The 114089-nt window shown below is 48.7% G+C and carries 122 protein-coding genes and 2 pseudogenes (2 of these 124 cut by a window edge); 79 read left to right on the top strand and 45 right to left on the bottom strand.

Features of this window, described 5'->3' with window-relative positions:
- The 7 genes from topA to acnA form a co-directional block, all read left to right on the top strand.
- Positions 1–1121: the final stretch of a type I DNA topoisomerase gene (gene topA, locus A1SC_RS16245; RefSeq protein WP_001516492.1), read on the top strand. The gene continues 1477 nt to the left of window position 1, outside the view; only the last 1121 of its 2598 coding nucleotides appear in the window; the start codon falls outside the window, past its left edge; it ends in the stop codon at positions 1119–1121.
- Positions 1122–1330: 209 nt separating this feature from the next.
- A complete protein-coding gene (gene cysB / locus A1SC_RS16250) occupies positions 1331–2305 on the top strand; it encodes an HTH-type transcriptional regulator CysB (protein ID WP_000776256.1) in 975 nt (324 codons plus the stop codon).
- A 315-nt stretch (positions 2306–2620) separates the two neighbouring features.
- Positions 2621–2761: a YmiA family putative membrane protein gene (locus tag A1SC_RS16255; protein ID WP_077627674.1), complete on the top strand. Its 141-nt coding sequence runs from the start codon at positions 2621–2623 to the stop codon at positions 2759–2761.
- Between the two features lie 2 nt (positions 2762–2763).
- On the top strand, positions 2764–2934 hold the full coding sequence (gene yciX / locus A1SC_RS16260) for a protein YciX (RefSeq protein WP_000261428.1): 171 nt from the start codon (positions 2764–2766) through the stop codon (positions 2932–2934).
- A gap of 116 nt (positions 2935–3050) precedes the next feature.
- The gene (gene ymiC, locus A1SC_RS24990) at positions 3051–3146 is read left to right on the top strand and encodes a small membrane protein YmiC (protein ID WP_122983110.1); all 96 of its coding nucleotides are present in this window, start codon (positions 3051–3053) and stop codon (positions 3144–3146) included.
- Positions 3147–3593: 447 nt separating this feature from the next.
- Positions 3594–4946, top strand: a complete 1353-nt coding sequence (ltrA, locus tag A1SC_RS16265; RefSeq protein ID WP_016262053.1) for a group II intron reverse transcriptase/maturase — start codon at positions 3594–3596, stop codon at positions 4944–4946.
- 227 nt (positions 4947–5173) lie between these two features.
- Positions 5174–7849: an aconitate hydratase AcnA gene (gene acnA, locus A1SC_RS16270; RefSeq protein ID WP_016262052.1), complete on the top strand. Its 2676-nt coding sequence runs from the start codon at positions 5174–5176 to the stop codon at positions 7847–7849.
- A gap of 63 nt (positions 7850–7912) precedes the next feature.
- Here the strand turns inward: acnA and ribA are convergent, their stop codons facing one another.
- Complete coding sequence (ribA, locus tag A1SC_RS16275) at positions 7913–8503, bottom strand: GTP cyclohydrolase II (protein WP_001176295.1); 591 nt, start codon at positions 8501–8503, stop codon at positions 7913–7915.
- Between the two features lie 169 nt (positions 8504–8672).
- Between ribA and pgpB the strand changes: the two genes are divergently transcribed.
- The 5 genes from pgpB to yciH all read left to right on the top strand — a co-directional run bounded on the left by pgpB (position 8673) and on the right by yciH (position 12326).
- Complete coding sequence (pgpB, locus tag A1SC_RS16280; protein WP_016262051.1) at positions 8673–9437, top strand: phosphatidylglycerophosphatase B; 765 nt, start codon at positions 8673–8675, stop codon at positions 9435–9437.
- Between the two features lie 148 nt (positions 9438–9585).
- Positions 9586–9894: a lipopolysaccharide assembly protein LapA gene (lapA, locus tag A1SC_RS16285; protein WP_000876278.1), complete on the top strand. Its 309-nt coding sequence runs from the start codon at positions 9586–9588 to the stop codon at positions 9892–9894.
- A gap of 6 nt (positions 9895–9900) precedes the next feature.
- A complete protein-coding gene (gene lapB / locus A1SC_RS16290; RefSeq protein ID WP_000891363.1) occupies positions 9901–11070 on the top strand; it encodes a lipopolysaccharide assembly protein LapB in 1170 nt (389 codons plus the stop codon).
- 192 nt (positions 11071–11262) lie between these two features.
- Entirely contained in the window at positions 11263–12000 is a 738-nt protein-coding gene (gene pyrF / locus A1SC_RS16295; protein ID WP_000176253.1) for an orotidine-5'-phosphate decarboxylase, read from the top strand.
- Positions 12000–12326 (top strand): stress response translation initiation inhibitor YciH, encoded by a 327-nt coding sequence (gene yciH / locus A1SC_RS16300; protein WP_016248752.1) that lies wholly within the window; start codon positions 12000–12002, stop codon positions 12324–12326. The genes pyrF and yciH overlap by 1 nt, the downstream gene beginning before the upstream one ends.
- Positions 12327–12453: 127 nt before the next feature.
- Here the strand turns inward: yciH and osmB are convergent, their stop codons facing one another.
- The 3 genes from osmB to yciZ form a co-directional block, all read right to left on the bottom strand.
- On the bottom strand, positions 12454–12672 hold the full coding sequence (gene osmB / locus A1SC_RS16305) for an osmotically-inducible lipoprotein OsmB (RefSeq protein ID WP_000498252.1): 219 nt from the start codon (positions 12670–12672) through the stop codon (positions 12454–12456).
- 268 nt (positions 12673–12940) lie between these two features.
- On the bottom strand, positions 12941–13690 hold the full coding sequence (locus tag A1SC_RS16310) for a DNA-binding transcriptional regulator YciT (RefSeq protein WP_016248751.1): 750 nt from the start codon (positions 13688–13690) through the stop codon (positions 12941–12943).
- 88 nt (positions 13691–13778) lie between these two features.
- On the bottom strand, positions 13779–13952 hold the full coding sequence (yciZ, locus tag A1SC_RS16315; protein WP_001288366.1) for a YciZ family protein: 174 nt from the start codon (positions 13950–13952) through the stop codon (positions 13779–13781).
- 38 nt (positions 13953–13990) lie between these two features.
- Between yciZ and A1SC_RS25620 the strand changes: the two genes are divergently transcribed.
- Positions 13991–14119: a hypothetical protein gene (locus tag A1SC_RS25620; protein WP_214678595.1), complete on the top strand. Its 129-nt coding sequence runs from the start codon at positions 13991–13993 to the stop codon at positions 14117–14119.
- On the opposite strand, the gene pdeR is transcribed toward A1SC_RS25620, so the two are convergent.
- The gene (pdeR, locus tag A1SC_RS16320) at positions 14101–16086 is read right to left on the bottom strand and encodes a cyclic di-GMP phosphodiesterase (protein ID WP_000849463.1); all 1986 of its coding nucleotides are present in this window, start codon (positions 16084–16086) and stop codon (positions 14101–14103) included. The two genes, A1SC_RS25620 and pdeR, sit on opposite strands and share 19 nt — an antisense overlap.
- A 53-nt stretch (positions 16087–16139) precedes the next feature.
- Here pdeR and A1SC_RS0121425 point away from each other — a divergent pair, with 53 nt between their 5' ends.
- A complete protein-coding gene (locus tag A1SC_RS0121425; RefSeq protein ID WP_000323866.1) occupies positions 16140–16262 on the top strand; it encodes a hypothetical protein in 123 nt (40 codons plus the stop codon).
- Between the two features lie 62 nt (positions 16263–16324).
- Here the strand turns inward: A1SC_RS0121425 and rnb are convergent, their stop codons facing one another.
- The 3 genes from rnb to fabI form a co-directional block, all read right to left on the bottom strand.
- Positions 16325–18259, bottom strand: a complete 1935-nt coding sequence (rnb, locus tag A1SC_RS16325; RefSeq protein WP_016262050.1) for an exoribonuclease II — start codon at positions 18257–18259, stop codon at positions 16325–16327.
- 67 nt (positions 18260–18326) lie between these two features.
- Positions 18327–19466, bottom strand: a complete 1140-nt coding sequence (locus A1SC_RS16330; protein WP_016262049.1) for a CMD domain-containing protein — start codon at positions 19464–19466, stop codon at positions 18327–18329.
- A 142-nt stretch (positions 19467–19608) separates the two neighbouring features.
- Positions 19609–20397 carry an enoyl-ACP reductase FabI gene (gene fabI, locus A1SC_RS16335; protein WP_000506507.1) on the bottom strand — a complete coding sequence of 263 codons (789 nt, stop codon included), beginning with the start codon at positions 20395–20397 and terminating at the stop codon, positions 19609–19611.
- Between the two features lie 423 nt (positions 20398–20820).
- Here fabI and A1SC_RS16340 point away from each other — a divergent pair, with 423 nt between their 5' ends.
- The 5 genes from A1SC_RS16340 (at position 20821) to A1SC_RS16360 (ending at position 28313) form a co-directional block, all read left to right on the top strand.
- The gene (locus A1SC_RS16340; RefSeq protein WP_000202112.1) at positions 20821–21387 is read left to right on the top strand and encodes a TetR/AcrR family transcriptional regulator; all 567 of its coding nucleotides are present in this window, start codon (positions 20821–20823) and stop codon (positions 21385–21387) included.
- 148 nt (positions 21388–21535) lie between these two features.
- Complete coding sequence (locus A1SC_RS16345) at positions 21536–22657, top strand: efflux RND transporter periplasmic adaptor subunit (protein WP_016262048.1); 1122 nt, start codon at positions 21536–21538, stop codon at positions 22655–22657.
- Positions 22657–25764, top strand: coding sequence for an efflux RND transporter permease subunit (locus tag A1SC_RS16350; protein ID WP_000492824.1), 3108 nt, complete (start codon positions 22657–22659; stop codon positions 25762–25764). The genes A1SC_RS16345 and A1SC_RS16350 overlap by 1 nt, the downstream gene beginning before the upstream one ends.
- Before the next feature lie 3 nt (positions 25765–25767).
- A complete protein-coding gene (locus tag A1SC_RS16355; RefSeq protein ID WP_000946209.1) occupies positions 25768–27141 on the top strand; it encodes an efflux transporter outer membrane subunit in 1374 nt (457 codons plus the stop codon).
- 8 nt (positions 27142–27149) lie between these two features.
- Positions 27150–28313: a multidrug effflux MFS transporter gene (locus A1SC_RS16360; RefSeq protein ID WP_016262047.1), complete on the top strand. Its 1164-nt coding sequence runs from the start codon at positions 27150–27152 to the stop codon at positions 28311–28313.
- Positions 28314–28374: 61 nt separating this feature from the next.
- Here the strand turns inward: A1SC_RS16360 and sapF are convergent, their stop codons facing one another.
- From sapF to pspF, 7 genes are all read right to left on the bottom strand, one after another.
- The gene (gene sapF, locus A1SC_RS16365) at positions 28375–29181 is read right to left on the bottom strand and encodes a peptide ABC transporter ATP-binding protein SapF (protein WP_000573415.1); all 807 of its coding nucleotides are present in this window, start codon (positions 29179–29181) and stop codon (positions 28375–28377) included.
- 1 nt (position 29182) lies between these two features.
- Positions 29183–30175, bottom strand: a complete 993-nt coding sequence (sapD, locus tag A1SC_RS16370) for a peptide ABC transporter ATP-binding protein SapD (protein WP_001128856.1) — start codon at positions 30173–30175, stop codon at positions 29183–29185.
- On the bottom strand, positions 30175–31065 hold the full coding sequence (sapC, locus tag A1SC_RS16375; protein WP_001146144.1) for a peptide ABC transporter permease SapC: 891 nt from the start codon (positions 31063–31065) through the stop codon (positions 30175–30177). The genes sapD and sapC overlap by 1 nt, the downstream gene beginning before the upstream one ends.
- Positions 31052–32017, bottom strand: coding sequence for a putrescine export ABC transporter permease SapB (sapB, locus tag A1SC_RS16380; protein WP_000583280.1), 966 nt, complete (start codon positions 32015–32017; stop codon positions 31052–31054). Before sapB ends, sapC begins: the two co-directional genes overlap by 14 nt.
- Positions 32014–33657 carry an ABC transporter substrate-binding protein SapA gene (gene sapA / locus A1SC_RS16385; RefSeq protein ID WP_001250188.1) on the bottom strand — a complete coding sequence of 548 codons (1644 nt, stop codon included), beginning with the start codon at positions 33655–33657 and terminating at the stop codon, positions 32014–32016. Before sapA ends, sapB begins: the two co-directional genes overlap by 4 nt.
- Positions 33658–33957: 300 nt before the next feature.
- Positions 33958–34203: a YmjA family protein gene (locus tag A1SC_RS16390; protein ID WP_016262046.1), complete on the bottom strand. Its 246-nt coding sequence runs from the start codon at positions 34201–34203 to the stop codon at positions 33958–33960.
- A gap of 226 nt (positions 34204–34429) precedes the next feature.
- The gene (gene pspF / locus A1SC_RS16395; protein WP_001516479.1) at positions 34430–35407 is read right to left on the bottom strand and encodes a phage shock protein operon transcriptional activator; all 978 of its coding nucleotides are present in this window, start codon (positions 35405–35407) and stop codon (positions 34430–34432) included.
- Positions 35408–35572: 165 nt separating this feature from the next.
- On the opposite strand from pspF, the gene pspA reads away from it, so the two are divergent.
- The 8 genes from pspA to tyrR all read left to right on the top strand — a co-directional run bounded on the left by pspA (position 35573) and on the right by tyrR (position 41762).
- Positions 35573–36241 carry a phage shock protein PspA gene (gene pspA / locus A1SC_RS16400; protein WP_000511027.1) on the top strand — a complete coding sequence of 223 codons (669 nt, stop codon included), beginning with the start codon at positions 35573–35575 and terminating at the stop codon, positions 36239–36241.
- Between the two features lie 54 nt (positions 36242–36295).
- Entirely contained in the window at positions 36296–36520 is a 225-nt protein-coding gene (pspB, locus tag A1SC_RS16405; RefSeq protein WP_001274965.1) for an envelope stress response membrane protein PspB, read from the top strand.
- Complete coding sequence (gene pspC / locus A1SC_RS16410; RefSeq protein WP_016248746.1) at positions 36520–36879, top strand: envelope stress response membrane protein PspC; 360 nt, start codon at positions 36520–36522, stop codon at positions 36877–36879. Before pspB ends, pspC begins: the two co-directional genes overlap by 1 nt.
- A gap of 8 nt (positions 36880–36887) precedes the next feature.
- The gene (gene pspD / locus A1SC_RS16415; protein WP_001469239.1) at positions 36888–37109 is read left to right on the top strand and encodes a phage shock protein PspD; all 222 of its coding nucleotides are present in this window, start codon (positions 36888–36890) and stop codon (positions 37107–37109) included.
- 74 nt (positions 37110–37183) lie between these two features.
- Positions 37184–37498 (top strand): thiosulfate sulfurtransferase PspE, encoded by a 315-nt coding sequence (gene pspE / locus A1SC_RS16420; protein WP_000473116.1) that lies wholly within the window; start codon positions 37184–37186, stop codon positions 37496–37498.
- Between the two features lie 119 nt (positions 37499–37617).
- On the top strand, positions 37618–39015 hold the full coding sequence (locus A1SC_RS16425; protein ID WP_016248745.1) for a YcjX family GTP-binding protein: 1398 nt from the start codon (positions 37618–37620) through the stop codon (positions 39013–39015).
- Positions 39012–40073: a YcjF family protein gene (locus A1SC_RS16430; protein WP_000138736.1), complete on the top strand. Its 1062-nt coding sequence runs from the start codon at positions 39012–39014 to the stop codon at positions 40071–40073. Before A1SC_RS16425 ends, A1SC_RS16430 begins: the two co-directional genes overlap by 4 nt.
- 147 nt (positions 40074–40220) lie before the next feature.
- Positions 40221–41762 carry a transcriptional regulator TyrR gene (gene tyrR, locus A1SC_RS16435; protein ID WP_001516475.1) on the top strand — a complete coding sequence of 514 codons (1542 nt, stop codon included), beginning with the start codon at positions 40221–40223 and terminating at the stop codon, positions 41760–41762.
- A 44-nt stretch (positions 41763–41806) separates the two neighbouring features.
- On the opposite strand, the gene tpx is transcribed toward tyrR, so the two are convergent.
- Positions 41807–42313, bottom strand: a complete 507-nt coding sequence (tpx, locus tag A1SC_RS16440; RefSeq protein WP_000078458.1) for a thiol peroxidase — start codon at positions 42311–42313, stop codon at positions 41807–41809.
- Between the two features lie 118 nt (positions 42314–42431).
- Here tpx and ycjG point away from each other — a divergent pair, with 118 nt between their 5' ends.
- Entirely contained in the window at positions 42432–43397 is a 966-nt protein-coding gene (gene ycjG, locus A1SC_RS16445; protein WP_001516473.1) for an L-Ala-D/L-Glu epimerase, read from the top strand.
- Here the strand turns inward: ycjG and mpaA are convergent.
- The gene (gene mpaA, locus A1SC_RS16450) at positions 43372–44100 is read right to left on the bottom strand and encodes a murein tripeptide amidase MpaA (protein WP_001516472.1); all 729 of its coding nucleotides are present in this window, start codon (positions 44098–44100) and stop codon (positions 43372–43374) included. The genes ycjG and mpaA overlap by 26 nt on opposite strands.
- Before the next feature lie 182 nt (positions 44101–44282).
- On the opposite strand from mpaA, the gene mppA reads away from it, so the two are divergent.
- The 4 genes from mppA (at position 44283) to A1SC_RS16460 (ending at position 49095) form a co-directional block, all read left to right on the top strand.
- Complete coding sequence (gene mppA / locus A1SC_RS16455) at positions 44283–45896, top strand: murein tripeptide ABC transporter substrate-binding protein MppA (protein WP_016262045.1); 1614 nt, start codon at positions 44283–44285, stop codon at positions 45894–45896.
- 284 nt (positions 45897–46180) lie between these two features.
- Positions 46181–46540, top strand: coding sequence for a hypothetical protein (locus A1SC_RS25780; RefSeq protein ID WP_016262044.1), 360 nt, complete (start codon positions 46181–46183; stop codon positions 46538–46540).
- Positions 46537–47166: a glycoside hydrolase family 25 protein gene (locus A1SC_RS25775; protein ID WP_016262043.1), complete on the top strand. Its 630-nt coding sequence runs from the start codon at positions 46537–46539 to the stop codon at positions 47164–47166. Before A1SC_RS25780 ends, A1SC_RS25775 begins: the two co-directional genes overlap by 4 nt.
- Positions 47167–47169: 3 nt before the next feature.
- Positions 47170–49095, top strand: a complete 1926-nt coding sequence (locus A1SC_RS16460; protein WP_001516471.1) for a GH25 family lysozyme — start codon at positions 47170–47172, stop codon at positions 49093–49095.
- Positions 49096–49153: 58 nt separating this feature from the next.
- Here the strand turns inward: A1SC_RS16460 and ynaI are convergent, their stop codons facing one another.
- Entirely contained in the window at positions 49154–50185 is a 1032-nt protein-coding gene (ynaI, locus tag A1SC_RS16465; protein WP_001516470.1) for a low conductance mechanosensitive channel YnaI, read from the bottom strand.
- A gap of 244 nt (positions 50186–50429) precedes the next feature.
- Between ynaI and A1SC_RS16470 the strand changes: the two genes are divergently transcribed.
- Positions 50430–50687 carry a DUF2534 family protein gene (locus A1SC_RS16470; RefSeq protein WP_000605648.1) on the top strand — a complete coding sequence of 86 codons (258 nt, stop codon included), beginning with the start codon at positions 50430–50432 and terminating at the stop codon, positions 50685–50687.
- Positions 50688–50738: 51 nt separating this feature from the next.
- Here the strand turns inward: A1SC_RS16470 and uspE are convergent, their stop codons facing one another.
- The 4 genes and pseudogenes from uspE to A1SC_RS26190 all read right to left on the bottom strand — a co-directional run.
- On the bottom strand, positions 50739–51698 hold the full coding sequence (uspE, locus tag A1SC_RS16475) for a universal stress protein UspE (RefSeq protein ID WP_001516469.1): 960 nt from the start codon (positions 51696–51698) through the stop codon (positions 50739–50741).
- 151 nt (positions 51699–51849) lie between these two features.
- On the bottom strand, positions 51850–52602 hold the full coding sequence (gene fnr / locus A1SC_RS16480) for a fumarate/nitrate reduction transcriptional regulator Fnr (protein ID WP_000611910.1): 753 nt from the start codon (positions 52600–52602) through the stop codon (positions 51850–51852).
- A 194-nt stretch (positions 52603–52796) separates the two neighbouring features.
- Positions 52797–53312, bottom strand: coding sequence for a methylated-DNA--[protein]-cysteine S-methyltransferase (gene ogt, locus A1SC_RS16485; protein ID WP_001516468.1), 516 nt, complete (start codon positions 53310–53312; stop codon positions 52797–52799).
- A gap of 10 nt (positions 53313–53322) precedes the next feature.
- Positions 53323–53477 (bottom strand): annotated as a pseudogene (locus A1SC_RS26190) (p-aminobenzoyl-glutamate transporter); the annotation flags it as partial.
- Positions 53478–53924: 447 nt separating this feature from the next.
- Here A1SC_RS26190 and smrA point away from each other — a divergent pair.
- Entirely contained in the window at positions 53925–54488 is a 564-nt protein-coding gene (gene smrA, locus A1SC_RS16490; RefSeq protein WP_001516467.1) for a DNA endonuclease SmrA, read from the top strand.
- Between the two features lie 30 nt (positions 54489–54518).
- On the opposite strand, the gene A1SC_RS16495 is transcribed toward smrA, so the two are convergent.
- Complete coding sequence (locus A1SC_RS16495) at positions 54519–55751, bottom strand: sensor domain-containing diguanylate cyclase (protein WP_000207190.1); 1233 nt, start codon at positions 55749–55751, stop codon at positions 54519–54521.
- A gap of 195 nt (positions 55752–55946) precedes the next feature.
- Here A1SC_RS16495 and A1SC_RS25615 point away from each other — a divergent pair, with 195 nt between their 5' ends.
- The 4 genes from A1SC_RS25615 to dbpA all read left to right on the top strand — a co-directional run bounded on the left by A1SC_RS25615 (position 55947) and on the right by dbpA (position 58842).
- Positions 55947–55994: a hypothetical protein gene (locus A1SC_RS25615; protein WP_214678597.1), complete on the top strand. Its 48-nt coding sequence runs from the start codon at positions 55947–55949 to the stop codon at positions 55992–55994.
- A gap of 13 nt (positions 55995–56007) precedes the next feature.
- Positions 56008–56991 carry a zinc transporter ZntB gene (zntB, locus tag A1SC_RS16500; RefSeq protein ID WP_000452014.1) on the top strand — a complete coding sequence of 328 codons (984 nt, stop codon included), beginning with the start codon at positions 56008–56010 and terminating at the stop codon, positions 56989–56991.
- A gap of 274 nt (positions 56992–57265) precedes the next feature.
- The gene (gene ynaL, locus A1SC_RS25415; RefSeq protein WP_001296046.1) at positions 57266–57439 is read left to right on the top strand and encodes a proline-rich small protein YnaL; all 174 of its coding nucleotides are present in this window, start codon (positions 57266–57268) and stop codon (positions 57437–57439) included.
- 29 nt (positions 57440–57468) lie between these two features.
- Positions 57469–58842 carry an ATP-dependent RNA helicase DbpA gene (gene dbpA, locus A1SC_RS16510; protein WP_000123768.1) on the top strand — a complete coding sequence of 458 codons (1374 nt, stop codon included), beginning with the start codon at positions 57469–57471 and terminating at the stop codon, positions 58840–58842.
- Between the two features lie 94 nt (positions 58843–58936).
- Here dbpA and ttcA read toward each other — a convergent pair whose 3' ends face one another.
- The 10 genes from ttcA to kilR all read right to left on the bottom strand — a co-directional run bounded on the left by ttcA (position 58937) and on the right by kilR (position 66153).
- Positions 58937–59872, bottom strand: a complete 936-nt coding sequence (gene ttcA, locus A1SC_RS16515) for a tRNA 2-thiocytidine(32) synthetase TtcA (protein ID WP_016242657.1) — start codon at positions 59870–59872, stop codon at positions 58937–58939.
- A gap of 51 nt (positions 59873–59923) precedes the next feature.
- The gene (locus tag A1SC_RS23240; protein ID WP_000040852.1) at positions 59924–61159 is read right to left on the bottom strand and encodes a tyrosine-type recombinase/integrase; all 1236 of its coding nucleotides are present in this window, start codon (positions 61157–61159) and stop codon (positions 59924–59926) included.
- Between the two features lies 1 nt (position 61160).
- Positions 61161–61376 (bottom strand): excisionase XisR, encoded by a 216-nt coding sequence (gene xisR, locus A1SC_RS16520; RefSeq protein ID WP_000079604.1) that lies wholly within the window; start codon positions 61374–61376, stop codon positions 61161–61163.
- Positions 61377–61454: 78 nt separating this feature from the next.
- Positions 61455–61664, bottom strand: a complete 210-nt coding sequence (gene rcbA, locus A1SC_RS16525; protein ID WP_000276809.1) for a double-strand break reduction protein RcbA — start codon at positions 61662–61664, stop codon at positions 61455–61457.
- On the bottom strand, positions 61657–61851 hold the full coding sequence (gene ralR, locus A1SC_RS0121395) for a type I toxin-antitoxin system endodeoxyribonuclease toxin RalR (RefSeq protein WP_050491434.1): 195 nt from the start codon (positions 61849–61851) through the stop codon (positions 61657–61659). Before ralR ends, rcbA begins: the two co-directional genes overlap by 8 nt.
- 56 nt (positions 61852–61907) lie before the next feature.
- Entirely contained in the window at positions 61908–62717 is an 810-nt protein-coding gene (gene recT, locus A1SC_RS16530) for a recombination protein RecT (RefSeq protein WP_000166319.1), read from the bottom strand.
- Positions 62710–65310: an exodeoxyribonuclease VIII gene (recE, locus tag A1SC_RS16535; RefSeq protein ID WP_000105139.1), complete on the bottom strand. Its 2601-nt coding sequence runs from the start codon at positions 65308–65310 to the stop codon at positions 62710–62712. Before recE ends, recT begins: the two co-directional genes overlap by 8 nt.
- 101 nt (positions 65311–65411) lie before the next feature.
- Positions 65412–65687 carry a protein RacC gene (locus A1SC_RS16540; RefSeq protein ID WP_000632297.1) on the bottom strand — a complete coding sequence of 92 codons (276 nt, stop codon included), beginning with the start codon at positions 65685–65687 and terminating at the stop codon, positions 65412–65414.
- 74 nt (positions 65688–65761) lie between these two features.
- Positions 65762–65932, bottom strand: a complete 171-nt coding sequence (locus A1SC_RS16545; protein WP_001352098.1) for a YdaE family protein — start codon at positions 65930–65932, stop codon at positions 65762–65764.
- Positions 65932–66153, bottom strand: a complete 222-nt coding sequence (gene kilR / locus A1SC_RS16550) for a killing protein KilR (protein ID WP_000560223.1) — start codon at positions 66151–66153, stop codon at positions 65932–65934. The genes A1SC_RS16545 and kilR overlap by 1 nt, the downstream gene beginning before the upstream one ends.
- A 441-nt stretch (positions 66154–66594) precedes the next feature.
- On the opposite strand from kilR, the gene A1SC_RS0121390 reads away from it, so the two are divergent.
- A complete protein-coding gene (locus tag A1SC_RS0121390; RefSeq protein WP_001312793.1) occupies positions 66595–67083 on the top strand; it encodes a superinfection exclusion B family protein in 489 nt (162 codons plus the stop codon).
- On the opposite strand, the gene A1SC_RS22720 is transcribed toward A1SC_RS0121390, so the two are convergent.
- The 3 genes from A1SC_RS22720 to A1SC_RS22715 all read right to left on the bottom strand — a co-directional run bounded on the left by A1SC_RS22720 (position 67080) and on the right by A1SC_RS22715 (position 68086).
- Positions 67080–67235, bottom strand: a complete 156-nt coding sequence (locus A1SC_RS22720) for a DUF1391 family protein (protein WP_016262042.1) — start codon at positions 67233–67235, stop codon at positions 67080–67082. The genes A1SC_RS0121390 and A1SC_RS22720 overlap by 4 nt on opposite strands.
- Before the next feature lie 10 nt (positions 67236–67245).
- Positions 67246–67380 carry a phage protein gene (locus A1SC_RS25770; protein ID WP_000233809.1) on the bottom strand — a complete coding sequence of 45 codons (135 nt, stop codon included), beginning with the start codon at positions 67378–67380 and terminating at the stop codon, positions 67246–67248.
- A gap of 286 nt (positions 67381–67666) precedes the next feature.
- A complete protein-coding gene (locus tag A1SC_RS22715; RefSeq protein WP_000233320.1) occupies positions 67667–68086 on the bottom strand; it encodes a helix-turn-helix domain-containing protein in 420 nt (139 codons plus the stop codon).
- Between the two features lie 79 nt (positions 68087–68165).
- Here A1SC_RS22715 and A1SC_RS16555 point away from each other — a divergent pair, with 79 nt between their 5' ends.
- The 4 genes from A1SC_RS16555 (at position 68166) to A1SC_RS16570 (ending at position 70447) form a co-directional block, all read left to right on the top strand.
- The gene (locus tag A1SC_RS16555) at positions 68166–68420 is read left to right on the top strand and encodes a helix-turn-helix transcriptional regulator (RefSeq protein ID WP_001072337.1); all 255 of its coding nucleotides are present in this window, start codon (positions 68166–68168) and stop codon (positions 68418–68420) included.
- Positions 68417–68842 carry a toxin YdaT family protein gene (locus tag A1SC_RS16560; protein ID WP_000693853.1) on the top strand — a complete coding sequence of 142 codons (426 nt, stop codon included), beginning with the start codon at positions 68417–68419 and terminating at the stop codon, positions 68840–68842. Before A1SC_RS16555 ends, A1SC_RS16560 begins: the two co-directional genes overlap by 4 nt.
- 71 nt (positions 68843–68913) lie before the next feature.
- Positions 68914–69984: a hypothetical protein gene (locus tag A1SC_RS16565; protein ID WP_001262357.1), complete on the top strand. Its 1071-nt coding sequence runs from the start codon at positions 68914–68916 to the stop codon at positions 69982–69984.
- Positions 69985–70024: 40 nt separating this feature from the next.
- Entirely contained in the window at positions 70025–70447 is a 423-nt protein-coding gene (locus A1SC_RS16570) for a DUF977 family protein (protein ID WP_016247241.1), read from the top strand.
- Positions 70448–70709: 262 nt separating this feature from the next.
- Here A1SC_RS16570 and A1SC_RS16575 read toward each other — a convergent pair whose 3' ends face one another.
- Both A1SC_RS16575 and A1SC_RS16580 read right to left on the bottom strand, forming a co-directional pair.
- Positions 70710–72101: a hypothetical protein gene (locus A1SC_RS16575; protein ID WP_016262041.1), complete on the bottom strand. Its 1392-nt coding sequence runs from the start codon at positions 72099–72101 to the stop codon at positions 70710–70712.
- 89 nt (positions 72102–72190) lie between these two features.
- Positions 72191–73099, bottom strand: coding sequence for a bacteriophage abortive infection AbiH family protein (locus A1SC_RS16580; protein ID WP_001297700.1), 909 nt, complete (start codon positions 73097–73099; stop codon positions 72191–72193).
- A gap of 576 nt (positions 73100–73675) precedes the next feature.
- Here A1SC_RS16580 and hokD point away from each other — a divergent pair.
- The 36 genes and pseudogenes from hokD (at position 73676) to A1SC_RS16745 (ending at position 106983) form a co-directional block, all read left to right on the top strand.
- A complete protein-coding gene (hokD, locus tag A1SC_RS16585; RefSeq protein ID WP_000813254.1) occupies positions 73676–73831 on the top strand; it encodes a type I toxin-antitoxin system toxin HokD in 156 nt (51 codons plus the stop codon).
- A 465-nt stretch (positions 73832–74296) separates the two neighbouring features.
- On the top strand, positions 74297–74896 hold the full coding sequence (locus A1SC_RS16590; protein ID WP_000940319.1) for a DUF1367 family protein: 600 nt from the start codon (positions 74297–74299) through the stop codon (positions 74894–74896).
- Positions 74896–75186 carry a DUF1364 domain-containing protein gene (locus A1SC_RS16595; RefSeq protein ID WP_000247763.1) on the top strand — a complete coding sequence of 97 codons (291 nt, stop codon included), beginning with the start codon at positions 74896–74898 and terminating at the stop codon, positions 75184–75186. The genes A1SC_RS16590 and A1SC_RS16595 overlap by 1 nt, the downstream gene beginning before the upstream one ends.
- On the top strand, positions 75183–75725 hold the full coding sequence (locus A1SC_RS16600) for a DUF1133 family protein (protein WP_000640161.1): 543 nt from the start codon (positions 75183–75185) through the stop codon (positions 75723–75725). The genes A1SC_RS16595 and A1SC_RS16600 overlap by 4 nt, the downstream gene beginning before the upstream one ends.
- Before the next feature lie 1044 nt (positions 75726–76769).
- Positions 76770–77198, top strand: a complete 429-nt coding sequence (tolA, locus tag A1SC_RS26185) for a cell envelope integrity protein TolA (protein ID WP_000506936.1) — start codon at positions 76770–76772, stop codon at positions 77196–77198.
- 171 nt (positions 77199–77369) lie between these two features.
- The gene (locus A1SC_RS16610; protein ID WP_001348108.1) at positions 77370–77744 is read left to right on the top strand and encodes a cell envelope integrity TolA C-terminal domain-containing protein; all 375 of its coding nucleotides are present in this window, start codon (positions 77370–77372) and stop codon (positions 77742–77744) included.
- 251 nt (positions 77745–77995) lie between these two features.
- Complete coding sequence (essD, locus tag A1SC_RS16615; protein WP_000839565.1) at positions 77996–78211, top strand: phage lysis protein EssD; 216 nt, start codon at positions 77996–77998, stop codon at positions 78209–78211.
- Positions 78211–78708 carry a lysozyme RrrD gene (gene rrrD / locus A1SC_RS16620; RefSeq protein WP_001135310.1) on the top strand — a complete coding sequence of 166 codons (498 nt, stop codon included), beginning with the start codon at positions 78211–78213 and terminating at the stop codon, positions 78706–78708. The genes essD and rrrD overlap by 1 nt, the downstream gene beginning before the upstream one ends.
- Positions 78705–79169: a lysis protein gene (locus A1SC_RS26180; protein ID WP_016232660.1), complete on the top strand. Its 465-nt coding sequence runs from the start codon at positions 78705–78707 to the stop codon at positions 79167–79169. Before rrrD ends, A1SC_RS26180 begins: the two co-directional genes overlap by 4 nt.
- A gap of 137 nt (positions 79170–79306) precedes the next feature.
- Entirely contained in the window at positions 79307–80764 is a 1458-nt protein-coding gene (gene trkG / locus A1SC_RS16630; protein WP_001097895.1) for a Trk system potassium transporter TrkG, read from the top strand.
- 137 nt (positions 80765–80901) lie between these two features.
- On the top strand, positions 80902–81693 hold the full coding sequence (locus tag A1SC_RS16635; RefSeq protein ID WP_016232661.1) for a ParB/Srx family N-terminal domain-containing protein: 792 nt from the start codon (positions 80902–80904) through the stop codon (positions 81691–81693).
- Positions 81686–82618, top strand: a complete 933-nt coding sequence (locus tag A1SC_RS16640; protein WP_001204035.1) for a GREB1-related protein — start codon at positions 81686–81688, stop codon at positions 82616–82618. The genes A1SC_RS16635 and A1SC_RS16640 overlap by 8 nt, the downstream gene beginning before the upstream one ends.
- A complete protein-coding gene (locus tag A1SC_RS16645) occupies positions 82596–82805 on the top strand; it encodes a hypothetical protein (protein WP_000126788.1) in 210 nt (69 codons plus the stop codon). The genes A1SC_RS16640 and A1SC_RS16645 overlap by 23 nt, the downstream gene beginning before the upstream one ends.
- Before the next feature lie 3 nt (positions 82806–82808).
- Positions 82809–83903 carry a terminase small subunit gene (locus A1SC_RS16650; protein ID WP_000089437.1) on the top strand — a complete coding sequence of 365 codons (1095 nt, stop codon included), beginning with the start codon at positions 82809–82811 and terminating at the stop codon, positions 83901–83903.
- The gene (locus tag A1SC_RS16655; RefSeq protein ID WP_000625349.1) at positions 83884–85185 is read left to right on the top strand and encodes a terminase large subunit domain-containing protein; all 1302 of its coding nucleotides are present in this window, start codon (positions 83884–83886) and stop codon (positions 85183–85185) included. The genes A1SC_RS16650 and A1SC_RS16655 overlap by 20 nt, the downstream gene beginning before the upstream one ends.
- 2 nt (positions 85186–85187) lie before the next feature.
- The gene (locus A1SC_RS16660) at positions 85188–86594 is read left to right on the top strand and encodes a DUF4055 domain-containing protein (RefSeq protein ID WP_000763705.1); all 1407 of its coding nucleotides are present in this window, start codon (positions 85188–85190) and stop codon (positions 86592–86594) included.
- Complete coding sequence (locus A1SC_RS16665) at positions 86578–87690, top strand: phage minor head protein (RefSeq protein WP_024214574.1); 1113 nt, start codon at positions 86578–86580, stop codon at positions 87688–87690. Before A1SC_RS16660 ends, A1SC_RS16665 begins: the two co-directional genes overlap by 17 nt.
- Before the next feature lie 104 nt (positions 87691–87794).
- Entirely contained in the window at positions 87795–88559 is a 765-nt protein-coding gene (locus tag A1SC_RS16670) for a DUF6651 domain-containing protein (protein WP_000770042.1), read from the top strand.
- 98 nt (positions 88560–88657) lie between these two features.
- Positions 88658–89797 (top strand): major capsid protein, encoded by a 1140-nt coding sequence (locus A1SC_RS16675; RefSeq protein WP_000918487.1) that lies wholly within the window; start codon positions 88658–88660, stop codon positions 89795–89797.
- 42 nt (positions 89798–89839) lie between these two features.
- Positions 89840–90016, top strand: coding sequence for a hypothetical protein (locus tag A1SC_RS25410; protein ID WP_000908084.1), 177 nt, complete (start codon positions 89840–89842; stop codon positions 90014–90016).
- A gap of 3 nt (positions 90017–90019) precedes the next feature.
- Positions 90020–90415 carry a hypothetical protein gene (locus tag A1SC_RS16680; protein WP_000634214.1) on the top strand — a complete coding sequence of 132 codons (396 nt, stop codon included), beginning with the start codon at positions 90020–90022 and terminating at the stop codon, positions 90413–90415.
- Complete coding sequence (locus A1SC_RS16685) at positions 90415–90798, top strand: hypothetical protein (protein ID WP_000524260.1); 384 nt, start codon at positions 90415–90417, stop codon at positions 90796–90798. The genes A1SC_RS16680 and A1SC_RS16685 overlap by 1 nt, the downstream gene beginning before the upstream one ends.
- Positions 90799–91179: a hypothetical protein gene (locus A1SC_RS16690; RefSeq protein WP_001029819.1), complete on the top strand. Its 381-nt coding sequence runs from the start codon at positions 90799–90801 to the stop codon at positions 91177–91179.
- Positions 91176–91568 carry a phage tail terminator-like protein gene (locus A1SC_RS16695; RefSeq protein ID WP_000673077.1) on the top strand — a complete coding sequence of 131 codons (393 nt, stop codon included), beginning with the start codon at positions 91176–91178 and terminating at the stop codon, positions 91566–91568. Before A1SC_RS16690 ends, A1SC_RS16695 begins: the two co-directional genes overlap by 4 nt.
- Positions 91569–91594: 26 nt before the next feature.
- Positions 91595–92556 (top strand): annotated as a pseudogene (locus A1SC_RS16700) (phage tail tube protein).
- 150 nt (positions 92557–92706) lie between these two features.
- Positions 92707–93066, top strand: a complete 360-nt coding sequence (ydaY, locus tag A1SC_RS16705; protein WP_012565075.1) for a protein YdaY — start codon at positions 92707–92709, stop codon at positions 93064–93066.
- 107 nt (positions 93067–93173) lie between these two features.
- The gene (locus A1SC_RS0121375; RefSeq protein WP_001755909.1) at positions 93174–93374 is read left to right on the top strand and encodes a hypothetical protein; all 201 of its coding nucleotides are present in this window, start codon (positions 93174–93176) and stop codon (positions 93372–93374) included.
- Between the two features lie 165 nt (positions 93375–93539).
- Positions 93540–96773 carry a phage tail tape measure protein gene (locus A1SC_RS16710; RefSeq protein ID WP_016262039.1) on the top strand — a complete coding sequence of 1078 codons (3234 nt, stop codon included), beginning with the start codon at positions 93540–93542 and terminating at the stop codon, positions 96771–96773.
- Positions 96766–97104 (top strand): phage tail protein, encoded by a 339-nt coding sequence (locus A1SC_RS16715; protein WP_000024051.1) that lies wholly within the window; start codon positions 96766–96768, stop codon positions 97102–97104. The genes A1SC_RS16710 and A1SC_RS16715 overlap by 8 nt, the downstream gene beginning before the upstream one ends.
- The gene (locus A1SC_RS16720; protein ID WP_016262038.1) at positions 97104–97802 is read left to right on the top strand and encodes a phage minor tail protein L; all 699 of its coding nucleotides are present in this window, start codon (positions 97104–97106) and stop codon (positions 97800–97802) included. The genes A1SC_RS16715 and A1SC_RS16720 overlap by 1 nt, the downstream gene beginning before the upstream one ends.
- 4 nt (positions 97803–97806) lie before the next feature.
- Complete coding sequence (locus tag A1SC_RS16725; RefSeq protein ID WP_032141343.1) at positions 97807–98550, top strand: C40 family peptidase; 744 nt, start codon at positions 97807–97809, stop codon at positions 98548–98550.
- Positions 98547–99119, top strand: coding sequence for a tail assembly protein (locus A1SC_RS16730; RefSeq protein WP_016262036.1), 573 nt, complete (start codon positions 98547–98549; stop codon positions 99117–99119). The genes A1SC_RS16725 and A1SC_RS16730 overlap by 4 nt, the downstream gene beginning before the upstream one ends.
- Positions 99120–99179: 60 nt before the next feature.
- Positions 99180–102593: a phage attachment tail tip protein J gene (locus A1SC_RS16735; RefSeq protein ID WP_016262035.1), complete on the top strand. Its 3414-nt coding sequence runs from the start codon at positions 99180–99182 to the stop codon at positions 102591–102593.
- 70 nt (positions 102594–102663) lie between these two features.
- Positions 102664–103263 carry an Ail/Lom family outer membrane beta-barrel protein gene (locus A1SC_RS16740; RefSeq protein WP_016262034.1) on the top strand — a complete coding sequence of 200 codons (600 nt, stop codon included), beginning with the start codon at positions 102664–102666 and terminating at the stop codon, positions 103261–103263.
- A 64-nt stretch (positions 103264–103327) separates the two neighbouring features.
- Entirely contained in the window at positions 103328–106399 is a 3072-nt protein-coding gene (locus tag A1SC_RS23210) for a phage tail protein (RefSeq protein WP_016262033.1), read from the top strand.
- Complete coding sequence (locus tag A1SC_RS16745; RefSeq protein WP_001824772.1) at positions 106399–106983, top strand: tail fiber assembly protein; 585 nt, start codon at positions 106399–106401, stop codon at positions 106981–106983. Before A1SC_RS23210 ends, A1SC_RS16745 begins: the two co-directional genes overlap by 1 nt.
- A gap of 212 nt (positions 106984–107195) precedes the next feature.
- Here the strand turns inward: A1SC_RS16745 and sitD are convergent, their stop codons facing one another.
- The 7 genes from sitD to nifJ form a co-directional block, all read right to left on the bottom strand.
- Positions 107196–108053 carry an iron/manganese ABC transporter permease subunit SitD gene (sitD, locus tag A1SC_RS16750; protein WP_000968131.1) on the bottom strand — a complete coding sequence of 286 codons (858 nt, stop codon included), beginning with the start codon at positions 108051–108053 and terminating at the stop codon, positions 107196–107198.
- A complete protein-coding gene (sitC, locus tag A1SC_RS16755; protein WP_001101728.1) occupies positions 108050–108907 on the bottom strand; it encodes an iron/manganese ABC transporter permease subunit SitC in 858 nt (285 codons plus the stop codon). Before sitC ends, sitD begins: the two co-directional genes overlap by 4 nt.
- Positions 108904–109731, bottom strand: coding sequence for an iron/manganese ABC transporter ATP-binding protein SitB (gene sitB / locus A1SC_RS16760; RefSeq protein WP_000983721.1), 828 nt, complete (start codon positions 109729–109731; stop codon positions 108904–108906). The genes sitC and sitB overlap by 4 nt, the downstream gene beginning before the upstream one ends.
- Complete coding sequence (gene sitA / locus A1SC_RS16765; RefSeq protein WP_000286867.1) at positions 109731–110645, bottom strand: iron/manganese ABC transporter substrate-binding protein SitA; 915 nt, start codon at positions 110643–110645, stop codon at positions 109731–109733. The genes sitB and sitA overlap by 1 nt, the downstream gene beginning before the upstream one ends.
- A gap of 585 nt (positions 110646–111230) precedes the next feature.
- Positions 111231–111665, bottom strand: coding sequence for a universal stress protein UspF (uspF, locus tag A1SC_RS16770; protein ID WP_010376343.1), 435 nt, complete (start codon positions 111663–111665; stop codon positions 111231–111233).
- 140 nt (positions 111666–111805) lie between these two features.
- Positions 111806–112939, bottom strand: a complete 1134-nt coding sequence (ompN, locus tag A1SC_RS16775) for a porin OmpN (RefSeq protein ID WP_016262032.1) — start codon at positions 112937–112939, stop codon at positions 111806–111808.
- 365 nt (positions 112940–113304) lie between these two features.
- Positions 113305–114089: the 3' portion of a pyruvate:ferredoxin (flavodoxin) oxidoreductase gene (gene nifJ, locus A1SC_RS16780; protein ID WP_000628247.1), read on the bottom strand. Its footprint extends 2740 nt past the window's final position; the window shows 785 of its 3525 coding nt (coding positions 2741–3525); the start codon falls outside the window, past its right edge; its stop codon occupies positions 113305–113307.

The raw sequence follows: 114089 nt of genomic DNA, 5'->3' as shown, positions 1-114089 counted from the left end.
GTCCTTCCACCTATGCGTCGATCATTTCGACCATTCAGGATCGTGGTTATGTGCGCGTAGAAAACCGTCGTTTCTATGCGGAAAAAATGGGTGAGATCGTAACTGATCGCCTGGAAGAAAATTTCCGTGAGTTAATGAACTACGACTTTACCGCGCAGATGGAAAACAGCCTCGACCAGGTGGCGAATCACGAAGCAGAGTGGAAAGCCGTACTGGATCACTTCTTCTCGGATTTCACCCAGCAGCTCGATAAAGCGGAAAAAGATCCGGAAGAGGGCGGTATGCGGCCGAACCAGATGGTTCTGACCAGTATCGATTGCCCGACCTGTGGCCGCAAAATGGGTATTCGTACTGCCAGTACCGGGGTATTCCTCGGCTGTTCCGGCTATGCGCTACCGCCGAAAGAGCGTTGCAAAACCACCATCAACCTGGTGCCGGAAAACGAAGTGCTTAACGTGCTGGAAGGCGAAGATGCTGAAACCAACGCGCTGCGCGCCAAACGTCGTTGCCAGAAGTGTGGCACGGCGATGGATAGCTATCTCATCGATCCGAAACGTAAATTGCATGTCTGTGGTAATAACCCAACCTGCGACGGTTACGAGATCGAAGAGGGCGAATTCCGCATTAAAGGTTATGACGGCCCGATCGTTGAGTGTGAAAAATGTGGTTCTGAAATGCATCTGAAAATGGGGCGTTTCGGTAAATACATGGCCTGCACTAACGAAGAGTGTAAAAACACGCGTAAGATTTTACGTAACGGTGAAGTCGCGCCGCCGAAAGAAGATCCGGTTCCGCTGCCAGAATTACCGTGCGAAAAATCGGATGCTTATTTCGTGCTGCGTGATGGTGCTGCCGGTGTGTTCCTGGCTGCCAATACCTTCCCGAAATCACGTGAAACGCGTGCACCGTTGGTGGAAGAGCTTTATCGCTTCCGCGACCGTTTACCGGAAAAATTGCGTTATCTGGCCGATGCGCCGCAGCAGGATCCGGAAGGTAATAAGACAATGGTTCGCTTTAGCCGTAAAACCAAACAGCAATATGTCTCTTCGGAAAAAGATGGAAAGGCAACTGGCTGGTCAGCATTTTATGTAGATGGCAAATGGGTTGAAGGGAAAAAATAACCTTTAACTTTTTCCGGTTTTTATAAACAAAGGGTCGCGAAAACGGCCCTTTTTTATTACATATTATTTTTTCTGCACACCTATACACTAAAGCTATAAATGATATAGTGGTTATAGTTATCGCTTTTTTTATTATTAAATCGTATTAGTCACCCGCCAGGTGTGACGAAAAAACGATGTTCAGATGGCGTCTAAGTGGATGGTTTAACATGAAATTACAACAACTTCGCTATATTGTTGAGGTGGTCAATCATAACCTGAATGTCTCATCAACGGCTGAAGGACTTTACACATCACAACCTGGGATCAGTAAGCAAGTCAGAATGCTGGAAGATGAGTTGGGCATTCAAATTTTTTCCCGCAGCGGCAAGCATTTGACGCAGGTTACTCCAGCCGGGCAGGAAATAATTCGTATTGCTCGTGAAGTCCTGTCGAAAGTAGATGCCATTAAATCGGTTGCCGGAGAGCACACCTGGCCAGATAAAGGCTCATTATATATTGCCACTACTCACACTCAGGCACGCTATGCGTTACCAAACGTCATCAAAGGTTTTATTGAGCGTTATCCTCGCGTTTCTTTGCATATGCACCAGGGATCACCGACACAAATTGCCGATGCAGTCTCTAAAGGTAATGCCGATTTCGCTATTGCCACGGAAGCACTTCATTTGTATGAAGATTTGGTGATGCTGCCATGCTATCACTGGAACCGGGCTATTGTAGTGACCCCGGACCACCCACTGGCAGGCAAAAATGCAATCACCATTGAAGAACTGGCGCAGTATCCGTTGGTGACGTATACCTTCGGTTTTACCGGACGCTCTGAACTGGATACCGCTTTTAACCGCGCAGGGTTGACGCCGCGTATCGTCTTCACGGCAACGGATGCTGATGTCATTAAAACCTACGTCCGGTTGGGACTGGGGGTAGGGGTGATTGCCAGCATGGCGGTCGACCCGGTTGCTGACCCTGACCTGGTTCGTGTCGATGCACACGACATTTTCAGCCATAGCACAACCAAAATTGGTTTTCGTCGCAGTACGTTTTTACGCAGTTATATGTATGATTTCATTCAGCGTTTTGCCCCTCATTTAACGCGAGACGTCGTTGATGCCGCTGTGGCACTGCGTTCTAATGAAGAAATTGAGGTCATGTTTAAAGATATCAAGTTGCCTGAAAAATAATTACCTGCGTTATTTCCGGCACCTTTATGTTACCAGGGGCCGGAATATATTCTCTGCTCCTTCTTATTCGTACGCACCCACAATATAATTACCCCTGAAATCTTTATGGTAAATCGATCATAAAGTAGTGCCTAATTACCCGCCTCGCAAACTTCAATCTTCAAATATCTATATCAGGTCAAAAGATTGAATTATTCACTGGATACGATTCGTAAATTAGCTGGATTTTTGGCTAAAGTTTCATTAGGATTTGTCTCATCGTTTGATTAATTTTACCAATTGGTTAGCGTCTTACTGATAAGTGATGGCGATCATATGAGGTTAGCAATGCCTTCTGGAAATCAGGAACCCCGCCGGGACCCTGAATTAAAACGCAAAGCCTGGCGTGCAGTATTTCTTGGTTCTGCACTCTTCTGGGTGGTTGTCGCACTACTGATATGGAAAGTGTGGGGATAACGATGGTTGTTCAGGAGCAGCATCAGGAATCGTCACCATTATGTCAGCATAGTGACAACGAAATGGAAACGAAACGAGAATGTTCCGTCGTTATTCCAGATGACTGGAAACTAACGTCGCAGCAGCAAGCCTTTATAGAGATGTTTGCTGAAGATGATCAGCAGAAACAATAATTATCATCATTCTTATTATCCGATATATTCGTGAATTAAACGCTTTTTAATACACCACTGCAATAAAAGGTTGAGTAATTTCAACATAAAGTAATAACAAATAAAGGGTGTAGCCTATGATCATCACAAATACGAAATACTGGTCCTGGATGGGCGCATTTTCTCTGTCGATACTCTTCTGGTCCGAACTCATCTGGATAGTTGCTCACTAATCTCTGACCTCGCTGCGGCGAGGTTTTTCTTTGTGTGCCGGGCATGTTCAGCAGCTCGGGGGTGAAAGTCCCCTGTCCAGCCTGATGGTGGCGAAGGACTAGCGAAGCGCAAGGGCGTCGTCGTGAGGCGGGGTCTGAAGGAAGCGTGAAGCAAATCCATGACCTGACGAACAGAAATCCGATACGAGGCCTACCCGGTTGGCGGAGCAAGCAAAGAATTGCGAAGGCCATAACCATCAAGAACCGGGGTGGTAAATCGGACAGGTGTGTGGTGAAGGCGGCTGAACTTACCCCGGGAGGCCTGTCCGTCGTTCTGTATCCAGAACTGAGCGTACCGTAAGGGGCGCTGACCGGCGGACAGGAGTCAGCAGAGGGCATAGTAGGGCATGACACCCGAAGGCCCGAACGGTAATGAGTGACGAGTATCAACGGAGGTTCTGAACGGTCATGCAGCAGAAAACGCATCGCGACCCTGAGGCCGGGGAACGGGGTGAAGCCCCGAACGCCGCCCTTCCGGGGGCTGAAACCGTGCAGGCACCGACGAACAGAGAAAGTCCGTCGTCAACAGTGTGGCTGATGGAAGCCATTTGTGAACCAGTCAATCTCAGGCAAGCCCTGAAAAGAGTTAAAGCCAACAAAGGTGCAGCGGGAGTCGATGGTATGCGCGTAAGCGAACTGCCGGACTACCTGAGGCACCACTGGCCAGAGCTGAAAGCGCAACTGCTGTCCGGCAGATACCGCCCATCTCCTGTGAGAAGAGTGTCCATACCGAAGCCCGGCGGCGGCGGACGTCTGCTGGGCATCCCGACGGTGGTGGATCGCTTCATCCAGCAGGCGATGATGCAGGTATTGCAGGCACAGTGGGATAGCTCGTTCAGCGACAGCAGCTACGGGTTCCGTCCCGGTCGTTCGGCCCACCAGGCAGTGATACAAGCCCGGGAACATATCGGGGCCGGGTATCACTGGGTGGTCGACCTCGATCTGGAGAAGTTCTTCGACCGGGTAAATCACGATGTGCTGATGAGCCGGATAGAGAAACGAGTATCGGATAAACGGGTGTTGTCACTTATCCGCAGGTTCCTGAATGTAGGGGTGATGGACGCAGGTCTGGTAAGGCCGGTGACAGAAGGAACGCCGCAGGGCGGCCCACTGTCGCCGCTGCTATCGAACCTGCTGCTTGACGACCTCGACAAGGAACTGGAGAAACGTGGTCTGAAGTTCGTGCGGTACGCAGACGACTGTAATGTCTACGTGAAAAGCGAACGGGCAGGCAACCGGATCATGGCGGGGTTGACGCACTGGCTGAGCCATAAACTGAAGCTGAAGGTCAACGCGAAGAAGAGTGCTGTAGCACGCCCTGAAACGCGCAAGTTCTTTGGATACAGCTTCATAAGGGGGCGGAAGGTATGGTGCGTGGTATCGCCGGAGTCGATAAAACGGTTCAAAATGCGGATAAGAGCACTGACCGGACGCAACACAGGGAGAAGCCTTGAACAGCTAACCCAGCCGCTAAGACGATATCTGACGGGCTGGAAAAGTTACTACGGGCTGAACCAGAGGCCATCGCTGATGCGAGAGCTGAACGGATGGATAAGGCGCAGGCTGCGAAGCATACTCTGGAAACAGTGGAAAACGGGCCGCAACCGCTTCAGGGAGTTGCGCAGTCGAGGCGTAATCAAGGACCTTGCGGCGCAAACAGCAGGAAGCTGCCATAAAGAGTGGCGGATAAGCTGTAGTCCGGCACTGAATATAGCACTCCCCAATAAGCTGTTCTCCAGACTGGGCCTGCCAGAAGTATAGGCAGGCGACGATCAACATAACCGAACCGCCGTATACGGCCCCGTACGTACGGTGGTGTGGGAGGAAGCTGATCGTGAGATCAGCTCCTATCCCGATTTATCCCTGTAAGGCCTCTCCTCTTTTATCAATTTGGGTTGTTATCAAATCGTTACGCAGTGTTTGTGTTATCTTTAATATTCACCCTGAGGAGAATCAGGGTATCGCAACCCTGTCATTAAGGAGGAGCTATGTCGTCAACCCTACGAGAAGCCACTAAGGACACGTTGCAGGCTAAAGATAAAACCTACCACTACTACAGTCTGCCGCTTGCTGCCAAATCACTGGGCGATATTACCCGTCTGCCTAAGTCACTCAAAGTTTTGCTCGAAAACCTGCTGCGCTGGCAGGATGGCAACTCTGTTACCGAAGAAGATATACATGCGCTGGCAGGATGGCTGAAAAATGCCCATGCTGACCGTGAAATCGCTTACCGTCCGGCAAGAGTGCTGATGCAAGACTTTACCGGCGTGCCTGCTGTCGTTGACCTTGCGGCGATGCGTGAAGCGGTAAAACGTCTCGGCGGCGATACCGCGAAGGTGAACCCGCTCTCACCCGTCGATCTGGTGATTGACCACTCGGTGACCGTCGATCGGTTTGGTGATGATGAGGCCTTCGAGGAAAACGTGCGCCTGGAAATGGAGCGCAATCACGAACGTTATGTATTCCTGAAATGGGGACAGCAGGCGTTCAGTCGTTTTAGGGTGGTGCCGCCAGGCACTGGGATTTGCCATCAGGTTAACCTCGAGTATCTCGGTAAAGCGGTGTGGAGCGAATTGCAGGGCGGTGAGTGGATTGCTTACCCGGATACGCTTGTCGGCACCGACTCGCACACCACGATGATCAACGGTCTTGGCGTGTTGGGGTGGGGTGTTGGTGGGATCGAAGCGGAAGCAGCAATGTTAGGTCAGCCGGTTTCCATGCTTATCCCGGATGTTGTGGGCTTTAAACTCAGCGGAAAATTACGTGAAGGTATCACCGCCACAGACCTGGTTCTTACCGTCACTCAGATGCTGCGTAAACATGGCGTAGTGGGTAAATTCGTCGAATTTTACGGCGATGGACTGGATTCGCTGCCGCTGGCAGATCGCGCGACAATTGCCAACATGTCACCGGAGTACGGCGCGACCTGTGGCTTCTTCCCAATAGATTCGGTTACCCTCGATTACATGCGTTTAAGTGGACGCAGTGAAGATCAGGTCGAACTGGTCGAAAAATACGCCAAAGCGCAAGGAATGTGGCGTAACCCGGGCGATGAACCGATTTTTACCAGTACATTAGAACTGGATATGAATGACGTTGAAGCCAGTCTTGCCGGACCAAAACGGCCGCAGGATCGCGTTGCGCTGGCAGATGTACCAAAAGCTTTTGCCGCCAGTAACGAACTGGAAGTGAATGCCACGCATAAAGATCGCCAGCCCGTCGATTATGTTATGAACGGGCATCAGTATCAGTTGCCTGATGGCGCAGTGGTTATTGCCGCAATAACATCGTGTACCAACACGTCTAACCCCAGCGTGTTGATGGCTGCCGGGTTGCTGGCGAAAAAAGCCGTAACTCTGGGGCTGAAACGACAACCGTGGGTTAAAGCGTCGCTGGCTCCCGGCTCGAAAGTGGTTTCTGACTATCTGGCAAAAGCCAAACTGACACCGTATCTCGATGAACTTGGCTTTAATCTTGTAGGCTATGGCTGTACAACCTGTATCGGTAACTCTGGCCCATTACCCGATCCTATCGAAACGGCGATCAAAAAAGGTGATTTAACCGTTGGAGCGGTGCTGTCTGGTAACCGTAACTTTGAAGGGCGTATTCATCCACTGGTTAAAACCAACTGGCTGGCCTCGCCGCCGCTGGTTGTTGCTTATGCGCTGGCGGGCAATATGAACATCAACCTCGCTTCCGATCCACTTGGACATGATCGCAAAGGCGATCCGGTATATCTGAAAGATCTCTGGCCATCAGCACAAGAAATTGCTCGCGCGGTTGAGCAAGTCTCAACAGAAATGTTCCGTAAAGAATATGCGGAAGTTTTTGAAGGTACGGCGGAGTGGAAAGAGATTAACGTTGCGCGATCAGATACCTACGGATGGCAGGATGATTCGACCTATATTCGGTTATCGCCTTTCTTTGATGAGATGCAGGTAACACCAGCGCCAGTGGAAGACATTCACGGTGCGCGAATCCTGGCAATGTTGGGGGATTCGGTTACCACTGACCATATTTCTCCGGCAGGCAGTATTAAGCCCGACAGCCCGGCAGGGCGATATTTGCAGGGTCGTGGCGTTGAGCGTAAAGACTTTAACTCCTACGGTTCGCGGCGTGGTAACCATGAAGTGATGATGCGCGGCGCGTTTGCCAATATTCGCATTCGTAACGAAATGGTGCCTGGCGTTGAAGGAGGGATGACGCGCCATTTGCCTGCCAGCGAGGTTGTCTCTATTTACGATGCAGCGATGCGCTATAAGCAGGAGAAAACACCGCTGGCGGTGATTGCCGGGAAAGAGTATGGATCTGGTTCCAGCCGTGACTGGGCAGCAAAAGGTCCGCGTCTGCTCGGTATTCGTGTGGTTATTGCCGAATCGTTTGAACGTATTCACCGTTCGAATCTAATTGGTATGGGTATTCTGCCGCTGGAGTTCCCTCCAGGCGTGACGCGTAAAACGTTAGGGCTGAGCGGGGAAGAAAAGATTGATATTACCGATCTACAAAGTCTACAACCGGGCGCGACGGTTCCGGTGACGCTAACGCGAGCGGAGGGGAGTCAGGAAGTTGTGCCGTGCCGTTGTCGTATCGACACCGCGACGGAATTAACCTATTACCAGAACGACGGTATTTTGCATTATGTCATTCGTAATATGTTGAAGTAACTGTGCTTTACTTGCCGGATGAGGGGCATCCGGCAAGCAGGCCGAATTTGCATTAAACGAGGATTATTTGTTCAGCAAATGGCCCATTTTTTCCGCTTTGGTATCGAGATAATGCTCGTTATTTGGGTTACGACCGACAATCAACGGCACGCGTTCAACAATGTTAATCCCTGCTTCGGTCAGAATTTCGACTTTTTTCGGGTTGTTGGTTAACAGACGGACTTCGTTGACACCAAGTAACTTGAACATATCGGCGCAAAGAGTGAAATCGCGTTCATCAGCGGCGAAGCCTAACTGGTGATTAGCCTCTACGGTATCGTAGCCTTGATCCTGCAACGCGTAAGCGCGAATTTTATTCAGCAGACCAATGTTACGTCCTTCCTGACGGTGATACAGCAAAATACCACGGCCTTCTTCGGCTATTTGTGTCAGTGCCGCTTCAAGCTGGAAGCCACAATCGCAGCGCAAGCTGAACAGGGCGTCACCGGTCAGACATTCGGAATGGACGCGCGCAAGTACCGGGGTATGCCCGGAAATATCGCCATAGACTAGCGCGACATGATCGTGTCCGGTTGCCAGTTCTTCAAATCCCACCATCAGGAAATCGCCCCAGGGGGTTGGCAGTTTAGCTTCTGCCACACGTTTAAGCTGCATGAAATTCTCCAGATAATGCTGGTTCTGTATCGGCTTATTTTGCCATAACGCGAAGGTGTTCACCTAATCACGACGCGTCAATCGTTCACTGAATGGCACAAATCTGTCAATTTTTCCAGGTCAGAGCATTTTCAGTTATGATTGTGAGACTTATAAGGAAGGAGAGACCATGCGTTCGATTGCCAGACGTACCGCAGTTGGAGCAGCACTATTACTTATCATGCCGGTAGCGGTATGGATTTCTGGCTGGCGTTGGCAACCTGGAGATCAAAGTTGGCTGTTAAAAGCGGCCTTTTGGGTCACTGAAACCGTCACTCAGCCCTGGGGCGTCATTACGCATCTTATTTTATTCGGCTGGTTTCTCTGGTGTCTGCGTTTTCGCCTCAAAGCCGCAGTTATGTTATTTGCTATTCTGGCAGCGGCAATTCTTGTCGGACAGGGAGTTAAATCCTGGATCAAAGGTAAAGTTCAGGAGCCACGCCCTTTTGTTATCTGGCTGGAAAAAACACATCATATTCCGGTTGATGAGTTCTACACTTTAAAGCGAGCAGAGCGCGGTAATTTAGTGAAAGAACAGTTGGCTGAAGAAAAAAATATCCCGCAATATTTACGTTCTCATTGGCAGAAAGAGACGGGGTTTGCCTTTCCTTCCGGCCACACGATGTTTGCCGCCAGTTGGGCCTTGCTCGCCGTTGGGCTGTTGTGGCCACGTAGGCGAACTTTAACCATTGCGCTCTTGCTGGTCTGGGCAACGGGAGTAATGGGAAGCCGCTTGCTGCTGGGGATGCATTGGCCGCGCGATCTGGTGGTGGCTACGTTGATTTCGTGGGCGCTGGTGGCGGTGGCAACCTGGCTCGCGCAACGTATTTGTGGGCCATTAACACCACCGCCGGAAGAAAATCGTGAGATAGCGCAGCGAGAACAAGAAAGTTAAAACTGGTTGAATTTCCGAATTTAACCCTCAAATCATCAACAATGATTGTGGCTACCATTTCGCAGACGTCGTGAAAATGGTACTTTAAAGGGCTATTGCGGTAAGTTGACCATAATTTATTCGCTCTAACCACATAACGGGAAGTAATGTGAAATATTTACTCATTTTCTTACTGGTGTTAGCGATTTTTGTGATTTCTGTCACGTTAGGTGCGCAGAATGATCAGCAGGTAACGTTTAATTATCTGTTAGCGCAAGGGGAGTATCGTATCTCTACTTTGCTGGCGGTATTGTTTGCTGCGGGGTTTGCTATCGGTTGGTTGATTTGCGGCCTGTTCTGGCTGCGAATTCGTGTTTCTCTGGCACGCGCTGAACGTAAAATAAAGCGACTGGAAAACCAGCTTTCACCTGCGACTGGCGTGGCGGTAGCGCCTGATTCGTCAGTAGCGAAGGAATAACTTTCTATGCTGGAGTTGTTGTTTCTGCTCTTGCCTGTAGCCGCTGCCTATGGCTGGTATATGGGCCGCAGAAGTGCGCAACAAAACAAGCAAGATGAAGCCAACCGCCTGTCACGTGATTACGTAGCAGGGGTTAACTTCCTGCTTAGTAATCAACAGGACAAAGCGGTGGATCTGTTCCTCGATATGCTGAAAGAGGATACAGGCACCGTTGAAGCCCACCTTACGCTCGGAAACTTATTCCGTTCGCGTGGCGAAGTCGATCGCGCTATTCGTATTCATCAAACCTTAATGGAAAGTGCCTCGTTGACCTATGAGCAGCGTCTGCTGGCAATTCAGCAACTGGGGCGTGATTACATGGCGGCGGGTTTATACGATCGCGCGGAAGATATGTTTAATCAACTGACTGATGAAACCGACTTCCGAGTTGGCGCATTGCAACAACTGTTGCAAATCTATCAGTCCACCAGTGAATGGCAGAAAGCAATTGATGTTGCAGAACGCCTGGTGAAGCTTGGTAAAGATAAACAGCGAGTCGAAATCGCCCATTTCTACTGTGAATTAGCCCTTCAGCACATGGCCAGTGACGATCTCGATCGCGCTATGGCCTTGTTGAAAAAAGGGGCGGCAGCCGACAAAAACAGTGCCCGCGTGTCCATTATGATGGGACGTGTTTTCATGGCAAAAGGGGAGTACGCAAAAGCGGTCGAGAGCCTGCAACGCGTCATCTCCCAGGACAGAGAGCTGGTCAGCGAAACGCTGGAAATGCTGCAAACCTGCTATCAGCAACTGGATAAAACTGCCGAATGGGCAGAGTTTCTCCAGCGTGCGGTGGAGGAGAATACGGGGGCAGATGCTGAACTGATGCTTGCCGACATCATTGAAGCGCGCGATGGCAGCGAAGCCGCACAGGTCTATATTACGCGCCAGCTACAACGCCATCCGACGATGCGCGTGTTCCACAAGTTGATGGATTACCACCTTAACGAAGCGGAAGAAGGGCGCGCCAAAGAGAGCCTGATGGTGTTGCGTGACATGGTGGGCGAGAAGGTGCGTAGTAAGCCGCGTTACCGCTGCCAGAAGTGTGGTTTTACTGCATACACGCTTTACTGGCATTGTCCGTCCTGCCGTGCCTGGTCAACCATTAAACCGATTCGTGGCCTGGATGGACTGTAATTTATAAAAAAAACTATCTTTAGTTACAACATACTAAGGGTTATTTTTACAAATAGCTTCGGTAACGCCTGAGCAGAAAAAGACTGGCAGGGGGAAAATCGTAACTGTTAATTTTTTATTTCCACGGGTAGAATGCACGCCGTTTACCTGTTTTGCGCCACTTCCGGTGCCCATCATCAAGAAGGTCTGGTCATGACGTTAACTGCTTCATCTCCTTCCCGCGCTGTTACTCATTCTCCTGTTGTTGTTGCCCTTGATTATAATAATCGTGACGCTGCGCTGGCGTTTGTCGACAAGATCGACCCACGCGATTGCCGTCTGAAAGTAGGCAAAGAGATGTTTACCCTGTTTGGGCCGCAGTTTGTTCGTGAACTGCAACAACGTGGTTTTGATATCTTCCTCGATCTGAAATTCCACGATATTCCCAATACCGCAGCGCACGCCGTGGCAGCGGCGGCTGACTTAGGCGTGTGGATGGTAAACGTTCATGCCTCTGGCGGCGCACGTATGATGACCGCAGCACGTGAGGCGTTGGTTCCGTTTGGCAAAGATGCGCCGCTATTAATCGCTGTGACTGTACTCACTAGTATGGAAGCCAGCGATCTGGCCGATCTTGGTGTGACACTGTCACCGGCAGATTATGCAGAGCGTCTGGCGGCGCTGACGCAAAAATGCGGCCTTGACGGTGTTGTGTGTTCAGCCCAGGAAGCTGTGCGGTTTAAACAAGCATTTGGTCAGGATTTCAAACTGGTGACGCCGGGTATTCGCCCGCAGGGGAGCGACGCTGGCGATCAGCGCCGCATCATGACCCCGGAACAGGCGCTGGCGGCAGGCGTTGATTATATGGTGATTGGTCGCCCGGTAACGCAATCGGCGGCCCCGGCGCAAACGCTGAAAGCGATCAACACCTCGTTACAACGGAGTGCATGATGAGTGATTCTAACAGCCGTCTGGTCTACTCAACGGAAACTGGACGTATTGATGAACCCAAAGCGACCCCTGTACGACCAAAAGGCGACGGAGTGGTGCGCATCCAACGGCAAACCAGTGGGCGTAAAGGTAAGGGCGTATGCCTGATTACCGGCGTCGATCTCGATGATGCCGAACTGACAAGGCTGGCGGCTGAACTGAAGAAAAAATGCGGCTGCGGCGGGGCAGTAAAAGATGGAATTATCGAAATCCAGGGGGATAAGCGTGATTTATTAAAATCACTGCTTGAAGCGAAAGGGATGAAGGTAAAACTCGCAGGCGGTTAACAAAAAAAGCCACGGAAATATTTTCGTGGCTTTCGTTTATTTCACTGTGTGTATTATTCAGTTATTTCGTACTGAACCGAGTCAAGCGTATTATAATAGCGAGTTGCTAATCGACATTTATTTACGATTATTTACCGACCTGGTGACCGATAATACCACCAACTGCTGCACCACCTAATGTACCCAGCGTGCTGCCATCAGTCAGTACTGCACCGCCTAAAGCCCCTGCACCTGCACCGATTGCGGTGTTTCGGTCCCGTTTAGACCAGTTAGAACAGGCACTTAGAGACATTGCCAGTGTAATTGCCAGAACAGCCGCGGTCATTTTTTTGCTCGTTACAAACATAATACTCTCTCCTGAATTTATGATTCACGGAAGTAAGCTCTCTATAACTATAATAGTTCAGAATAGGCCATGTAAAATTATTCCGTGAAATCCTCTCGCGCGCAGGGTTATATCACGCAGGTGATAGTGACTTCCTGTTATATCGCTGATAATAAGTTTATAACGTTAGGGTGTTAATAACAGGTAAATAGTCTTAATTATCAACCAGGAATCATCTTAGTGCGGATGATTTGCGTTAGAGCAAATCATCCGTAAGGAAGGAAAGTGATTATATGTCAACGACGTGAACGATTAATTTACTGTGTTCCAAAGACATCAGATCGCTGGCGCTAATCTTTGAATCGGTTATAACGCGTTTGATTCTCTCAACAGGGCCGATGGGGTAAGAATGTACGGCACCAAACTTTGAACTGTCAGTCAGGACAATGGTTTCGCACTCTTTTTCCAGTACAGCATTGACCACATCGGTACGCATCATGTCGCGACCTGTAAACCCGGTTTCAGGTTGCCAGCCATCGATACCAATAAATGCCTTACTGAAATGCACCTGTTGGATACACTGACGTGTCAGAGGACCAACCATACTTTCGCTTTTTTTCTGGTACACACCGCCAAGTAAAATGACTTCACAAGGGGCGTCTTTCAATAAATGCGCTATATAGCTGCTGACCGTAATGATGGTGACATTTTTCTTTTGCTCACCCAATGTGCGGGCCAGAAGGGCATTACTGCTGCCATTCTCGATAAAGATGGTTTCTCCCGCTTGAACCAGTGAGGCGGCAAACTCAGCGAGTTCACGTTTCAGCGTATAATTATTCATCATACGGGTTTCGACATCATCGCTATCAAGCGAAACAGCAAAACCATGTGCACGGCGTAGATAGCTAAGTTTTTCGAGGGTGTTGAGATCCTGGCGGATAGTAACTTCGGAAACTCCAGTGGCTTTCGCCAGATCGGTTACGCTAACCTGACCCTGGTCAATGACCATCTGTAGAATAGTTTGTTGTCGGGAATTCATCGCTGTAATTCTTATAACGTTATAATACTCAATAAAAAATGCTGACGCGCCGGGCATCCTTAAATAGGGAAAACTGAAAGCACGATTGTTAAATCTCCCATGGTGCCTTCGGGATGTCTGGCGTAGATGCAGCAACCTGGCGCAAGAGTTCTGCTTTAAGTATCTCAAGATTATGGATCGCAGAGTGGTAATCGCCTGCCACAAGGATATCTAACACAATATCAATACGTTCGGCAACGCGCTGGGCATCAAATTCAGACATCAAGGGTATCCTTAAGGCAAAAAAGGTGAAAATAAATAATGCAAAAATTGCCGCTAAAAGAGAAGTGCTTAACGGCAAAGGTTAATTATCATTCACGAATACGATATGTAATGGAATTATATACCGTTAAATATATATATTCGTCTCTTTATGCGCGTTTCAGATAACGTTTATACCAGCGTTCAAACGCTACGGCGGGCATCGGTTTGGCAAACAAGAATCCTTGTCTCTCATTGATGCCGTTTTTGGTTAAAAAAGCATCTTCTTTTGCGCTTTCTACGCCTTCGGCAATAACCTGCAGGTTCAAGGCCTGAGCTACGGCGACAATTGCCCGTACCAGCGACTGTGAGACAGGTTGTTTGTGAATATCACGGACAAAAACCTGGTCGAGTTTAATGGCATCGATAGGAAATCGTGCCAGTTGAGAAAGGGAAGAGTAGCCAGTGCCGAAATCATCCAGGTGAACCTGTGCGCCTAATTGACTGAATTGCTGAATAACGGAAAGCGCCAGCTCGTCGTTTTCAATCAGGCAGCTTTCAGTCAGCTCGACATCAATAGGGCAATACTCAAATTTAAGTTCCTGGAGTACCTGTTTCAGGTCAGTGAAAATAGTTTGATCAGCGAGTTGGCGTGCTGAGACATTGACTGCCACCCGAAGATTGATGCCTTTATCTCGCCATTTTGCCACCTGGCGAACGACGTCAAGAATAACCCAACGACCCAGAGGCACAATCAGACCGGACTCTTCCGCATAGGAAATAAAGTCCAGTGGGGGAATTAGTCCGCGTTCGGGCGACTGCCAGCGCACCAGAGCTTCCAGACTGCGCACTTCACCGCGCCAGGTGATTTTCGGTTGATAGTGAATAACTAACTGATCGTTTTCCAGTGCTTTACGCAGGTTGGTATCCAACCACAGATATTCAAATACCCGTTGATTCATTTCTGGTGAAAAAACGCAAAATTGCCCTCGACCGCCTTCTTTGGCACTGTACATTGCCGTATCGGCGTGGCGAATAATTGCCGCACTGTCTGGGCCATGTTGCGGTGAAAGTGAAATACCGATCGAACAGCCAGTATAAACTTCGATTAAACCAATGCGAAAAGGCTGACGCAGGCGGGTCAAAATCCGCGATGCCATTGCTTCCAGGGCACTTTGTGAGGTGTTTGGTGCGAGTACCAGAAATTCATCGCCGCCAGAGCGCGCCAGTACCTGATCCGGCTCAAGACAGCTTAAAATGGCCAGTGAAACCTCGCGTAACAACTGGTCGCCAAACAAATGCCCGTAGGCATCGTTCACTTTTTTAAAATTGTCTAAATCGAGATAAACCACGCCGACTTTACTTTCATCCACCTGATTAATGGCGTGATCGATTAATTCCTGCATAGCGTTACGATTCGGCAGCCCTGTAATGCTGTCGGTGTTAGCCAGAATTCGCAAGCGCTCCTGGGCGTGGCGTTCTTCGGTGATATCGGTACCGGAGCAGATTAAATAGATCTCATTTTTGCCGCTGCCGCTATGCACGAATTTGTTGCGAAACAGAAACAGCCGCTGGCCTTTACGCGTGGGTATCCAGATTTCTACCTCATATGCATTGCCGTTTCGAAAAAATCCACGGTTATTGCGCATGGATGCCGCAGCTTCACGACGACTCATAAACAGTTTAAACACACTTTGCCCGATGACATCGTGTTCTTTCAGCCCCGTGTACTCTTCACATAACCGGTTAAAACGCTGGATATTTCCCCGACTGTCCAGAATCACTATTGCAGAGTGGGCTTCAGAAACCACTTGTTCTGCAAAGGACAGTCCGTGTGATAAATCACGAGCTACCGCCGGTGTGTCATGCCATGCTGACGCGTTTCCACCCCATTCACGCTTATTGATTTTTCGTCCCACCAGATGAACAGAAAGATCACTCTCATCGACTGTCAGGCTCATCATCAGGCTGGAGGTGATAACCGTCATTTCCCGGATACGAGCAGCCTGTTCGGCAGATAACTGCAGAGTACGTTCAGGTTCCGTTGTTTCGGTGGCGGAAAAACGCAAAACATCACTGTTTTCCGACAACCGCCAGTATGGGTTGTGCGATCCGAGAAAGTTGTACAACGTTGTGGACTCCCTAATGGTTTTCATGATGCATACCCTCCGGTTAACAGCGGAGTCCCGCAGTTAAATGAACGGTTCATATGGCTTACATGAAATTAATGGCGGTTAAACGTATTGTTTTTTTTATATATTTATTTGTAATCCAGTTTTGGGAAAACGCCAGTTTTCAAACGGATGTCATTAAAAAAAATCTGCTGAGATAAACGAATGTGGGGGAAGGGAAAAGCAAACGGCCCATCCGTAATGAATGGGCCGTAAAAAGAGATTACGCGACAGGGCGCGCAATAATGCTGCGGGTTTCCATGCGTACTTCGGCAATGGTGACGTCGATAACGTCGGTTACTTTGTAAACTGTTTCACCTTTAATTTGTACGGTGCCGTTTTCCTGACTGCAAACCAGCTCATCGCGCACGGCGTGTAAGAACGGTGCAGGGATAAAGGCGATAGCGCCGTTATCGACCAGACGCACACGCATACCGCCCCGGCTGATATCGACGATTTCTGCCGCAAAACGGGTGTCAGTGCCCGCTTTGTCTTTCAGGAAACGCGCGTACAACCAGTCCCCGACATCACGTTCTGCCATCCGGTTGAGACGACGACGCTCTGCCATTTGGGTGGTGATCTCATCCTGCGGACGCGTCGCCGTTTCGCCTTTGATGATCGCTTTCAGCAAACGATGGTTGATCATGTCGCCATACTTGCGAATTGGTGAAGTCCAGGTGGCATACGCTTCCAGACCGAGGCCAAAGTGAGGACCCGGTTCGGTGCTGATTTCCGCAAAAGACTGAAAACGGCGAATGCGGCTGTCGAGGAAGCCAGTCGGTTGCGCATCCAGCTCACGACGCAGTTTGCAGAAACCGTCCAGTGTGAGCACTTCTTCGGCATCAACATGCAGGCCATGCGTTTTCAGCAATGCTGCCAGCGCCTCGGCATTTGCCGGATCAAAGCCCATATGCACGTTATAGATACCGAAACCGAGCTTATTGCGCAGCACGCGGGCCGCACAAATGTTAGCGGCGATCATCGCTTCTTCGACAATACGGTTAGCAATACGGCGTGGTTCAGCGACGATATCCAACACTTCACCTTTTTCACCGAGAATAAAACGGTAATCCGGGCGATCTTTAAACACCAACGCATGGTTATTACGCCATTCGCCGCGACGCTGGCAAATTTGCGCTAACAGGCGGATTTGTCCGGCAATCGCATCACTTTCTGGCTGCCAGTCGCCGGTGTTTTCCAGCCAGTCGGAAACCTGGTCATAAACCAGTTTGGCTTTGGATTCGATGGTAGCGGCAAAAAATTCGATGTTGTCTTCAATGGTGCCATCAGCAGACAACGTCATCCGACATGCCAGTACCGGGCGCACTTCATTGGCACGCAGTGAGCAGAGATCGTCAGAAAGCTCGCGCGGCAGCATCGGGATGTTGAAGCCCGGCAGATAGTTGGTGAATGCGCGAATTTTCGCTGCTTTGTCCAGCTTGCTGCCTTCGGCAATCCACGCGGTTGGATCGGCAATTGCGACAATTAACTGCAGTTTGTCATCCGGTAACGCCTTCGCGAAGAGGGCATCATCCATATCTTCCGTGCTGGCACTGTCGATGGTGACAAAGTCCAGCGCGGTGAGATCTTCACGAACCAAACCCTCATCGAGCATTTCGGTGGCGATGCCATCTGGTGCTTCTTTTTCCAGGTTATGGCGCGCCAGGGTTACCCACCAGGGCACGAAGTGGTCATCACCAAAAGTGATGTATTGAGTCAGGTCGGCATAGAAAGAACGATCGCCTTTCAGCGGATGGCGGCACATTTCGGCAACCGCCCAGTCGCCTTCTTTAAACTCATGATTCAGCCCGCGGGCAGCGCGGCAAGGAATAGCGTCTTTTAAGAGTGGATGATCAGGCACGATGGCCAGACGGTCATTCTTGCCCTGAACTTTACCCACGAAACGAGTCAGAAACGGTTCAACCAGTTCTTCTGGCTCTGCGGATTCACGATCTTTTTCACTGTGGATCACCGCGATAATTCGGTCGCCATGCATGACTTTTTTCATCTGCGGCGGCGGAATGAAATAACTTTTCTGTGCGTCGACTTCCAGGAAGCCAAAGCCTTTTTCAGTGGCTTTTACCACCCCTTCAGCGCGGGGCGTCTGGGAGTGCAGTTGCTGTTTAAGCTGCGCTAGCAGCGGGTTGTCCTGAAACATAATTGTCTATTTTGGTGGCCATTAGAGCGGCTGACAGTTTTACGCGATTCTGCCTGACGCAGCAAGGTTAATGTGTCTCACCCAACGCGATTTTTAAGCGATTTATCCAACCACAAAACCCGCTCCATACCAGCAGATTGATAACCTGCGCTGATGATGTTTCATGTTCGAGTAACGGGCTAAACTGGGCGGCGCTAAAGCGATCGGGTGCTCGTGTCAGCCATTGTATCGCCTGAACCGTGGCACGCTCAACAAAATGGCAGTCAGCCCACTGGTTTATTTCGTTTTCGCCCTGACGCAGAATGGATATTGCTTCTTTATATTCAAATGTTGAATGTATGAGAGAGGTGAAACAGGCAGCACTGCCGTTAATTCGTGCGCTGAGTAAAGCAGCAAGTTGATGGCTGGATTTTGTTGTTACCAACGGGCTGGATAACAACGCCACAAAGAGTGAAAACGAGGCAGGATGCAGATTCAGGATTGCTGCCAGTTGGCGAAGTTCAGAGCCTGGCAACAGGAGAGCATTCGTCTCTTGCTCTCCAGAGAATTTTTCCCCTTCGTAGCAGGCACGCCAGCCGGTTGATACTTCAGCAAAAAATGAGCTGTCAGCGTAGCTTTGCACGTCCAGACCGGGTAACCAGCGTACAGGTTGTCCAAGATAAGCCTGAAAAGTCGCAATTGCTCGCGCCTGAAAACCAACAAAACCAATAATTTGATTAATAATTACACAGTCCCAGGTGGTAAGCCCGACATCGTGAAGATGCTGGCGCGATCGGTTGTCGATAATCGATGGAGAGCCGGCCAGTTGACGGGCATATTGCGTGATTTGTGCCAGACGATGATTACTATCCCTGGAGGAGTCTGGTCCGGGAAGCGGTGTCAGACGCGCGGAATAGTAGTTGCATAAACGCTGGACGCCGCAGACCTGAGCAACGGTCAGAGCGGTCGACAGGCGTTCATAGGCGGTGAATGTCTGTAAACGGGTCACCGCAAGCTGATTGGGAAATAGCTCTACAGCAAGAGTACGCGCCGGGAGCAGCCACGAATGAAAGGGATCAAGTGTTTCTTCGTCAAGGATCACGTCGAGCAGAAAAGGATCGGTAACCTGTGCAGCTTCCGGAACCAGAGGCAGAACGTCATGTTCTGCAGTGCTGGATTGCGTTTCGTGATACCAGTGGCTTTTGCCTGAACTGTGGCGTTGTTCCATGGGCGTTCCTTGGTCATAACGGAAATCGTTATCCTGACGCAAGGCGGAGAGGGGAGAAAGACGGATCGGTGATAACAAATATCAGAAAGGTATAACAGAGAAATGGGCGGCGCAACGCCGCCCATCATTACCCACAGAACGATTATTTCAGTTCCAGCTCGTTCATTGCAGCGATGCTGAAACCGCCGTCAACGTGAACCACTTCACCGGAGATACCGGCAGAGAGATCGGAACACAGGAACGCTGCGGAGTTACCCACATCCTCAATGGTAACCGTACGACGAATCGGAGTAACCGCTTCGCAGTGTGCCAGCATTTTACGGAAGTCTTTGATGCCAGAAGCGGCCAGAGTGCGGATCGGGCCAGCAGAGATGGCGTTAACACGCACACCTTCCGGACCCATCGCGTTAGCCATATAGCGCACGTTCGCTTCCAGAGACGCTTTCGCCAGACCCATAACGTTGTAGTTCGGGATAGCGCGCTCAGCGCCCAGATAGGAAAGAGTCAGCAGGGCAGAACCCGGATTCAGCATAGAACGGCAAGCTTTTGCCATTGCAACGAAGCTGTAAGAGCTGATGTCGTGGGCAATTTTGAAGCCTTCACGAGTCACGGCGTTAACATAGTCGCCATCCAGCTGATCGCCAGGTGCAAAACCAATAGAGTGTACGAAACCGTCAAATTTCGGCCAGACTTTACCCAGTTCTGCGAACATGGTGTCGATGCTGGCATCTTCGGCAACATCGCACTGCAGAACGATGCTGGAACCTAATTGAGCGGCAAATTCTTCTACGCGGCCTTTCAGTTTATCGTTCTGGTAGGTGAATGCCAGTTCAGCTCCTTCGCGGTGCATCGCCTGAGCGATACCGTAGGCGATGGACAGTTTACTGGCAACACCGGTTACCAGAATGCGCTTACCGGAAAGAAAACCCATAGCTTTAATCCTTATTGTTGATGCTTGTTGTGCCTGAAAATCAGGCGATTCGTCGTTTTAGTAAACAGTACGAACAGATAAACGGTTATTATAATCAACCTGGCTGTGGGTGGCTATAGTTGCGCTTTCTGTACGGGGGAGAAGCTACAGTACAGAACATTTTGTTCTATCTGATCCTGACATCTTCAGGGGCAGGTTATGGGAATATCTCATAGAATCTGGCGACAACACGTCGCTGCCTTTCTCTGATGAACTGACATCAACGTAATATTTCAACCATCTTCACAGAATCTCCACAATCTCTTCATTATCAGAATATGCATCATGAATAAGATAAAAATACTTTCCATTACTTTGGAGAAACGTATAATTAGCCAAAATGAGAATGATCATTCTCACTAAGTGGAAGGCCAGGAGACAGAAATGACGAGCAAGCTGGAGATACGTCACAAACAGCGCCAGGATGAAATCATCAACGCCGCCCGTCGGTGTTTTCATCGCTGCGGTTTTCATGCCGCCAGTATGTCGCAAATTGCCAGCGAAGCTCAGCTTAGCGTCGGGCAGATCTACCGTTACTTCGCCAATAAAGACGCCATTATTGAAGAGATGGTTCGCCGTATCATCGACTTTCGTATTGCTCAGATGGACATTGACGCGCGTACCGATCGCTTCCCGGAAGTCCTTGCCTTGCGGAAATCCTTAAATGAAGACGACGACGCGTTGATGCTGGAAGTGGCCGCAGAAGCAACACGCAACCCGCGGGTGATGGCAATGCTCGAGGAAGCTGACGCCAGAATGTTCGCTAACGGTTGTGCGCATATGAAAAGAATGCATCCCCATCTTAGCGATGAGCACATTCGTTGTTGCGTTGAGGTGCTCGCCACTATGATGGAAGGTACGGTTTATCGTCGTTTAACACCGCAAAAAAGCGATCCACAACGTCTGCAGGAAATATATCAGGATATTATTAGTATGTTGATAAATAAATAAGAACAGAATTAACCGATAGCGGGGGATATTAATCCCCCTTATTTCATTGCGAAATTTATTTCGCGATGCGGGTTCGTTATATCTGAATATCCCTGACATATCCTCATTAATTTTAATGAGGAGGGTATTGTTCACCCTGGAGAAAATAATGAAGTATATAGCAACGTCTGTAGTGGCAATGCTGCTCTTATCTGGTTGTGATAATACGCAAAATAACAATTCATCCCCGTCGGAAACAGAAGTGGGCGTTGTTACGCTCAAATCTCAACCGGTTTCTGTAGTCAGTGAATTAACCGGGCGCACCAGTGCGGCACTCAGTGCTGAAGTACGTCCGCAGGTTGGGGGAATTATCCAGAAACGCTTGTTTAAGGAAGGTGATCTGGTTAAGGCCGGACAGCCGCTCTACCAGATTGATTCGGCCAGTTATCGGGCGGCATGGAATGAAGCCCGTGCTGCGTTGCAACAGGCGCAGGCACTGGTAAAAGCCGATTGCCAGAAAGCGCAGCGTTATGCCCGACTGGTGAAAGATAGCGGCGTGTCACAACAGGATGCTGATGATGCTCAGTCTACCTGTGCACAAGATAAAGCCAGTGTAGAAGCGAAAAAAGCTGCACTGGAAACCGCGCGAATTAATCTTGACTGGACCACGGTCACCGCGCCGATTTCCGGGCGCATAGGCATTTCGTCGGTGACGCCTGGCGCACTGGTAACCGCGTTGCAGGATACGGCGTTAACGACTATTCGTGGTCTGGAAACGATGTATGTTGATCTCACTCGCTCCAGTGTCGATTTACTGCGTCTGCGCAAACAGTCGCTGGCAACCAACAGCGATACCATGAGCGTCTCACTTATCCTGGAAGATGGTACAACGTATAGCGAAAAAGGTCGGCTGGAACTCACCGAAGTGGCCGTTGATGAATCTACCGGTTCGGTAACATTACGGGCGATTTTCCCTAATCCACAGCAGCAGTTGTTACCGGGTATGTTTGTTCGCGCTCGTGTCGATGAAGGCGTGATGGAAAACGCTATTCTCGCGCCGCAACAAGGTGTTACGCGTGATGCTAAAGGTAATGCTACCGCGCTGGTGGTGAATAAAGACAATAAAGTAGAGCAGCGCACGCTCGAAACGGGAGAAACCTACGGTGATAAATGGCTGGTGTTGAACGGCCTGCACAACGGTGACCGACTGATTGTCGAAGGTTCCGCCAAAGTAACTTCAGGGCAGACCGTCAAGGCCGTTGAGGTTCAGGCTAATGGAGGCAATGCCTGATGTTTTCGCGTTTTTTTGTTCGCAGACCCGTCTTTGCCTGGGTTATCGCCATTTTGATTATGTTGGCGGGGATTCTGGCCATTCGCACATTACCCGTCGCGCAATATCCTGATGTTGCGCCGCCGACCATCAGAATTTCAGCTACTTATACCGGTGCTTCTGCCGAAACGCTGGAAAACAGCGTAACTCAGGTTATCGAACAACAACTTACCGGGCTGGATAATTTGCTCTACTTCAGTTCCACCAGTAGTTCGGATGGCTCAGTCAGTATTAATGTGACGTTTGAACAAGGCACTGACCCTGATACCGCGCAGGTGCAGGTACAAAATAAAATACAGCAGGCAGAGTCACGTTTACCGAGCGAAGTACAGCAAACCGGTGTCACGGTGGAGAAATCACAAAGCAACTTTTTGCTGATTGCTGCCGTATATGACACTACCGACAAAGCGACCAGTTCCGATATTGCTGACTGGCTGGTGAGTAATCTTCAGGACCCGCTGGCGCGTGTTGAAGGCGTAGGGAGTCTGCAAGTTTTTGGGGCTGAATATGCGATGCGCATCTGGCTTGATCCAGCCAAACTGGCCTCATACTCGCTGATGCCATCCGATGTACAAAGTGCAATTGAAGCGCAAAACGTGCAAGTTACTGCCGGGAAAATCGGTGCTTTACCGTCATCGAACACGCAACAATTGACGGCAACAGTTCGTGCTCAGTCACGCTTGCAAACCGTTGAGCAATTTAAAAATATCATTGTTAAAAGCCAGTCAGACGGCGCGGTTGTTCGCATCAAGGATGTGGCTCGCGTTGAGATGGGTAGCGAAGATTATAACGCCATCAGTAAGTTGAACGGTCATCCGGCCGCAGGGGTAGCCGTGATGCTCTCACCGGGAGCGAATGCGTTAAATACGGCGACGCTGGTAAAGGATAAAATCGCAGAATTTCAGCGCAACATGCCACAGGGATACGACATCGCTTACCCAAAAGACAGCACTGAATTTATTAAAATCTCCGTAGAGGACGTAATTCAGACGCTGTTTGAAGCCATCGTACTGGTGGTTTGTGTGATGTATTTATTCCTGCAAAACCTGCGCGCTACGCTGATCCCAGCGTTAGCCGTGCCGGTCGTCTTGCTGGGGACGTTTGGCGTTCTTGCGTTGTTTGGCTATTCGATTAATACCCTGACGTTATTTGCAATGGTACTGGCGATCGGTCTGTTGGTGGACGATGCCATTGTGGTGGTGGAGAACGTCGAACGTATTATGCGTGACGAAGGACTGCCTGCGCGTGAAGCAACGGAAAAATCAATGGGCGAAATTTCTGGCGCTCTGGTTGCTATTGCTCTGGTACTGTCTGCCGTATTTCTGCCAATGGCGTTCTTTGGGGGATCTACGGGGGTAATTTATCGTCAGTTTTCGATAACCATTATTTCCGCCATGCTGCTTTCCGTGGTGGTCGCATTAACGCTGACTCCTGCGCTTTGTGGTTCTGTCCTCCATCATGTTCCACCGCATAAAAAAGGTTTTTTCGGCGCATTCAACCGCTTTTACCGTCGTACTGAAGAAAAGTACCAGCATGGCGTCCTTTATGTTTTGCGTCGTGCGGTGCGGGCTATGGGTGTCTATGTCGTGCTGGGCGGTGGAATGGCTCTGATGATGTGGAAACTGCCGGGCAGTTTCTTACCCACTGAAGACCAGGGCGAAATCATGGTGCAGTACACGCTGCCAGCCGGAGCGACCGCAGCTCGTACAGCAGAAGTAAACCGCCAGATTGTTGACTGGTTCCTGGTAAACGAAAAAGCAAACACTGATGTCATTTTTACCGTTGATGGTTTTAGTTTTAGTGGTAGCGGGCAGAACACCGGGATGGCGTTTGTCTCGTTGAAAAACTGGTCACAACGTAAGGGTGCAGAAAATACCGCCCAGGCCATTGCCTTACGGGCAACCAAAGAGTTGGGGGCAATTCGTGATGCTACGGTATTTGCCATGACTCCACCTGCGGTTGATGGTCTGGGGCATAGCAATGGTTTTACGTTTGAATTAATGGCAAGTGGTGCTACTGACCGTGAAACCTTACTTCAAATGCGTAACAAGTTGATTGAACAGGCTAATCAAAGCCCTGAGCTGATTTCTGTACGTGCCAATGACCTGCCGCAAATGCCGCAATTGCAGGTAGATATTGATAACAATAAAGCTGTATCGCTGGGTTTGAGTTTAAGTGATGTCACCGATACGCTGGCCAGCGCGTGGGGCGGTACTTATGTGAATGACTTTATTGACCGTGGCCGTGTGAAAAAAGTCTACATTCAGGGCGACAGTGAGTTTCGTTCTGCGCCGTCAGACTTAGGGAAATGGTTTGTGCGTGGTAGCGATAACGCCATGACGCCATTCTCTGCTTTTGCTACTACGCGCTGGATCTATGGCCCGGAAAAACTGGTGCGTTACAACGGCTCCGCGGCTTATGAAATTCAGGGGGAAAACGCGAGTGGTTTTAGTTCTGGCGACGCGATGGCAAAAATGGAAGCTCTGGCAAACAACCTTCCGGCAGGGACAACCTGGGCCTGGAGTGGCTTGTCATTGCAGGAGAAACTGGCCAGCGGTCAGGCACTGAGTCTGTATGCGGTCTCTATTCTGGTGGTTTTCCTCTGCCTTGCAGCACTGTACGAAAGTTGGTCAGTTCCGTTCTCGGTCATTCTGGTGATCCCGCTGGGGCTGCTCGGTGCGGCGCTGGCGGCCTGGATGCGTGATTTAAACAACGACGTTTACTTCCAGGTGGCGCTATTAACCACTATCGGTTTGTCGTCGAAAAACGCCATTCTGATTGTGGAATTTGCCGAAGCGGCGGTTGCTGAGGGCTATTCCCTGAGTCGTGCGGCATTACGCGCGGCGCAGACCCGTTTACGTCCAATCATCATGACCTCGCTGGCGTTTATTGCAGGGGTTATGCCGCTGGCGATGGCGACCGGTGCAGGTGCGAACAGCCGCATCGCCATTGGTACGGGCATTATTGGCGGTACGCTGACCGCTACATTACTGGCCATCTTCTTCGTTCCTCTGTTTTTTGTGCTGGTTAAACGTTTGTTTGCCGGTAAACCGCGCCGTCAGGAGTAAGTTATGTTGCGTCGTTCTCTAATTTTTCTGGTGCTGTTGAGTGCGGGATGTGTCTCGCTCGATCCCCACTACAGCACGCCCGAATCCCCAATCCCGGCGAGCTTGCCGGGAGCACAGGGGCAGGGGAAGGCAATCAGCCATGACTGGCAACAGGTGATCCACGATCCCCGATTGCAGCAAGTGGTGACCATTGCACTGAACAGTAACCGCGATGTGCAAAAAGCGATTGCTGATATTGACTCAGCGCGGGCGCTCTATGGGCAAACTAATGCGTCGTTATTCCCGACGGTGAATGCAACCTTAAGTTCGACCCGCAGTCGTTCGCTGGCGAATGGCACGGGGACCACTGCTGAGGCTGACGGTACGGTGTCCAGTTTTACGTTAGATCTGTTTGGTCGTAATCAGAGTTTGTCACGGGCAGCGCGAGAAACCTGGCTTGCCAGTGAATTTACAGCCCAGAACACCCGTTTAACGCTGATTGCCGAAATCAGCACCGCCTGGCTGACCCTGGCGGCCGATAACAGCAACCTGGCTCTGGCAAAAGAAACGATGGCCAGCGCAGAGAACTCATTGAAAATTATCCAGCGCCAGCAGCAGGTTGGCACGGCGGCAGCGACAGATGTCAGCGAGGCGATGAGTATCTATCAGCAGGCGCGCGCCAGCGTTGCCAGCTATCAGACGCAAGTGATGCAGGATAAAAATGCCCTGAACTTACTGGCGGGTACAACACTTACGGAAAATCTGCTACCGGGAACACTGGAAAGCCTGCCGGAGCAGATGATAAGCCTGGTTCCTGCGGGAGTGTCATCTGACGTTTTGCTGCGTCGCCCGGATATCCAGGAAGCGGAACATAATCTGAAGAGCGCCAATGCTGATATTGGTGCCGCGCGGGCTAACTTTTTCCCGACGATTTCGCTGACTGCAAGTGCTGGCGTCGGCAGCGACGCATTATCGTCGCTGTTCAGCCACGGAATGCAGGTCTGGTCATTTGCGCCCTCGGTAACATTACCGCTGTTCACCGGCGGTAGTAATCTGGCGCAGCTTCGTTACGCAGAAGCACAAAAGCGCGGGCTTATTGCCACCTATGAGAAAACCGTTCAGAGCGCTTTCAAAGATGTTGCTGACGCGCTGGCTCGTAGAGCAACAGTTGAAGAACAACTGGATGCACAGCGTCAGTATGTTAAAGCTGAACAACAAACGGTCGATATTGGCCTGCGCCGCTATCAGGCCGGTGTCGGTGATTACCTGACCGTGTTGACGGCACAACGCACTTTGTGGAGCGCACAGCAGGCGTTACTGGCATTGCAACTGACTGATTTCACAAACCGGGTAACACTCTGGCAGTCGCTGGGCGGCGGCATGTCATCACTTAAGTAAGGAATAGTATGGCTAGAGTCTCTCTTTCATGGGCATTGATTCTTGGTCTTTTAGCCGGTATCGGCCCGATGTGTACTGACCTTTATTTGCCCGCATTACCTGAGATGTCGGAGCAACTGGCGACAACCACGACCATAACGCAATTGACGTTGACCGCGTCACTAATCGGTCTTGGCGTAGGGCAACTGTTATTTGGCCCTCTGAGCGACAAAATAGGGCGTAAACGCCCGTTAATCTTGTCGTTACTATTGTTTATTGTCTCCTCCATTTTGTGCGCGACAACTAACAATATTTACTGGCTGGTGGTCTGGCGTTTTATTCAGGGGATCGCGGGGGCAGGTGGTTCGGTGCTCTCTCGTTCTATTGCTCGTGACAAATATCAGGGGGTAACGCTGACCCAGTTCTTTGCACTGTTAATGACGGTGAATGGCCTGGCTCCGGTATTGTCGCCAGTGCTGGGAGGTTACATTGTCAGCACCTTTGACTGGCGCACTTTATTCTGGGTAATGGCTGAAATTAGCACCGTACTGTTGCTGGGCTGTCTGTTATTTATCCATGAGACATTGCCAGAAAATAAAAGGGGCTCATCATTACTATTAACCGGACGAAGTGTGGTGCAGAACCGCCGTTTCATGCGTTTTTGCCTGATTCAAAGTTTTATGCTGGCTGGCTTGTTTGCGTACATCGGTTCTTCGTCTTTCGTATTACAGAAAGAATTTGGCTTTAGCCCAATGCAATTCAGCCTGGTGTTTGGCCTTAACGGCATCGGGCTTATCATCGCTTCATGGATCTTCTCACGACTGGCCCGACGACTTAACCCGATGAAATTGTTGAGAGGCGGCCTGGTAGCGGCGATTCTGTGTGCATTGCTCACTGTCTTATGTGCATGGTTGCAGTTACCCATTCCGGCACTGGTGGCATTATTTTTCACCATCGCATTTTGTAGCGGCATAGGCACTGTTGGTGGGGCTGAGGCAATGAGTGCTGTAGGGACGCAAGAATCAGGAACGGCATCTGCGCTGATGGGGATGAGTATGTTTGTCTTTGGCGGTATAGCTGCGCCGTTATCGGGAGTAGGTGGGGAAACTCTGTTAAAAATGAGCCTGGCGATTACGGTGTGTTACACGCTGGCATTGCTGGTTGCTCTCACCAGAATCGACAGTCAGAAGTAATGGATTAATGAATGCCTCATTCTGACGGGGATTTCCCCCTGTCAGAATGAGGCGCCGAAGATTAACGATCTTTGCGCCACGCATCTGCCGTCAACGCTTCGCCAAAGTGCCCGGAAATGAGCCGCTTGGTGAGTTCATGTAGCGGCGATGCCAGCACGTCAGCCGTACTGCCGCGCTCGACCACTTCGCCCTGATGCATGACCAGAACCTGGTCGCTGATATGCTTCATCATCCCGATGTGTTGGGTAACATAAATATAAGAAATGCCCTGTTTTTCTTGTAACTCCAGCATCAGGTTAATCAACTGCGAACGCATCGACATATCCAGCGAGGCGAGAGCTTCATCCGCGATAATGACTTTAGGGCGCAATATTAGTGCGCGAGCCAGACCCAGACGCTGTTTTTGCCCTGGTGCCAACATATGCGGATAGTAACTGACGTGATCCGGCAGCAGTCCGACCATACGCATCGTTTCAATAATCTGTTTGCGCCGCTGCTCAGGCTCGAGGTCAGTGTTCAGGCGCAGCGGAAAATCCAGGATCTGCGAGATACGCTGACGTGGATTCAACGAGGTCGACGGGTCCTGAAAGATCATGCGAATCCGCTGGCTGCGGAAAGAGTAATCGCCAAAATGCAGCGGATGATCGTCAATCAATAACTCACCGCTGGTTGGCTCAATCATTCCCGCCAGCATTTTCGCCAGCGTCGATTTTCCGGAACCGTTCTCGCCAATAATCGCCAGCGTCTGGCGTTCACGCAGCGTAAAGCTCAAGGGTTTTACGGCTTCTACGGTCTGACGACGAAACCAGCCGGTTCGGTAGCGGAACGTTTTGCTTAAATTACGCACTTCGAGCAGGGTTTCTATCATCTCACTCTTTCTCCATGTTCAGCGGGAAATGACAGGCATAGAGATGATTTTTCGCCCCCGTCAAACGCGGCGTCACAATACATTCTCGTTGTGCATACGGGCAACGTGGTCCCAGACGACAGCCAATCGGTAATTGTTCCAGCAGAGGGATGGCACCGGGCAGCGTATTGAGGCGACTTTTATGCGGCATCGCGCTGCCGAAGTCCGGTATCGCGCGGATCAACGCCTGGGTATAAGGATGATGCGGCATCGTCACCAGCTCCTTACTTGGCGCGGATTCCACCGTTTGGCCACAGTAAAGCACGTTAATTTTATCCGCCCATTGGCTAAGCATTTGTAAGTCATGGCTGATAAGCAAAATGGTGGTGTTACTGTTCTGATTCAGACGCGTCAGCAGGCGAAAAATTTGTGCCTGGGTGGTTGGCTCCATCGAGTTTGTCGGTTCGTCAGCTATCAGCAGACGTGGTTGATTTGCCAGCGCGATGGCAATCATCACTTTCTGGCATTCACCTTCGGTTAACTCATACGGAAAGCTGCGCATCGCATCTTTGTGATCTTTAATCCCCACACGGTGCAGCAGCTCAATGGCACGGCGTTTGCGCCAGCCAAAACGCTGCCACCAACGCCCTTTGTAGGTCCAGGCCGGGATGTTTTGCATCAACTGACGACCCACACGTTCAGAAGGGTCGAGACACGATTGCGGTTCCTGAAAGATCATCGATACATTGTGCCCAACCAGCTTGCGCCGTTCGCGCGCGGAGAGACGCAACAGATCGATATCATCAAAACGCATACGGTCAGCGGTAACACGCCAGTTATCTTTATTAACGCCACAAATCGCTTTCGCAATCAAACTTTTGCCGGAGCCAGACTCGCCAACAAGGCCACGGATTTCACCTTCGGTTAAGGTCATACTCACGCGGTCAACGGCTTTAACCCACTCATCACCGGTTTTAAATTCAATGGTCAGGTTACGAATATCCAGTAACGGCATTATTCCACCCCCGCAATAATCGCACGACGTACACCATCGCCAAGGAGGTTAACCAACAACACGCTGATCATAATTGCCGCTCCAGGCAGCATCACGGTCCACGGGGCGACATAAATCAGCTCCAGTGCATCGCCAAGCATCGCTCCCCATTCAGGCGAGGGGAGTTGCGCGCCGAGATCGAGAAAGCCCAGCGCGGCGATATCAAGAATTGCCATCGACAGTGCGCGGGTGATCTCTGTGACCAGTCCGGCGGTAATGTTCGGCAACACGGCAAACCAGAGAATATTCAGCGTCGTTGCGCCATCCAGACGGGCAGCAATAACGTACTCTTTTTCCAGCTCATCATGCACCATGCTGTAGACCGAACGCACCATACGCGGCAGTAACGCCAGCCAGACGGCAAACATTGCGTGCGACAAACTCGGCCCGGCAAACGCGACGACGATAATCGCCAGCAGCAGGGACGGGATCGCCAGTAAAGTATCCAGAATATGGTTAAGCACCGCTGACCGTAAACCATGCGTAGCACCGGCGAAGGTGCCGAGCACAAGACCACAGATTGTCGCGGCAAGCGTCACCACAAATGCGCCGCCGACGGTAGGCGCAGCACCGCTCAGTAAACGGCTTAAAACATCGCGACCAAGGTCATCGGTGCCGAGGAAAAAAGAGACTTCTCCGTAGCGCGACCATGACGGCGGCAACAATTGATAACCGAGAAATTGCTGGTCGATGTCGTAAGGCGCAAACCAGCCGCCAAAAATACACAACACAGCCAGCCCCGCGCAGCCGTACAGGCCGACCATTGCAGCGGCATCACCATAGAATTTGCGCCAGGCGGTACGCAGCGTGCCGGGCGGGCGCTTCTCGCTGTATACGCTATCGTAAGGCATACCATTCCTTATGTTTCAGAGGGTTAGCCATGGCACCCAAAATATCAGAAATCACGTTAACAATAATGACCAGTGAACCGCAGACCATCACTCCGGCGGAAATGGCTGCGTAATCCTGCTGGCGGATGGCGTTAATTAACCAGCGGCCAAGTCCAGGCCAGCTAAAGACCATTTCGGTGATCATCGCCAGTGTCAGCATGGTGGAGAACTGTAATCCCAGGCGAGGGATGACAGGAGGTAACGCGTTATGTAACACGTGGCGACGCAAAATAGTAAAGCGCGACAAACCGCGGGTTGCCGCTGCTTTCACATAGTTCTGGTCATACACTTCGATGGTGCTGATACGCATCAGACGGATCACTTCGGTAGTCGGTGCAACCGACAGGGTGATGACTGGCAATACCATATGACGCATTGCGCTCATGATCATTTCATCCCGCCACGGTGAGTCCGAAAGCCAGGCATCAATCAACGCAAAACCGGTAATCGGTTTCACTTCGTAGAGCAGATCGAAACGCCCTGAAACGGGCAGCCAGCCTAATGTAAGCGAACAAAACAGCGTCAACAGAAGTGCCAGCCAGAAAACAGGGATTGAAAAGCCTAATAACGCGATGGCGTTGATCAAATTATCCTGCCACTTATGGCGTGTAATTCCGGCAATCATCCCCACGGGGATCCCAACAATCAGCGCAAAACCGAAGGCGAGAATGCACAGCTCCATCGTCGCCGGGAAGACCTCTTTTAACTGCTCGGCAATCGGCTGACCGTTAATGCTGGAAACGCCAAAATCCCAGTGGATCAGGCCGTTAAACCAGAACACCCATGCATTCCACAGCGACGCGCCTTGTAACGGTGCATGTGGCGTGAAATAGCTCAAACTGAAGCCAACAAAGGTCAGCAGGAACAAGGTCACGATCAATAACAAAATGCGGCGTAAGGTGAAGATAATCATGGTTTTTTCACCTCATTTTGCTTTTCGCGGTACACCCCTGCGAAGGAGGCGTTACCAAACGGGCTAAGAACCAGCCCTTTGATATCGTAACGGTAGGCCTGCAAGCGCAGTGACGAGGCCAGCGGCAGAATGGGCAACTCCTGCGCCAGAATACTTTGCGCTTCGTCATAGGCTTCAATACGCGCAGCCAGTTGCTGCGAGGAGAGCGCCTTACGCAATACGCTGTCAAATTTCGGATCGCACCAGTGGGCAAGGTTGGTCTGGGAGTGAATGGCCGCACAGCTTAGTAACGGACGGAAGAAACTGTCCGGATCATTACTGTCCGTCGCCCAACCGGATAACGTCAGATCATGGCTCATATCCATCAATCGCGCCTCCTGAAAACGACCTTCTACCGGTACAATCACCACTTTCACGCCGACCTGCGCCATATCCGCCTGAATGAGTTCGGCGGTCTTCAGCGGGCTGGGGTTCCACGCCTGTGAGCGCGTCGGCACCCACAGTTTCAGCGTTAAGTTTTCCAGTCCCAACGCCTTCAACTGTTCGCGTGATTTCGCTGGATTGTATTCGGTAATTTTAGCCTCGTTGTCATAAGCCCACGAGGCGCGCGGTAAAATTGAGGCCGCAGTTTCAGCCGTACCGTAATAGATAGATTGCATCAGGCGCTGGTTATTGATCGACAACGCCAGCGCGTGGCGGACTGCTGGATTATTTAGCGGCGGTTTGGCGGTGTTAAACGCCAGATAGGCAACGTTCATCCCCGGACGCAGCGTTAAACGCAAACGCGGGTCATCGCGCAAAATAGATAGCTGACTGGCAGCGGGCCAGGCCAGAACGTCACATTCACCGGTCAAGAGTTTCGACAGCCGTCCGGTGCCGCCAGAGCCTAAATCCACCACCACCTGCGGCATCAACGGCTTGCCTCGCCAGAATTCATCATGACGTTGTAAGCGAATATATTGCCCCGTGCGATTTTCCGACAGTTTATACGGTCCGGTGCCGACGGGCTGGCGGTCGAGTTGCTCCTGGCGATCTTCTTGCTCTAACTTCTGGGCGTATTCGGCAGACATTACCGACGCATAGTGGGTTGCCAGGTGCCATAAAAAGGAGGCGTCAGGCTGGGACAGACGGAACTCAACGGTGTGATTATCCAGCTTGCGGACGCTTTTAACGTTGTCGGCAAATTGCAGACTGTCGAAATAGGGGAAGTTGCTACCGTTGACGTTATGCCACGGGTTGCTGCGGTCAAAAATTCGCTGGAAGGTAAACACCACATCATCGGCATTCATTTTGCGTGTGGGAGTAAACCAGGCCGTTTTTTGAAACGGGACATCGCGGCGCAGGTGGAAGCGATAGGTCGCGCCGTTGTCGAGCACTTCCCAGCTTTCGGCAAGTTCCGGCATCAGACGATAGGTATAAGGATCGACATCCAGCAGTCGATCATAAAACTGGGCGGCAAGGGTATCGACAATTAACCCACTGCTCGCTTTGGATGGGTTAAAGGTGTTGACTTGTCCGCTGACGCAATAGACAAAACCGCTGTCGCGGATATCAGCGTGCGGGGCGGGTTCAGGCGCGGCTATTGCCTGACCACTCACAAGTCCAGCAATCACCAAAAGAGACGATAATACCTGGCGCATAATATTAAGGGATTTTATGTAAAGAGGCTATCTTACTAATATTTAATGACATTTGCCATTACCGTTTGTGTTCAGGGGGCGTAATGAGGGCCGTGTGGTTGGTCGTTGAACAGGTGGCGTCGCCATCTGTTCAACATTCGTACCCGTGATTTCTTTATAACTATAACTCACAGAACAACTTAGCGAGGTGCAGACAGGCGCGATCGTGAGACTGACTGCAGATTGCTGACAAGGTGTGTCTCATTTTTAGCCGGATGCGGTACGGCCTACAATCCTGGCCGGGCGTCCACTATTAAATGATTACTCATTACCCCATTGATTCAAGAACTCTGCGATCTCATCAATGTGCGCGGGATTAATCCCTGCTTCAGCGGCCATTTCATGCTGGGCTTCTTCGCTGATCTCTTCATTGTTCATCAAACGGGTGAGCAGTAACTGGAAGTAGTGGGCCAGCGCCGTGCGCTCAGATTCTGCGACAGATTTTGCGCATTCGCTCGCGTATTCATCGACAATATCGAAATATTTCAGTGGGATATCGTGGTTCATGGTTTACCCTGGGGTTAATGCGTTAAGCATAGGGGCGGATGATAGCACTCGTGATCCGGGTCATACATCTTTTTATAGATAACGGCGCTGCGCACCGCCAGTGCGCCAGGCTGCGTCTGGCGAAACCCGTATCATGCACTAGCTGACAGTATATTGAATTTAAACGGTTTTGTTGGTCGAACAGGACGTTTACGCCGCATCCGGCAAGTGACATTGCCTAACCCCGCTAAATCTGGTGCTTTTTCAACAATGCGCGGAACTGATGATAGGTTAATCCCAGTAATTCAGCCGCGCGTTTCTGGTTATATTTCCCCTGTTGCAAACTGAGCTGAAGTAACTCTTTTTCCTGCAGCATCTGAAATTCGCGCAAATCCACCGGCAACGCCGGAAGTGATGTCGTTTCTGAAACGGCGATAGCTTCTTCCGGTGGACGCTGTTTAAAGGGATCAATAATGATGTCATCAAGCGGATAATCGCTGGTGCCGTGGCGATACACCGAACGTTCCACCACGTTTTTCAATTCACGAATATTTCCCGGCCAGCGATAATTTAGCAGCGTTTCTCTGGCGCGTTCCGTAAAACCCGGGAATAGAGGCAGTTTGATTTCCCGACACATTTGGATGGCAAAGTGTTCCGCCATCAGCATAATATCGCCTTCACGCTCACGCAGCGGCGGCAGTTGCACCACGTCGAAAGCCAGACGGTCGAGCAGGTCGGCGCGAAAAGTGCCTTCATTGACCATCGCCGGAAGGTCGGCGTTCGTGGCACATACCAGCCGCACATTGACCTGTAATGGCTGACTACCGCCGACGCGTTCCAGTTCACCATACTCGATCACGCGCAACAATTTTTCCTGCACCATCATCGGTGCCGTAGCGAGTTCATCAAGAAACAACGTGCCGCCGTCTGCGCGTTCAAATCGTCCCGGATGACGTTTTTGCGCGCCGGTAAACGCGCCAGCTTCATGGCCAAACAGTTCGGAATCCAGCAGATTTTCATTTAACGCCGCGCAGTTAAGAGAAATAAACGGCCCTTGCCAACGCGAAGAAAGGTAGTGCAGGCGGCTGGCGATCAACTCTTTACCGGTGCCGCGCTCGCCAATAATCAACACTGGTTTGTCCAGCGGCGCGAGATGCGAAACCTGTTCCAGCACTTCGAGAAAGCTGTTCGCTTCACCGAGTAAGTTATCTTTGTATTCAGCCATGATGAAATTCGCCACTTGTTAGTGTAATTCGCTAATTCATCCTGGCATGTTGCTGTTGAATCTTCAATCAGATCTTTATAAATCAAAAAGATAAAAATTGGCACGCAAATTGTATTAACAGTTCAGCAGGACAATCCTGAACAAAGAAATCAAGAGGACAACATTATGGGTATTTTTTCTCGCTTTGCCGACATCGTGAATGCCAACATCAACGCCCTTTTAGAGAAGGCGGAAGACCCGCAGAAACTGGTGCGTCTGATGATCCAGGAGATGGAAGACACTTTGGTTGAAGTGCGTTCTACTTCGGCGCGTGCGCTGGCGGAAAAGAAACAACTGACTCGCCGGATTGAACAAGCGTCGGCTCGTGAAGTTGAGTGGCAGGAAAAAGCCGAACTGGCACTGCTGAAAGAGAGAGAAGATCTGGCGCGTGCAGCGTTAATTGAAAAACAGAAACTGACCGATCTGATTAAGTCCCTGGAACATGAAGTGACGTTGGTGGACGATACGCTGGCGCGCATGAAGAAAGAGATAGGCGAACTGGAAAACAAGTTGAGCGAAACCCGCGCTCGCCAGCAGGCATTAATGCTGCGTCATCAGGCGGCGAATTCGTCGCGCGATGTGCGCCGTCAGTTGGATAGCGGAAAACTTGATGAAGCGATGGCGCGTTTCGAATCTTTCGAACGTCGTATCGACCAGATGGAAGCAGAAGCAGAAAGCCACAGCTTTGGTAAACAACGATCGCTGGATGAGCAATTTGCTGAACTGAAAGCCGATGACGCAATCAGCGAGCAACTGGCGCAATTAAAAGCCAAAATGAAGCAAGATAATCAATAATAACACCCCAGGCGGCGTCTGAACGCGCCGCCGCTCATCGTCTAAGGAGTACTTATGAGCGCGCTATTTCTGGCTATTCCGTTAACCATTTTTGTGCTGTTTGTTTTGCCTATCTGGTTATGGCTGCATTACAGCAACCGCTCCAGCCGCGGTGAATTGTCGCAAAGTGAACAGCAGCGATTAGCGCAACTGGCAGATGAGGCAAAACGGATGCGTGAGCGTATTCAGGCGCTGGAGTCCATTCTTGATGCGGAACATCCGAACTGGAGGGATCGCTAATGGCGGGTATTAATCTCAATAAAAAATTATGGCGCATCCCACAACAGGGCATGGTGCGTGGTGTCTGCGCAGGGATTGCCAATTATTTTGATGTGCCCGTAAAACTGGTGCGTATTCTCGTGGTGCTGTCGATATTCTTCGGCCTGGCGCTGTTTACCCTGGTCGCTTACATCATCTTGTCATTTGCCCTTGACCCGATGCCGGACAACATGGCGTATGGTGAACAACAACCTTCCAGCAGCGAATTGCTGGATGAAGTCGACCGTGAACTGGCGGCCAGTGAAACGCGTTTACGCGAGATGGAACGTTATGTCACTTCCGACACTTTCTCGCTACGTAGTCGTTTCCGTCAACTGTGAGGAAAGTTATGAATATTCGCTGGCAACAGGCCGGGCAAAAGGTGAAGCCTGGTTTCAAATTAGCAGGCAAGCTGGTACTTCTTACCGCACTGCGCTACGGCCCGGCGGGCGTTGCTGGTTGGGCGATAAAATCTGTTGCTCGTCGGCCGCTGAAAATGTTGCTGGCTGTGGCGCTGGAACCGCTGTTAAGTCGGGCCGCTAATAAACTGGCACAGCGCTATAAAAGGTGAGGGGAGTTTCGCAAAAATTGTTAAATCTCAGGCGTATAATGGATAGCAATTTTCATCCATAGAAGGACGCTTACATGTTTAAAAAAGGGTTACTAGCGCTGACGCTGGCGTTTTCACTGCCTGTTTTTGCCGCTGAACACTGGATCGATGTTCGTATTCCAGAACAGTATCAGCAAGAGCACGTTCAGGGAGCCATCAATATTCCCCTGAAGGAAGTGAAAGAGCGTATTGCCACCGCCGTTCCGGATAAAAACGACACCGTTAAAGTGTATTGCAACGCAGGGCGTCAGTCCGGACAGGCAAAAGAAATCCTCAGCGAAATGGGGTACACCCACGTTGAAAACGCCGGTGGTCTTAAAGATATTGAGATGCCGAAGGTCAAAGGTTAAAAGAATTACTCATTGAGCGGTGTAAATAACACCGCTTATTTATTTGATAAATCAAAATTAACCCACATTATTACCTCCAGCATCTCATCCTTTCTACAGCTTTCTGGCACAGGACAGCAATGAAGCGACTCAAAAATGAACTTAATGCGCTGGTGAATCGTGGTGTCGACAGGCACTTGCGACTGGCCGTAACCGGTCTTAGCCGCAGTGGCAAAACAGCGTTTATCACCGCGATGGTTAATCAGTTGCTCAATATTCATGCCGGAGCACGTTTGCCGCTATTAAGTGCGGTGCGTGAAGATCGTCTGCTGGGCGTAAAACGCATTCCCCAGCGTGACTTTGGCATTCCGCGCTTCACCTATGATGAAGGTCTGGCGCAATTATATGGCGATCCTCCGGCCTGGCCGACGCCAACGCGCGGCGTCAGCGAAATCCGCCTGGCATTGCGTTATAAATCGAATGATTCTCTGCTGCGTCATTTCAAGGACACCTCCACGTTGTATCTGGAGATTGTTGATTATCCCGGCGAGTGGCTACTCGATTTGCCAATGCTGGCACAGGATTATTTAAGCTGGTCGCGGCAGATGACGGGCTTGCTTAATGGTCAGCGTGGCGAGTGGTCGGCAAAATGGCGGATGATGTGCGAAGGGCTGGACCCGTTAGCTCCTGCCGACGAAAATCGTCTTGCGGACATTGCCGCCGCGTGGACCGATTATCTCCACCATTGCAAGCAGCAGGGGCTGCACTTTATCCAGCCTGGTCGCTTTGTCTTGCCTGGCGATATGGCGGGAGCGCCTGCGTTGCAGTTCTTCCCGTGGCCGGATGTTGACGCCTGGGGTGAGTCCAAACTGGCACAGGCCGATAAACACACCAACGCCGGGATGCTGCGTGAGCGGTATAACTATTACTGCGAGAAAGTGGTGAAAGGTTTCTATAAGAATCACTTTCTGCGCTTCGACCGCCAGATTGTACTGGTGGATTGCCTGCAACCGCTCAACAGTGGTCCGCAGGCTTTTAACGATATGCGCCTGGCGCTGACGCAACTGATGCAGAGTTTTCATTATGGGCAGCGCACGCTGTTCCGGCGCTTGTTCTCGCCGGTTATCGACAAATTACTGTTTGCTGCGACGAAAGCGGACCATGTGACCATCGATCAGCACGCCAATATGGTTTCATTACTGCAACAACTGATTCAGGACGCCTGGCAAAATGCGGCGTTTGAAGGGATCAGCATGGATTGTCTGGGGCTGGCCTCAGTTCAGGCGACCACCAGCGGCATTATCGACGTTAACGGTGAGAAAATTCCGGCGCTGCGCGGCAATCGATTGAGCGATGGCGCACCGCTCACTGTTTATCCTGGCGAAGTTCCCGCACGTTTGCCCGGTCAGGCGTTCTGGGATAAGCAAGGTTTCCAGTTTGAGGCGTTTCGTCCGCAGGTAATGGATGTCGACAAACCGCTGCCGCATATTCGTCTTGATGCCGCGCTGGAATTTTTAATAGGAGATAAATTGCGATGACCGAACCGTTAAAACCACGTATTGATTTCGACGGTCCGCTGGAGGTCGATCAGAACCCTAAATTCAGGGCGCAGCAGACCTTTGACGAAAGTCAGGCGCAAAATTTTGCACCGGCGACGCTCGACGCAGCACAGGAAGAAGAAGGGCAAGTTGAAGCGGTGATGGATGCCGCATTACGCCCGAAACGCAGTCTGTGGCGCAAAATGGTGATGGGCGGGCTGACGCTGTTTGGCGTGAGCGTTGTTGGTCAGGGGGTGCAGTGGACGATGAATGCCTGGCAAACCCAGGACTGGGTGGCGCTGGGCGGTTGTGCCGCTGGGGCATTGATCATCGGTGCTGGCGTTGGCTCTGTGGTGACGGAGTGGCGGCGGTTATGGCGCTTGCGCCAGCGTGCTCATGAGCGTGATGAAGCGCGAGATTTGCTGCATAGCCACGGTACTGGAAAAGGGCGAGTTTTTTGTGAAAAGCTGGCGCAGCAGGCGGGGATCGATCAGTCGCATCCGGCGCTGCAACGCTGGTATGCCTCGATCCATGAAACGCAGAACGATCGCGAAGTCGTCAGTTTGTATGCCCATCTGGTTCAGCCGGTGCTGGATGCGCAGGCGCGCCGCGAAATCAGCCGTTCAGCGGCAGAATCTACGCTGATGATTGCCGTCAGTCCGCTGGCGCTGGTGGATATGGCGTTTATTGCCTGGCGCAATCTGCGGTTGATTAATCGCATCGCCACGCTGTATGGCATTGAACTGGGTTATTACAGCCGTTTGCGTCTGTTTAAACTGGTGCTGCTGAATATCGCTTTCGCCGGGGCCAGTGAACTGGTGCGCGAAGTGGGGATGGACTGGATGTCGCAGGATCTCGCCGCACGCTTGTCGACGCGCGCTGCCCAGGGGATTGGTGCCGGGCTACTGACTGCGCGTCTGGGAATTAAAGCTATGGAACTTTGCCGTCCGTTGCCGTGGATTGACGATGACAAACCCCGTCTGGGTGATTTTCGTCGTCAGCTTATCGGTCAGGTAAAAGAGACGCTGCAAAAGGGCAAAACGCCCAGCGAAAAATAACGCAATATCGGGTACTGATCGGATATCTTTACGCCGAAGTGCCCGTTTATTCGTCTTTGTGTCAATGTTTGTTGACAGAAACCTTCCTGCCACTCGAATAGTGTCATATCATCATATTAATTGTTCTTTTTTCAGGTGAAGGTTCCCATGCGTCTGGAAGTCTTTTGTGAAGACCGACTCGGTCTGACCCGCGAATTACTCGATCTACTAGTACTAAGAGGCATCGATTTACGCGGTATTGAGATTGACCCAATCGGGCGGATTTACCTTAATTTTGCCGAGCTGGATTTTGACAGTTTCAGCAGCCTGATGGCGGAAATTCGCCGTATAGCAGGTGTTACCGATGTACGCACGGTGTCGTGGATGCCTTCCGAGCGTGAACATCTGGCGCTGAGCGCATTGCTTGAGGCATTGCCTGAACCCGTGCTTTCTGTCGATATGAAAAGTAAAGTGGACATGGCGAATCCGGCGAGTTGTCAGCTATTTGGTCAGAAACTTGAGCGTTTACGCAATCATACCGCTGCGCAATTGATTAACGGATTTAATTTTTTACGTTGGCTGGAGAGTGACCCGCAGGATTCGCATAACGAACATGTGGTGATCAACGGGCAGAATTTCTTGATGGAGATAACGCCGGTCTATCTTCAGGATGAAAATGACCAGCACGTTTTGACTGGTGCGGTGGTGATGCTGCGTTCGACGATTCGTATGGGGCGTCAGTTGCAAAATGTGGCTGCGCAGGACGTCAGCGCCTTTAGCCAGATTGTCGCCGTTAGCTCGAAAATGAAACACGTTGTCGAGCAGGCGCAAAAACTGGCGATGTTAAGCGCGCCGCTACTGATCACGGGTGACACGGGTACAGGTAAAGATCTCTTTGCTTATGCCTGTCATCAAGCCAGCCCTCGTGCCGGTAAACCTTATCTGGCGCTGAACTGTGCATCTATTCCGGAAGATGCCGTTGAGAGCGAACTGTTTGGGCATGCCCCGGAAGGGAAGAAAGGGTTCTTTGAGCAAGCGAACGGCGGTTCGGTGCTGCTGGATGAGATTGGTGAGATGTCGCCACGGATGCAGGCTAAACTGCTGCGTTTCCTCAATGATGGCACCTTCCGTCGGGTTGGCGAGGATCATGAAGTGCATGTTGATGTGCGGGTGATTTGCGCGACGCAGAAGAATTTGGTTGAGCTGGTGCAAAAAGGCGTATTTCGGGAAGATCTCTATTATCGCCTGAACGTGTTGACGCTGAATCTGCCGCCGTTGCGTGACTGCCCGCAGGATATCATGCCGTTAACCGAATTGTTCGTCGCGCGCTTTGCCGACGAGCAGGGAGTGCCGCGTCCGAAATTGGCTGCCGATCTGAATACCGTGCTGACACGTTATGGTTGGCCGGGTAACGTGAGGCAATTGAAAAATGCGATTTACCGTGCACTAACGCAACTGGATGGCTACGAACTGCGCCCACAAGATATTTTGCTGCCAGATTATGACGCTGCTACCGTCCCTGTGGGGGAAGATGCGATGGAAGGTTCGCTGGATGAGATCACCAGCCGATTTGAACGATCGGTATTAACCCAGCTTTATCGCAATTACCCCAGCACGCGCAAACTGGCAAAACGTCTGGGTGTTTCCCATACCGCGATTGCCAACAAATTGCGTGAATACGGCCTGAGTCAGAAGAAGAGCGAAGAGTAAACACGTAAAATGCCTGATGGCGCAATACCATCAGGCATAATAACTTACGCTTTCAGTACAGCCAGAGCTGCGTCGTAATCCGGCTCGGTGGTGATTTCATTCACCAGTTGGCTGAAAATCACATTGTCATTTTCATCAATTACGACAACTGCGCGCGCTGCCAGACCTTTCAAGGGGCCTTCAGCGATCTCAACACCGTAAGCTTTCAGGAATTCGCTATTACGGAAAGTGGAAAGGGTGATTACATTGTTCAGACCTTCCGCACCGCAGAAACGAGACTGGGCGAATGGCAGATCGGCAGAAATACACAGTACAACGGTGTTATCGATTTCTGTCGCCAGTTGGTTAAACTTACGTACTGATGCGGCGCAAACACCGGTATCAATACTCGGGAAAATGTTCAGCACTTTGCGTTTACCCGCAAACTGACCGAGGGTGACGTCAGACAGATCTTTTGCCACGAGAGTAAAAGTCTGCGCTTTGCTACCCACTTGCGGGATGGAATTGGCGACTGTAACCGGGTTGCCCTGGAAATGAACGATTTGTGACATGATTATCTTTCCTGTTTACATATAGTTAACGTCACATCTAGTTTATGCTAACTGTCAATAACACAGCAAACGCTATTTGCGCTTAATCCGCAAACCACCGCGGCAACAAGGAGTAAAGATGAGAACCGTAAAGGTATTTGAGGAAGCCTGGCCGTTACATTCCCCGTTTGTGATTGCGCGAGGTAGCCGTAGTGAAGCGCGTGTGGTGGTGGTTGAACTGGAAGAGGATGGTGTTAAAGGCGTAGGGGAATGTACTCCCTATCCGCGCTACGGTGAAAGCGATGCTTCGGTAATGGCGCAAATTATGAGTGTTGTGCCGCAACTGGAAAAAGGACTGACACGAGAAGAGTTGCAAAAAATTTTGCCCGCTGGTGCGGCACGCAATGCGCTGGATTGTGCGTTGTGGGATCTCTGTGCGCGTAAACAGCAGCAGACGTTAGCTGAATTTATCGGCATAACGCTTCCCGACACTATTACCACGGCGCAGACAGTGGTTATTGGTACGCCGGATCAGATGGCCAGCAGTGCATCAGCACTCTGGCAGGCGGGGGCGAAATTGCTGAAAGTGAAGCTGGATAACCATCTTATTAGCGAGCGGATGGTGGCGATCCGCGCAGCGGTTCCGGATGCGACGTTGATTGTTGATGCTAATGAATCCTGGCGCGCGGAAGGGTTGGCGGCGCGATGTCAGTTGTTGGCTGATTTAGGCGTCGCTATGCTGGAACAGCCGCTCCCGGCACAGGACGATGCGGCGCTGGAGAATTTTATTCATCCGTTACCCATTTGTGCTGATGAAAGCTGCCATACCCGCAGTAACCTGAAGGCGCTGCAAGGGCGCTATGAGATGGTTAACATCAAACTCGATAAAACCGGCGGGCTAACAGAAGCGCTGGCGTTGGCGACCGAAGCGCGTGCACAAGGTTTTAGCCTGATGTTGGGCTGCATGCTATGTACTTCACGCGCCATTAGCGCCGTTTTACCGCTGGTGCCGCAGGTCAGTTTTGCTGATCTTGATGGCCCGACCTGGTTGGCGGTGGATGTGGAGCCGCCGCTACAGTTTACGACCGGCGAATTGCATCTTTAGGATGCCAACGCAGTAAATTCGCCATTGCAAAGAGATACTTTTCGCTGGCTTCATCTGAGGAGACAGGCGGAAATTCGGCGGTAATACAGTGCAAGTTCAGATCAGCACACCAACTGCCGAAGGAGCCGGGCGTTTCATAGCCGACGCTGGTCACCAGCGGTAATTCAAACGCCTGAGCCAGCCATTCACCTAATTCACTGTGCCTGGGATCTTCAATACAAGCCAGCGGATCGTGAAAAGAGACTATCCAGGCGGGTTGGATACGATGAATGAGCTGGCACAACGCCTGGGTTTCAGGTTCTGAGCCTGGTTTATCTCCGGTCAGCAAGACCACATCGCGCTTTTCGGCGGCGCTGTTCCAGCGGTACACCGTTTCACCTTCTTTCCAGTTCGCTGCAGGAAAGTTTCTGTTCAAATCCACACCATTAGCATTGGCTCGTAAACCAAGCTGGCAACCGTCAGGATTCACACAGAGCACGACATGATGGCGGCGCAGAGAAGGGGTTAATGTGCGTAATGCGCAGGAGAGGGTGACGACGGAAGAATTTTCGTCGCCGTGGGTGCCAGCCAGAATCAACCCACTTTCGCTGCTGGCTGCAGACGCCGGAAACCAGATCAATGGCGCACCTAATAATGAACGTCCGTAATGTTCGGTTCCTGGCGGAAAAGCGCCCCGTTCGGCGCGCGGGCGGGTCACGGTCATAATCGTCTCGAATATAAGAAGTATTACAGGCAGTGTTGTGCAAATTTTGCGGATTATCAAATCCTTTTCGACAACGATATGTTATCGATCCTTTATCACTTTTTTACCGGAAGTTATTTGCATTTCTTCAAGGAGAAACAAATAATTACGCATCAATCTTAACATCGTTTTGAGGGTATCTTATGAAGCACTCTGTTTCAGTCACTTGTTGTGCGCTGTTAGTCAGCAGCATTTCCCTGTCGTATGCTGCAGATGTTCCGGGCGGCACAGTACTGGCAGAGAAACAGGAGTTGGTGCGCCACATTAAAGATGAGCCTGCATCATTAGATCCCGCGAAAGCCGTGGGTTTGCCAGAGATTCAGGTCATTCGCGATTTGTTTGAAGGGTTGGTGAATCAGAACGAGAAAGGCGAGATTGTGCCTGGCGTTGCTACCCAGTGGAAAAGTAATGACAACCGCATCTGGACTTTTACCCTGCGCGATAACGCCAAATGGGCCGATGGTACACCGGTAACGGCACAGGATTTTGTCTATAGCTGGCAGCGTCTGGTGGATCCGAAAACGTTGTCTCCGTTTGCCTGGTTTGCCGCACTGGCTGGAATCAACAACGCCCAGGCAATTATTGATGGTAAGGCTACGCCAGCTCAACTTGGCGTCACCGCTGTTGATGCCCATACTCTGAAAATTCAGCTTGATAAACCGTTGCCCTGGTTTGTGAATTTAACCGCTAACTTTGCTTTTTTCCCGGTGCAAAAAGCCAACGTTGAAAGTGGTAAAGAGTGGACGAAGCCCGGGAATCTGATCGGCAATGGTGCTTATGTACTTAAAGAGCGCGTAGTAAATGAAAAGCTGGTCGTGGTGCCGAATACCCATTATTGGGATAACGCTAAAACGGTGCTGCAGAAAGTGACTTTCCTGCCAATTAACCAGGAGTCCGCCGCGACCAAGCGCTATCTTGCAGGTGATATTGATATCACTGAATCCTTCCCAAAAAATATGTATCAGAAACTACTGAAGGATATTCCAGGGCAGGTTTATACGCCGCCGCAGTTGGGGACGTATTATTATGCATTTAACACGCAAAAAGGGCCAACGGCAGATCAACGAGTCCGTCTGGCATTAAGCATGACGATTGATCGTCGTCTGATGGCAGAAAAAGTATTAGGTACAGGTGAAAAGCCGGCATGGCATTTTACGCCAGATGTTACCGCCGGATTTACGCCAGAACCTTCGCCGTTTGAGCAAATGAGTCAGGAAGAACTGAATGCCCAGGCGAAAACATTGTTGAGCGCTGCCGGATATGGTCCACAGAAACCGTTGAAACTTACACTGCTGTATAACACTTCGGAAAATCACCAGAAAATTGCTATTGCCGTCGCGTCGATGTGGAAAAAGAATCTTGGTGTAGATGTCAAATTACAAAATCAGGAATGGAAAACCTATATCGATAGTCGTAACACCGGTAACTTTGATGTTATTCGCGCCTCGTGGGTCGGGGATTATAATGAACCATCGACTTTCTTGACGCTGTTAACATCAACGCACTCAGGGAATATTTCACGTTTTAACAATCCGGCATACGACAAGGTACTGGCTCAGGCATCGACTGAAAATACCGTTAAAGCGCGCAACGCCGATTACAACGCGGCAGAGAAAATCCTGATAGAACAAGCACCGATTGCGCCGATTTATCAATATACTAATGGTCGGTTAATCAAACCGTGGTTGAAAGGTTATCCAATTAATAACCCGGAAGATGTGGCGTATAGTCGGACTATGTATATAGTGAAGCATTAATATGATGTCATCTGGCGCGGTTAAGCGCGCCAGATTTAACAATCCCGATAAAATCCCTTCTTTTTTTAAATCCTCCCTATAAAAAATCATTCCAACGATGGAATTTTGAAATTTTCTGGCAATATCGAACATAAATAATAATCAAATGTTTTATTTGTCAGGTGTATTACATACGCTGAATATAAGCTGTGCTTTACTTTTCTTTACAACGTTAAGTGAATTGCATTCCTGGTGAAATATCTTCATTAGAAAACAGACATACAGCTAAAAAATGGGGTGGTAAAATGAAAAAACTTTCAGCTATTCCGTTAGTTATCTCGTTATTATTCATTAATTATTCCTCTTTAACGCTGGCCGCAGAATCACTGCCCGATGCCTCATCGCTGGGACTGGAAAACTTAACGAATGATCTCTCCCGGCAAGAATTGTTTGTGAAAATTCTGGAATCGGATCCTTCGCGTGATAAAGAGTTTGATTCCTTTGCTGTAAAAAAATATTTTAAATTTCCGGCTGATGTTGCTTACGATTCAGTATTGAATCAACCACGACCCAGTTCTTTATTTGGTGTGGATATCAGCCATCATAACGGAGGAACTTCCCGATCGAACTGTTGGCAAAAAATAAGTCTGTGTTCTTGTATATGAAGTCCAGTCAAGGAACACGTTATGTTGATCCTGAATTCGCCGGCTTTTGGCAGCGGGCCGGCGATACTGAACGAGGGATAAAACTTCACCGTGGAGCCTACCACTTTCTTTCCAGCGGTACACCGGCAGACGACGCAGAATTGTGGGGACGCAAGCAGGCAATGACGTTTGTCAAAGTTATCAAAGCTAACGGTGGGCTAAGGGCGACAGACATGCCACCGGCAGTGGATGTTGAGTGGGATGTGGATTCATTAACGGGTAAGGACCGCTGGCAGAAGCGCAAACCTGCGGAAATTATAACAATGATCAAGGCTTTTACCGCGCAGGTAGAAGCCGATTTAGGGCGTAAACCGGTTATCTACACTGCACGTGCGTGGTGGAAAGATGCCGTTGGTGGGGAAAATAGTTTCGCCCAGGTCGCAGAACATAAACTGTGGCTGGCTGATTACTCTAATCAGGCACAGGCCAGTGAAACCCCGCGTTCAATTAACCAGACAAAATGGGCAATCTGGCAGTTTACCGATGCTGCACAGCTTAATTTGGGATCGAGTAAGAAATTCGATGCCAGTATTTATAAAGGACCGACTGCTGAGTTTTATTCCACTCTTGGTGTTCAGGAGTTTTAAATTATGAACAAACGATGGCTAATTTTATGTAAATCGGCCCTTGGGCTGTTCATTGCAGGAATATCACTGGGAATGACTGACGTCCTGGCAGATGATATTTGCAAAAATGGCGCAATGGTCCCTGATGAATATTGTCATTTTTTTATCCATTATGGCTCTGAGAACCCTGGGAGACTGGATATCCGAATCAGTGACGCATTAAAAATACCTGATCAGGATGCAGCAAAAACTCGCTCCATCGGGTTGATTATTGCAATTTCAAAATATCCACTTTTGCATGAGGATATTCCTGCCGCAGCGGTAGATGGCCAAAGAATGGCTGATTTTCTTATCAACGGACAGAAGTTTGATGAGGTTATTTTATTAAAAGATCAGGATGCATCGCTGGATAATATTAATTATTTTTTGAAAGAATATCTACCTGCCAGAGGGACGATGTTTGATAAGAAAGCCCGTTTGTTAATTGCTTATTCAGGACATGGGCGTTTTGGTACTCAAAATGGTAATTCTGATAAAGCACCGGCATTTGTTTTGAGTAATGCTACAGATATCGATGGTTCAAAAGGGATGTATGAAATGCCAGCGCTGAATGCACAGCTTAATATTCTGGCAAAGCGTTATTTCCATGTTCTGACTTTAGTCAATGCTTGCTTTGGTTCTGGCTTGTATGGCATGACCATCGGAGCGGGTAACTCTAACTCGTACAGTAATCCGGGTGCGTATGCAATAGCTGCCGGTGACGATAAAACAGAGGTTTACTCGCTGGATGCAAAGCGCGGAAGTGTCTTTTTTGATACAATTATCAAAGGGGTAACGAATGGTGTTGCCGACGAACGTTTTGGTAAGTCATATATGGTAAAGGTAGATGGTAAGAAAGAATACTATGCCGGAATAACCAGAACGTTGAGTTTATTTATCTATGTTAACGATCAATATTCAGATATTAATGAAAAGCTGGATGAACAAGGGAAGGGATTACATTTAAGTGATGCCTGGATTGGTGCAACAGAAATACCCGCAGGCCCTGGGGGATTCTTCTTCATCAATGAGCCTGCGGCAAGTCGTCTGGATAATAAGACTCAACTGGCTGCGGGAAAAGCAGGAGAGTTTACTAATATCGATGTGGCATCATTCTCTATTGATAAGCCAGATTCTTCCCCCGCAGATAATCAAGAAAAAGATAATAAATCAATTGAGATTCCTTATGGTCCCGTAAGTGCAATTCCCAATCGTCCTGATATTCGTATTTTTAAAACGCCGGAGATTTATCCGATCCATGGACATGATATTTCATCTAATGATGGTGAGATCGACTGGAAATTGTTTCAGGAAAAATCGTCTGCGCGTTTTGTATATACGAGAGTAGTTGGCTGGAGAGGTCCTGATTCATCATTTAAGTCTCACTGGAAACAATTAGCTGATTCAAAATTTGACCGTGGAGGTTATTTCAAATTTGATTTTTGTCGCACTCCTGAAGCACAACTGGAAACGGCAAAAAGCCTCCTGCCTGCTGATCCAAATATGTTACCGCCCGGTATTTTATTGGTAAATCCTGAAGGTGAAGATACAACTCAACTAGCCTGTTTTAAAAAATCGGGAATGGCGAAAGCACGTAATGATATTTTGCACTTTGCTGGTCTGGTCTATCAAAATTATCATAAGACCCCCATATTTTATGGCAATCATAATAATCTGTCCCACTTCATGGATAGTCGATTTGAGCAGTATATGGTGTGGATGGGGTATTGGGGACAAGCTGGCGTGAAGCTTGAGGGGCGCAATCCCTGGACGCTTTGGCAATATTCAGGGAATGAAACTGTACCGGGGATCGGCCACAGCACTGAGTCGGAAGTTTTCTTTGGTACTGAAGAACAGTATGTTCAGTTTAAAGCGGGTGAGAATAATGTAGCACTGGCTGCTGTTAATTGAAAAAATAAATAAGACTGGATGGCAAATATGTATATCGCCATCCAGTTTCTGCGGGTTGTTACTTCATCTGATCCGGCGGTGTAATATTATCCATATACAACGTCTGGCTTGGGAAGGCAAAATCTGCGCCATGCGACTGTACAATATCGATAATCTTCAAATAAACATCCTGTTGGACTGCCAGCCATTCGGCCCATACCGTGGTTTTGGTAAAGCAATAAACCATGATATTTAATGACGAGTCAGCAAACTGGTTGAAATAGACCAGTAAGGTTTGTCGCTGATCGATGTCGGGGTGATTTTTCAGCATTTCGCGTACTGCTTCGACAACGGCACCCACTTTTGCCGCGTCTTCATAACGTAAACCGATGGTCGTAGTAATACGACGGTTGGTCATGCGTCCCGGGTTTTCTACGCTGATAGACGAAAACAGCGAGTTTGGCACGTACAGAGGACGGTGATCAAAGGTGTTTATTTTAGTGATACGCCAGCCAATTTCTGCCACCGTACCTTCGATATTTCTGTCCGGTGAACGGATCCAATCGCCAATGCTAAAGGGGCGATCGAAATAGAGCATAATCCCGGAAAAGAAGTTACTCAAAATATCTTTACCGGCCATACCGACAGCAAGACCACCAATACCACCGAAGGTCAGCAACCCGGAAAGGCTCATACCAAAATGTTCACCGTAAAGCAGAACAATCACCACAATTATGCAGATTTTGATGATACGTGACATAATCCGCGCACTGGTGATATCACGGCCTTTTTTTATCTGTTGTTTTTCAAACTGGTTAATCAGAAGGAATAACTTAACCGTCAGAATAAGCGCAATCAGTGACGTACAAATAAAATCGACGGCGTCTGGTGTGATAAATTTGAGTTTGTAATTTTCAATGACATAATTAATGATGCTGCCAACAGCACTAATAATTATGGTGTAGATCAAAAATTGAACCGCATGGAATAAGAATCCTTTCTTGTTACGATTCCCACGACGAAACAAAAAGCTCATCAGAATCAATGCTGCGCAGCTACCGAAAATAATGACCAGATTAAGCGCATTATTTGTAAACAGTTCAGCGATCATTGTTTTATCAGGCTCCTCCAGATTGGTTGAAGTCATGCCGGAAACCCCTGGCGGGGCTATTTTACCGCGATAAATGATTCATATCATCAATAGTAAGGGAAGGAAGTAGCAACATCAGCGAATTGATCAATAGATTGATGATATAAACGTCAACAATCTGACGCCTTCAGAGCAGACAACGACAAAATGTCATGGTATTGTTACGCGTAAGTAACAGAGAGTTTGTTTGCACAAGGATTACATTATGATCATGATGAAATTAAAGTCAGCGAGGGGAAGAAAGTTTCTCTTAGGCTTGTTGGCGGTTTTTATTATTGCGGCGTCGGTGGTGACTCGCGCAACCATTGGTGGTGTTATTGAACAATATAATATTCCGCTGTCTGACTGGACGACATCAATGTATGTGATTCAATCTTCGATGATTTTCGTGTACAGCCTGGTTTTTACCGTGTTGCTGGCAATCCCGCTGGGAATTTATTTCCTCGGCGGCGATGAGAAATAAGCAAGAAGAAAAGGCCCGAAGTATCGGGCCTCGTGAGTAATTAAAGAACGATTAATCGTCGTCGTCTTCTTCTTCGTCATCCAGTTCAACTGGCGTCTGGTATTGATCGGGTTTGATTACCAGCAGGTCGCAACGGAGATGATCAATCACCTGTTCCGCCGTATTGCCAAGGAATGCCGCAGAAATTCCGGTTCGTCCTACGGTGCCAAGAACGACAATTCCTGCCTGCAAATGTTCCGCCAGATCAGGAATCACTTCTTCCGGCAGACCTTTTTCGACGTGCGTCATGTTTTCATTAATACCGAATTTCTGCCGCAGGGCTTTCATCGCCAGCAAATGTTGTCCGCGGATAGCGTCGTTATAAACGCTTGGATCAAATTCCGGCAGCTCAATAGCAATATTAATAGGAGTAACGGGATACGCGCCAACCAGATGGACTTCGGTGTGATTCACCTGTGCAGCCAGTTCAATCGTCTCTTTCACCAGTTTTTCATTGAGCGCATTATGATACGGCTCTTCGCTGGCGAGATTTACTGCCACCAACGCCTTACCGCCTTCCGGCCACGGTTGATCTTTCACCATCCACACCGGACTTGGGCATTTACGCAACAGATGCCAGTCGGTAGGGGTAAAGATAACCGCTTCCAGACGATCATGTTGGTGTGCCATTTTCAGGACTAAATCGTGCCCACCGCTGACCACTTCCTGAATGATGGCTTCGAAAGGACGGTTATGCCAGACCACTTTGATTTCAATGGGGACGCCAGCGTTAAGATAATATTTCGCCTGCTCGTGTATCCACGCAGTTCGCTGACTGATAACACCCTGACGCATGGCGGTGCGCTCGTCCGGGGAGAGCAGGGTAGTCATTTCGTATGAGAAATCATAAATCGGCAAAAAAGCTTTAATTTTGCCACCAATCCGTTGATGTAAATAAACAGCTCGCCGTAATGCTGGTTGATCGTCCTGGTTAGGATCGATAACAACGAGCATGTTCTGATACATAGCCATACAGGGTCTCCTTACAACAACTGTCAATGCAGTTTGTAATTAAAAGATTAACCCATATCTGGTGAATGAAACAGTGATGAACCTTCTGCCAGATCAATAAATCAGAAAAATTTAATGATATGACAGAAGGATAGTCGATTATGCGGAAAAATCAGGCGACGTTGCGCGTATGACCAGCAAGCAGGGCCAGCGCATCGTTATTTTCGATGGTGATGTATTTACCTTTGACTGCCAGCATGCCGCTTTTTTGGAAGCGTCCCAGCAGACGGCTGATGGTTTCTACCGTCAGGCCCAGGTAGTTGCCGATATCGCCACGAGTCATCGTCAGGCGGAATTCACGAGGGGAGAAGCCGCGTTGGGCAAAACGACGGGACAGGTTGTAGATAAAAGCAGCCAGACGTTCTTCTGCATTTTTCTTCGACAGCAGCAGAATCATGTCCTGATCGCCTTTAATTTCACCGCTCATCAGACGCATCATCTGCTGACGCAGATTCGGCATTTTACCAGACAGATCGTCCAGTGTTTCGAACGGGATTTCACATACCATTGACGTTTCCAGCGCCTGGGCGAAGCTAGGGTGATGACCGCTGCCAATAGCGTCAAAACCTACCAGATCGCCTGCTAAATGGAAGCCAGTGATTTGCTCGTCGCCTTGCTCTGTGATGGTATAACTTTTAATCGTACCGGAGCGGATGGCATAAAGCGATTTAAGTTCATCACCAGCCTTAAACAGCGTCTGGCCTTTCTGAATAGGCTTCTTTCGCTCAATGATATTATCAAGCTGATCAAGCTCATGTTCGTTTAGTGTGAACGGGATGCAAAGCTGACTGATGCTGCAATCCTGGCAATGGATAGCACAACCGCCAGACTGAATGCGCCGTATAATTCGCTTTTCCGGGATCATAGGTCTGCTCAAGCCGTAATTGATATTTGTCAATTTTAACATCTTTTTAGGGAGCAAGTAAGTCTAAGCAAACCTTAACAGCGGAGAATTCCGATAATAGATGTAAATATATATCTATCTACTTGAAAATTCTTAAATTATTAAGGATGGCTTTACATAAAACTGTGAGCAAACCGGCACAAATTGTTTAAGGTCTACAGCAGCAGATAGCCTTCATGGCGCAATAACCACTCTTTTCGCTGCACTCCGCCTGCATATCCGGTCATCGTGCCGTTTCGTCCAATAACCCGGTGGCAAGGTACGACAATACTGATCGGATTTGAACCGTTCGCCGCGCCAACGGCGCGCGCTGCGCCCGGACGACCCAGATGTTCTGCCAGTTGACCGTAATGCATTACCTGGCCACAAGGAATAGTGCGCAATGTTTTCCACACTTCCCGCTGAAATGGAGTACCACCAGTAGCGGTAGGAAGGGTATCAATAATGCTAAGATTACCGGCAAAATAGTCGCGAAGTTTGTCGCTAAGACCGCCGGGATTGGTTGCGGAAATTCGCTCATAACCTTCTTTGCGATAATGGATGTCCAGCAATTGCACCATGCGATCACTGTACTCTTCCCATTCAACCGCCCGCAGACGGAATTGTTCATCGCAAATCACCCATAGTGGACCCAATGGGGTGGCAATTTTTTCTTCAAGTAATCTCAGCATCCGTTCTCTCTCAAGACAAACGTGGGTAAAACCCGGACTAATCAGTAGACCGACAAGATACCATGCCAGCAATATCAGCAGCCATACCACCAAGAATATAAGAGGAGACAGTAAGGCTAACAAATTGTAGGTATCCAGTTTGGCGACTGGCTTATATCGTTGCAGGAGTCAGAGAAACAGAGATATTAGTGCTGATGGTTATATAGAGGTGCAAACAATGCAAAAAAGGGGGCAGGCAGCCACTGCTGATCGCGTTTTTAGTCTGCGAATGTGATTATCTTCTGCGCACGCATAAAAAAATAGAGCCTGTCGACATCCGCCAGACTCTACAGTACACACAGCAGTGCATCCGCGTCTTTATTCCGGCCTGGGTTCCTGTCTGCCGGTGACAGTGTTATAACGGTTTTACCACTCTGTTGCCAATTTTCTTCAGTGACCGGTTTCACGAAAATATAAGTTAAATCAGCCGCTATACAACTGAGTCATCATGCATTAATGCTTCGCCGTAATATATGTTGTTCCTAATCTGCATACGGGAAATTGCGCCAGACCGTTGTCGGCCTGATGGGGCACAGTTATTATATCGCGCTCTGTATTGCGTGAGGATGCTACATGAACCCTGACGACAAATCGCTGTTTCTTGACGCCATGGAAGATGTCCAGCCACTGAAATGCGCTACTGATGTCTACTGGCATCCAACGCGTAACCAACGTGCGCCGCAGCGTATAGATACGCTGCAACTTGATAATTTTCTCACCACCGGATTTCTTGACATTATTCCACTAAACCAGCCGCTGGAATTTCGTCGGGAAGGGTTGCAACATGGGGTGATTGATAAGCTACGCAGCGGCAAATATCCGCAGCAGGCCAGCCTGAATTTACTGCGCCAGCCGGTGGAGGAGTGCCGTAAAATGGTATTCAGTTTTATTCATCAGGCGCTGGCGGACGGCTTGCGAAATGTGCTTATTATTCATGGCAAAGGGCGGGAAGATAAATCACACGCGAATATTATTCGTAGCTATGTGGCGCGTTGGCTGACGGAGTTCGAAGACGTACAGGCCTATTGCACCGCACTACCGCATCATGGCGGTAGTGGGGCATGTTACGTCGCGCTGCGTAAAACGGTGCAGGCGAAGCTGGAAAACTGGGAACGCCACGCTAAACGTAGTCGATAATTAAATGACGCTTCCGCGTTTTTGAATATATCAGGCGGCTAACACGCGGTTGCGTCCGTCATTTTTTGCCCGATACAAGGCATCATCAACACGCTTAAACAGTTCATCGATGTTTTCATTTCCTTCGTGATGCGCCACGCCAATACTGACTGTGAAGCGCGGTAAGCCCGAAATACTCACTTTTGCCACGCTCAAGCGGATAGTTTCAGCCAACGAAAGTGCAGTATCCAACGGGGTTCTCGGCAACAATAAGACGAACTCTTCCCCCCCCCAACGAAACACCAAATCGCCTTTGCGGGCGCAACTTTCAAGAGTATGGGCAAGCGAGCATAACACTTCATCTCCTTTCTGATGACCGTATAAGTCATTGATATGCTTAAAACGATCGGTGTCGATGAGCAACAAACTATAATCCTGAGCTATTGCCAGGTGCTGCATCTGTCCGGGGTCAGTTATGTGATAAAACTGCCGACGGTTGAGTAATCCCGTTAGTGCATCATGGTGGGCTGCATGTTCCAGTTGTTCCTCCAGCCGTTTTTGCTCTGTAATATCATGTACGATGCATAACATTAACCTGTCGCCGTAAATCTCAATTGGCCCGGCATAAGTTTGCACATGCCGAATGGAGCCATCTGCCAGTTTATGGACAAAATTGAGAGGCTTATGGCCGCCGGGCAACCGTGAAATTTCATGCATGACTGGCATGATGCGACGCCCAAGCATATTTATTTCCCAGGTGTGCTTCTGACACATTGTTTCATGGTTGTAGCCGTAGAAATTGAGCGCGGCCAGATTAGCATCGACGATTTGGCCATCACGTGAGGGATCAATTAACAGCATCGGTGCAGAGTTGGTCAGAAAAAAACGAGCATAAAACCCTTGTTTTTTACGCTGATAATTCGCTGAACGACTGGCTTTTAACCCCAGTGTTGCTGGAGTTTCCATTCCTTCGAAGATAATTACTTTTCCCGTCTCACTCATCTCTTTGAGGGTCAATCGGCAGCTTAATGCCGCCTCTTCACCATTACGCTGGACAGTGAGAATTTCTACAATATCGAGCTGGTTATGCAAGTCTGTGAGGTATTTAGGAAGCTCGTTTTGCGAGGAGATGGAATAGAGGCCGGTACGTAGCTGACTAAAGGTGAGTTCTTGCATCAAAAGTCGCGCTGCACTATTGGCATAAATTAATTGTTCTTCAAAGGGTGAAACGATCCAGACAGGACTGGTTAATAAGTCCAGAGTATTGAAGTTGTGCGTAGTCATTGAAATCCCGTTATTTTTATCAATCTTTTGTTACTACCTGATCGCAAAAATGCCACGACAAATGATCAGATAATTCTGATAATGATAGACGCTATTTAACGCTTTACACGTTTTCAAATCAGGAAAAGTATTTTGCTTTCTGTATTTAATTTTGACAGGATTTTATTAATCATTTCAGGGTAATGGGGTGATGAGATGTTGCGTAAGATGACCAGAAGACTAGACTACAAAATAATGCGTTGACAATGGAGGCACTGTGGAAGTGATTAAGGGAGCGGACGTAAATGTCCCGGATGCAGTATTTGCCTGGATGTTGGATGGTAAAGGCGGAGTTAAACCGCTGGAAAATACAGATGATATAGATGAAGCGCATCCTTGCTGGCTCCACCTCAATTATGTGCACCATGACAGTGCCCAATGGCTGGCGACAACACCCTTGTTGCCAAATAACGTACGCGATGCGCTGGCGGGGGAAAGCACGCGGCCCAGGGTCAGCCGTCTTGGGGAAGGGACGTTGATTACTTTACGCTGCATTAATGGCAGTACTGATGAACGTCCCGATCAACTGGTCGCCATGCGTGTTTATATGGATGGACGGTTAATTGTCTCGACCCGACAACGTAAAGTGTTGGCGCTGGATGATGTGGTTAGCGATCTGGAAGAGGGAACCGGCCCGACCGATTGCGGTGGCTGGCTGGTGGATGTGTGTGATGCGTTAACCGATCATTCCAGTGAGTTTATAGAACAACTGCACGATAAAATTATCGACCTGGAAGATAATCTGCTCGATCAACAAATACCGCCGCGCGGTTTCCTGGCGTTGCTGCGTAAACAATTAATTGTGATGCGTCGCTATATGGCACCGCAGCGTGATGTTTATGCTCGCCTTGCCAGTGAGCGTCTGCCGTGGATGAATGACGACCAACGCCGCCGAATGCAGGACATTGCCGATCGTCTCGGACGCGGCCTGGATGAGATTGACGCCTGTATTGCCCGAACCGGCGTGATGGCAGATGAAATCGCTCAGGTCATGCAGGAAAATTTAGCGCGTCGTACTTATACGATGTCGTTGATGGCAATGGTCTTTTTACCCAGTACGTTTTTAACTGGGTTATTTGGTGTCAACCTCGGTGGCATTCCTGGCGGGGGATGGCAATTCGGCTTTTCGCTTTTTTGTATTCTGTTAGTTGTTCTTATTGGTGGTGTTGCTTTATGGTTGCATCGTAGTAAATGGTTGTAACAAAAGAAAATTTGTCTACTTCCTGTATATAAAAACGCCGTAAAGTTTGAGCGAAGTCAATAAACTCTCTACCCATTCAGGGCAATATCTCCCTCGCAGGTGAATGCAACGTCAAGCGATGGGCGTTGCGCTCCATATTGTCTTACTTCCTTTTTTGAATTACTGCATAGCACAATTGATTCGTACGACGCCGACTTAGATGAGTCGGCTTTTTTTTGCCTGTTATTTTTCAGCGTCTACCCTTTAAGAGTCCACCCCATGACCGGAGGGAAATATGACGACACTCATTTATTTGCAAATTCCTGTCCCTGAACCCATTCCTGGCGATCCCGTACCAGTGCCAGATCCCATCCCTCGTCCGCAACCCATGCCAGACCCGCCGCCAGATGAAGAACCGATTAAATTGTCGCATCGTGAGCGTAGATCTGCGAGGATACGCGCCTGCTAATTTTGCGTCGATGACCACGAGAATAGATTGTGACCGCTTTTTCTACCCTGAACGTTTTGCCTCCCGCCCAGCTCACTAACCTTAATGAGTTGGGCTATTTAACCATGACGCCGGTGCAGGCCGCCGCGCTTCCGGCGATCCTTGCCGGAAAAGATGTTCGCGTGCAGGCGAAAACTGGCAGCGGCAAAACGGCGGCATTTGGCCTTGGCTTGTTACAGCAAATTGATGCGTCGCTGTTTCAGACCCAGGCTTTAGTGCTGTGCCCGACCCGTGAACTGGCGGATCAGGTTGCCGGAGAGTTGCGCCGGCTGGCGCGTTTTCTGCCGAATACCAAAATCTTGACCTTATGCGGCGGCCAGCCGTTCAGCATTCAGCGCGATTCGCTGCAACATGCGCCGCATATCATCGTGGCAACGCCGGGCCGTTTGCTCGATCACCTGCAAAAAGGCACTGTATCGCTGGATACCCTGAATACGCTGGTAATGGATGAAGCCGACCGTATGTTGGATATGGGATTTAGCGACGCAATTGATGACGTCATCCGTTTTGCGCCTGCTTCTCGCCAGACGCTTCTGTTTTCTGCAACCTGGCCGGACGCAATTGCCGCGATTAGCGGTCGTGTACAACGCGATCCTTTAGCGATTGAGATTGATACGTCAGATGCTTTACCGCCTATTGAACAACAATTTTATGAGACATCCAGCAAAGGCAAAATTTCGTTGTTGCAGCGGTTATTAAGCTTGCATCAGCCATCATCTTGTGTGGTGTTCTGTAATACAAAAAAAGATTGCCAGGCTGTGTGTGATGCTCTGAATGAAGTAGGGCAAAGTGCATTGTCGTTACATGGCGATCTGGAACAACGCGACCGCGATCAGACGTTGGTTCGTTTTGCCAATGGTAGCGCACGTGTGCTGGTGGCGACCGATGTCGCGGCACGTGGTCTGGATATCAAATCTCTTGCGCTGGTGGTGAACTTTGAGCTGGCGTGGGACCCTGAAGTTCATGTACATCGCATCGGGCGTACTGCGCGAGCGGGGAATAGCGGTCTGGCGATCAGTTTCTGTGCTCCGGAAGAGGCGCAGCGGGCGAATATCATTTCTGACATGTTGCAGATAAAACTTAACTGGCAAACGCCACCAGCCAGCAGCGCCATTGTGCCGCTGGAAGCAGAAATGGCGACGTTGTGCATTGATGGTGGGAAAAAAGCGAAAATGCGTCCAGGCGATGTGCTGGGGGCGCTGACGGGGGATATTGGTCTGGATAGCACAGATATTGGCAAAATTGCCGTTCATCCAGCACATGTCTACGTCGCAGTGCGCCAGTCTGTTGCCCATAAGGCATGGAAACAGTTACAGGGCGGAAAGATTAAAGGGAAAACGTGCCGGGTGCGGTTATTAAAATAACGAAATGTTGAATTGCCGGATGCGACGCTGGTTGCGTCTTATCCGGCCAGCACAAGAATAGCCCGATAAGCTTGCGTATCGGGCGCTATCCTGGTTATTTCACTTCAACCACATTCAGGCGTAACTCATCCAACTGATTTTCATCTTCTTCAGGCTGCCAGCCCGCGGGTTGTAGTGGTAGCTCTTCGCGATCAAACGCCAGATCACCGCCGTTAACCACTTCAGAACCGTGGGTAATGCCTTTGAAATCGAACAGATTGGTATCGCACAGATGTGACGGCACCACATTCTGCATCGCGCTGAACATTGTCTCAATACGCCCTGGATAACGCTTATCCCAATCACGCAACATATCGGCAATCACCTGACGTTGCAGGTTAGGCTGTGAACCGCACAGGTTGCACGGAATAATCGGGAACGCTTTCGCATCGGCAAAACGCTGAATGTCCTTTTCACGGCAATAAGCCAGCGGACGAATTACGATATGTTTGCCGTCATCGCTCATCAGCTTTGGTGGCATACCTTTCATCTTGCCGCCGTAGAACATGTTTAAGAACAGCGTTTGCAGGATATCGTCACGATGGTGACCCAGTGCGATTTTCGTCGCGCCCAGTTCTGTTGCCGTGCGGTAAAGAATACCGCGACGCAGACGAGAGCAGAGTGAGCAGGTGGTTTTGCCTTCCGGGATCTTTTCTTTCACGATCCCATAAGTATTCTCTTCAACAATTTTGTACTCAACGCCCAGCTTTTCAAGATACTCCGGCAGGACGTGCTCCGGGAAACCGGGCTGCTTCTGGTCGAGGTTAACGGCAACCAGCGAAAAACTGATTGGCGCGCTTTGCTGCAAATTCCGCAGGATCTCCAGCATGGTATAGCTGTCTTTCCCCCCGGAAAGGCAAACCATAATGCGGTCGCCATCTTCAATCATATTGAAGTCAGCAATGGCTTCGCCCACATTGCGGCGCAGGCGTTTTTGTAATTTGTTCAGGTTGTATTGTTCTTTCTTTGTAATTTGTTGATTTTCTTGCATTATTTCAGTTCTCTGGTACTAAATGGGGCAAATTGGGGGCAAACTTTGCAACTACGATAACCGCGCATTCAACATGGCTATCTGTTCGTCGTTCATGTCATCAATCCACATACCGTAAATTTCATACACCATCTGCGCAGTTTCATGCCCCATTTGGCTGGCTATAAATGCCGGGTTCGCTCCTGCCGTCAACAGCCAGCAGGCAAAAGTATGCCGCGTATGGTACGGATTACGGCGGCGAATACCAGCACGTTTTACTGCTGCATTCCACCTTGCCCCCAAACTGCTTACCGAGTAATAAGGTTTTTGTTTTCCGTTACACACCCTGGGCATGAAAACAAAATGCAGTTTTTGCTTTTCGGTTCTGCCGTACTCCCGATGATAAAAGGTGATTTCGCTTTTGCGATGATGCCCGGTCAGTTTGTATTGCTCCTTCAGTGCTTCAAGAGCAGGCTGCAGTAGTGTTACTGTTCGGATCCCGGCATTTGTTTTTGGGGGGCCGAACATATCAAGTATCGTCAGGTTTCTTCTGACATTCACTATTCCCTTTTCGAGATCCACATCCTCCCACGCCAGAGCTGCCAGTTCCCCGTGACGAAGTCCTGAGTAAACGGCAAATTTCCACAAGTTCTGGCTCTGTCCTTTTTCACTTTCCATTAATGCATTGAATTCTGTTTTAGATAACGGATCAGGCTTTATTCTGTTTCGCTGTAATTTTTTTACTCCTTCAAATGGTTTGGTTGATATAAATCCCGACTGATACGCAAAACGCAACAGCGAACAGAGCAGGGCGATATAGTTATCAACTGTGCGCACGGTTCTTCCTTTTTTGTTGGATCTTGGATTATCCAGGTAAAGCGTTTCTCCATGCAGCAGTTCATTCCGGTAGTTTAAGATATCGCTATAACGAATATGTGATATCGGGGTACTTTCACAAATTATTATTCTGAGTGTTTTTAATTGTGATTTCGTTTTCTTCATTGTGTTTGTTGTTAACTCTGTCTCTTTAATTTTTGTCCAGATATCACAAAGCTCTCCGAACGTTTTTATGACTCTCGTTGTCACCATTTTTGCCCCAGTGCTGGACTGGGGAAAACGTCTTAAATACTCAAATTCACCGGAGTTTATTTCATGAACTATCAGCGCTCTTAAATTTCCGGCCTTTTTAATATTACTGTTTGTAATCTCCCAGCCTTTTAATGTTTCCCGACATCGTTTTCCTCGAAACATGAACCAGATGCGAATGTATCTACCTCTAATCTCGACACCTGTTGGTAATTTAGACATATCATGAGTCTTTGATAAACTGATTTATCTTTGGATAGTTGTACCAGATAATCCCTCGTTTGCTGTCTGGCTTACCTAAAGGAGATACTCGTTTGAAGTGGAAGCCCTCCACCCAACAGTTCTGGCGGTATGCTTCAATTTGTCTGGCCCCCAGACCAGTGCGAAGCATCAGGCCGTATTCAACCATCCACTCTTCATTAAAGATTACTTGTGCCATCGCATCACCTCTGGCAGGCGCCAATGTTAGACTGAAATTGACGCCCGATGTTGATTATTAATAATCAGCTATGAAGTTTTAATTTGAATACAATGCAATTCTCGAGGACTGAAGTTTCTCGCAATTAAAATTTATCAGTTTTACTTTCTGCTCTCTGGAAACGCCTGCTTCTTTTTTACCTGAGAGCATTTTTTCGCATTCTGATTTCGTTAGTTTAGATTTTGAATATCTTGTCCAGTTAGTAGGAGTGCCACCTTCCTTTTCAATAGTGGCGGTAATTTTATACATGAACACCTCCATTATTATTTCCAGTGGTTCGTTTATTCCATCTTTCGAGTGCTTCTTTTTCACTTCCACCATAACCGGTTCGGGATTCGCATCCGTTACACTTCGCTCGGTAATATCCTGAAATGGCTTTCACCGTTACTGATGGGCAACCACAAAATGGACATGGTTTAATATTGTCATATCTCATAATTTTTCTCATAAAAAATATTTCAAGTTGGCGGTGCATTACACCGCCAGGCTGAATTATTCCTCTGAATTATCGATTACACTGTATTCCCCGGTTAATACAGAGGAATCTGCAGGATCGATTGTCAGTGGTTCCTTTTCATCCATTGATACTGCACGCTGGATCTCAATTGATACGGGCAAATATTTGAACAGGCGACGAATAGCCGTTTTCTTTGCCATTTCTTCCCAGTGAGTTACCCACGGCCCGTTATTACCAGCTTTACTCAGGCTGCGCACCAGCTCAATCTGTTTGCGCGTCATAACTTCAAACTGAGTACCTCCGTCTTTCAGTCTTGCGACAGCATAGACGTGGGTAACCGGGGCATCTTCGTTTTCTCCCGGGCGGTGTATTAACTTTTCATCAAGGCCAAATTCGAAGCTAAACTCGTCACCTTCACGGACAACACGGGCTGACAGGCTGGCGATTTGACCAGAACGGCGAGCCAGATCAATCATGCCGCGATAGCCAATGATTAGCTGAACGTTCTTTTTACCGCTCTTTTCGTTTTTATTACCAAAAGGCAGTAAATATGCATGACCGAGGGCGCTACCTGGCTCAAGTCCGAGCTGTGAACACTGTACGATCGCACTGACAAAACTCATAGTGTCACAGTTTCCTAACGCCGGAACTTTACGAATTTCTGTGGTGGCGATACGGATCATACGTTCAGCCGTCATATGGCGTGGAAGAGCTGCTGCCAGTTGCTCTTTCATTGATGGCTGGTTAATAAAACTAATCACGTCGCTATTTTTAACTGCTGCTGGTGCACGGTTTCCCTGAGTTTTTTGCAGATCGGCTTTTGCGATTGGTGGTTGCTTAGTCATTTGCATATTCCTTAGCCCAGCGGGGCAGTGATAATGTCTTAATAGCTGGCCATTCATCGGTATTCAGGCAGTCAGACAGGGTTCGCAGATTGCGGTGATATTCCTGTTGACCTGCCAGTTTTGCTTCTTCGCCCATCATGAAAATTTCAACCGGATAACGTCCGCATTCAATAGTTGTGCTGGCAACCAGAAAAACGAAAGTTGGCTGCACTCCAAACTGTGCTTCATAACCGTCACTGTAGAATGCATCCTGAACGTGATAGCGGTAGTCGTAATAAGCGGTTTTGAATCGTTGAATATCCGCCGTAGTTTTCACGTCCATGATCCAGTGAAATTCAGGGATAATTTTGTCCGGACGGCACCGACACAAAATTCCTGTTTCAGGATCTTCCCAGTAAATTGATGATTCAGCGTGTCCGGCGCTTTCAACAAGCCATTGCCCCAGCGGCAAAGCCATAACGCTTTGATACATGAGTTCAATTTTCCGGCCTTCTTCCGCAGTGATAACCGTTTTTCCTGTGCTTGCGCATTCCATCAGAAACGCTTTCTCTTCTTCTTTTCCGGCGTTTGTACGGCGGTTAAATTCAGGTGCTACGATAAAGCGGTTACTGAATTCTTCCGGTTCAAGTACCCGGCAGTGGAAAGCAGTTCCTAAATCGAGCGTTTTTGTCTTTGTGGTGTCCACGGGGGCATTTTTACGCCACAAATATAGTGCCGGAGTATCAGCAATGTCATCGAGCTGAGACTTACTGATACCGGGACCCGCGTGGTAATTCTCATTCGAAATTCCGTAATAAATACCTGGCTCTATGTCTTCTACGATTACGGGATCTGCGACTTCGCCAGTTTCATCACTGCAATCGCGATGCGGATCGCTGCCAGCATTCTCATTGTGCGGATGTTCAGCGCCTTCCATTTCCTCCGGATCATTTTCCTTAGCTTCAACCTGACTCTCTTCATCGAATGTTTCCTGGTATGTTGCGTCGCCCATCACCGCACCACAGTCAGGGCAGTTATCCCCGCCAGTCTGGCCGCAGGCATTGCAGGCTATTTCCGGTTCCTGTTGCACTACTGGCTCAGGTTGATTCATATCCGGGCTGGTTTTTTCCGTTTCTGGCTGGTTCTGGTACACACAATCGCGAGTCTGGATCCCCTTTACCCATTTCGGATCGTTCGGGTCGCTAATTCCGTCAACAAATTCACCACGTGATGCAGCAAGCAATTTATCGGCATCGACAGGATTTTTTGATGGAATGTTTTTCCGGGCTTCATGGAGTTCTGCCCGCAGTTCCTGATATTTCGCATCAACAGAATTTACCTGTGACTGAGCATCCAGCGGCTGCGTGTCCTGATGATGTTCAGTTGCGTCCGGTTCCATTGTTTCAGCCTCTCCCTGTTCAACTGCCGTTGTTCCAGATGGTTGCGGTTTTTCTTCATCATCCTGTTTTCCTTCTTCTGTTACTCGCTGCGGCATCGGGGCAGAGGAGCGACCGCAGGCAATATCCACGATTTCCGGATCAGGGTTGGCATGATCGGTTTCAGTCAGTACTTTGTTCAGATATTCAGTGACGTGCGCGGGGATGACCTCGATCCCAATTGGTGCTTCTTTTACGGACGCAACCACGATGGCGCGGGAATAATCCAGCCCGCCAGGCATGGTGATGAATTTGTCGCGGAAAACAGAAAAGGGCGGTTTATTTTCAGCGATAATTTCCTCAATGCGTTTAGCGTGTGCCGGATGAAGGTTATAGATGTCCAGATCCATTGAACGGGCCAGTACGCCAGTGGCTACGTCGCGCGCCAGTGACGTCAGATCGTGTACGAAACCTTCGCCGCGATCGGTGAGGTTTCCGCCGCCAGCATTAGCACCGGAAGCCGTGCGAGTGATGTGTGAAACACGATTACCCTTCATCCACTCTTTTGTCAGCAGTCCTCGATCGGTGTAGTCAGCGTTCAGGTATGCTTCGAAAAAAGCAGTTATCAGTCCCAGGTTTGAATTACCAGGATTAGGGAAAACTTTGTCAGTGTCACGAACCAGTTTGTGGAGTTCGCGAATTTCCAGCGGGTCGAGCAGGCTGGTTTTGTGGGAAACAGCCAGGGCAGTAACAGCCGGTAGTTCTTCAGCCCGAGCAATGTGTAATGCCTGGAGTCCGTCGCGTGAAACGTGCGTTACCGGTTTTTCGCTGCCGTGTTGAGCAAGCCAACGAATGGGCAGTTCCTGGCCAGAAATTGGGAGTAGCATATTCTCCTCAATCTCAGTCATGTCTTCGCCGTTGACGTTGGTATTGCCTTGATAGTGAGCGTTGTCTGGTGCTGCTCCCGGTTTTAGTTCCCATGTCATGGAGTCTTTGCTGAGTTGATAGCGTTCACTCCAGGTAAAATCGATCTCACCTTCAGCGGGCAGGTCATTAACGACAGGAAAATTCGTGGCAACAGCTTTAAAATAGCTGCTCAGTTTTTTACCTGACTTAACGATCAGGTAGTCCAGAGTGGCACAGGTCGATTCAAAATCGTTGCTTGCCCACAGGACGACGTCAGGTTCACCGGATGATTTTTTCGCTTTCCGTAACAGGAAGAGTGGTTTTGTGCTCATTGTTTTTTAACCTCAACTCAGATTAAAATTCGTTTTGTTCAGTGAATGATCTTGCCGGATACACACTGTTCATAGCCTGCGCCATACGCAGGCTATTTCTTTCAGATTTCACCTTTTAATTTCATTGCAATTAGAGTTGCCAGAAATTCGGCTTTTTTTTCTGCGGGCAGATTCTTTCCGATATGCACCAGGCACATTTTTTTGACACCTTCATCAAGTGTTTTTACGTTGCCTGATGGACCATCGATATCAACCACAGTGAATGGGGTTTCTTTATTTTCTGTTTTAATTACGTAGCCAATGCGCTTTCCTTCCAGATTCACCTCGTGAACAATGTCATCGGTAGTTACAACAGTGGCTTCATAATTGGTAATCATGTTTTTCTCCTTAATTAAGGTTGAGCGAATACCTGCCATTTCTGGCATAAATTCAGTTTCGAATAGTCAATTAATTAAAGTTCATGTGCCATCTGGTCTTTTTCGGCACAAGCTTCACTGCAATATTTTCTCGGTTCGTCTTTTGATAAAATCCCGTGCATGAAGTGAAGCATTCTTTCAATAGCTTTGCTTTCTTCAACGTCTTTTTTGCAAAGGTGGTAAGCACATTTTATTTTCTTAGTCATCACCATGACTCCGCCTTTACAGGTAAACCATCACGACCGAGGAAGACTTTAATCATGCGGTCAGTAATGCATGTTTTTGTGGTCAGGTTACGAATATATAGTTTTCGCTTTTTAATATTGTTTGCCGAGGCAATATATGTCCGGCCTTCATGAAGAACATAATCGCCAGGAGTCACACACTGACGTGGTATTTCATCAGTTCCGAAGTGATGTGCAATCATAATTATCTCCATTTTTACAAATGAACTTTGTTGATGCGGTGCCTGGTGCCTCCAGGTGACTGCAACCAGTTAACAATTACAGTCGGCTTTCCCACCCAAACCAATAAGGACTAACATGACTTTTAACTGTGCCACGTGCGCTTAGCCGCATTCACCGCATCACAAAATTCACTTTAAAAAGGGCGGACATCAGCCGAACTTCAAGAAAAAAACTGATGCCGCCAGGACTACACACAGCAATGTCGTTATTTACAACCGGAGGCGCACTCCCACCATTTAAATTTAACAGACAAGACCGACTCTTTATGGATATCGGAAATGCGCCTTCGTGTTGTGCCCGGTTTTATTTCACCACCTCCGGGCTTCGGTGGTCTCGGCTATACCCCTACAGCGAGAGCTTGTGTTAACATTTCAATACCCTTACAGTTGAGAGTTATTGATATGTTGGATGTATTTACTCCATTGTTGAAACTTTTTGCTAACGAGCCACTCGAAAGACTTATGTATACGATTATCATTTTTGGTCTCACTCTCTGGCTGATACCGAAAGAGTTTACTGTCGCATTCAATGCTTATACTGAAATACCTTGGCTCTTTCAGATTATCGTTTTTGCCTTTTCTTTCGTGGTCGCCATTTCCTTCTCAAGATTGCGAGCACATATTCAAAAGCATTATTCATTACTACCAGAGCAACGAGTATTGCTTCGTTTATCTGAGAAAGAAATCGCTGTATTTAAAGATTTCCTTAAAACAGGAAATCTTATTATCACTTCTCCTTGCCGTAACCCGGTTATGAAAAAATTAGAACGGAAGGGCATCATTCAACATCAGAGTGATAGCGCAAACTGTTCTTATTATCTCGTCACCGAAAAATACTCCCATTTTATGAAGTTATTCTGGAACAGCAGGAGTAGACGTTTTAATCGTTAGCTTACTGTGTGCTTCTCCAACCATCGGCGCGCACCAGTTTCGGTTTTAAATGTTTTGCTTTTGGTATACGTCATGGCAGTGAACGTTCCACCCTGGTTGGGGAACACGCCGCACACCAGGGATTCGTTGTTGCCGAGGTCGATTTTTTGCATTTTGCGAATCTCACATCTTGTTGCTACGTATAGCGACTTCTGCCTGCCAGAGATCCCAGTCGTTGCTGCGTAAAGCCTGCACAGCCTGGTTGTAAGTGATACCGCAACAATCCATCAAATACTGAACTACTTCGTAATGCACCATCTTATCTCTCCCCTTAACGCCGGGTGGCGGAACTAACTGCTGCACTGCAAAATTTGAATCCCGCCGTCATGTTCATACGCCTCGGGCTGGCTACTTAACCCCTTACCACTGCCTGGTAACTCGAAGTATTGCCCTGCATTCTGTGGGGCGGGGTGGGTGGCAGGCATATAATGTACTTTGCGTTCATTGTTGTAAAGTACTTTTAGTACATTTTGTGTGTAAAAAAATGAGATGGGATAAAGTGAAGCACAAACCCGGAGGAAGGCGCTACCGGATTTATGCTGGTTTAAGAGGCTTTTTGTTTTTTCTTTCGTGCTAACTCTTCGTAAATTGCATTGTACTTCTGTTTTTTCTCTTCAAGAGTTTTTAAAAGTTCATCTGTCTCACTGTCAGGGAGCTCGTCCAGAAGGTCAATGATGATTTTTTGTCTTGGATTTAACTCCTGATAGAAACGTACCTGTCCACTTTCTTCTGTATCCTCTCCCAAAAGATAGGTTGGTGTTGTTCCTATTAGTGTTGCTAATTCCCTTAATTTCTCCCGGCGAGGAATTGTTTCGCCATTAAACCATTTGCTAACCGCTTTTGGTGTTAATTTCATTCGACGGGCAATTTCTGCCTGCCTTCCATGTTGTTCATAACCAGCGTTTTCACAGGCTAGCGCAAGCCTACTGGCGAACTCTTTACGCGCTTTATCTTCATGAACCATAAGTTCAATGATATTCGCTCTTGAATGTACTGTCAGTTCTGTTATAGCATGTACTCAAAGTTCACATTGTGAGGGTGATATGAACCAGAAAACACTTGAAGATGTAATCAAAACTGTTCGCGTTGCTGTTGTGGCCGACGTTTGTGGTGTCAGCCAAAGAGCAATCTATAAATGGATGGATAACGGAAAATTGCCTCGCACAGAATATACCGGCGAAACAAATTACGCTGAAAAAATCGCTCTTGCATCAAACGGATTATTTTCTGCCGATGCAATTTTAACTATTGGCAGGAATAAAACTACTACGAAAAAGCTGATGGGAGTTGATTCATGAAAATCAAGCATGAACACATCCGCATGGCGATGAATGCCTGGGCGCATCCGGACGGCGAAAAAGTACCGGCTGCGAAAATTACCAAAGCGTATTTCGAGCTGGGAATGACGTTCCCGGAACTGTATGACGACAGCCATCCGGAAGCCCTGGCTCGCAATACTCAGAAAATTTTCCGCTGGGTGGAGAAAGACACCCCTGATGCGGTTAAAAAAATTCAGGCGTTGTTACCAGCTATCGAAAAAGCAATGCCACCTCTGCTGGTGGCCCGAATGCGCAGTCATAGCTCAGCCTATTTTCGGGAACTAGTGGAGACGCGGGAACGACTGGTGAGAGACGCTGATGATTTTGTCGCAGTGGCGATCGCTGGTTTCAACCAGATGAATCGTGGTGGCCCTGCAGGAAATATTGTGGCTGTGCATTGACTCGCAATATTCATACCGGATCACTTCCGGCAATTTGTGAGTAAAAAGATTCGGTATCAAAAGAGGTGAGTATGGCTAACGCCTGGCTCAGATTATGGCATGACATGCCAAATGACCCTAAGTGGCGAACAATTGCCAGGGTGTCAGGGCAGCCAATTGCAACAGTGATGGCAGTGTATATCCACCTCTTGGTGAGCGCGTCACGAAATGTCACGCGAGGTCACATTGATGTCACGACAGAAGATTTGGCAAGTGCGCTCGACGTGACAGAAGAGGTAATTGATTCAATTTTGCAGACGATGCAGGGGCGGGTACTTGATGGTGATTTAATCACTGGATGGGAAAAACGCCAGGTGCTTAAAGAGGACAACGGCAATATTTCGCAAACCGCAAAATCTCCTGCAGAGCGCAAGAGGGCGCAGCGAGAGAGGGAAAGAAAGCGGGAACAAAATGGCGATTGTCACGGCGCGTCACGAAATGTCACGCACATGTCACGACGAGTCACGACAGATAAAGATACAGATAAAGATACAGATCAAGAAGATCAAAACACTATGGTCCATGGCGTAAAAAACGCCACGAACCAGGCAGGGGATGTTCAGACCGTCAATCTTGGTCAGCCAGCAGGCACGACACCGGAAGCCGATTCAGCGTATGCGCTGAAAGCCGATTCGGGCGCTGTGCAGCAGGTGATGACCGCAAGGCCGGAGCAATCACACCAACTGCAGCAGCCCGAAGCCGATTCCGCCATTCAGCGGGAAGCCGATCGGGTAGTCCCGGAAAACACCGGGCAGTCTGTGGGACGAGTGGATTATCCGGATGTGTTCGAACAGGTCTGGCGGGAGTACCCGTTGCGTGCCGGAGCAAACCCGAAGAAATCCGCTTTCAGTGCCTGGAAGGCCAGATTACGCGAGGGGGTGCCACCAGAGGCCATGCTGGATGGCGTGAGGCGTTACGCAAGATACTTGGCGGCTACCGGGAAAACGGGAACGGAATTTGTTCAGCGAGCGACGACGTTTTTTGGACCGGACCGGAATTTTGAGAACCCCTGGTTGCTCCCGGTAAGCGGCACGAACAACCAGCGTTGTGTGAATCATATTTCTGAACCGGATAACGAAATTCCGCCGGGCTTCAGGGGGTAAGTGTTAATTTCTGGTCATGAGGTAATTTTCAGGAGGGCTTGTGGCAAAAGTTTTTACACAAGAAGAGCGGGAAAAAATTAAAGGGCAGGTTGTTGAACTCGTACGCCAGAGTGGGCGCGAGACGTTAAGACAACTGGAAACTAAAACTGGGGCAACAAAATATCTGATGAACGTTCTGGCCAGAGAGCTGGTTGCCAGTGGCGATGTATACAACTCTGGTTACGGGTTATTCCCGTCTGAACAGGCGCGTAAGGACTGGCAAAATGCCCGTAAAAAGCTCTCAAGGGCAAAGCTGAAGAAACCATCTGCGGTTGATCCGGACCTTATCTGGTCATTACCTGATGGAGAAATACGTCGTTACGACAGGCGTCATAATATGATTTGTACTGAGTGTCGTAAAAGCGAAGTTATGCAGCGCATATTGTCGTTTTATCAGGGAGATGTTCGGTATTTATTGAAGTGACGAGATTAAAGTGCATTAGTTCAGATGCAAATTGACATTTTGTGGCACAGGGTAGAGCTAGCGTGGTTGTCCGCTTTGTGCCAACAGCGGACATTATGGAAGGTCAGAGTTAAAGATTAAAATGGGATGCTGTGTGTTTTCTCCAGGTTTTGCTCTATACCTTTCGGGATACTCCACCGACAGAATACGAAAATCAACATTATCAACGGCTCGAAGTGTCTAGATTATCCATGGCAATTCATGGGAAATCCCATCCAACGGCTTATGCTTCATGTTGCTTTTTGAGATCGCTTCTAGCATAGCTCCACTCAATAATGTTGTCGGGTCGTTGCTGATCGAAAAGGATACGGGATTCAATACCATTACCTAAAAAGCTGGTATTCCCATCTACGTAAGAAGCTATCCCTTGTGAACCAACACGAAGAATATTTTCTAATGGCTGCTTTGTTCTTGCTGCATCGCTAAGGAGATATAAACCCGGGTACGTTTTGTTAGCACGGTGAAAAAAAAGTTCATTGTCAAAACACATGACGATGATTATTTGTCCCGACATGAGATCGGAGAGCATTTCAGTTGGCAGATGCAAACTCATAAATGGTCGAGACAAAGGGTCAAAGAATGAATCATTTATATTCACAACAGGGCTTTTTATACCGAGACTATCCATCCATCCATTGAAGGCAACAAAGCCCATTTCAGAATCACGGTACATACCTAAGAACAAACATTCATCAATAGTATCAATTGCCCAATTTTTTCCTCCGCGAATAATCTCCCACATTTTAACTAAGCGGTGGGTATAAAATTCAGACGGATGATCTATCTCATTGATTTTAACTTTAGACTGATGAAAGTTGTCAAAGCCCTCGCCAGTATTAATCGCCTCCAGAACATTCATGCCACGAATGATTTGCCTTTTTATGCGATTAAATTGCTTAACATCATTGTCAGGCATATTGTTAATGAAGTTTTCTTCAAAGTGCGGACATTCTGAGATAACAGAAAATTCAGCAGCTTCATAAAGCTCATTATTCTTTTCACCTGTTTTAACTTCCACGAGCTGGAAGCCATCCAGTAGATTAAAGGTGACTAAATCTCCCACATGAACAAATGTGCTCATGTCAGAGACAATCGCTACGGAGTGTTTGTCCTGGTTGATAAGATCGGCTGCGACCATAGAATCAATTATGTTATCTTCTGATAGATTGTCATTGCTTGCATTAATAGGTAAACGCCGCAAACTAGAGTGTTCTTCATCAAGAATGCTCCAAATTATTGAGTCAATACAACGGCGAAGAATAAGAATTTCAAATTTTTTTAAACTTATTTCACCAATACACTTTTCTTTATTTTCTTTATCCTTGTTTCGATGGTGCTCTTTTTTTTCAGTTTCCAATCTTTTTATATCTCTCAGCCGAATAATAATCTCAAAAGATATGATTTTTTGTGAGTCTTTCCAATTTTTGAGACAGGTTTCATACTCTGCAAGAAAATCCTCATCATTGGAAGGTAGTTCTTGAATTGGATTCCCTCCCCTTATCATTTTGGCAAGTGCATGCATTAAAGATACATAATGAGGTGATAAAATTGTCCAAAACTTCCTAAACGGTTTGTACTTTTCAAGAAAAGTTGACTCATCAGTATAATTCATCATAACCAAACCTCATTCCTCTTATCTATTTTCCTCAAGGTATAAAATACCAGCCTTTTTTACATAATTATAGTTATAATATGAAGTCTCATTCAGATATCTTCATACTGTACGTAAGAAATATTTGAGCCTCTGATACCATAATCTTCTAAACTGCCTGATTTTTTCTCACCTCTATATAAAGCAACTATCCATCGAGCATTTTCTTGGATGCTTTTATTTATTTCAGTAAAGTATTCACCGTCAACTTCGGCGAGCGAGTGGCCTAAAACGATGACCTCGTCCACATTTTTAAGCGATGAGAAAAAAACGTTTTCTTCTTTAATTATGTCTTCGCTGGGCTTGAATGTATTACCGAAGTATTCGTTTATTCTGTCGTATGCCTCTGCTATTCTTGTATCTTGATCCGGTCCTATATATGGATTTAGTGACTTTTCCACCCTAAAACTATGACCAAGTATGAGATCGTCATCGTAACTACAATTGCCGTGAATATGTATGATTTGCTCGTCTGGAACGGCATAGATCTGCTGCAAGGTATTTGTATAATTAAATGAAAAATAGATGCTTTCTCTTGGTATGGGCGGGATGTATTGCTTAGGATTGTAAGCATCGGCTATGTTAATCCCTTTAACCCAATCAGCGAATTGCTCCTTCAAACGAGCTGACAGCATTTGTGTGATTTTATTTACTTCATATTGGTAATCGTGATGATAAGCATCGCTCCAATCATCGGTATTGTATGAAGCCAAAAATATCTCACTGTTTTGAAGGATAAGCTCATAATCAATTTCACCTAAAGCATTTTCTAACTCATTCCACTCGTCCCCTGCAGGAATGTATTCTTCTATCGCGTCATATAGATCTTGGTCATTTTTTTCTACATACGACTTAAAGTGCTTGTATCCTGTTGGTAAGCCATGACGCATGTCAAATCCATTTCCTATTATGTAAAGCCTCATTGTTTTTCCCTTAGTCGAATTGTATAAAAATACTAACATGGCCTGCTCCACGTTGACTACTATCCCCTCCTTTGAGTAATGCCTTCATCAGATGTAACAACATTTGCGAGCTTCCACAGTTCGCTCAAAGCGGACTAGAAGGTTAGCTTGCGTCGGACTTGGCGTATTTAAAGAAGTGCTGGTGGAGACTGGTTGTTGTGTTCCATTTCTACAGAACAAAATCACAGAAACTATACCCAATAGTTATATTGAATCAATGATGAGACAGCCTCATATTTATCAGGACTGGTGTACGTCCAATACAGGAGGTTGTCGTGCTGGTTCTCAAATGTGCGCTAGCTATTGCGGCTGTAATGGCAATTTATTGTCTTGCTGTTGTTCTTACGGATCGCCTTTCTGATTGATTTTATATTGGCGAGGTGACGTGAGTTAAGTAGAATTGCTGCGGGTGCTTGAGGCTATCTGCCTCAGGCATGAACACCAAAGGCAGATAGAGAAAAGCCCCAGTTAACATTACGCGTCCTGCAAGACGCTTAACATTAATCTGAGGCCAATTTCATGCTAGACACATGTAGGTTAGCCTCTTACGTGCCGAAAGGCAAGGAGAAGCAGGCTATGAAGCAGCAAAAGGCGATGTTAATCGCCCTGATCGTCATCTGTTTAACCGTCATAGTGACGGCACTGGTAACGAGGAAAGACCTCTGCGAGGTACGAATCCGAACCGGCCAGACGGAGGTCGCTGTCTTCACAGCTTACGAACCTGAGGAGTAAGAGACCAGGCGAGGGAGAAATCCCTCGCCACCTCTGATGTGTCAGGCATCCTCAATGCACCCGCACTTAACCCGCTTCGGCGGGTTTATTTTATCTGTAAATATTTTTATAAAAATAATGCCCACACACAGCATAAAACAAAAAATATCACAGATAAAAAAGGAGCGTAATGTGCAGATTTGTTGTTTTCCATATTTACTCACTTTAACATAATCAATATTGATATGGTTGTTGTTTTGGTGGTTTCAAACGAGATGTTATGGTGATCTGGTAAAATTGCATAACATTAAAATTTAATTTATCTAATCGCTTTTAATAATAAGCGTTGTGTTTATCCCAACAATCTGTTGTTTGACTTTTATTCCATTAATGTAGGGGCTTTACACTGGAACCAGTTTATTTATACTTTATACGCCAGCCTGAACAACTGGCACCTGCTGCACTGCGCCATCGAGAGATTGAGAAATGGCGCATATACAACTGGTCAAACAAACTTCTTCTGGTTTACTTCTCCCGGCGACGCCGGAGAGTTGCGATTTTCTGCATCAAATCAAAATAGGTGAGTGGATACACGCAGACTTTAAGCGTGTGCGTAACTACGCATTCCACAAGCGTTTTTTCAAACTCCTGCAACTGGGATTCGATTACTGGACTCCGGTCGGTGGGGCGATCACGCCTCGCGAACGAGAACTGCTGTCTGGTTTCGTTGATTACCTGTGCGAATCAGTTGGTCGGGAACACACGCCAGCCCTGAGTGATGCCGCAGAGCAATACCTTAACACCGTTGCGACTCGTAGAACCCGGGATACGGCGTTGCTAAAGTCGTTTGAGGCTTTCCGCGAGTGGGTAACCATTCAGGCCGGATTTTACACCGAGCATATTTATCCGGACGGTAGCCGTGGGCGTCGGGCAAAATCCATCGCTTTTGCGAATATGGACGAAGTCGAGTTTCAGCAGGTTTATAAATCTGTACTGAATGTGCTGTGGAACTGGATTCTGTTCCGTAAATTCTCCTCTCAGGAGGAAGTTGAAAATGTGGCCGCACAACTACTGGAGTTTGCGTAATGGTGAATTTACGTAAAGCGGCTAAAGGCCAGATGTGCCAGATCAGAATCCCTGGCTACTGCAATCACAATCCCGAAACCTCTGTGCTGGCGCATTACAGGCTGGCGGGGACGTGCGGAACAGCGACAAAACCACACGATATGCAGGCGGCGATAGCCTGTAGCTCATGCCACGATCTAATCGACGGGCGGGTAAAAACCAGCGATTACACCAAAGAAGAATTGCGCCTGATGCATGCTGAAGGGGTTTTTCGCACACAAGAAATCTGGAGAAAGAAAGGTCATTTATGATTTACCCAACGAATACAGGAAAAAGCGGAGAACACCTTCGCCTCACCACGCTGGAAAGTGTCTGGATTCAGGGAAAACTACGTATGTGGGGGCGCTGGTCGTATATTGGCGGTGGCAGGTCAGGGAATATGTTCAATCAGTTGTTGGCATCCAAAAAACTGACGAAAACAGCCATTAATGAAGCCCTGCGCAGAATGAAAAAAGCGGGAATAGAGAAAGCTGAGCTGGAAGCGTTTTTGCGAGAGATGATCAACGGCAAGCAAAAGAGCTGGCTGGCGCATTGTACTGATGCAGAGGCGTTATGTATTGATCGAGTCATAAGTGAGGTGCTGGCAGAGCATCCAGGATTGATTTGCATTCTCCGGCAACGCTATGAAGGGCGGGGGATGACTAAGCGCAAAATGGCTGAATTGCTAAATGATGCACACCCAGAGTGGTGTTTTAGCACATGCGAAAAACGGATTGCTAATTGGTTAGCTGTTGCTGAGTATGCCCTATATATTCCCATGCGTGAATCATTTGCTGAGAAAATGGCTTGATTTCTTACGTATAAACTGCTTCAATTTTGCTATGCTTCGCAAAGCTGTATCGCGAGGCGGATTGCAGACATGGACATCGTAAAAAAACCGCTTAATGCGGTTTTTTTACGTCAGGAAAGCAGGGGAGAATGCTGCTAGTTGGGCAACTGGTCTTTCTGCTCCAAATTATAACAGAGACCAGTTATAGTTTCGGTGCTGTGTTTTTTTTACAATATTGTGATAACACATTGCTGGCGGGAGTTTTGATATTTCTTGGCAGGGGCTGATGATGCGTTATCCTGATGTCGTCAACTCATATAAAATGAGATGAGAGATCATTGCAGGGTGGTTTGTAATTCGCTGTTTAGCGGGACAATATGTTGTCTGATACAAGACACCCGACGCCTCAGATTACTATAATAAAGACGAAGCATCCTTTGTATTGACCAACCGCCTGTTTAGGCGGTTCTTTTTGGGCTGGTTTATTGTATGCCAAATGATTATTAAAAAGGTTGTGTTAATAACAAAATCCGAAATAATATGCCTGCATATTTTTATCTTGCTTATATTCTGCATATTGTGCATAGCAGGCTCATCCCTGCAATCAAAACTGTATGATGAGTATTTTTTGTTTTCCTTTTTTCCAGTCATCTGATGATGACCTGCTTCTTTTTAATCCGGATCGACATCAGTTTTTTAAGATAATTCCTGCGAGTTATATGCATAAATGCCACAAACTCCGCATTTTATGTGGTTGGGAGTTGCCGGGCGCGCAGTGAGTTTGCTAAGAAAACTCCTGCATGGTGAATCCCCCTGTGCGGTGGGGTGATACCATTAACCTTTTCTGTCGCCGACAGGTATCACGAACATTTTGTTCACCGGGAGGCACCCGGCACCATGCACTTCAATAGATTCTCTCCACATTATGGATATTCTTTCAGAATATCCCACGCAGACTTTGTGTAAATGTTAACAAATGTGCGTTTTATTTGATCTGATTCGCTGTTTGAGCGTCCAAAACAACGGTATATATAATCCTTTACTATATGACATATGTGAGGAAAAATGGGTTTTCGTAGCGCATCAATTCTTACGTTGATTATTAGTGGGATTATTATCGGGTGCACTGATGCTGTATCGACAAATTATCATGACCGTACATCATATTACTCCGATAAAGCAATAGAGACACAGTATGTGAGTTCATCTGAACGTACTTCTGATGTTAGTGAGGATATCCGTCTGTATGCCCATCAAATCAAGAGCGCCATCGAAAAACAGTTCGGGGATGCGAGTAAGTATTCAGGAAAAGAGTGTACACTGAGAATGCATATGGCCCCGAATGGCCTTCTACTGGAGGTTAAAAGAGAAAGTGGAGACCTCGATTTATGTCGTGAAGCGATGAATGCGATAAAGAATGCTGATATACCTGCCCCCCCTTCGCCGGAAGTATATAAAGTATTTCAAAATGGGGTGCTGGATTTTAAACCCTGATATTTATTGTTTTGTAATAAACGGTTTCGGCTTAGGTTTGTTCTAACACAGCTACGGCACTGAGCTAAATTTAGCGGATAGTCAGCTCTGAGCCAGTGGCGGACGTAACAACTACTATTGCTGAGATTTTAATGGATTGAGGAGCAAGAAGTGGGATTAAAGAAAATCGTTATGTTGACTTTTTGGGTCGGTTTTGTTGCGGGATGCACACCTTTACACCCTTCAGATTGCCACAAAACTACTGCTACAGGTAGTTGCAGTTCAGGACGCTGGGATGATCAGGATGAATGGGGGGCGCAAGCGCGGGGAATCAGAGCTGCAATTAATGCCAAACTTGATGAGCCGCATAACTGGAAAGGGAAAAAATGCAGGTTGCATATGGAATTCTCTCAGGATGGCACGGCGTTAAAAATATCTACCAGTAACGGTGATAAAGCCTATTGCGAAGCGATAAAGTCCGCAGCTCATAAAGCCAAATTTCCGGCCTTCAACAATCCGGAAGTCTACAGAGATTTTCAGAAATCTGGCTTTGACATGCGAGGTTAGCTCTTCAATTACTATATCTCATTCATAGCAAACTGACAGATTTGATGATGTTCTATATACGAAACCTGTGATGTCAAGTCTGAGCTAATACAAATAAACATAATATCAGAGAAATACATTTTATCAGCTCGCTACGGCGAGCTTTTTATATTGCATCGTCTCCAGCATATATATCAATTAAGGCTCTGATTGATGTGTCTGAAAGCCTACACATAATAACTATGCCATCCGTTCCGTGCGGAGGTGAGGCTATGAAATCCATGGACAAAATTTCAACAGGCATTGCCTACGGCACCTCCGCAGGCAGTGCTGGCTACTGGTTTTTACAGTTGCTCGATAGAGTAACTCCGTCACAGTGGGCTGCAATCGGTGTGCTGGGTAGTCTGGTATTTGGCCTGCTGACGTACCTGACAAACCTTTATTTCAAGATTAAAGAAGATAAGCGCAAGGCTGCGAGAGGTGAATAATGCCTCCATCATTACGAAAAGTCGTTGCTGCTGCTATTGGTGGCGGAGCAATTGCTATAGCATCAGTGTTAATCACTGGCCCAAGTGGTAACGATGGTCTGGAAGGTGTCAGCTACATACCATACAAAGATATTGTTGGTGTATGGACTGTATGTCACGGGCATACAGGAAAAGACATCATGCTCGGTAAAACGTATACCAAAGCAGAATGCAAAACACTCTTGAATAAAGACCTTGCCACTGTCGCCAGACAAATTAACCCGTACATCAAAGTCGATATACCGGAAACAACGCGCGGCGCTCTTTACTCATTCGTTTACAACGTGGGTGCTGGCAATTTCAGAACATCGACGCTTCTTCGCAAAATAAACCAGGGCGATATCAAAGGCGCATGTGATCAGCTACGTCGCTGGACATATGCTGGCGGTAAGCAATGGAAAGGTCTCATGACTCGTCGTGAGATTGAGCGTGAAATCTGTTTGTGGGGTCAGCAATGAACAGAGTAACCGCGATTATCTCCGCTCTGGTTATCTGCATCATCGTCTGCCTGTCATGGGCTGTTAATCATTACCGTGATAACGCCATTACCTACAAAGCCCAGCGCGACAAAAATGCCAGAGAACTGAAGCTGGCGAACGCGGCAATTACTGACATGCAGATGCGTCAGCGTGATATTGCTGCGCTCGATGCAAAATACACGAAGGAGTTAGCTGATGCGAAAGCTGAAAATGATGCTCTGCGTGATGATGTTGCCGCTGGTCGTCGTCGGTTGCACATCAAAGCAGTCTGTCAGTCAGTGCGTGAAGCCACCACCGCCTCCGGCGTGGATAATGCAGCCTCCCCCCGACTGGCAGACACCGCTGAACGGGATTATTTCACCCTCCGGGAACGACTGGTAATGATGCAGGCCCAACTTGAAGGTGCTCAGCAATACATAACCGAGCAGTGTTTAAAGTAAAATCTTAACTACAATATGATTCATTTTGATGATTGTTTCATAAGGAACAGTGAAGTAAGATCTAAGAGGAGTTAAATTTTATACAGTATAATCATAATATTGCAGCAAGGTGGTTATAATTGAAAGAATATTTAGATATGAATACATCTCATGTAAGAGTTGTTACTCATATGTGTGGGTTCCTGGTTTGGCTCTATAGTCTTTCAATGTTGCCACCAATGGTTGTAGCATTGTTTTATAAAGAAAAAAGCCTGTTCGTTTTCTTTATAACTTTCGTTATATTTTTTTGCATTGGTGGCGGAGCGTGGTATACAACTAAGAAATCTGGCATTCAATTACGTACCCGTGATGGGTTTATTATAATTGTAATGTTTTGGATTTTGTTTTCTGTTATTAGTGCATTCCCTTTATGGATTGACTCAGAACTTAATTTAACGTTCATTGATGCTCTGTTTGAAGGGGTTTCTGGAATAACAACAACAGGAGCAACTGTAATTGATGATGTTAGTTCATTACCTCGGGCATATTTGTACTATCGGTCACAGTTAAATTTTATAGGTGGTTTAGGAGTTATTGTTCTGGCGGTTGCTGTATTGCCATTATTGGGTATTGGTGGTGCAAAGCTTTATCAGTCAGAAATGCCGGGGCCATTTAAGGATGACAAACTCACTCCCCGCCTGGCCGATACGTCACGGACACTGTGGATAACTTATTCTTTATTAGGTATTGCTTGTATTGTCTGTTATAGACTTGCAGGAATGCCTTTGTTTGATGCTATTTGTCACGGGATTTCCACAGTTTCGCTTGGTGGTTTCTCAACTCATAGCGAGAGTATCGGATATTTTAATAACTATTTGGTTGAGCTGGTGGCTGGTTCTTTTTCCCTGCTATCGGCTTTCAACTTCACTCTTTGGTATATTGTTATTAGCAGGAAAACGATAAAACCTTTAATCAGAGATATTGAACTTCGTTTCTTTCTGTTAATAGCCTTAGGGGTGATCATTGTTACCTCTTTCCAGGTCTGGCATATAGGTATGTATGACTTGCATGGAAGTTTTATTCATTCGTTTTTTCTTGCCAGCTCCATGCTCACTGATAATGGTTTAGCTACGCAGGATTATGCAAGTTGGCCCACGCATACGATAGTGTTTTTGCTGTTGTCAAGTTTCTTTGGGGGATGTATAGGTTCAACTTGTGGTGGAATTAAGTCACTTCGATTTCTTATACTTTTCAAACAAAGCAAACACGAGATAAATCAGCTTTCTCATCCCAGAGCGTTGTTGAGTGTAAATGTAGGAGGGAAGATAGTTACAGATCGTGTAATGAGGTCTGTATGGAGTTTCTTTTTTCTTTATACTCTCTTCACGGTGTTTTTTATACTGGTGTTAAATGGTATGGGATATGATTTTCTTACATCATTTGCAACAGTGGCTGCATGTATTAATAATATGGGATTAGGTTTTGGGGCTACTGCATCGTCATTCGGAGTGCTTAATGACATTGCAAAATGTTTAATGTGCATAGCTATGATTCTTGGTCGCCTTGAAATTTATCCTGTTATTATATTGTTTTCAGGTTTTTTTTGGCGCTCCTAATATATGGCTGATTTATAATTGTGAGTTTAATATTATGTTGACTCACTCATTGATCCAATACCTAACTTTACCAGCAACACCTCCGTCCCCAGTAGCACTGGCTGCTGGGGTGCGTTTTATTCATAAAGCAAGGCTGTATGAGCGAGAAATTAAAGATAGTCTATCGCCCATTACAAGAATTGTCACCGTATGCGCACAACGCCAGGACGCACAGTACTGAGCAGGTGGCACAACTGGTAGAAAGTATTAAGCAATTCGGCTGGACTAATCCGGTGCTGATTGACGAAAAGGGCGAAATTATTGCGGGTCACGGTCGTGTTATGGCGGCTGAAATGCTCAAAATGGATTCTGTTCCGGTCATTGTTCTGTCTGGCCTGACGGATGAGCAGAAAAAGGCGTACCGCCTGGCAGATAATCGCCTGCCGATGAATGCTGGCTGGGATGAAGATCTGTTGCGGATGGAGCTGTCGGACCTAATCAATGCTGATTTTGATGTCTCCCTGACAGGCTTCATCCCGACAGAAATTGATGAACTGTTGACGGATGTTTTGCCCGGTACAGGAAATGAGGAGGAGCCGTATACGACGAAAATTGATACGCCTGTTTATGAGCCGTCGGGCGGTAAACCGGATATCAGTGAACTGTACGACGATACGAAAACGCAGGAGCTGATCAGCCGGATACGTTCGGCTTCCCTTGAGCCTGATATTGAGAAATTCCTCCTGTGTGCGGCAGAACGTCACACGGTGTTTAATTTCAGCAGAATTGCGGACTATTACGCTCACGCCCCCGCTGAAATTCAGTGTTTTTTCGAGGAGTCGGCGCTGGTGATCATTGATTATCAGCAGGCTATTGAAAATGGATTTGTCCGGATGACGCAGCGCATGGTGGAGATCATGCATGGTGGTGAGGAGGAGGAATATGCGTGATGATTTTTGCGCCTTTATTCTGACTCACGGGCGACCGGACAAAGTTCTGACTTACCGAACGTTGCGTCGTGCTGGCTATACCGGGAAAATTTTTATCGTTGTTGATGATGAAGATAAGACACGGCATCAGTACATGGCTGAATTTGGTGAACAGGTGCTGGTGTTTTCCAAAACCGATATCGCCAGTCGTTTTGACGAAGCCGATAATTTCTGTGACCGCCGCTCAATTTTTTACGCCCGTAATGCCTGTTTCGACCTGGCAAAACTGGTCGGGTGTAAATACTTCATTCAGCTCGATGATGATTATCACGAGTTCCAGTTTCGGGTGGATCGCAACTATGACCAGGCCTATTTTCCGATAAGGAAACTGGATGCGATCCTTTCTGAAATGCTGGCGTACTACGAATCAATACCTGCTCTTTCCATCGCTATGTCGCAGGGCGGGGATTTTCTTGGTGACAATGGCGGCCATGCTTCGTGGGTGAAACGCAAGGCAATGAACAGCTTTATCTGTTCGGTTGATCGACCGTTCTCATTCATGGGGCGCATTAACGAGGATGTGAATACGTACACGAATCTCGGTCGCTGTGGTGAATTGTTTATGACGATCGGTGCTGTCCAGTTAGGGCAGAAACAGACGCAGAAAAACAGCGGCGGAATGACCGAGCTGTATCTGGATTCCGGAACCTACGTTAAAAGTTTTTACTCCGTCATGTATGCGCCGTCGTGCGTAAAAATTTCACTGATGGGTGCCAGCCATAAACGCATTCACCATCAGGTCACCTGGAACAACGCTGCAGTAAAAATCCTTCACGAAAAATACAGGAAGAAGACACCCTGCATATCAATGGGGGTGACAAATGATTCCGTATTCGAAAGTCGAGTCTCTGGCAGCGTGCCGGATGACTGCACAACAAATCGCTGACGTTCTGGATGTTGATCTGAACCGACTGAAAGAAAATCGGGAAGCAATGACAGATTTTTATGCGGCCATCCGTAAGGGCAGAGCGAAAGGTGAAGCCGAGTTACGAGCGGCATTGTTTAAGCTTGCCAGAAAAGGGGATGCCTTTGCTCTGCGCGAACTACTCAGGGTGGATAAAAATCAGGACTAACTGATGAGCAGACCGGACTGGGGGGCGTTGCAGCAGGAGTATATTGCTGAATACACCCGCTCCGGTATATCTCCGGTGGCATGGTGTGAAGCAAGGGGACTGAATTACGCAACAGCCCGTCGTTACATCAAAAAACCTCCGAAAAATGCGCAGACAGAAATGCGCAAAACTGCGCAAAAAAGTGCGCAGAAAAAATCTGCGCAGACTGCACAAAAGCGGAACGAAAAATCTCAGGAAAAAAAGCCAGTATTCGATGCGGGCCTGAATGAGGGCGACGCGGAGGAATTTTCGTTCTGTCCCGATGAATTCGGCATTTCTGACCAGCAGGCTAAGTTTGCGATGCTTGTTGCTCAGGGGAAAAAGCCGACAGAGGCGTACCGACTAGCCGGTTATGAGGGGCAAGGTGCGACAGCTAACAGCAACGCCAGTCGTATGCTTAGAAATGCCAGGGTTTTTCGCGCTATCAGCTACTTCCGCAATCAGTACCAGAAACGCTATACCGCAGACCTGGATTTACTGGTGAGTCAGTTGATGGCCATTGTCCTGGCCGACCCCAATCAGCTTGCACAATTTCGCCGTGTTAACTGCCGTTATTGCTGGGGCGAGAATCATCTCTACCAGTGGCGCGATATAGCAGAATTCGACAAGGCAGCGGCGCAGGCTTCCAGAGATGGCAAACCCGAACCGGAATATGGAGGCCTCGGCTTTGTTGATAACGCCATACCCAATCCGGACTGCCCGAAGTGCTGCGGTGAGGGAACGGGACAGCTTTATATGGCTGATACCACTCTGCTTGATGGGGATGCGCGGCAATTATATGCAGGGGCAAAACTCGGAAAATTCGGCGTTGAGATCCTGCTGGAGGATAAGGCTGCCGCCCGGCGTGAATTGTTGCGTTTGCTTTCTGCTGGCGGGGCTTTATGTGCAGATAAGCGGCTACAGGAACTGGAAATTGAACGACGCAGAATGGAAAACCAGAAGCTGCGCAAAGAGATCGAAACGGTGGAAGATAATGAACATCCCCAGCCTGTGGCGATCAATATTAATGTGGTTGATGCCAGAGTAAGGAGTGATGAAGATGATCTCTCCGACGCTTAATGTGCCTCAGGCGCGATTTCTTTCAATGCCCCATAAATTTAAAGCCTATATTGCTGGTTTTGGCTCGGGCAAAACATGGGTTGGGTGTGGCGGCATATGCAAGGGGATTTGGGAGCATCCAGGTATAAATCAGGGATATTTTGCGCCAACGTATCCCCAAATTCGCGATATTTTTTACCCTACAGTGGAAGAAGTTGCTGCTGACTGGGGATTGAACGTAAAAATTAATGAGGGAAATAAAGAGGTTCACTTTTATTACGGACGCCAGTATCGGGGAACCACTATCTGCAGATCGATGGAGAAGCCACAAACGATCGTCGGTTTCAAAATTGGTAATGCGCTGGTGGATGAACTGGACATTTTGCCGAAGGAAAAAGCCAGAACGGCGTGGCGCAAGATAATTGCGCGTATGCGTTATAAGATTGATGGACTTCGCAACGGTATTGACGTTACAACCACGCCGGAAGGATTCAAATTTGTCTACGAGCAGTTTGTTAAAGCCGTGCGTGAAAAAACAGAGCTGGCCTCACTGTATGGTCTGGTGCAGGCATCTACTTTCGATAATGAAAAGAACCTGCCAGCAGATTACATTCCTTCGCTTCTTGAATCATACCCTCCAGAGCTGATTAAAGCCTATCTTCGAGGACAGTTTACTAACCTGACAAGTGGTACTGTTTACCATCAGTTTGACCGGAAACTGAATAATTGCGAAGAAGTGGAGCAGCCAGGGGAGCCGATTTATATTGGGATGGATTTTAACGTTGGAAAGATGGCGGGGATCGTCCATGTGCTGCGTTTGGGGCTTCCATGTGCGGTAACTGAAATCATCAATGCCTACGATACGCCGGATATGATCCGCATCATTAAAGAACGCTTCTGGCTGTATGACGGGAATGATTACCGGAAAGTGAGGGAGATTTATATTTATCCAGATGCTTCCGGAGATTCCAGAAAATCAAGTAACGCAAGTACGACGGATATAGCCCAGCTTAAGCAGGCTGGTTTTAACGTTGTGGTGAACAGCTCGAACCCGCCAGTAAAAGATCGCGTTAACTCAATGAATGCAATGTTCTGCAATGCCAATGGTGAGCGTCGCTATAAAGTTAATGTGAAGCGTTGTCCGGTATATGCCGAATCTCTGGAGCAACAGGTCTGGGATGATAAGGGGGAGCCTGATAAAAAATCTGGCAATGATCACCCGAATGATGCCGGAGGTTATTTCATCGTTAAGCAATTCCCTATTGTCAAACCGACCGGAAGAGTCACATCACTTCGGATTTAATTATGGCTGATATATCAACACCCAACCTCGACTATAACGATATGCTGGAGGCGTGGGATATTAACGACGCATTGATGGGCGGTACGCTTGAAATGCGCAGGCAGGGGGAAAATTATCTCCCCAAATGGCCTAATGAAGATGAAGACGCTTATAAAAAACGCCTGTCTGTGGCTACGCTACTTCCTGTGTATGAAGAAAGCATCAAACAAAATATTGGGCGCATATTTGCAGAGCCGACAGTATTGAGTGAGGAAACGCCGGAAAAAATCAGGGAATATGCAGAAAATATCGACATGGAGGGGAGCCGACTGGATGTGTGGGCGCAGCAATTTTTCAGTCTCGCATTTCAGTATGGTGTGGCACATGCGCTGGTGGACTATCCACGAACGGATATGAAAGAGATTCGGACAAAAGCCGATGAAAACGCGGCCGGTGGTCGCCCGTACGTTACGATGCTGAATCCACGCCAGGTTATTGGATGGAAATCGAAAGTTGAAAAAGGGAAAGTTGTTCTCACTGATTTGCGTATAAAAGAGGTCATCATTATTGATGGTGATGATTTCGGGCAGAAGAAGGTGGAGCAGATCCGCCATATTATGCCCCGTCGAGTTGAAATTTATCGACGCAGCGAAGGTACTAATGGCGAATCTGTCTGGACGCTTCATGAGTCATGGAATACCAGCCGTGATGATATTCCTCTGGTAACACTGTATACGAAGAAAACAGGGTTTATGCGTGGTACACCGCCATTGCTTAATCTTGGCTTGCTGAATATCAAGCACTGGCAAAGCCAGAGCGAGCAGGACAATATTCTTCATGTTGCCCGCGTTCCATTGCTGGTGGCCTACGGGCTGGACAGGAATGAAGAACTGACGGTTGGTGCATCCACCGCTACGATTTTTGAGGACAGAACAAAAAATGGCCTCGAATATGTTGAACATAGTGGCGCAGCGATAGAATCTGGCGAAACATCACTTGAGAAGCTGGAAAATCAGATGCGTCATGCCGGCGCTAAACTTCTGCGGGCTGAAAATACATCCACCAAATCTGTTGATCAGACTAATGAAGAGCGGATGCAGGAACACTCGCCGCTTTATACAATGGCGAACTCCCTCGAAGATGCCCTCGATAATATTCTCCAGATAATGGCGGAATGGAGCGGAGAGAGTTGCGGTGGCAATGTGGATGTGCGCACTGAACTGGATGTATCTGCCCAGGTGTTTGACTCATCCTCCGCGCTGGCTGTTCAGTCATTGCGTCAGGGCGGTGATATACGTCAGATTGATGCGGTTCGGGTGTTGCAGGCGTTGAAATTTATCGATCAGGATTCCCGTCCAGAGGAAGTGATCGATGAATTAAAAAATCAGAGTGTAATGCTGATGGAAATCAATGATGCAAACCGTGAATGAACGGCTGCGTGATGAATCAATTGCTCATGCAGTCTGGATATCCCGCTATAGCACTGGTGTGGCTGCCAGAATGGTGAAAATACTGAATGACAGCGATGCGGAGCTTACAGCTCGCCTGCTGGTAGCACTGGACAGCCTCGATCCTAGTAGTTTTACCGTTACGCGCCTGGAGTCACTTCTGGCGAGCGTCAGAGAGGTTAACCGCACTGCTATTAACAGCATGTTTACCAGTCTCTCCGGAGAGCTGAACGAGCTGGCAATTTATGAGGCTGGTTATCAGTTAAGTCTGTTTGATTCTATGCTACCTGATTTTGTTGCTGATGTTCACCCTCTGGTTGGTATCTCTCCTGATGCACTTTATGCCGCTGCAATGGCGCGACCATTCCAGGGACGACTGCTCAGTGAGTGGGCCTCAGATCTTGAGGCGGATCGGCTCAGACGCATAACAAATACAGTGCGTCAGGGTTTTTTGCTGGGGGATACCAATGAGCAGATCGCAAGAAAAATTCGGGGACATGTCAGTAAGGGATTTCAGGATGGTGCATTGCAGATGAGCCGGGCTAATGCGGCCAGCATTGCAAAAACAGCGGTTGGACATCTTGCTGCTACTGCCCGTGAGAGTTTTGCCAGCGCGAATAATGATTTGATTAAGGGTAAGCAATGGTTATCAACGCTTGATAATCGTACTACGCCACAATGTCGAATCAGGGATCGCCTCAAATATACGCTGAATAATAAACCTGTAGGTCACAGCGTGCCTTATTTGCAGGGGCCGGGAAAAATTCATTTCTGCTGCCGCTCAACGGAAACGTTCATTCTGAAATCAGCGAAGGAACTGGGTATTGATGTTCGCGATATTTCCCCGGCTGAGCGGGCCAGCATGGATGGCGTGGTGGCCGGAGATACAACCTACAGGGAATGGTTTTTGCGTCAGCCTTACACCAGACAAAAACAGATTGTGGGGGAAACCCGAGCAAAGCTGATTCGGGATGGTGGTATGTCGCCAGATGAATTTTACACCGATAAAGGCGAATGGCTGACGCTGAAGCAGCTCCGTGAGCGTGATGCACAGGTATTCAGAAAAGCAGGGATTTAAATAAATCATTTATTACAACAGGCTACCTTCGGGTGGCCTTTTTTATTGCTGCGATCCGGATGGTGAGCAGCGTAACTGTCGGAAGACTTAAACCAGGTACTAATATGAAACTGAAAACGGTCGAGATTAACGGAAAACAATACGCAGAAATTGATACTGCTGGCCTGCCAGTTTATGTGCACGACGATGGTAAAGAAATTGGCTTCGATGCACCGCTGGCGACAAAAAAAATTACAGAGCTTAATGGCGAGGCAAAAAATCATCGCCTGGCTAAAGAAGCTGCAGAGGAAAAACTGGCTAAGTTTGCCGCTATCGAAGACCCGAAGAAGGCGATCGAGGCACTGGAAATGCTGTCAAAAATCGACCAGAAAAAGCTGCTCGATGCGGGACAGGTTGACCAGGTTAAGGCAGAAATTACGAAAAATTTTCAGCAGCAATTAGATGAAGAAAAGCAACGCTCTCAGATGCTGGAGAAGCAGCTTTACGATTCTATGATTGGCGGTAGTTTTGCGGGTTCAAAATATATTGCCGATAAAATTGCGATCCCGGCAGATTTATTACAAGCCCGCTTCGGGCAGGCATTCAAAGTGGAAGAAGGGAGGATCGTTGCTTATGACGCTTCCGGCAACAAAATTTATTCCCGCGCGAAGCCTGGCGAACTGGCGCAGTTTGATGAGGCGCTGGAGTTCCTTGTCGAAAATTACCCTCAGAAAGACTACATCCTGAAAGCCAGTGGCAACAATGGCGGCGGCTCCCGTCCGACACAGCATGATATTGGTCAGAAAACGATGAAACGCTCTGCTTTTGATGCACTGGATGTTGCAGGTAAGCAAAACGCATTGAAAGACGGTATCACAATCGTTGATTAACACATTTGTCAGCTTCCGGATGGGAGCTGGTGTCAGGGCTGGATAGCTCATTACTCCATCTATTCACAATTACGCGAATTTTTAAGGAATATTTAATTATGGCTGGAAATACCCTGACCGGGTTGATCCCGACTATTTATACCGCCCTGGATGTTGTATCCCGTGAGCAGGTAGGTTTTATCCCTGCGGTAGCAAAAAACGCAAAAGCTGACGCCGCAGCAAAAGATCAGACGGTAACCGCGCCAGTTGCGCCTGAGGCGAAAACCGAAGATATCGTACCGGGGCCGTCAGCTCCGAATACCGGTGATCAAAATATTGGCACTGTTGATGTAAAAATTACTAAATCCAAAATGGCACCGGTTAAATGGAATGGTGAAGAACAACTGGCTCTTGGCCCTTCAGGGACTTACAACACCATTCTGGCTGATCAGTTCAAGCAGGCTTTTCGCGCCCTTGCAAACGAGGTTGAGGCTGATCTTGGTGCGTTGTATTTCGGTGCTTCCCGCGCCGTGGGAACCGCAGGGACAACGCCGTTTGGTGTTAAAGATGATCTTTCTGATGCTGCTCTGGCTCGTCAGGTTCTGGAGGATAACGGCGCACCGACAACCGATCTGCAGATGGTGCTTGGCTCCACTGCCATTGCTAATTTGCGCGGAAAACAGTCTGTATTGTTTAAAGTGAATGAATCCGGCACTGAACAGCTACTGCGTGAGGGCGTGTTGGGGCGTCTGGAGGGATTCAATATTCACAGTTCGGCAGGTGTGAAACGAGCGCCAAAGGTTGCTGCAACTGGTTATCTCGTGAATGGAGAGAAAAAAGAAGGCGATGTTCTTATTTCCATTGATACTGGTTCGGGGAGTATTTCTGCAGGTCAGATTGTTACGTTCGCTGGTGATCCGAATCAGTATGTTGTGGCAGCAGCGACCAGCAATCTGATTACTCTTGCAGCGCCCGGACTGCGTCAGGATCTGGCCGATGATACTGCCATCACAGTTGTTGGGGCCTTTACTGCAAATATGGCGTTTGATCGCAACGCGTTTCTGCTGGCATCCCGTACTCCGGCAATGCCGGAAGGTGGCGATAATGCTGATGATGTAATGAATGTTACGGACCCGATTTCAGGGATTACGTTCCAGATTGCACTGTATCGTCAGTATCGCCAGGTGCGCTATGAAGTTGGACTGGCATGGGGTGTTTCATCAGTGAAGCCGGCACATGGTTGTCTGATTCTTGGTTAAACATTCAAACGGGGCCTCGGCCCCATTTTTAATGGGGGGCATATGGCCGGATTAACTAAAGAGCAAAGAGCACAGCGTGAAGCCGCACAAAAAACGCAAATTGAGTTAGTGGTTATGGTGACCGATTATCAGATGTTTCCCGGCGCACCAACTATCGCTAATGTTCATCCTGATGAAGTTGACAACTGGAAGGCTATGGGCTGGAAAACTCAGGAGTAACACATGATCACTTACGTGACCTGTGATGACGTTGATAATGCGTTTGGGAACGCCTGGACGAGTGAGAACGCTAAAAATAAAGCTGTTTTAATGGCTAATGCCTGGCTTAATGGCTTCAACCTGAAAATTAACCCATCCCGTATTCCGGAAGAGGTAAAACTTGCGGGAGCATATGCAGCCAGAATTGCCTCATTCGGTAAGTTGTTTCAGCAGAAAAATGATTCTGGCGTTGTTATCAGTAAAGCCGTGTCGGCTGACGGGGTCAGTGTATCGAAATCATTTTCTGAGTTGCCAGCAAACAGCACTGCATTGCTTGAACCCGATTTACAGCTTGCGATAGCACTGCTGAAACCGTACGGACTTAGTCGCTCACAAGTCAGGGTTGTGAGGGGGGGATAATGGGGCTTCGTGAAGAGATTCAGTCAGAGGTTGCCGCTGCTTTTGATGAGGATTTAGCGGACGCCGTGAGTGATTTTTCTGGTTCTTACGTTACGCACCGGCACTGGGATCCTGTGACGGAAACTGGCGGCGAATCCACCGCAATCTATACCGGGCGAGGCGTGTTGACACGTTATAAGCTGGGCAGAATTGATGGGATTAATATTTTGCATGGTGACCTTAAATTAACCGCTCTGGTATGCGAGGTTACGGATAAACCAGCTGTCGACCATATTATTGAGATTTATGATCCTGTATCAAGGCAGTTACAACGATACGAGGTAATTACAGCAAGTGTAGATCCTTCCGCATCAGTTTACTCTATCCAGTTAAGGAGAGCGTAAATGGCAAAGGCATGGGATATAGAACCGTCAATATTTGCCGGGATGATTGAGGAAGATGTAGGGCTGAAGATTCGCTACATCGCTATGCAGATTCTTACTGCTATTGATATTGCTGCTCCGGTTGATACCGGACGTTTCAGAAATAACAACCTGGTGTCGTTACAGCATCCCGATTTTGGTATATCTGATAACGTGGATCCGAACGGTACGATTGCTGTTCAGCGTGGGATCGGGGTTATTTCGAAAGCTGCAAATTACGGGGTTATTTATATCCAGAATAACCTTCCTTATGCAGAGGCTCTTGAAAACGGTCATTCACAACAAGCGCCAACTGGCGTGTATGCCAACGCTTTTCATGGTGTTTTACAGGCTTACAAATGAAGTTTACTGAAATCAGAAATACGGTTATTTCCAGAATGACGGCACAGACGATTATTGATGGAAAAGACGTATTGTATCCGAACGGGCCAACGTTCGATCCTTCCGGTAAGTTAATCTGGGCGCGGTTAAGTAATATTCCCGGGCAGGCTGGAGTTAATGAAATTGGCGCGGGGCCGGTTGTTTATCGCACGGGGATAATCATTATTCAGTTATTTGTCCCCGCAGGTTCTGGTTCAAAACTCATTACTGAGACAGCCGATAAATTGCGGGAACTGTTTGAGTTTCAGGATGACGATCGTCTCAGTTACCAGGCTGTTTCCTCAATAGCCGTTGGCGAAAAGAATGGCTGGTTCCAGCTTAATCTTCAAATTCCATATCGCGCGCTCTAGCGCAATTAATGACATAGGAGGCTCCTGTGAGTTCAGGTGCAAAGGTTATCTCGGCATTTATCCGGGAGACGGTTGCAGGCACTACGCCAGCAAGTGGTGACTGGAGTTTATTAAAACGCACAAGCTGGGGAGTAAAACCCACCCAGAATAAAGGCGAAAATAATGAGATTGGTGGCTCCCGGATGGCTCAGGGGGCGACGCCTGGCACTGTGGATGTCGGCGGTGATGTTGGTACCAAATTTCGCTGGGGTCAACATGATGATTTTCTTGCATCCTGTTTCGGCGCGGAATGGTCAGGCGATTCTCTGACAATGGGGAATGAGCGAATAACATTTTCTCTGGCGACCTATGCGTCCGATGTCGGAATTGCCTCTGTCGTCAGAGGAGCGCAGGTTGGCTCATGGAAAATGCAGATCCCTAACGACGGCGATATTACAGCGACCGTAACCTTTGCCGGACTGGACTGGGAATCAAAGGCCGATGATACGAATTTTATCAAAGGCGAACCTGTGGATAGTGCAGGAAAGCTACGTTATTCGTTTAAGGAGGTTTCAGCAGTAAGCCTGAATGGTGTTGCCGGAGGTAACGGTTTTTGTATCGACAGTTTTGATATTCAGTTCGATAACAAACTCCAGACACAGCGTTGTATCGGGACTGGCTCGCCTTATGCAGGAGCAAATATTCCGACTACTTTTACACCGTCCGGTACGGTGACGCTTTCATGGTCTAAAGCCGCGTGGGAAATCTGGAGTAAAACACTGACTGGAGAAACAGTTCCGTTCAGCTTCACGCTTTCGAATGGAGAGGGGGCATACACTTTCAGTTTCCCGAAGGTTCAGGTGTCAGGTGAATGGCCTGATGGGGGTAATAGCGACATTATCCAGGTTCAATTGAGCATTACCGCAGCAGATGAAGCACCTACGATAACCAGAAAAAAAATTCCCCGGCTGCCGTGATCGCAAAAGCCAGTGCTGAGGCGATTAGTTGATTTTCCGTTATTCCTCCTGTGGTACTGCCCTACAGGGGGACGCATTGAATGAGGTTATGGATGTTTATTCTTAATCAGAAAATTATCATTGGTGGAGAACGCTGGTTTACGCCAATGAAGGACTTAAAACCTGTAGACGGGTTAAAACTGTTGGTGGCAAGCAGCGATAACGATCAGTATCGCTCCCGTAATGCATTAATCCGTCGCCACATTGAGAAAATGGATGCCAGTTTGCACGTCGGAACGAAGGAGTTTGATATTTCAAAGGTTTCCGAGGTGGATTCTGTTGATGATTTACTCATTGATAATGCCGCTCGTTATCTGCTGAAAGACTGGAAAGGGGTTGGTGAACTGGTTAATGGTGTTGAGGTTGCACTGGAATATACGGCAGAACGAGGGATCGCGCTGCTTAAGCAGAATCCAGAGTTGTACTGGCAGATCCTTGCAGAAGCAGCCAGCATCGCCCAGGGTAAAGAGCAGCAGAAGCAGGATACGATAAAAAAGCCATAGCTGCCCAGCGGTGGTTATCGGAGTTCGGGGGAGAAAGGGGGGAAAAGGCAAGATGGAAGCGAGAAAAACTCAGGTTGCCACCGATACCGGAACCAGAAATAGACCCGGTGCTTAAGGAGTTGTTGTACGCCTATTCGGTAATATCCCGTGCCCGACGTTATGCTGGAATGGCTGGGGTGCCTTTGCCTTTATCTCTGACAGAGATAAATGAATATTTAGCCACTCATCCGGTATTGATTGAGCGCGATGAATTTGAAGCAGTGATCTTTGCACTGGATGACCAGTATTTTCAGGAGCAGTGTGTGTAGTTGTTTATTACGTACACTCTGTTACAGAGATGTGATGGTGTCTTTAATTAAATCGATGATGCTCCTGGAGAAAAGCATTGCGTGGCCTCGTAATCGCTATATCTACTATTATGTCGCCTGAAACCCACTTCGCGGTGGGTTTTTTGTTGTCAGGAGTTTTAATAAATGGCAGAGCAAACCTCGCGTCTCGCAATAATTATTGATAGCACTGGAGCGAAAAATAATGCTGACAATCTGACCTCCTCATTAGTCAAAATGACGCAGGCTGGGGAAACTGCTGCAAATAGCGCAGGGAAAGTGACTAAGGCAACAGAAGATGAGAAGAACGCGCTCGCAAAATTAAAAGCAGCTATTGATCCAGTTGGTGCCGCAATTGATACTGTCGGTCGACGCTATTCTGAATTAAAGAAATTTTTCGATAAAGGGCTTATTGATAAAGAAGAATATGAATTTCTTGTCCGTAAACTTAATGAAACCACAGAGGAATTGAGCGGGGTTGCGCAAGCGCAGAGAGAAGCCGAGAAGGCCGGAAAACTTGCTGCCGCCCAGCAGGAAGCGCAGGCTCAGGCCTTTCAAAGAATGCTGGACAAGATCGACCCTCTGGCTGCGGCGCTAAGAAATCTTGAACAACAGCATGATGAACTTAATGCTGCGTTTGCATCCGGGAAAATAAATGGTTCTCAGTTTGAGAATTATAGCCGAAAAATACAGGAAACACGGCGAGAGCTTACCGGAGAGGCTCAGGCAGAGCGAGAAGCAGCAAAAGCGCATGATGAACAGGTTGTTGCTTTGCAACGTCTGATTGCTCAACTTGATCCTGTCGGAACTGCTTTTAATCGTCTGGTAGAACAACAGAAACAGCTCAATGAAGCAAAAGCTAAGGGGATGCTTTCTCCTGAAATGTATGAGGAGCTTTCTGGAAAACTTCGTGCTATGCGGAGTGAGCTTGAGGTTACTCAATCACAATTAAGCAAAACCGGAATGTCGGCAAAACAAACGGCTTTTGCTATGCGCATGTTGCCTGCACAAATGACGGATATTGTTGTTGGGTTGTCCACTGGTCAGTCGCCATTTATGGTGTTAATGCAGCAGGGCGGCCAGCTAAAAGATATGTTCGGTGGGATTGGCCCGGCGATCAAAGGTGTAGGTTCTTATGTGCTGGGATTAATTAATCCTTTTACCCTGGCCGCAGCAGCCGTTGGGGTCTTAGGACTGGCTTACTATAAAGGCTCTCAGGAGCAGGACGAATTTAATAAATCTCTTATTCTTACCGGAAATCAGTTGGGGACAACCAGCGGGCAATTGGCCGATATAGCTCAACGTGCCGGGAATGCGGCTGATTCGACAACTGGTGCTGCGGCGGCAGTATTAAATCAGCTTGTGCGTTCGGGAAAGGTAGCGAGCAGTTCGCTGGAGCAAGTGACGACAGCGATAGTACAAACGAGCGAAGTAACAGGAATATCAACCGAACAACTGGTTAATGACTTCAATGAAATTGCAAAGGATCCTGTCAGTGCCATATCAAAACTTAATGATCAGTACCATTTTCTGACACTTGCGACTTATAACCAGATTAAGGCGCTACAGGATGAAGGGAACCAGCAGGAGGCCGCCCGCATTGCGACAGAAGAATACTCATCCTCAATGATCCAGCGCACCAACCAGATTAAAGAAAATCTTGGTTATCTTGAGACTGCATGGAAAGCTGTCGCAGACTCCGCAAAATGGGCATGGGATTCCATGCTGGATATTGGCCGTGAGGCCTCCCTTGATCAAAAAATCTCAGATGTTCTCCGTCAAATTGATGAAATAGAAAAAAATACCCGACCCGGAGTTTTCGGGTTAGGTGGCATTGGAGATGGCGGAGCTCAAAATAAAAGGCTGGCACGATTAAAGCAGCAATTGGGCGTACTTCAAGCAGAAAAAATTGCTCAGGACGTACTAAATTCATCAATAAACGATTACAACAAGCGACAACAGGAAGGAATTGAACTCAGACAGAGAGCAGATGCCTTTTCAAAACAATATCAGACCCGGGAGCAGCAGAGAGCTAGTGAACTTGCAAAACTGGAAAAGCTAAAGAATCAGTATTCAAAGGAAGAATATAATAATCTTATCGCTCAAATAAATGAGCGTTATAAAGATCCAAAGCAACCAAAGGCGAAAGGTTATTCTGATGATGCAGCCCAACGAATGATTGATCATCTGAATCAACAGAATGCGTTACTAAGTTCACAAGCTGAGTTGACCGTTAAATTAAGTTCCTCTGAACAGGAACTGGTTAAGTGGCGTCAGCGGATTGCCGACCTAGAGTCACGACCATCATCGAAATTAACCCAGGATCAGAAATCGCTTCTCTTACACCGGGAAGAAATAACCGCGTTGATGGAGAAAAATGTTGCGATTGAAAAGAATAACAGGCTAATCAAGGAATCCGCCGAAATAACAGCATGGCGTGATTCATTGCAGGCTTCGATTGATAATCGTCAGCAGGGGTATGATATTCAGATTGCTGGTTATGGGGTTGGCGATAAAAATCAGCAACGCCAGCAGGAATTACTGCGGATTGAACATGGATATAACAATCAGCGTCTGCAACTTGAACGTGACTATGCAGATAAATCCCGTGGAATGTCAGATCATGTTTTTCAAGAGAAAATGCAGGCTCTGAATGATGCTCTGGAACGGGAAAAAGAAATTGTCAGACAGAAAAACGAGCAGCTCGATATTCAGGCAGGAGACTGGGTTAGTGGTGCCTCCCAGGGATTCAATAACTGGCTGGATGACACTAAGGATATCAGTGAGCAGATAAAATCAACCACGACTCAGATGTTTGATGGGATGACCGATGCGCTGGGTGATTTTGTCACGACAGGCAAGGCAAATTTTCGTTCTTTCGCTACTTCCGTGATTTCGGATCTTAGTCGAATAGCATTAAAGGCTTCAATTACTGGGATTTTCGACAGCATTAGTAACAGTTCTTCTGGGGGGATTTTAGGAACTATCGGGAGTGCTATTAGTAAATTTATTCCGAATGCAAAGGGCGGTGTTTATGAGTCTCCGTCATTGAGCACGTATTCGAACGGTATTTATGATTCCCCGCAATTTTTTGCTTTTGCAAAAGGGGCTGGTGTTTTTGGTGAGGCTGGACCGGAAGCCATTATGCCATTAACACGAACTTCCGATGGTTCTCTTGGTGTCAGAGCTATTAATAGTAAAAGTGGTAATGGAGGCGGAGATATTACCTATGCCCCTGTATACCAAATCACTATTCAAAATGACGGCCAGAATGGAGAGATTGGCCCTCAGGCAATAAAAGCACTTATGGGGATGGTTGATCAGCAGGTGCAGGGCAATCTGTTAAATATGCGACGTGATGGGGGAATGTTAAGTGGCTAATACGGAAGAATTTCACTGGTTACCAGAGGATGGAATGAAAACAGAAAATAAACCATCGATAAAAACTGTAAGATTTGGCGATGGTTATGAGCAACGAAGTCCAAATGGACTTAATCATTCTCTGCGCGTTTTCACCTGTGATTTCAAAGTTGAGGCGAATGAACGTGATTCATTTGAAAAATTTTTAGCCCGGCATGAAGGCTATAAATCTTTTTTTTGGCGCCCGCCGGGTATTAACAGAAAAATCAGAGTGGTGTGTCGAACGTGGTCAGCGACAGAACATATCACCTATACCGATTTTTCGTGTCAGTTTGACGAAGTGGTGATCTGATGCAGGACATACAACAGGAAACGCTGAATGAATGCATTCGTGCGGAGCAGTCGGCCAGCGTGGTGCTCTGGGAAATCGACCTGACCGAGGTAGGCGGGGATCGCTACTTTTTCTGCAATGAGCAGAACGAGAAAGGAGAGTCTGTCACCTGGCAGAGTCGGCAGTATCAGGCCTATCCCATTCAGGGGAGTGGATTTGAGATGAACGGCAAAGGTGCCAGTGCAAGGCCAACGCTGAAAGTCTCTAATCTGCACGGCATGGTCACCGGGATGGCGGAAGACCTGCAGAGTCTGGTCGGCGGAACGGTGGTCCGGCGTAAGGTCTACGCCCGTTTTCTGGATGCGGTGAACTTCGTCAACGGAAACCGTGACGCCGATCCGGAGCAGGAGGTGATCAGCCGCTGGCGCATCGAGCAGTGCAGCGAACTGAGCGCAGTCAGTGCCTCTTTTGTACTGTCCACGCCGACGGAAACGGATGGCGCTGTTTTTCCGGGACGTATCATGCTGGCCAACACCTGCACCTGGACCTATCGCGGTGACGAGTGCGGTTATAGCGGTCCGGCTGTCGCGGATGAATATGACCAGCCGACGTCCGATATCACGAAGGATAAATGCAGCAAATGCCTGAGCGGTTGTAAGTTTCGCAATAACGTCGGCAACTTTGGCGGCTTCCTTTCCATTAACAAACTTTCGCAGTAATCCCATGACAGAGACAGAATCAGCGATTCTGGCGCACGCCCGGCGATGTGCGCCAGCGGAGTCGTGCGGCTTCGTGGTAAGCACGCCGAAGGGGGAAAGATATTTCCCCTGCGTGAATATCTCCGGTGAGCCGGAGGATTATTTCCGGATGGCTCCGGAGGACTGGTTGCAGGCAGAAATGCAGGGTGAGATTGTGGCGCTGGTCCACAGCCACCCCAGTGGTCTGCCCTGGCTGAGTGAGGCCGACCGGCGGCTGCAGGTGCAGAGTGATTTGCCGTGGTGGCTGGTCTGCCGGGGGACGATTCATAAGTTCCGCTGTGTGCCGCATCTCACCGGGCGGCGCTTTGAGCACGGGGTGACGGACTGCTACACGCTGTTCAGGGATGCTTATCATCTGGCGGGGATTGAGATGCCGGATTTTCATCGCGGGGATGACTGGTGGCGTCACGGTCAGAATCTCTATCTGGATAATCTGGAGGCCACAGGGCTGTATCAGGTGCCGTTGTCATCGGCGCAGCCGGGCGATGTGCTGCTGTGCTGTTTTGGTTCATCGGTGCCGAATCATGCCGCCATTTACTGTGGTGATGGCGAGCTGCTGCACCATATTCCTGAACAACTGAGTAAACGAGAGAGGTATACCGACAAATGGCAGCGACGCACACACTCCCTCTGGCGTCACCGGGCATGGCACGCATCTGCCTTTACGGGGATTTGCAACGATTTGGCCGCCGCATCGACCTTCGTGTGAAAACGGGGGCTGAAGCCATCCGGGCGCTGGCCACACAGCTCCCGGCGTTTCGTCAGAAACTGAGCGACGGCTGGTATCAGGTACGGATTTCCGGGCGGGACGTCAGCACGTCCGGATTGACGGCGCAGTTACATGAGACTCTGCCTGACGGCGCTGTGATTCATATTGTTCCCAGAGTCGCCGGGGCCAAGTCAGGGGGCGTATTCCAGATTGTTCTGGGGGCTGCCGCCATTGCCGGATCATTCTTTACTGCCGGAGCCACCCTTGCAGCATGGGGGGCAGCCATTGGGGCCGGTGGTATGACCAGTATCCTGTTTTCTCTCGGTGCCAGTATGGTACTTGGTGGTGTGGCGCAGATGCTGGCACCGAAAGCCAGAACTCCCCGTACACAGACAACGGATAACGGTAAGCAGAACACCTATTTCTCCTCACTGGATAACATGGTTGCCCAGGGCAATGTTCTGCCTGTTCTGTACGGGGAAATGCGCGTGGGGTCGCGGGTGGCTTCTCAGGAGATCAGCACGGCAGACGAGGGGGACGGTGGTCAGGTTGTGGTGATTGGTCGTTGATGAAAAACGTTTTATGTGAAACCGCCTCAGGGCGGTTTTGTCGTTTCTGGAGCGTGAGGAATGGGTAAAGGCAGCAGTAAGGGGCATACCCCGCGCGAAGCGAAGGACAACCTGAAATCATCCCAGATGCTGAGCGTGATAGACGCCATCAGTGAAGGGCCGATTGAAGGTCCGGTGGACGGATTAAAAAGTGTGCTGCTGAACAGTACGCCAGTGCTGGACAGTGAGGGGAATACCAATATCTCCGGCGTCACGGTGGTGTTCCGGGCAGGTGAGCAGGAGCAGACACCGCCGGAGGGATTTGAATCCTCCGGCTCCGAGACGGTGCTGGGTACGGAAGTGAAGTACGACACGCCGATTACCCGGACCATCACGTCTGCAAACATCGACCGTCTGCGCTTTACCTTCGGTGTGCAGGCACTGGTGGAAACCACCTCAAAGGGGGACCGGAATCCGTCGGAAGTCCGCCTGCTGGTTCAGATACAGCGTAACGGTGGCTGGGTGACGGAAAAAGACATCACCATTAAAGGCAAAACCACCTCGCAGTATCTGGCCTCGGTGGTGGTGGATAACCTGCCGCCGCGCCCGTTCAACATCCGGATGCGCAGGATGACGCCGGACAGCACCACAGACCAGCTGCAGAACAAAACGCTCTGGTCGTCATACACCGAAATCATCGATGTGAAACAGTGCTACCCGAACACGGCACTGGTCGGCGTGCAGGTGGACTCGGAGCAGTTCGGCAGCCAGCAGGTGAGCCGTAATTATCATCTTCGCGGGCGCATTCTGCAGGTGCCGTCGAACTATAACCCGCAGACGCGGCAATACAGCGGTATCTGGGACGGAACGTTTAAGCCGGCATACAGCAACAACCCGGCCTGGTGTCTGTGGGATATGCTGACCCACCCGCGCTACGGCATGGGGAAACGTCTTGGTGCGGCGGATGTGGATAAATGGGCGCTGTATGTCATCGGCCAGTACTGCGACCAGTCAGTGCCGGACGGTTTTGGCGGCACGGAGCCGCGCATCACCTGTAATGCCTACCTGACCACGCAGCGTAAGGCGTGGGATGTGCTCAGTGATTTCTGCTCGGCGATGCGCTGTATGCCGGTATGGAACGGGCAGACGCTGACGTTCGTGCAGGACCGGCCATCAGATAAGGTGTGGACCTATAACCGCAGTAATGTGGTGATGCCGGATGATGGCGCGCCGTTCCGCTACAGCTTCAGCGCCCTGAAGGACCGCCATAATGCCGTTGAGGTGAACTGGATTGACCCGAACAACGGCTGGGAGACGGCGACAGAGCTTGTTGAAGATACGCAGGCCATTGCCCGTTACGGTCGTAATGTCACGAAGATGGATGCCTTTGGCTGTACCAGCCGGGGGCAGGCACACCGCGCCGGGCTGTGGCTGATTAAAACGGAACTGCTGGAGACGCAGACCGTGGATTTCAGCGTGGGTGCTGAAGGGCTTCGCCATGTACCGGGCGATGTCATTGAAATCTGCGATGATGACTATGCCGGTATCAGCACCGGTGGTCGCGTGCTGGCGGTGAACAGCCAGACCCGGACGCTGACGCTCGACCGTGAAATCACGCTGCCATCCTCCGGTACCACGCTGATAAGCCTGGTTGACGGAAGTGGTAATCCGGTCAGCGTGGAGGTTCAGTCCGTCACCGACGGACTTAAGGTGAAAGTGAACCGGGTTCCTGACGGCGTTGCAGAATACAGTGTGTGGGGGCTGAAGTTGCCGACGTTGCGTCAGCGCCTGTTCCGCTGTGTGAGTATCCGTGAGAACGATGACGGCACGTATGCCATCACTGCCGTGCAGCATGTACCGGAAAAAGAAGCCATCGTGGATAACGGGGCGCACTTTGACGGCGACCAGAGCGGCACGGTGAATGGTGTCACGCCGCCAGCGGTGCAGCACCTGACCGCCGAAGTCACCGCAGACAGCGGGGAATATCAGGTGCTGGCGCGCTGGGACACGCCGAAGGTGGTGAAGGGCGTGAGCTTCCTGCTCCGTCTGACCGTAACAGCGGATGACGGCAGTGAGCGGCTGGTCAGCACGGCCCGGACGACGGAAACCACATACCGCTTCACGCAACTGGCGCCAGGGAACTACAGGCTGACAGTCCGGGCGGTAAATGCGTGGGGGCAGCAGGGCGATCCGGCGTCGGTATCGTTCCGGATTGCCGCACCGGCAGCACCGTCGAGGATTGAGCTGACGCCGGGCTATTTTCAGATAACCGCCACGCCGCATCTTGCCGTTTATGACCCGACGGTACAGTTTGAGTTCTGGTTCTCGGAAAAGCGGATTACCGATATCAGGCAGGTTGAAACCACAGCCCGCTATCTTGGTACGGCGCTGTACTGGATAGCCGCCAGTATCAATATCAAACCGGGCCATGATTATTACTTTTATATCCGCAGTGTGAACACCGTTGGCAAATCGGCATTCGTGGAGGCCGTCGGTCGGGCGAGCGATGATGCGGAAGGTTACCTGGATTTTTTCAAAGGCAAGATAACCGAATCCCATCTCGGTAAAGAGCTGCTGGAAAAAGTTGATCTGACGGAGGATAACGCCAGCAGACTGGATGAGTTTTCGAAAGAGTGGAAGGACGCTAACGATAAATGGAATGCCATGTGGGGCGTCAAAATTGAGCAGACCAAAGACGGCAAACATTATGTCGCGGGTATTGGCCTCAGCATGGAGGACACGGAGGAAGGCAAGCTGAGCCAGTTTCTGGTTGCCGCTAACCGTATCGCGTTTATTGACCCGGCAAACGGGAATGAAACGCCGATGTTTGTGGCGCAGGGCAACCAGATATTCATGAACGACGTGTTCCTGAAGCGCCTGACAGCCCCCACCATTACCAGCGGTGGCAGTCCTCCGGTATTTTCCCTGACATCAGACGGAAAGCTGACCGCTAAAAATGCGGATATCAGTGGTAGTGTGAATGCGAACTCAGGAACGCTCAACAATGTCACGATTAACCAGAACTGTACGATTAAGGGCATGCTGGAGGCGACTCAGGTCAGAGGTGACTTCGTTAAAGCTGTATCCAAATCATTTCCGAAACAGGCTGGTACGTGGGGTAACACGGAAACACCAAACGGGACGGTTACAGTCACCATCAGCGATGATCATAACTTTGACCGTCAAATCATTATTCCGCCCATTATCTTTAACGGAATAGCGTATAGCGATCCGGGAAGTGGTAATAACCCGGGAGGTACAAGATACACGGGTTATGGTTTTGAAGTTCGCAAAAACGGTGTATTAATCGCATCCAGAGAAACTAAAGGGGCCATTCCCGGTAGCTACAGTGCGGTTATTGATATGCCGAGTGGCAGGGGAAGCGTCACTCTGGAGTTTAAGGTTTTCCATAAAGGCAATCAGCGGGCAGGTAATATCACCGACTGTACGGTGATTGTGACCAAAAAAGCGGCTTCAGGCATCAGTATTCGTTGAAATATTTATAACCCCAATAAATGGCGTCAGGAATGACGCCTTTTTTATTGCAGAAAAGCGAGAGGTAATTATGCGTAAAGTTTGTGCAGCCATTTTGTCCGCAGCCATTTGTCTGGCCGTATCCGGTGCGCCTGCATGGGCGTCTGAACATCAGTCCACGCTGAGCGCGGGGTATCTTCATGCCCGGACCAACGTTCCCGGCAGTGATGATCTGAACGGGATTAACGTGAAATACCGTTATGAGTTTACGGATACGCTGGGGCTGGTGACGTCATTCAGCTATGCAGGAGACAAGAATCGCCAGCTGACCCATTACAGCGATACCCGCTGGCATGAAGATTCCGTTCGTAACCGCTGGTTCAGCGTAATGGCGGGGCCGCCTGTGCGCGTGAATGAATGGTTCAGCGCGTATGCGATGGCGGGTGTGGCTTACAGCCGTGTGTCGACTTTCTCCGGGGATTATCTCCGCGTAACTGACAACAAGGGGAAAACGCACGACGTGCTGACCGGAAGTGATGACGGTCGCCACAGCAACACGTCTCTGGCGTGGGGAGCTGGCGTGCAGTTTAACCCGACCGAATCCGTGGCCATTGATATTGCTTATGAAGGCTCCGGCAGTGGCGACTGGCGCACTGACGGTTTCATCGTGGGTGTCGGTTATAAGTTCTGATTAGCCAGGTAACACAGTGTTATGACAGCCCGCCGGTTCAGGCGGGCTTTTTTGTGGGGTGAATATGGCAGTTAAGATTTCAGGTGTACTGAAAGACGGCACAGGAAAACCGGTACAGAACTGCACAATCCAGCTGAAAGCAAAACGTAACAGCACCACGGTGGTGGTGAACACGCTGGCCTCAGAAAATCCGGATGAAGCCGGGCGTTACAGCATGGACGTTGAGTACGGTCAGTACAGCGTTATTCTGTTGGTGGAAGGATTCCCGCCGTCACATGCCGGGACCATCACCGTGTATGAAGATTCCCGACCCGGTACGCTGAATGATTTTCTCGGTGCCATGACGGAGGATGATGCCCGTCCGGAGGCTCTGCGCCGTTTTGAACTGATGGTGGAAGAGGTGGCGCGTAACGCGTCCGCGGTGGCACAGAACACGGCAGCCGCGAAGAAGTCAGCCAGTGATGCCGGCACATCTGCCAGTGAGGCGGCAACCTATGCGACTGATGCTGCAGGCTCAGCGCGTGCAGCCAGCACGTCAGCCGGACAGGCCGCGACGTCGGCTCAGGAGGCGTCTTCCAGCGCAGGAACGGCATCAACAAAGGCCACTGAAGCATCAAAAAGTGCTGCCGCTGCAGAGTCCTCAAAAAGCGCGGCGGCCACCAGTGCCGGTGCCGCGAAAACGTCAGAAACGAATGCTGCAGCGTCACAAAAATCAGCAGCCACTTCTGCATCCACTGCGACGACGAAAGCGTCAGAAGCCGCCACTTCAGCCCGGGATGCGGCGGCCTCAAAAGAGGCAGCGAAATCATCAGAAACGAACGCATCATCAAGCGCCAGTAGTGCCGCTTCCTCGGCAACGGCGGCAGCAAATTCTGCGAAGGCGGCAAAAACGTCCGAGACGAACGCCAGGTCTTCTGAAACGGCAGCGGAACAGAGCGCCTCAGCTGCGGCAGACTCTGAGACAACAGCTGCATCATCGGCCCGTGAGGCGTCCATTAAGGCAGAGGAGGCAGCAGTCAGTGCCACCGCCGCCGGAAAATCGGCAGAAAGCGCCGCATCATCCGCTTCAACAGCCACAACGAAGGCTGGCGAAGCCACTGAACAGGCCAGCGCAGCAGCGAGGTCTGCTTCCGCAGCGAAGACATCCGAAACGAACGCGAAAGCGTCGGAAACCAGCGCAGAATCCTCAAAAACGGCTGCCGCATCGTCCGCCAGTTCGGCGGCGTCATCGGCATCATCGGCGTCTGCTTCAAAAGATGAGGCGACCAGACAGGCGTCAGCAGCGAGGGGCAGCGCCACGACGGCATCCACGAAGGCGACAGAGGCTGCTGGCAGTGCGGCAGCGGCAGCACAGAGCAAAAGTACGGCAGAATCCGCAGCAACGCGCGCCGAGACAGCAGCAAAACGGGCAGAGGATATTGCATCCGCCGTGGCGCTTGAGGATGCGAGCACGACAAAAAAGGGGATAGTACAGCTCAGTAGTGCGACTAACAGCACTTCCGAGTCACTGGCGGCAACACCAAAAGCCGTTAAGGCCGCGTATGACCTGGCTAACGGGAAATACACCGCACAGGATGCAACGACAGCACAGAAAGGGATAATCCAGCTAAGCAGCGCGACCAACAGCACGTCTGAAACGCTTGCCGCGACACCAAAGGCAGTAAAAGCAGCCAATGACAATGCTGAGAAACGTCTGCAGAAAGATCAGAACGGTGCGGATATCCCTGGCAAAGACACCTTTACGAAAAATATTGGTGCCTGCCGTGCCTTTGGTGGGTCAGTAAGCACAATAACAGGAAACTGGACGACTGCACAGTTTATCGAGTGGCTGGATTCTCAGGGAGCATTTAACCATCCCTACTGGATGTGCAAGGGGTCCTGGTCTTATGGCAATAATAAAATCATTACTGATACTGACTGCGGTAATATTCATCTCGCCGGAGCTGTCATTGAAGTAATGGGGATAAAGTCAGCGATGACGATCCGCATTACCACACCGACCACCTCCACTGGTGGTGGAACAACTAACGCCCAGTTTACCTATATTAATCACGGAACAGATTATTCACCTGGCTGGCGAAGGGACTATAACTCCAGAAATAAGCCAACGGCATCAGAGATCGGGGCGTTACCGTCAGGTGGAACAGCAGTATCATCAGTTAATCTGTCTTCAAAAGGTCGGGTAACCGCGCTGACAGACAATACGCAGGGGGCAACAGGTCTTGAGTTATACGAGGTGTATAACAACGGATATCCAACAGCGTATGGAAATATCATTCACCTGAAAGGGATGACAGCCGTTGGCGAAGGTGAGTTACTCATCGGCTGGAGTGGTACAAGCGGTGCTCATGCTCCGGCATTTATTCGTTCACGACGGGATACGACCGACGCAAACTGGTCGCCGTGGGCGCAGCTTTACACCTCGGCTCATCCTCCTGCAGAGTTTTATCCAGTCGGTGCACCAATCCCGTGGCCATCAGATACCGTTCCGTCTGGTTATGCCCTGATGCACGGGCAGACTTTTGACAAATCTGCCTACCCGAAACTTGCAGCCGCTTATCCGTCAGGCGTGATCCCTGATATGCGTGGCTGGACGATTAAGGGCAAACCTGCCAGTGGTCGTGCCGTATTGTCTCAGGAACAGGACGGCATTAAATCGCACATCCACAGCGCCAGCGCATCCAGTACGGATTTGGGGACGAAAACCACATCGTCGTTTGATTACGGCACTAAATCCACGAATAACACCGGGGCTCATACGCACAGTCTGAGCGGCTCTACAAGCTCGGCCGGAGCACACTCGCACGTTGATGGTCGCAGGTTTAATACAAGCACTTTTAAAGACACCTATCAGTATGGTTCTACAGCTGTCGGAAGTAACTCATACCAGGTACAAGGGGCGGTTGGTCTGGGCATTGGCACGATGGCGAATACGAACTCTGCTGGCGCGCATACCCACTCACTGTCCGGCACTGCTGCAAGCGCAGGTGCACACGCACATACTGTCGGTATTGGTGCTCATACGCACTCCGTTGCGATTGGTTCACATGGACACACCATCACCGTTAACGCTGCTGGTAACGCGGAAAACACCGTCAAAAACATCGCATTTAACTATATTGTGAGGCTTGCATAATGGCATTCAGAATGAGTGAACAACCACGGACCATAAAAATTTATAATCTGCTGGCCGGAACTAATGAATTTATTGGTGAAGGTGATGCATATATTCCGCCTCATACAGGTCTGCCAGCAAACAGTACCGATATTGCACCGCCAGATATTCCGGCAGGCTTCGTGGCTGTTTTCAACAGTGATGAGTCATCGTGGCATCTCGTTGAAGATCATCGGGGTAAAACGGTTTATGACGTGGCTTCCGGCGACGCGTTATTTATTTCTGAACTCGGTCCGTTACCGGAAAATGTTACCTGGTTATCGCCGGAAGGGGAGTTTCAGAAGTGGAACGGCACAGCCTGGGTGAAGGATACGGAAGCAGAAAAACTGTTCCGGATCCGGGAGGCGGAAGAAACAAAAAACAACCTGATGCAGGTAGCCAGTGAGCATATTGCGCCGCTTCAGGATGCTGCAGATCTGGAAATTGCAACGGAGGAAGAAATCTCGTTGCTGGAAGCATGGAAAAAGTATCGGGTATTGCTGAACCGTGTTGATACGTCAACTGCACCTGATATTGAGTGGCCTACGAACCCTGTCAGGGAGTAATCATTGGGATTATGCCGCAGAAACGTTGTATGCAATAACGTTCTGCGGTTGGCTGATGCACTTTCGAGAGTGCATGTATTGAATTATTTCCAGCTATTATCGATTTTACGTATTTTTTGCATGAGAGAATTTGTACCTCCTCCCAACAACGACCTTCCATGACTTTCCGGACTTCTGTGGGCCAGCGGACGATGCTGTCCTCGGATGTTGTGCTAATTGGGTGATGACAAATCCTGTGTATGGGTGTTTCCCTTTGTGCGTGCGTTGATGCTGGTAACGGTGAACGTCATGATGAACACAACCGCGAATAAGACGACAATCGTCGGAGCTGGTGCACTGTCGATAAAAAAGGACAACCAGACACCAGTCATTGACACTATTACCGATATGCCAATCGCCAGTAGGAGCGCAATATGAAAGCGTTGTGTCAGGAGTACCGCAATGGCGCCAGGCGCAATGAGCAGAGAAATGGAGAGAATGATACCTACCGCTTTCAGCGTCGCCACAATGGTCAGAGAGACCATGCACAGCAGCCCATAATGCAGACATCTCGTATGCAAACCGCTTACCTGCGCCTGTTGATAATCAAAGCTGAACAGCAAAAAATCCCGCCATTTTACGCTAATAACAAGTGTAACCAGCCCGGCAATAATCACCGTCTGGATTATATCGCCGATGGTTACCCCGAGCATGTCGCCGAAAAGAATATGGTCAAGATGTACGTCTGGTTTGACTGCAATATACAAGATCAGACCTGCGGCAAACATGCCAGAAAAAACAATCCCCATCACTGTATCTTGCTTGATTCGGCTGTTGTCTTTCAGGTATCCCGTCGCCACCGCGCAGAATACTCCGGCGACGAATGCCCCTGTAGCCAGAGGTAACCTCAGAATCCAGGCAAGCACAATACCAGGAAAAACCGCATGACTCATCGCGTCACCCATCAGTGCCCAACCTTTCAGGACCAGAAAGACCGACAGCAGCGCACAGGGTATGGAAACTACCAGTGAAATCAGCAGTGCGTGACTCATAAAGGTGAACTGCAGTGGCTCCAGTAATAATGCCATCATGAGCGATCCTCCAGCGCTTTATGCGCACGCCGACGATTTGCCAAAAGCCCATGGGTGGGCGCAAATACAAATGCTAAAAGAAACAGCAGTGTCTGCGCCACCACGATGATTCCACCTGTCGCGCCGTCCAGAAAGTAACTGACCCACGCGCCGAGGAAACTGGTTACACTGCCAATAGTTACAGCAATTATGAGCAGGCGGGGAAAACGATCGGTTAACAACCATGCTGTTGCACCGGGAGTCACCACCAGACAGATCACCAGAAAGGCACCAACCGTTTGCAGCGCCGCAACGGTCGAAACTGACAGCAGGGTGAAGAAGAGGATTTTTAATCTGCCCGGATGCAATCCAATAGCACGGGCGTGATTCTCGTCGAAAAAGGTCACCATAAGATCTTTCCATTTGAAAAAAAGCACGATGATCGAGAGAATGCCAATGATAGTGAGTTGCAGGATATCCGCCGGATCGATTGCCAGAATATTGCCCAGGACGATGGTCTGAATGTTCACGGATGTCGGGTTCAATGACACCATAAACAGCCCCAGGCCAAAAAAGGAGGAGAAGATCAGGCCGATGATGGCATCTTCTTTTAAGCGAGTGCGTTGGTTAAGAAACAGCATGCTGCCCGCTGCCAGTCCGCCGGAAAAGAAGGCTCCCAGAGAAAACGGAAGCCCCAGCATATATGCCCCCGCAACACCCGGGACAATAGAGTGCGACAGCGCATCGCCAATCAGCGACCAGCCTTTTAGCATCAGATAGCATGACAGGAAAGCGCAGAGACCGCCGACCATCGCCGAGACCCACATCGCATTGAGCATATATTCATAGCTGAAGGGTTCCAGTAGCACGTTCATCTTGCTTCCCTCTGCACCGCTGACGGTCGATGTGCCACAAAAGGGTGTTCATCGTCAGTAATAATGCTTTCTTCCGAGCCGTTAAGTGTGACATGGCGCAGTACGCCGCTAAAAGCCAGCTCCAGGTTCTCGGCTGTAAAAGTGGTGTCTGTCGGCCCGCTTGCCAGGACGGTGCCTTTGACCATGACCGTATAATCGCAAAATGTCGTGACTGAGCCGAGATTGTGCGTTGAGACAAGCATCGTCTTGCCTTCCGCGCGTAACTCCCTCAACAGGCTGATGATTTTCGCTTCGGTTTTCACATCAACGCCGGTAAAAGGTTCATCCAGCAGGATCACATCACCCTGCTGTGCAATCGCTCTCGCCAGAAAGACGCGTTTCTTTTGTCCACCGGAAAGCTCGCCGATTTGTCGATGGCGAAAATCCACCATATCGACACGTTCCAGCGCATCGGTGACAATCTGACGATCCCTCTTTTTGGCTATACGCAACATACCCATGTGCCCATAGCGGCCCATCATCACCACATCTTCCACTAGTACAGGAAATGACCAGTCAACCTCTTCTGACTGAGGGACGTAGGCAACCAGGTTTTTCTGTAGCGCCTGTCGCGTGGGAATACCCAGAACAGATATCTTTCCGCTGGTCAGACGCACAAATCCCATAATCGCTTTAAACAACGTCGATTTTCCGGAACCGTTTACCCCAACCAGAGCGGCAATAGATCCACTTGGTACTGTGAAGGATGCATCGCGCAGTGCTGTGTGCCCGTTACGCCAGGTGACAGTAACATCATTAACGACAATGCCCGCAGATTGCATCATTATTTCTCCCTTTTCCCGGCTTTAATTCCCTGTACCAGCGTACTGGTAGTAACCTTCAGAAGGTCGATATACGTAGGTACCGGGCCGTTTTCTGTGCTCAGGGAATCGACATAGAGTACACCGCCGTAGTGCGCGCCGGTTTCACGCGCAACCTGACGCGCTGGTTTATCGGAAATCGTACTCTCGCTAAAGACTGCCGGGATATGATTTTTCTTCACCATATCAACAACCTTACGTACCTGCTGCGGCGTGCCTTGTTGATCGGCATTAATCGGCCACAGATAAAGCTCTTTTAGCCCCAAATCGCGTGCGAGATAAGAAAAAGCCCCTTCACTGGTGACCATCCATCGCTGATTCTCAGGGAGTTCAGCAATCTGCTTACGCAGGGGGGCAAGGGTTTGGGTAATCTTGGCTTTATAAGTATCGGCATTACGTTGGTAGGTTTGTGCATTTGCCGGATCGTATTTTATCAACGCATCACGAATATTATCGACGTAAATCAGAGCATTATCTGGCGACATCCAGGCATGGGGGTTAGGTTTGCCCTCATAGGGGCCTTCAGTGATCCCTACTGGCGTCACACCCGAAGAGACAATTACTTCTGGAACCCCATTAAGATGCTGGTAAAAGCGTTGGAACCACAATTCCAGATTCATACCATTGGCGAGAATCAGTTGTGCCCCCTGCGCACGTTTAATATCGCCAGGGGTAGGCTGATACTCATGAATTTCTGCACCGGGCTTGGTTATGGATGAGACTTCTGCAGCATCTCCAGCCACGTTTTTGGCCATATCTGCGATGATGGTAAATGTTGTAATGACCTTGAATTTTTCAGTTGCACTCGCCTGAAATGCGATCGAGCAGGTGAGGGCGAGGCACCCCAAGAGCATGGTTACTTTTTTTATTGAGTACATAATTTAGTACCTATAGTGAGCAAAATTAGAACAAACATAGCAACGGCTATGTTTTATAGCATAAGCAATACAAAATGAAAATGATTATCATTATCAATTTTAGATCCGAACCGGGATTAGGTTGTTTCCTGCTGGCGACGTGGTACTGAGGAAAAAAGTAGGGCACCTATTAGGCTTTGAAATGACTTGATGAGGAAAATTGTTGATGGCAAAAATGGGGCAAAGCGCTGCAAAAGGGGCAAAAAAGGGGCAAAAAAAGAGTGGGTTATCGTAGCTTATTGTTGTCGCTGATGATATTTAACACATTGAAAAATAAGTAAAATACTTATGAGTCAGAGAGTTGTGATTTTTGCCCTTACTTGTTCAGGTTGTATTGTTCTTTCTTACTAATTTCTTGATTTTGCAACATTTAATAGTGGCTCAATTCATTATATGGCATCAGAAGAGTATGCATCATGCCGGGATATCCGACAGCAGAAGTCTGATATAAAAACAGTGGCGTGTATGGTACGGATTAGAGGGGAAAATGTCAGCACATTTGCGAAATGAATCAAAAAGCCCGCAGCGACGTGCGGGCGTTAGTTATTAGCGCACGACCAGCACTGAACACTCTGCATGACGTACTACGGCAGCGGCGTTAGAGCCGAGCAGGTAGGTGGTAATATCCGGTCGATGGGAGGCAATGATGATCATATGAGCAGGGATCTTTTTCGCCATTTCCAGAATGCGGTCTTTTGGCGAACCTTCTTCAACATGGATATGCACTCTGTCAGTCGGCAGTTTGAATTTTTTAATGACTTCTTCCAGTTGCGATTTGGCTTCCGCTTTCAGGTCATCCATTGCCGGTAACTCTGCGGAATACGCTAAACCCAGAGAGGCATAGTAGGGCAGCGAAGGTATTACCGTCAGGAAATGAACCTCTGCATCATCAATTTTTGCCTCGGCTTCAACGTGACTAATCACGCGTTGAGTTAATTCTGAGTCTGAAATATCGATAGGGACAAGAATCGTTCTGTTCATAAAACCTCCTGTTTTAGTATCCGCATAAAGTGTAACGCCAGATGACACTTTTTGTGTAATGACGGAGTTCACATTTTTAATTTAGATTAAGCAGGATTCAATAAGTAGAAAAAGCCCGCCAGAGAGGCGGGCAGGCAGGATTAGAACTGATAAACCAGACCTAAAGCGACAATATCATCGGTAGAGATACCGTTGGCAGCGTAGAAGCTGTCATCTTCATCCAACAGGTTAATTCTATAGTCAACATAGGTTGACATATTTTTGTTGAAATAATATGTCGCGCCAACATCTGCGTATTTGACCAGATCTTTATCGTCAACACCGGCTGGATTATCAACACCACCAGCAGCGTTCAGGTCACGCCCTTTAGACATCAGGAAAGACACTGCCGGACGCAGGCCAAAGTCAAACTGATATTGGGCGGTGACTTCAAAGTTCTGGGTCTTGTTCGCAACGGCGTAATCACTGTTGCCAAATGGCGTCATATTACGTGTTTCGGAATACATGGTTGCCAGGTAGATGTTGTTAGCATCATATTTTAACCCGGCAGTCCACGCATCGGCTTTATCGCCACCCGCCACAGTATGATTAACCTGATCATTGGTGCGGTCTGAGGAGGTGTATGCTGCACCCGCACTAAAGCCCATACCTAAATCGTAGGTTGTGGAAAGACCCCAGCCGTCGCCATTTTCATGGCGAACATCACGTCCGTTATTCGTACCTTCCTGACCATTGCTCGCGCCTTCGTTGTTACCCTGATATTGCAAAGCGAAGTTCAGTCCATTAACCAGACCGAAGAAATCAGAATTACGATAAGTTGCTACGCCATTAGCACGACCGGTCATAAAGTTGTCCGCATTCGTGTAGGAGTCACCGCCAAATTCTGGCAGCATATCGGTCCAGCCTTCTATATCGTACATTACGCCGTAATTACGTCCGTAATCGAAAGAACCGTAATCAGCAAATTTCAACCCGGCGAATGCCAGACGAGTCCAGGATTGATTTTTTGATGATTCAGTATTGTTTGCCTGAATATTGTATTCCCACTGACCATAACCAGTGAGTTGATCGTTAATTTGTGTTTCGCCTTTAAAACCAAGACGTGCATAGCTCTGATCGCCATCTTTCGCTGAACTATCAGAAAAATAATGTAGACCATCAACTTTGCCATAAAGATCCAATTTATTGCCGTCTTTATTATAAATTTCTGCCGCATGAGCAGCTCCTGCGGAGATCAGGGCAGGAATTAAGAGTGCCAGTACTTTGCTTTTCATTGAAAAAATCCTTTAGTTATTTTATTTGCCTTTCTTTCCCTGTTCGGGAAGTGAAAACATCCTAAAGGAAAAGTTCCATTAGCCGATAAGTATCATTTGTTACGTCTTAAGTAAAACCTTAATCAAATAATTCTTGAGAAATGACAATAAGTTTGATGAATGTTTTAGTGGTGATATATATAAAATAAAAATTATACATTTAAAAAGTGATGCGTTATTCTGCACGGGTTATATGCCTTTATTGTCACAGATATTATTTTCTGTTGGGGCATTGCTACGATTACTTATTTCCCAACAAATAAAAAGACAAGCCCGAACTTTCATTCGGGCTTTTTTTTGTTCAGGATAATCCTTACCCTGTTACTCTACTCGGTGCCACTTTTATCCGTTTTCCCCGCCATTTGCGCGAGGAAATCATAGCGTTTTTGCAGATCGGCTGCGGCATCTTTCCATAACTGTTCCGCCACTTCTGGCTGTTGCGAATTCAGACGGCGGAAACGTTGTTCATGGAGCAATGTTTCTTCCAGAGCCTCTGATGGTGGACGTGAATCCAGCGCCAGTGGCAGTTTGCCTTCATCGGCACGACGTGGATCAAAGCGATACAGCGGCCAGAAGCCGGTTGCGGTGAGTTGGCGCATCTGGTCGTGACTCAATGCCAGGTCATAACCGTGCTCTTCACATGGACTGTAAGCAATGATCAGTGACGGCCCTGGATACGCTTCCGCTTCCTGAATCGCTTTCACTGTCTGGTTCAGTTGCGCACCGAGAGAAATCTGCGCCACATAAACATGACCGTACATCATCATACTGACGCCGAGGTCTTTACGCGCTTTGCGTTTGCCGTGTTCACCAAACTTCGTTACTGCACCAAGAGGGGTTGCTTTCGACGCCTGACCGCCGGTATTGGAATAGCATTGCGTATCCAGTACCAGAATGTTGACGTTTTCCGTCAGACTTAATACATGATCCAAACCACCGAAGCCGATATCGTAAGCCCAGCCGTCGCCACCAATCAGCCATATTGATTTTTCCACCAGCGCATCAGCGTCGCGCAGCAGTTCATGAGCTTCAGCGATATCCTTTAGTTGCTGGCGCAACGCGGCAACCTGTTCGCGACGAACCTCTGGCGTGGCATCTGATTTCAACGCTG

Origin of the sequence: Escherichia sp. KTE52, from assembly GCF_000408325.1 — a bacterium.
Taxonomy (GTDB): domain Bacteria; phylum Pseudomonadota; class Gammaproteobacteria; order Enterobacterales; family Enterobacteriaceae; genus Escherichia; species Escherichia marmotae.
The sequence above is the reverse complement of the archived record's forward strand: the minus strand, read 5'-3'. Positions and strand labels throughout refer to the sequence as shown.

What these genes read in the sequence shown, in the direction of transcription:
- A1SC_RS16360 (WP_016262047.1), top strand. Translation starts at nt 27,150, where the DNA reads ATGGCTAGAGTCTCTCTTTCATGGGCATTGATTCTTGGTCTTTTAGCC.
- uspF (WP_010376343.1), bottom strand. Translation starts at nt 111,665, where the DNA reads ATGAACAGAACGATTCTTGTCCCTATCGATATTTCAGACTCAGAATTA.
- tolA (WP_000506936.1), top strand. Translation starts at nt 76,770, where the DNA reads ATGGGTTTTCGTAGCGCATCAATTCTTACGTTGATTATTAGTGGGATT.
- mppA (WP_016262045.1), top strand. Translation starts at nt 44,283, where the DNA reads ATGAAGCACTCTGTTTCAGTCACTTGTTGTGCGCTGTTAGTCAGCAGC.
- pspE (WP_000473116.1), top strand. Translation starts at nt 37,184, where the DNA reads ATGTTTAAAAAAGGGTTACTAGCGCTGACGCTGGCGTTTTCACTGCCT.
- A1SC_RS16740 (WP_016262034.1), top strand. Translation starts at nt 102,664, where the DNA reads ATGCGTAAAGTTTGTGCAGCCATTTTGTCCGCAGCCATTTGTCTGGCC.
- A1SC_RS16640 (WP_001204035.1), top strand. Translation starts at nt 81,686, where the DNA reads ATGCGTGATGATTTTTGCGCCTTTATTCTGACTCACGGGCGACCGGAC.
- A1SC_RS16575 (WP_016262041.1), bottom strand. Translation starts at nt 72,101, where the DNA reads ATGATGAATTATACTGATGAGTCAACTTTTCTTGAAAAGTACAAACCG.
- A1SC_RS16675 (WP_000918487.1), top strand. Translation starts at nt 88,658, where the DNA reads ATGGCTGGAAATACCCTGACCGGGTTGATCCCGACTATTTATACCGCC.
- A1SC_RS16595 (WP_000247763.1), top strand. Translation starts at nt 74,896, where the DNA reads ATGGTGAATTTACGTAAAGCGGCTAAAGGCCAGATGTGCCAGATCAGA.
- A1SC_RS16350 (WP_000492824.1), top strand. Translation starts at nt 22,657, where the DNA reads ATGTTTTCGCGTTTTTTTGTTCGCAGACCCGTCTTTGCCTGGGTTATC.
- A1SC_RS16390 (WP_016262046.1), bottom strand. Translation starts at nt 34,203, where the DNA reads ATGAACCACGATATCCCACTGAAATATTTCGATATTGTCGATGAATAC.
- A1SC_RS16680 (WP_000634214.1), top strand. Translation starts at nt 90,020, where the DNA reads ATGATCACTTACGTGACCTGTGATGACGTTGATAATGCGTTTGGGAAC.
- A1SC_RS25770 (WP_000233809.1), bottom strand. Translation starts at nt 67,380, where the DNA reads ATGGTGCATTACGAAGTAGTTCAGTATTTGATGGATTGTTGCGGTATC.
- sitD (WP_000968131.1), bottom strand. Translation starts at nt 108,053, where the DNA reads ATGATGGCATTATTACTGGAGCCACTGCAGTTCACCTTTATGAGTCAC.
- sapD (WP_001128856.1), bottom strand. Translation starts at nt 30,175, where the DNA reads ATGCCGTTACTGGATATTCGTAACCTGACCATTGAATTTAAAACCGGT.
- sapC (WP_001146144.1), bottom strand. Translation starts at nt 31,065, where the DNA reads ATGCCTTACGATAGCGTATACAGCGAGAAGCGCCCGCCCGGCACGCTG.
- rnb (WP_016262050.1), bottom strand. Translation starts at nt 18,259, where the DNA reads ATGTTTCAGGACAACCCGCTGCTAGCGCAGCTTAAACAGCAACTGCAC.
- fnr (WP_000611910.1), bottom strand. Translation starts at nt 52,602, where the DNA reads ATGATCCCGGAAAAGCGAATTATACGGCGCATTCAGTCTGGCGGTTGT.
- rcbA (WP_000276809.1), bottom strand. Translation starts at nt 61,664, where the DNA reads ATGTATAAAATTACCGCCACTATTGAAAAGGAAGGTGGCACTCCTACT.
- A1SC_RS16565 (WP_001262357.1), top strand. Translation starts at nt 68,914, where the DNA reads ATGGCTAACGCCTGGCTCAGATTATGGCATGACATGCCAAATGACCCT.
- sitA (WP_000286867.1), bottom strand. Translation starts at nt 110,645, where the DNA reads ATGTACTCAATAAAAAAAGTAACCATGCTCTTGGGGTGCCTCGCCCTC.
- A1SC_RS16600 (WP_000640161.1), top strand. Translation starts at nt 75,183, where the DNA reads ATGATTTACCCAACGAATACAGGAAAAAGCGGAGAACACCTTCGCCTC.
- A1SC_RS16685 (WP_000524260.1), top strand. Translation starts at nt 90,415, where the DNA reads ATGGGGCTTCGTGAAGAGATTCAGTCAGAGGTTGCCGCTGCTTTTGAT.
- ribA (WP_001176295.1), bottom strand. Translation starts at nt 8,503, where the DNA reads ATGCAGCTTAAACGTGTGGCAGAAGCTAAACTGCCAACCCCCTGGGGC.
- A1SC_RS16580 (WP_001297700.1), bottom strand. Translation starts at nt 73,099, where the DNA reads ATGTTAGTATTTTTATACAATTCGACTAAGGGAAAAACAATGAGGCTT.
- sapF (WP_000573415.1), bottom strand. Translation starts at nt 29,181, where the DNA reads ATGATAGAAACCCTGCTCGAAGTGCGTAATTTAAGCAAAACGTTCCGC.
- sapA (WP_001250188.1), bottom strand. Translation starts at nt 33,657, where the DNA reads ATGCGCCAGGTATTATCGTCTCTTTTGGTGATTGCTGGACTTGTGAGT.
- kilR (WP_000560223.1), bottom strand. Translation starts at nt 66,153, where the DNA reads ATGATTGCACATCACTTCGGAACTGATGAAATACCACGTCAGTGTGTG.
- tpx (WP_000078458.1), bottom strand. Translation starts at nt 42,313, where the DNA reads ATGTCACAAATCGTTCATTTCCAGGGCAACCCGGTTACAGTCGCCAAT.
- ymiC (WP_122983110.1), top strand. Translation starts at nt 3,051, where the DNA reads ATGATCATCACAAATACGAAATACTGGTCCTGGATGGGCGCATTTTCT.
- mpaA (WP_001516472.1), bottom strand. Translation starts at nt 44,100, where the DNA reads ATGACCGTGACCCGCCCGCGCGCCGAACGGGGCGCTTTTCCGCCAGGA.
- A1SC_RS16590 (WP_000940319.1), top strand. Translation starts at nt 74,297, where the DNA reads ATGGCGCATATACAACTGGTCAAACAAACTTCTTCTGGTTTACTTCTC.
- A1SC_RS25775 (WP_016262043.1), top strand. Translation starts at nt 46,537, where the DNA reads ATGAAGTCCAGTCAAGGAACACGTTATGTTGATCCTGAATTCGCCGGC.
- A1SC_RS16695 (WP_000673077.1), top strand. Translation starts at nt 91,176, where the DNA reads ATGAAGTTTACTGAAATCAGAAATACGGTTATTTCCAGAATGACGGCA.
- A1SC_RS16555 (WP_001072337.1), top strand. Translation starts at nt 68,166, where the DNA reads ATGAACCAGAAAACACTTGAAGATGTAATCAAAACTGTTCGCGTTGCT.
- A1SC_RS0121390 (WP_001312793.1), top strand. Translation starts at nt 66,595, where the DNA reads ATGTTGGATGTATTTACTCCATTGTTGAAACTTTTTGCTAACGAGCCA.
- rrrD (WP_001135310.1), top strand. Translation starts at nt 78,211, where the DNA reads ATGCCTCCATCATTACGAAAAGTCGTTGCTGCTGCTATTGGTGGCGGA.
- A1SC_RS16545 (WP_001352098.1), bottom strand. Translation starts at nt 65,932, where the DNA reads ATGACTAAGAAAATAAAATGTGCTTACCACCTTTGCAAAAAAGACGTT.
- yciX (WP_000261428.1), top strand. Translation starts at nt 2,764, where the DNA reads ATGGTTGTTCAGGAGCAGCATCAGGAATCGTCACCATTATGTCAGCAT.
- ltrA (WP_016262053.1), top strand. Translation starts at nt 3,594, where the DNA reads ATGCAGCAGAAAACGCATCGCGACCCTGAGGCCGGGGAACGGGGTGAA.
- ttcA (WP_016242657.1), bottom strand. Translation starts at nt 59,872, where the DNA reads ATGCAAGAAAATCAACAAATTACAAAGAAAGAACAATACAACCTGAAC.
- uspE (WP_001516469.1), bottom strand. Translation starts at nt 51,698, where the DNA reads ATGGCTATGTATCAGAACATGCTCGTTGTTATCGATCCTAACCAGGAC.
- A1SC_RS16310 (WP_016248751.1), bottom strand. Translation starts at nt 13,690, where the DNA reads ATGAATTCCCGACAACAAACTATTCTACAGATGGTCATTGACCAGGGT.
- A1SC_RS16635 (WP_016232661.1), top strand. Translation starts at nt 80,902, where the DNA reads ATGAGCGAGAAATTAAAGATAGTCTATCGCCCATTACAAGAATTGTCA.
- hokD (WP_000813254.1), top strand. Translation starts at nt 73,676, where the DNA reads ATGAAGCAGCAAAAGGCGATGTTAATCGCCCTGATCGTCATCTGTTTA.
- A1SC_RS16690 (WP_001029819.1), top strand. Translation starts at nt 90,799, where the DNA reads ATGGCAAAGGCATGGGATATAGAACCGTCAATATTTGCCGGGATGATT.
- A1SC_RS16645 (WP_000126788.1), top strand. Translation starts at nt 82,596, where the DNA reads ATGACTGCACAACAAATCGCTGACGTTCTGGATGTTGATCTGAACCGA.
- A1SC_RS25620 (WP_214678595.1), top strand. Translation starts at nt 13,991, where the DNA reads ATGCAAAAATTGCCGCTAAAAGAGAAGTGCTTAACGGCAAAGGTTAAT.
- A1SC_RS16495 (WP_000207190.1), bottom strand. Translation starts at nt 55,751, where the DNA reads ATGACTACGCACAACTTCAATACTCTGGACTTATTAACCAGTCCTGTC.
- A1SC_RS16735 (WP_016262035.1), top strand. Translation starts at nt 99,180, where the DNA reads ATGGGTAAAGGCAGCAGTAAGGGGCATACCCCGCGCGAAGCGAAGGAC.
- ynaL (WP_001296046.1), top strand. Translation starts at nt 57,266, where the DNA reads ATGACGACACTCATTTATTTGCAAATTCCTGTCCCTGAACCCATTCCT.
- A1SC_RS25410 (WP_000908084.1), top strand. Translation starts at nt 89,840, where the DNA reads ATGGCCGGATTAACTAAAGAGCAAAGAGCACAGCGTGAAGCCGCACAA.
- yciH (WP_016248752.1), top strand. Translation starts at nt 12,000, where the DNA reads ATGAGTGATTCTAACAGCCGTCTGGTCTACTCAACGGAAACTGGACGT.
- pspD (WP_001469239.1), top strand. Translation starts at nt 36,888, where the DNA reads ATGAATATTCGCTGGCAACAGGCCGGGCAAAAGGTGAAGCCTGGTTTC.
- A1SC_RS22715 (WP_000233320.1), bottom strand. Translation starts at nt 68,086, where the DNA reads ATGGTTCATGAAGATAAAGCGCGTAAAGAGTTCGCCAGTAGGCTTGCG.
- trkG (WP_001097895.1), top strand. Translation starts at nt 79,307, where the DNA reads ATGAATACATCTCATGTAAGAGTTGTTACTCATATGTGTGGGTTCCTG.
- sitB (WP_000983721.1), bottom strand. Translation starts at nt 109,731, where the DNA reads ATGATGCAATCTGCGGGCATTGTCGTTAATGATGTTACTGTCACCTGG.
- osmB (WP_000498252.1), bottom strand. Translation starts at nt 12,672, where the DNA reads ATGTTTGTAACGAGCAAAAAAATGACCGCGGCTGTTCTGGCAATTACA.
- pgpB (WP_016262051.1), top strand. Translation starts at nt 8,673, where the DNA reads ATGCGTTCGATTGCCAGACGTACCGCAGTTGGAGCAGCACTATTACTT.
- A1SC_RS16650 (WP_000089437.1), top strand. Translation starts at nt 82,809, where the DNA reads ATGAGCAGACCGGACTGGGGGGCGTTGCAGCAGGAGTATATTGCTGAA.
- ralR (WP_050491434.1), bottom strand. Translation starts at nt 61,851, where the DNA reads ATGAGATATGACAATATTAAACCATGTCCATTTTGTGGTTGCCCATCA.
- pspB (WP_001274965.1), top strand. Translation starts at nt 36,296, where the DNA reads ATGAGCGCGCTATTTCTGGCTATTCCGTTAACCATTTTTGTGCTGTTT.
- pdeR (WP_000849463.1), bottom strand. Translation starts at nt 16,086, where the DNA reads ATGAAAACCATTAGGGAGTCCACAACGTTGTACAACTTTCTCGGATCG.
- smrA (WP_001516467.1), top strand. Translation starts at nt 53,925, where the DNA reads ATGAACCCTGACGACAAATCGCTGTTTCTTGACGCCATGGAAGATGTC.
- yciZ (WP_001288366.1), bottom strand. Translation starts at nt 13,952, where the DNA reads ATGTCTGAATTTGATGCCCAGCGCGTTGCCGAACGTATTGATATTGTG.
- A1SC_RS16355 (WP_000946209.1), top strand. Translation starts at nt 25,768, where the DNA reads ATGTTGCGTCGTTCTCTAATTTTTCTGGTGCTGTTGAGTGCGGGATGT.
- A1SC_RS16540 (WP_000632297.1), bottom strand. Translation starts at nt 65,687, where the DNA reads ATGATTACCAATTATGAAGCCACTGTTGTAACTACCGATGACATTGTT.
- A1SC_RS23240 (WP_000040852.1), bottom strand. Translation starts at nt 61,159, where the DNA reads ATGTCTAAATTACCAACAGGTGTCGAGATTAGAGGTAGATACATTCGC.
- sapB (WP_000583280.1), bottom strand. Translation starts at nt 32,017, where the DNA reads ATGATTATCTTCACCTTACGCCGCATTTTGTTATTGATCGTGACCTTG.
- recE (WP_000105139.1), bottom strand. Translation starts at nt 65,310, where the DNA reads ATGAGCACAAAACCACTCTTCCTGTTACGGAAAGCGAAAAAATCATCC.
- acnA (WP_016262052.1), top strand. Translation starts at nt 5,174, where the DNA reads ATGTCGTCAACCCTACGAGAAGCCACTAAGGACACGTTGCAGGCTAAA.
- A1SC_RS16470 (WP_000605648.1), top strand. Translation starts at nt 50,430, where the DNA reads ATGATCATGATGAAATTAAAGTCAGCGAGGGGAAGAAAGTTTCTCTTA.
- pyrF (WP_000176253.1), top strand. Translation starts at nt 11,263, where the DNA reads ATGACGTTAACTGCTTCATCTCCTTCCCGCGCTGTTACTCATTCTCCT.
- fabI (WP_000506507.1), bottom strand. Translation starts at nt 20,397, where the DNA reads ATGGGTTTTCTTTCCGGTAAGCGCATTCTGGTAACCGGTGTTGCCAGT.
- A1SC_RS16560 (WP_000693853.1), top strand. Translation starts at nt 68,417, where the DNA reads ATGAAAATCAAGCATGAACACATCCGCATGGCGATGAATGCCTGGGCG.
- ycjG (WP_001516473.1), top strand. Translation starts at nt 42,432, where the DNA reads ATGAGAACCGTAAAGGTATTTGAGGAAGCCTGGCCGTTACATTCCCCG.
- tyrR (WP_001516475.1), top strand. Translation starts at nt 40,221, where the DNA reads ATGCGTCTGGAAGTCTTTTGTGAAGACCGACTCGGTCTGACCCGCGAA.
- A1SC_RS16720 (WP_016262038.1), top strand. Translation starts at nt 97,104, where the DNA reads ATGCAGGACATACAACAGGAAACGCTGAATGAATGCATTCGTGCGGAG.
- pspF (WP_001516479.1), bottom strand. Translation starts at nt 35,407, where the DNA reads ATGGCTGAATACAAAGATAACTTACTCGGTGAAGCGAACAGCTTTCTC.
- A1SC_RS16665 (WP_024214574.1), top strand. Translation starts at nt 86,578, where the DNA reads ATGCAAACCGTGAATGAACGGCTGCGTGATGAATCAATTGCTCATGCA.
- A1SC_RS22720 (WP_016262042.1), bottom strand. Translation starts at nt 67,235, where the DNA reads ATGCAAAAAATCGACCTCGGCAACAACGAATCCCTGGTGTGCGGCGTG.
- sitC (WP_001101728.1), bottom strand. Translation starts at nt 108,907, where the DNA reads ATGAACGTGCTACTGGAACCCTTCAGCTATGAATATATGCTCAATGCG.
- A1SC_RS0121425 (WP_000323866.1), top strand. Translation starts at nt 16,140, where the DNA reads ATGGCTTACATGAAATTAATGGCGGTTAAACGTATTGTTTTTTTTATA.
- ynaI (WP_001516470.1), bottom strand. Translation starts at nt 50,185, where the DNA reads ATGATCGCTGAACTGTTTACAAATAATGCGCTTAATCTGGTCATTATT.
- ogt (WP_001516468.1), bottom strand. Translation starts at nt 53,312, where the DNA reads ATGCTGAGATTACTTGAAGAAAAAATTGCCACCCCATTGGGTCCACTA.
- A1SC_RS16660 (WP_000763705.1), top strand. Translation starts at nt 85,188, where the DNA reads ATGGCTGATATATCAACACCCAACCTCGACTATAACGATATGCTGGAG.
- A1SC_RS16610 (WP_001348108.1), top strand. Translation starts at nt 77,370, where the DNA reads ATGTTGACTTTTTGGGTCGGTTTTGTTGCGGGATGCACACCTTTACAC.
- cysB (WP_000776256.1), top strand. Translation starts at nt 1,331, where the DNA reads ATGAAATTACAACAACTTCGCTATATTGTTGAGGTGGTCAATCATAAC.
- A1SC_RS26180 (WP_016232660.1), top strand. Translation starts at nt 78,705, where the DNA reads ATGAACAGAGTAACCGCGATTATCTCCGCTCTGGTTATCTGCATCATC.
- A1SC_RS16425 (WP_016248745.1), top strand. Translation starts at nt 37,618, where the DNA reads ATGAAGCGACTCAAAAATGAACTTAATGCGCTGGTGAATCGTGGTGTC.
- A1SC_RS16330 (WP_016262049.1), bottom strand. Translation starts at nt 19,466, where the DNA reads ATGGAACAACGCCACAGTTCAGGCAAAAGCCACTGGTATCACGAAACG.
- A1SC_RS25780 (WP_016262044.1), top strand. Translation starts at nt 46,181, where the DNA reads ATGAAAAAACTTTCAGCTATTCCGTTAGTTATCTCGTTATTATTCATT.
- A1SC_RS16460 (WP_001516471.1), top strand. Translation starts at nt 47,170, where the DNA reads ATGAACAAACGATGGCTAATTTTATGTAAATCGGCCCTTGGGCTGTTC.
- A1SC_RS16255 (WP_077627674.1), top strand. Translation starts at nt 2,621, where the DNA reads ATGAGGTTAGCAATGCCTTCTGGAAATCAGGAACCCCGCCGGGACCCT.
- xisR (WP_000079604.1), bottom strand. Translation starts at nt 61,376, where the DNA reads ATGGCACAAGTAATCTTTAATGAAGAGTGGATGGTTGAATACGGCCTG.
- A1SC_RS16430 (WP_000138736.1), top strand. Translation starts at nt 39,012, where the DNA reads ATGACCGAACCGTTAAAACCACGTATTGATTTCGACGGTCCGCTGGAG.
- A1SC_RS23210 (WP_016262033.1), top strand. Translation starts at nt 103,328, where the DNA reads ATGGCAGTTAAGATTTCAGGTGTACTGAAAGACGGCACAGGAAAACCG.
- recT (WP_000166319.1), bottom strand. Translation starts at nt 62,717, where the DNA reads ATGACTAAGCAACCACCAATCGCAAAAGCCGATCTGCAAAAAACTCAG.
- A1SC_RS16670 (WP_000770042.1), top strand. Translation starts at nt 87,795, where the DNA reads ATGAAACTGAAAACGGTCGAGATTAACGGAAAACAATACGCAGAAATT.
- A1SC_RS16655 (WP_000625349.1), top strand. Translation starts at nt 83,884, where the DNA reads ATGATCTCTCCGACGCTTAATGTGCCTCAGGCGCGATTTCTTTCAATG.
- A1SC_RS16340 (WP_000202112.1), top strand. Translation starts at nt 20,821, where the DNA reads ATGACGAGCAAGCTGGAGATACGTCACAAACAGCGCCAGGATGAAATC.
- lapB (WP_000891363.1), top strand. Translation starts at nt 9,901, where the DNA reads ATGCTGGAGTTGTTGTTTCTGCTCTTGCCTGTAGCCGCTGCCTATGGC.
- pspA (WP_000511027.1), top strand. Translation starts at nt 35,573, where the DNA reads ATGGGTATTTTTTCTCGCTTTGCCGACATCGTGAATGCCAACATCAAC.
- pspC (WP_016248746.1), top strand. Translation starts at nt 36,520, where the DNA reads ATGGCGGGTATTAATCTCAATAAAAAATTATGGCGCATCCCACAACAG.
- ompN (WP_016262032.1), bottom strand. Translation starts at nt 112,939, where the DNA reads ATGAAAAGCAAAGTACTGGCACTCTTAATTCCTGCCCTGATCTCCGCA.
- essD (WP_000839565.1), top strand. Translation starts at nt 77,996, where the DNA reads ATGAAATCCATGGACAAAATTTCAACAGGCATTGCCTACGGCACCTCC.
- A1SC_RS16725 (WP_032141343.1), top strand. Translation starts at nt 97,807, where the DNA reads ATGACAGAGACAGAATCAGCGATTCTGGCGCACGCCCGGCGATGTGCG.
- A1SC_RS16710 (WP_016262039.1), top strand. Translation starts at nt 93,540, where the DNA reads ATGGCAGAGCAAACCTCGCGTCTCGCAATAATTATTGATAGCACTGGA.
- A1SC_RS16745 (WP_001824772.1), top strand. Translation starts at nt 106,399, where the DNA reads ATGGCATTCAGAATGAGTGAACAACCACGGACCATAAAAATTTATAAT.
- A1SC_RS16345 (WP_016262048.1), top strand. Translation starts at nt 21,536, where the DNA reads ATGAAGTATATAGCAACGTCTGTAGTGGCAATGCTGCTCTTATCTGGT.